At 72.3% G+C, this 103,088-nt stretch carries 87 protein-coding genes, 3 tRNA genes and 3 pseudogenes (1 of these 93 only partly in view); 40 read left to right on the forward strand and 53 right to left on the reverse strand.

Annotated features, from left to right (window positions below; genetic code table 11):
- On the forward strand, positions 1–265 hold the 3' end of the coding sequence (locus ACZ49B_RS05180; protein WP_468300562.1) for a hypothetical protein. It extends 380 nt beyond the left edge of the window; only the last 265 of its 645 coding nucleotides appear in the window; its start codon lies off the left edge, out of view; its stop codon occupies positions 263–265.
- A 92-nt stretch (positions 266–357) separates the two neighbouring features.
- On the opposite strand, the gene ACZ49B_RS05185 is transcribed toward ACZ49B_RS05180, so the two are convergent.
- Positions 358–1,632 (reverse strand): MFS transporter, encoded by a 1,275-nt coding sequence (locus ACZ49B_RS05185; RefSeq protein ID WP_468300564.1) that lies wholly within the window; start codon positions 1,630–1,632, stop codon positions 358–360.
- Positions 1,633–1,880: 248 nt separating this feature from the next.
- Here ACZ49B_RS05185 and ACZ49B_RS05190 point away from each other — a divergent pair, with 248 nt between their 5' ends.
- Positions 1,881–3,047, forward strand: coding sequence for a carboxylate-amine ligase (locus tag ACZ49B_RS05190; RefSeq protein ID WP_468300566.1), 1,167 nt, complete (start codon positions 1,881–1,883; stop codon positions 3,045–3,047).
- Positions 3,048–3,131: 84 nt separating this feature from the next.
- Here the strand turns inward: ACZ49B_RS05190 and ACZ49B_RS05195 are convergent, their stop codons facing one another.
- The 4 genes from ACZ49B_RS05195 to ACZ49B_RS05210 form a co-directional block, all read right to left on the reverse strand.
- Complete coding sequence (locus ACZ49B_RS05195) at positions 3,132–6,359, reverse strand: tetratricopeptide repeat protein (protein WP_468300568.1); 3,228 nt, start codon at positions 6,357–6,359, stop codon at positions 3,132–3,134.
- 112 nt (positions 6,360–6,471) lie between these two features.
- Positions 6,472–6,545: transfer RNA gene (locus tag ACZ49B_RS05200), tRNA-Ile, on the reverse strand.
- A gap of 185 nt (positions 6,546–6,730) precedes the next feature.
- Positions 6,731–6,803: transfer RNA gene (locus tag ACZ49B_RS05205), tRNA-Asn, on the reverse strand.
- Positions 6,804–6,808: 5 nt separating this feature from the next.
- Positions 6,809–6,881: transfer RNA gene (locus ACZ49B_RS05210), tRNA-Asn, on the reverse strand.
- 145 nt (positions 6,882–7,026) lie between these two features.
- On the opposite strand from ACZ49B_RS05210, the gene ACZ49B_RS05215 reads away from it, so the two are divergent.
- The 4 genes from ACZ49B_RS05215 to ACZ49B_RS05230 all read left to right on the forward strand — a co-directional run bounded on the left by ACZ49B_RS05215 (position 7,027) and on the right by ACZ49B_RS05230 (position 12,675).
- Positions 7,027–7,329: a YtxH domain-containing protein gene (locus ACZ49B_RS05215; protein ID WP_468300570.1), complete on the forward strand. Its 303-nt coding sequence runs from the start codon at positions 7,027–7,029 to the stop codon at positions 7,327–7,329.
- A gap of 73 nt (positions 7,330–7,402) precedes the next feature.
- Positions 7,403–8,857, forward strand: a complete 1,455-nt coding sequence (locus tag ACZ49B_RS05220) for an FGGY family carbohydrate kinase (RefSeq protein ID WP_468300572.1) — start codon at positions 7,403–7,405, stop codon at positions 8,855–8,857.
- 165 nt (positions 8,858–9,022) lie between these two features.
- On the forward strand, positions 9,023–10,756 hold the full coding sequence (locus ACZ49B_RS05225) for an ABC transporter ATP-binding protein (protein WP_468300574.1): 1,734 nt from the start codon (positions 9,023–9,025) through the stop codon (positions 10,754–10,756).
- Positions 10,753–12,675: an ABC transporter ATP-binding protein gene (locus ACZ49B_RS05230; RefSeq protein ID WP_468300576.1), complete on the forward strand. Its 1,923-nt coding sequence runs from the start codon at positions 10,753–10,755 to the stop codon at positions 12,673–12,675. The genes ACZ49B_RS05225 and ACZ49B_RS05230 overlap by 4 nt, the downstream gene beginning before the upstream one ends.
- Positions 12,676–12,736: 61 nt before the next feature.
- Here ACZ49B_RS05230 and ACZ49B_RS05235 read toward each other — a convergent pair whose 3' ends face one another.
- Positions 12,737–13,882, reverse strand: coding sequence for an RNA polymerase sigma factor (locus tag ACZ49B_RS05235; RefSeq protein ID WP_468300578.1), 1,146 nt, complete (start codon positions 13,880–13,882; stop codon positions 12,737–12,739).
- Positions 13,883–13,996: 114 nt separating this feature from the next.
- Between ACZ49B_RS05235 and ACZ49B_RS05240 the strand changes: the two genes are divergently transcribed.
- Together ACZ49B_RS05240 and ACZ49B_RS05245 are read left to right on the forward strand one after the other, a co-directional pair.
- Positions 13,997–14,578 carry a hypothetical protein gene (locus ACZ49B_RS05240; RefSeq protein WP_468300580.1) on the forward strand — a complete coding sequence of 194 codons (582 nt, stop codon included), beginning with the start codon at positions 13,997–13,999 and terminating at the stop codon, positions 14,576–14,578.
- Positions 14,575–15,540 carry a nucleotidyl transferase AbiEii/AbiGii toxin family protein gene (locus ACZ49B_RS05245; protein ID WP_468300582.1) on the forward strand — a complete coding sequence of 322 codons (966 nt, stop codon included), beginning with the start codon at positions 14,575–14,577 and terminating at the stop codon, positions 15,538–15,540. The genes ACZ49B_RS05240 and ACZ49B_RS05245 overlap by 4 nt, the downstream gene beginning before the upstream one ends.
- Before the next feature lie 3 nt (positions 15,541–15,543).
- Here the strand turns inward: ACZ49B_RS05245 and ACZ49B_RS05250 are convergent, their stop codons facing one another.
- From ACZ49B_RS05250 to ACZ49B_RS05260, 3 genes are all read right to left on the reverse strand, one after another.
- Positions 15,544–17,622, reverse strand: a complete 2,079-nt coding sequence (locus ACZ49B_RS05250; RefSeq protein ID WP_468300583.1) for a molybdopterin oxidoreductase family protein — start codon at positions 17,620–17,622, stop codon at positions 15,544–15,546.
- 155 nt (positions 17,623–17,777) lie between these two features.
- Positions 17,778–18,548 (reverse strand): SDR family oxidoreductase, encoded by a 771-nt coding sequence (locus tag ACZ49B_RS05255; RefSeq protein ID WP_468300585.1) that lies wholly within the window; start codon positions 18,546–18,548, stop codon positions 17,778–17,780.
- 71 nt (positions 18,549–18,619) lie between these two features.
- Positions 18,620–19,303, reverse strand: coding sequence for a SanA/YdcF family protein (locus ACZ49B_RS05260; protein WP_468300587.1), 684 nt, complete (start codon positions 19,301–19,303; stop codon positions 18,620–18,622).
- A gap of 330 nt (positions 19,304–19,633) precedes the next feature.
- Here ACZ49B_RS05260 and ACZ49B_RS05265 point away from each other — a divergent pair, with 330 nt between their 5' ends.
- The 4 genes from ACZ49B_RS05265 to dnaG all read left to right on the forward strand — a co-directional run bounded on the left by ACZ49B_RS05265 (position 19,634) and on the right by dnaG (position 25,109).
- Positions 19,634–20,380, forward strand: a complete 747-nt coding sequence (locus ACZ49B_RS05265) for a sirohydrochlorin chelatase (protein ID WP_468300589.1) — start codon at positions 19,634–19,636, stop codon at positions 20,378–20,380.
- 65 nt (positions 20,381–20,445) lie between these two features.
- Positions 20,446–21,786 carry a deoxyguanosinetriphosphate triphosphohydrolase gene (locus tag ACZ49B_RS05270; protein WP_468300591.1) on the forward strand — a complete coding sequence of 447 codons (1,341 nt, stop codon included), beginning with the start codon at positions 20,446–20,448 and terminating at the stop codon, positions 21,784–21,786.
- A gap of 93 nt (positions 21,787–21,879) precedes the next feature.
- On the forward strand, positions 21,880–23,154 hold the full coding sequence (locus ACZ49B_RS05275; RefSeq protein ID WP_468300593.1) for an NAD(P)/FAD-dependent oxidoreductase: 1,275 nt from the start codon (positions 21,880–21,882) through the stop codon (positions 23,152–23,154).
- A 44-nt stretch (positions 23,155–23,198) separates the two neighbouring features.
- Complete coding sequence (gene dnaG / locus ACZ49B_RS05280) at positions 23,199–25,109, forward strand: DNA primase (protein WP_468300595.1); 1,911 nt, start codon at positions 23,199–23,201, stop codon at positions 25,107–25,109.
- An 8-nt stretch (positions 25,110–25,117) separates the two neighbouring features.
- On the opposite strand, the gene ACZ49B_RS05285 is transcribed toward dnaG, so the two are convergent.
- Positions 25,118–25,540, reverse strand: coding sequence for a gamma-glutamylcyclotransferase family protein (locus ACZ49B_RS05285; RefSeq protein WP_468300597.1), 423 nt, complete (start codon positions 25,538–25,540; stop codon positions 25,118–25,120).
- Positions 25,537–25,842 (reverse strand): divalent-cation tolerance protein CutA, encoded by a 306-nt coding sequence (gene cutA, locus ACZ49B_RS05290; protein WP_468300778.1) that lies wholly within the window; start codon positions 25,840–25,842, stop codon positions 25,537–25,539. Before cutA ends, ACZ49B_RS05285 begins: the two co-directional genes overlap by 4 nt.
- Positions 25,843–26,082: 240 nt before the next feature.
- Here cutA and ACZ49B_RS05295 point away from each other — a divergent pair, with 240 nt between their 5' ends.
- The 4 genes from ACZ49B_RS05295 (at position 26,083) to ACZ49B_RS05310 (ending at position 29,555) form a co-directional block, all read left to right on the forward strand.
- Positions 26,083–26,793 carry a hypothetical protein gene (locus ACZ49B_RS05295; RefSeq protein WP_468300599.1) on the forward strand — a complete coding sequence of 237 codons (711 nt, stop codon included), beginning with the start codon at positions 26,083–26,085 and terminating at the stop codon, positions 26,791–26,793.
- Positions 26,790–28,064: an ATP-binding protein gene (locus tag ACZ49B_RS05300; RefSeq protein ID WP_468300601.1), complete on the forward strand. Its 1,275-nt coding sequence runs from the start codon at positions 26,790–26,792 to the stop codon at positions 28,062–28,064. Before ACZ49B_RS05295 ends, ACZ49B_RS05300 begins: the two co-directional genes overlap by 4 nt.
- 188 nt (positions 28,065–28,252) lie before the next feature.
- Entirely contained in the window at positions 28,253–28,795 is a 543-nt protein-coding gene (locus ACZ49B_RS05305) for a hypothetical protein (protein ID WP_468300603.1), read from the forward strand.
- A gap of 139 nt (positions 28,796–28,934) precedes the next feature.
- A complete protein-coding gene (locus tag ACZ49B_RS05310; protein ID WP_468300604.1) occupies positions 28,935–29,555 on the forward strand; it encodes a class F sortase in 621 nt (206 codons plus the stop codon).
- Between the two features lie 17 nt (positions 29,556–29,572).
- On the opposite strand, the gene ACZ49B_RS05315 is transcribed toward ACZ49B_RS05310, so the two are convergent.
- The 3 genes from ACZ49B_RS05315 to ACZ49B_RS05325 are packed head-to-tail and all read right to left on the reverse strand — an operon-like array spanning position 29,573 to position 31,996.
- Positions 29,573–30,349 (reverse strand): sulfite exporter TauE/SafE family protein, encoded by a 777-nt coding sequence (locus ACZ49B_RS05315; protein WP_468300606.1) that lies wholly within the window; start codon positions 30,347–30,349, stop codon positions 29,573–29,575.
- Between the two features lie 37 nt (positions 30,350–30,386).
- Complete coding sequence (locus ACZ49B_RS05320) at positions 30,387–30,716, reverse strand: hypothetical protein (RefSeq protein WP_468300608.1); 330 nt, start codon at positions 30,714–30,716, stop codon at positions 30,387–30,389.
- Entirely contained in the window at positions 30,701–31,996 is a 1,296-nt protein-coding gene (locus ACZ49B_RS05325; protein WP_468300610.1) for a ferredoxin reductase family protein, read from the reverse strand. Before ACZ49B_RS05325 ends, ACZ49B_RS05320 begins: the two co-directional genes overlap by 16 nt.
- Positions 31,997–32,164: 168 nt before the next feature.
- Between ACZ49B_RS05325 and ACZ49B_RS05330 the strand changes: the two genes are divergently transcribed.
- Genes ACZ49B_RS05330 through nirD form a run of 3 tightly spaced genes read left to right on the forward strand, consistent with a single transcriptional unit; the run spans position 32,165 to position 36,356 of the window.
- The gene (locus tag ACZ49B_RS05330; protein ID WP_468300612.1) at positions 32,165–33,460 is read left to right on the forward strand and encodes an NAD(P)/FAD-dependent oxidoreductase; all 1,296 of its coding nucleotides are present in this window, start codon (positions 32,165–32,167) and stop codon (positions 33,458–33,460) included.
- 2 nt (positions 33,461–33,462) lie between these two features.
- Positions 33,463–36,015, forward strand: coding sequence for a nitrite reductase large subunit NirB (gene nirB / locus ACZ49B_RS05335; protein WP_468300614.1), 2,553 nt, complete (start codon positions 33,463–33,465; stop codon positions 36,013–36,015).
- On the forward strand, positions 36,012–36,356 hold the full coding sequence (gene nirD, locus ACZ49B_RS05340; protein ID WP_468300616.1) for a nitrite reductase small subunit NirD: 345 nt from the start codon (positions 36,012–36,014) through the stop codon (positions 36,354–36,356). Before nirB ends, nirD begins: the two co-directional genes overlap by 4 nt.
- Before the next feature lie 43 nt (positions 36,357–36,399).
- Here the strand turns inward: nirD and ACZ49B_RS05345 are convergent, their stop codons facing one another.
- On the reverse strand, positions 36,400–36,804 hold the full coding sequence (locus tag ACZ49B_RS05345) for a VOC family protein (RefSeq protein ID WP_468300619.1): 405 nt from the start codon (positions 36,802–36,804) through the stop codon (positions 36,400–36,402).
- Between the two features lie 130 nt (positions 36,805–36,934).
- Positions 36,935–37,399: a group III truncated hemoglobin gene (locus ACZ49B_RS05350; RefSeq protein WP_468300621.1), complete on the reverse strand. Its 465-nt coding sequence runs from the start codon at positions 37,397–37,399 to the stop codon at positions 36,935–36,937.
- Between the two features lie 105 nt (positions 37,400–37,504).
- On the opposite strand from ACZ49B_RS05350, the pseudogene ACZ49B_RS05355 reads away from it, so the two are divergent.
- A pseudogene (locus ACZ49B_RS05355) lies at positions 37,505–38,593 on the forward strand (alkaline phosphatase PhoX); the annotation flags it as partial.
- A gap of 54 nt (positions 38,594–38,647) precedes the next feature.
- Here the strand turns inward: ACZ49B_RS05355 and ACZ49B_RS05360 are convergent.
- From ACZ49B_RS05360 to dusB, 3 genes are all read right to left on the reverse strand, one after another.
- Positions 38,648–39,700, reverse strand: a complete 1,053-nt coding sequence (locus ACZ49B_RS05360) for an ArsR/SmtB family transcription factor (protein ID WP_468300623.1) — start codon at positions 39,698–39,700, stop codon at positions 38,648–38,650.
- Between the two features lie 390 nt (positions 39,701–40,090).
- Entirely contained in the window at positions 40,091–42,802 is a 2,712-nt protein-coding gene (ppdK, locus tag ACZ49B_RS05365) for a pyruvate, phosphate dikinase (RefSeq protein ID WP_468300625.1), read from the reverse strand.
- A 376-nt stretch (positions 42,803–43,178) separates the two neighbouring features.
- Positions 43,179–44,321 (reverse strand): tRNA dihydrouridine synthase DusB, encoded by a 1,143-nt coding sequence (gene dusB, locus ACZ49B_RS05370; RefSeq protein ID WP_468300627.1) that lies wholly within the window; start codon positions 44,319–44,321, stop codon positions 43,179–43,181.
- 64 nt (positions 44,322–44,385) lie between these two features.
- On the opposite strand from dusB, the gene ACZ49B_RS05375 reads away from it, so the two are divergent.
- On the forward strand, positions 44,386–45,840 hold the full coding sequence (locus tag ACZ49B_RS05375; protein WP_468300629.1) for an MFS transporter: 1,455 nt from the start codon (positions 44,386–44,388) through the stop codon (positions 45,838–45,840).
- Between the two features lie 36 nt (positions 45,841–45,876).
- Here the strand turns inward: ACZ49B_RS05375 and ACZ49B_RS05380 are convergent, their stop codons facing one another.
- Entirely contained in the window at positions 45,877–46,332 is a 456-nt protein-coding gene (locus tag ACZ49B_RS05380) for a MarR family winged helix-turn-helix transcriptional regulator (protein WP_468300631.1), read from the reverse strand.
- 91 nt (positions 46,333–46,423) lie between these two features.
- On the opposite strand from ACZ49B_RS05380, the gene ACZ49B_RS05385 reads away from it, so the two are divergent.
- The 4 genes from ACZ49B_RS05385 (at position 46,424) to ACZ49B_RS05400 (ending at position 49,357) form a co-directional block, all read left to right on the forward strand.
- The gene (locus tag ACZ49B_RS05385; RefSeq protein WP_468300633.1) at positions 46,424–46,768 is read left to right on the forward strand and encodes a DoxX family protein; all 345 of its coding nucleotides are present in this window, start codon (positions 46,424–46,426) and stop codon (positions 46,766–46,768) included.
- A 57-nt stretch (positions 46,769–46,825) separates the two neighbouring features.
- The gene (locus tag ACZ49B_RS05390; RefSeq protein WP_468300635.1) at positions 46,826–47,854 is read left to right on the forward strand and encodes an aldo/keto reductase; all 1,029 of its coding nucleotides are present in this window, start codon (positions 46,826–46,828) and stop codon (positions 47,852–47,854) included.
- Between the two features lie 21 nt (positions 47,855–47,875).
- The gene (locus ACZ49B_RS05395) at positions 47,876–48,469 is read left to right on the forward strand and encodes a TetR/AcrR family transcriptional regulator (protein ID WP_468300637.1); all 594 of its coding nucleotides are present in this window, start codon (positions 47,876–47,878) and stop codon (positions 48,467–48,469) included.
- Between the two features lie 150 nt (positions 48,470–48,619).
- Positions 48,620–49,357, forward strand: a complete 738-nt coding sequence (locus ACZ49B_RS05400; protein WP_468300638.1) for a VC0807 family protein — start codon at positions 48,620–48,622, stop codon at positions 49,355–49,357.
- A 111-nt stretch (positions 49,358–49,468) separates the two neighbouring features.
- Here ACZ49B_RS05400 and ACZ49B_RS05405 read toward each other — a convergent pair whose 3' ends face one another.
- Positions 49,469–50,851 carry a glycine--tRNA ligase gene (locus ACZ49B_RS05405; protein WP_468300640.1) on the reverse strand — a complete coding sequence of 461 codons (1,383 nt, stop codon included), beginning with the start codon at positions 50,849–50,851 and terminating at the stop codon, positions 49,469–49,471.
- A gap of 155 nt (positions 50,852–51,006) precedes the next feature.
- Between ACZ49B_RS05405 and ACZ49B_RS05410 the strand changes: the two genes are divergently transcribed.
- The 4 genes from ACZ49B_RS05410 to ACZ49B_RS05425 all read left to right on the forward strand — a co-directional run bounded on the left by ACZ49B_RS05410 (position 51,007) and on the right by ACZ49B_RS05425 (position 54,369).
- Positions 51,007–51,972, forward strand: a complete 966-nt coding sequence (locus ACZ49B_RS05410) for a metal ABC transporter substrate-binding protein (protein ID WP_468300642.1) — start codon at positions 51,007–51,009, stop codon at positions 51,970–51,972.
- A gap of 23 nt (positions 51,973–51,995) precedes the next feature.
- Complete coding sequence (locus ACZ49B_RS05415; protein WP_468300644.1) at positions 51,996–52,787, forward strand: metal ABC transporter ATP-binding protein; 792 nt, start codon at positions 51,996–51,998, stop codon at positions 52,785–52,787.
- Entirely contained in the window at positions 52,787–53,653 is an 867-nt protein-coding gene (locus ACZ49B_RS05420; RefSeq protein WP_468300646.1) for a metal ABC transporter permease, read from the forward strand. Before ACZ49B_RS05415 ends, ACZ49B_RS05420 begins: the two co-directional genes overlap by 1 nt.
- A gap of 287 nt (positions 53,654–53,940) precedes the next feature.
- Positions 53,941–54,369, forward strand: coding sequence for a Fur family transcriptional regulator (locus ACZ49B_RS05425; RefSeq protein WP_468300648.1), 429 nt, complete (start codon positions 53,941–53,943; stop codon positions 54,367–54,369).
- Here the strand turns inward: ACZ49B_RS05425 and ACZ49B_RS05430 are convergent.
- The 5 genes from ACZ49B_RS05430 to ACZ49B_RS05450 form a co-directional block, all read right to left on the reverse strand.
- Positions 54,366–54,935, reverse strand: coding sequence for a hypothetical protein (locus ACZ49B_RS05430; protein ID WP_468300650.1), 570 nt, complete (start codon positions 54,933–54,935; stop codon positions 54,366–54,368). The genes ACZ49B_RS05425 and ACZ49B_RS05430 overlap by 4 nt on opposite strands.
- A gap of 63 nt (positions 54,936–54,998) precedes the next feature.
- A complete protein-coding gene (locus ACZ49B_RS05435) occupies positions 54,999–55,823 on the reverse strand; it encodes an isoprenyl transferase (protein ID WP_468300652.1) in 825 nt (274 codons plus the stop codon).
- Between the two features lie 11 nt (positions 55,824–55,834).
- Positions 55,835–56,581, reverse strand: coding sequence for a DNA repair protein RecO (recO, locus tag ACZ49B_RS05440; protein ID WP_468300654.1), 747 nt, complete (start codon positions 56,579–56,581; stop codon positions 55,835–55,837).
- 85 nt (positions 56,582–56,666) lie between these two features.
- A complete protein-coding gene (locus tag ACZ49B_RS05445; RefSeq protein WP_468300656.1) occupies positions 56,667–58,283 on the reverse strand; it encodes a nucleobase:cation symporter-2 family protein in 1,617 nt (538 codons plus the stop codon).
- A 496-nt stretch (positions 58,284–58,779) separates the two neighbouring features.
- The gene (locus ACZ49B_RS05450; RefSeq protein ID WP_266667189.1) at positions 58,780–59,475 is read right to left on the reverse strand and encodes a TerB family tellurite resistance protein; all 696 of its coding nucleotides are present in this window, start codon (positions 59,473–59,475) and stop codon (positions 58,780–58,782) included.
- Between the two features lie 203 nt (positions 59,476–59,678).
- Here ACZ49B_RS05450 and ACZ49B_RS05455 point away from each other — a divergent pair, with 203 nt between their 5' ends.
- Entirely contained in the window at positions 59,679–60,437 is a 759-nt protein-coding gene (locus ACZ49B_RS05455; protein ID WP_468300658.1) for an SDR family NAD(P)-dependent oxidoreductase, read from the forward strand.
- 61 nt (positions 60,438–60,498) lie between these two features.
- Here the strand turns inward: ACZ49B_RS05455 and leuA are convergent, their stop codons facing one another.
- Positions 60,499–62,262, reverse strand: a complete 1,764-nt coding sequence (gene leuA / locus ACZ49B_RS05460) for a 2-isopropylmalate synthase (protein WP_468300660.1) — start codon at positions 62,260–62,262, stop codon at positions 60,499–60,501.
- A 365-nt stretch (positions 62,263–62,627) separates the two neighbouring features.
- Between leuA and ACZ49B_RS05465 the strand changes: the two genes are divergently transcribed.
- The 3 genes from ACZ49B_RS05465 (at position 62,628) to ACZ49B_RS05475 (ending at position 64,817) form a co-directional block, all read left to right on the forward strand.
- Positions 62,628–63,692, forward strand: coding sequence for a M4 family metallopeptidase (locus ACZ49B_RS05465; protein WP_468300662.1), 1,065 nt, complete (start codon positions 62,628–62,630; stop codon positions 63,690–63,692).
- A 28-nt stretch (positions 63,693–63,720) separates the two neighbouring features.
- Positions 63,721–63,990 carry a protealysin inhibitor emfourin gene (locus tag ACZ49B_RS05470; RefSeq protein WP_365952069.1) on the forward strand — a complete coding sequence of 90 codons (270 nt, stop codon included), beginning with the start codon at positions 63,721–63,723 and terminating at the stop codon, positions 63,988–63,990.
- 155 nt (positions 63,991–64,145) lie between these two features.
- Positions 64,146–64,817, forward strand: a complete 672-nt coding sequence (locus ACZ49B_RS05475) for a class I SAM-dependent methyltransferase (protein WP_468300665.1) — start codon at positions 64,146–64,148, stop codon at positions 64,815–64,817.
- A 76-nt stretch (positions 64,818–64,893) separates the two neighbouring features.
- Here the strand turns inward: ACZ49B_RS05475 and era are convergent, their stop codons facing one another.
- From era to ACZ49B_RS05490, 3 genes are all read right to left on the reverse strand, one after another.
- Positions 64,894–65,844, reverse strand: coding sequence for a GTPase Era (era, locus tag ACZ49B_RS05480; protein ID WP_327285641.1), 951 nt, complete (start codon positions 65,842–65,844; stop codon positions 64,894–64,896).
- A gap of 941 nt (positions 65,845–66,785) precedes the next feature.
- Positions 66,786–68,075 carry a beta-xylosidase gene (locus ACZ49B_RS05485; protein ID WP_468300667.1) on the reverse strand — a complete coding sequence of 430 codons (1,290 nt, stop codon included), beginning with the start codon at positions 68,073–68,075 and terminating at the stop codon, positions 66,786–66,788.
- Between the two features lie 133 nt (positions 68,076–68,208).
- Positions 68,209–69,213: a GlxA family transcriptional regulator gene (locus ACZ49B_RS05490; protein ID WP_468300669.1), complete on the reverse strand. Its 1,005-nt coding sequence runs from the start codon at positions 69,211–69,213 to the stop codon at positions 68,209–68,211.
- 71 nt (positions 69,214–69,284) lie between these two features.
- Here ACZ49B_RS05490 and ACZ49B_RS05495 point away from each other — a divergent pair, with 71 nt between their 5' ends.
- Both ACZ49B_RS05495 and ACZ49B_RS05500 read left to right on the forward strand, forming a co-directional pair.
- Complete coding sequence (locus ACZ49B_RS05495) at positions 69,285–70,592, forward strand: MFS transporter (protein ID WP_468300671.1); 1,308 nt, start codon at positions 69,285–69,287, stop codon at positions 70,590–70,592.
- Entirely contained in the window at positions 70,589–71,257 is a 669-nt protein-coding gene (locus tag ACZ49B_RS05500) for a class I SAM-dependent methyltransferase (RefSeq protein ID WP_468300673.1), read from the forward strand. The genes ACZ49B_RS05495 and ACZ49B_RS05500 overlap by 4 nt, the downstream gene beginning before the upstream one ends.
- A 19-nt stretch (positions 71,258–71,276) precedes the next feature.
- Here ACZ49B_RS05500 and ACZ49B_RS05505 read toward each other — a convergent pair whose 3' ends face one another.
- The 6 genes from ACZ49B_RS05505 to ACZ49B_RS05530 form a co-directional block, all read right to left on the reverse strand.
- Positions 71,277–71,633, reverse strand: a complete 357-nt coding sequence (locus ACZ49B_RS05505) for a cytidine deaminase (RefSeq protein ID WP_468300674.1) — start codon at positions 71,631–71,633, stop codon at positions 71,277–71,279.
- Positions 71,634–71,830: 197 nt separating this feature from the next.
- Positions 71,831–72,184, reverse strand: coding sequence for an MmcQ/YjbR family DNA-binding protein (locus tag ACZ49B_RS05510; RefSeq protein WP_266667173.1), 354 nt, complete (start codon positions 72,182–72,184; stop codon positions 71,831–71,833).
- Entirely contained in the window at positions 72,181–73,485 is a 1,305-nt protein-coding gene (locus ACZ49B_RS05515; RefSeq protein WP_468300676.1) for a hemolysin family protein, read from the reverse strand. The genes ACZ49B_RS05510 and ACZ49B_RS05515 overlap by 4 nt, the downstream gene beginning before the upstream one ends.
- Positions 73,482–73,979 carry an rRNA maturation RNase YbeY gene (ybeY, locus tag ACZ49B_RS05520; protein WP_030297153.1) on the reverse strand — a complete coding sequence of 166 codons (498 nt, stop codon included), beginning with the start codon at positions 73,977–73,979 and terminating at the stop codon, positions 73,482–73,484. The genes ACZ49B_RS05515 and ybeY overlap by 4 nt, the downstream gene beginning before the upstream one ends.
- A gap of 13 nt (positions 73,980–73,992) precedes the next feature.
- Positions 73,993–75,039: a PhoH family protein gene (locus ACZ49B_RS05525; RefSeq protein ID WP_468300678.1), complete on the reverse strand. Its 1,047-nt coding sequence runs from the start codon at positions 75,037–75,039 to the stop codon at positions 73,993–73,995.
- Between the two features lie 139 nt (positions 75,040–75,178).
- Positions 75,179–76,276, reverse strand: a complete 1,098-nt coding sequence (locus tag ACZ49B_RS05530) for a carbohydrate kinase family protein (RefSeq protein ID WP_468300680.1) — start codon at positions 76,274–76,276, stop codon at positions 75,179–75,181.
- A gap of 210 nt (positions 76,277–76,486) precedes the next feature.
- Here ACZ49B_RS05530 and ACZ49B_RS05535 point away from each other — a divergent pair, with 210 nt between their 5' ends.
- Positions 76,487–77,803 carry an MFS transporter gene (locus ACZ49B_RS05535; protein WP_468300681.1) on the forward strand — a complete coding sequence of 439 codons (1,317 nt, stop codon included), beginning with the start codon at positions 76,487–76,489 and terminating at the stop codon, positions 77,801–77,803.
- Here the strand turns inward: ACZ49B_RS05535 and ACZ49B_RS05540 are convergent.
- From ACZ49B_RS05540 to hrcA, 6 genes are all read right to left on the reverse strand, one after another.
- Positions 77,800–78,705, reverse strand: a complete 906-nt coding sequence (locus ACZ49B_RS05540; RefSeq protein WP_468300683.1) for a ribonuclease Z — start codon at positions 78,703–78,705, stop codon at positions 77,800–77,802. The two genes, ACZ49B_RS05535 and ACZ49B_RS05540, sit on opposite strands and share 4 nt — an antisense overlap.
- A 3-nt stretch (positions 78,706–78,708) precedes the next feature.
- Positions 78,709–79,068 (reverse strand): histidine triad nucleotide-binding protein, encoded by a 360-nt coding sequence (locus tag ACZ49B_RS05545; protein WP_136224846.1) that lies wholly within the window; start codon positions 79,066–79,068, stop codon positions 78,709–78,711.
- Between the two features lie 100 nt (positions 79,069–79,168).
- Positions 79,169–79,915 (reverse strand): 16S rRNA (uracil(1498)-N(3))-methyltransferase, encoded by a 747-nt coding sequence (locus ACZ49B_RS05550; protein ID WP_468300685.1) that lies wholly within the window; start codon positions 79,913–79,915, stop codon positions 79,169–79,171.
- Complete coding sequence (locus tag ACZ49B_RS05555) at positions 79,912–81,003, reverse strand: nitronate monooxygenase (RefSeq protein WP_468300687.1); 1,092 nt, start codon at positions 81,001–81,003, stop codon at positions 79,912–79,914. The genes ACZ49B_RS05550 and ACZ49B_RS05555 overlap by 4 nt, the downstream gene beginning before the upstream one ends.
- A 147-nt stretch (positions 81,004–81,150) precedes the next feature.
- Positions 81,151–82,287 carry a molecular chaperone DnaJ gene (gene dnaJ / locus ACZ49B_RS05560; protein ID WP_468300688.1) on the reverse strand — a complete coding sequence of 379 codons (1,137 nt, stop codon included), beginning with the start codon at positions 82,285–82,287 and terminating at the stop codon, positions 81,151–81,153.
- Positions 82,288–83,304: a heat-inducible transcriptional repressor HrcA gene (gene hrcA / locus ACZ49B_RS05565; RefSeq protein ID WP_383515680.1), complete on the reverse strand. Its 1,017-nt coding sequence runs from the start codon at positions 83,302–83,304 to the stop codon at positions 82,288–82,290. It lies immediately after the preceding gene.
- A 147-nt stretch (positions 83,305–83,451) separates the two neighbouring features.
- Here hrcA and ACZ49B_RS05570 point away from each other — a divergent pair, with 147 nt between their 5' ends.
- Positions 83,452–84,177 (forward strand): MBL fold metallo-hydrolase, encoded by a 726-nt coding sequence (locus tag ACZ49B_RS05570; RefSeq protein WP_468300690.1) that lies wholly within the window; start codon positions 83,452–83,454, stop codon positions 84,175–84,177.
- A gap of 28 nt (positions 84,178–84,205) precedes the next feature.
- Entirely contained in the window at positions 84,206–85,015 is an 810-nt protein-coding gene (locus tag ACZ49B_RS05575) for a DUF3097 domain-containing protein (RefSeq protein ID WP_468300692.1), read from the forward strand.
- A 202-nt stretch (positions 85,016–85,217) separates the two neighbouring features.
- Here ACZ49B_RS05575 and hemW read toward each other — a convergent pair whose 3' ends face one another.
- From hemW to lepA, 3 genes are all read right to left on the reverse strand, one after another.
- Positions 85,218–86,450 carry a radical SAM family heme chaperone HemW gene (gene hemW / locus ACZ49B_RS05580; protein ID WP_468300694.1) on the reverse strand — a complete coding sequence of 411 codons (1,233 nt, stop codon included), beginning with the start codon at positions 86,448–86,450 and terminating at the stop codon, positions 85,218–85,220.
- A gap of 91 nt (positions 86,451–86,541) precedes the next feature.
- Positions 86,542–88,431: an AMP-dependent synthetase/ligase gene (locus ACZ49B_RS05585; protein WP_468300695.1), complete on the reverse strand. Its 1,890-nt coding sequence runs from the start codon at positions 88,429–88,431 to the stop codon at positions 86,542–86,544.
- A gap of 249 nt (positions 88,432–88,680) precedes the next feature.
- Positions 88,681–90,546, reverse strand: coding sequence for a translation elongation factor 4 (gene lepA, locus ACZ49B_RS05590; protein ID WP_468300697.1), 1,866 nt, complete (start codon positions 90,544–90,546; stop codon positions 88,681–88,683).
- Between the two features lie 211 nt (positions 90,547–90,757).
- Between lepA and rpsT the strand changes: the two genes are divergently transcribed.
- Positions 90,758–91,024 carry a 30S ribosomal protein S20 gene (gene rpsT, locus ACZ49B_RS05595; protein ID WP_030384651.1) on the forward strand — a complete coding sequence of 89 codons (267 nt, stop codon included), beginning with the start codon at positions 90,758–90,760 and terminating at the stop codon, positions 91,022–91,024.
- Positions 91,025–91,748: 724 nt separating this feature from the next.
- Here the strand turns inward: rpsT and holA are convergent.
- A complete protein-coding gene (gene holA / locus ACZ49B_RS05600) occupies positions 91,749–92,741 on the reverse strand; it encodes a DNA polymerase III subunit delta (protein WP_468300699.1) in 993 nt (330 codons plus the stop codon).
- A 76-nt stretch (positions 92,742–92,817) separates the two neighbouring features.
- On the opposite strand from holA, the gene ACZ49B_RS05605 reads away from it, so the two are divergent.
- Positions 92,818–93,060: a hypothetical protein gene (locus tag ACZ49B_RS05605; protein ID WP_468300701.1), complete on the forward strand. Its 243-nt coding sequence runs from the start codon at positions 92,818–92,820 to the stop codon at positions 93,058–93,060.
- A 37-nt stretch (positions 93,061–93,097) separates the two neighbouring features.
- On the opposite strand, the pseudogene ACZ49B_RS05610 reads toward ACZ49B_RS05605, so the two are convergent.
- The 7 genes and pseudogenes from ACZ49B_RS05610 to leuS form a co-directional block, all read right to left on the reverse strand.
- Positions 93,098–93,340, reverse strand: a pseudogene (locus ACZ49B_RS05610) (leucine zipper domain-containing protein); the annotation flags it as partial.
- Positions 93,341–93,449: 109 nt separating this feature from the next.
- The gene (locus tag ACZ49B_RS05615) at positions 93,450–94,331 is read right to left on the reverse strand and encodes a YceI family protein (protein ID WP_468300703.1); all 882 of its coding nucleotides are present in this window, start codon (positions 94,329–94,331) and stop codon (positions 93,450–93,452) included.
- Between the two features lie 136 nt (positions 94,332–94,467).
- Positions 94,468–96,840 (reverse strand): annotated as a pseudogene (locus tag ACZ49B_RS05620) (ComEC/Rec2 family competence protein); the annotation flags it as partial.
- A complete protein-coding gene (locus ACZ49B_RS05625) occupies positions 96,837–97,862 on the reverse strand; it encodes a ComEA family DNA-binding protein (RefSeq protein WP_468300705.1) in 1,026 nt (341 codons plus the stop codon). The gene ACZ49B_RS05625 and the pseudogene ACZ49B_RS05620, both read right to left, overlap by 4 nt.
- Positions 97,863–97,960: 98 nt before the next feature.
- On the reverse strand, positions 97,961–98,806 hold the full coding sequence (locus ACZ49B_RS05630; RefSeq protein WP_468300707.1) for a DegV family protein: 846 nt from the start codon (positions 98,804–98,806) through the stop codon (positions 97,961–97,963).
- A 218-nt stretch (positions 98,807–99,024) separates the two neighbouring features.
- The gene (locus ACZ49B_RS05635) at positions 99,025–99,777 is read right to left on the reverse strand and encodes a hypothetical protein (RefSeq protein ID WP_468300708.1); all 753 of its coding nucleotides are present in this window, start codon (positions 99,775–99,777) and stop codon (positions 99,025–99,027) included.
- A gap of 121 nt (positions 99,778–99,898) precedes the next feature.
- Positions 99,899–102,769, reverse strand: coding sequence for a leucine--tRNA ligase (leuS, locus tag ACZ49B_RS05640; RefSeq protein WP_468300710.1), 2,871 nt, complete (start codon positions 102,767–102,769; stop codon positions 99,899–99,901).
- Between the last annotated feature and the right edge of the window lie 319 nt (positions 102,770–103,088).

Raw genomic sequence — 103,088 nt, forward strand, 5'->3', positions numbered from 1 at the left:
GGTCGTGCTCAGCGCCTTCAACCTGCACCTGGACGGCTCCTGGGGCTACGACGGGGTCGACGGCGACCCCGAGACGGCCTCCCGTTTGCAGGCCGAACTGACCGCCGCGGGCCTCCCGGCGGACGAGGGCACGGGCGACGACGCGGACGACCGGGAGGTCCACCGCACCGCCCTCGGCGTGCTGGAGCGCCACTTCGGCCTCTCGCTGCCCCGGGAGGAAATCGTGAGCGGCACGCTCCCGGCCGTACTCCTGGAACCGGCGTAGGCCCCGGACGGACAGGCTCCACATAGCGGCGGCCGTCCCGCGCGGGGTCGCGCACTGCCCGGCGGCACGCGGCACGCCTCACGCCTCACACCTCAAGCCTGCGGCGACCTCGCGTCGTACCGGGCGAACCCGCGCCAGCGCAGGGCCAGCAGGAGCAGCACCAGTACGCACCCGAGCCCGCCGCCCGTGATCGCCACGGCCGGGGAGGTCAGGTCGGCGGTGGTCCCGGCGAGGAAGTCCCCGAGCCGGGGCCCGCCCGCGACGACCACGATGAACACGCCCTGCAGGCGGCCGCGCATCTCGTCCGGGGTCGCGGCCTGCATCATCGTGGAGCGGAACACCATGGAGATGGTGTCGGACCAGCCCGCCAGGGCCAGGAAGAACAGCCCGAGCCACAGGTCCCGGGTGAGCCCGAAGACGGCGATGGCCAGCCCCCAGGCGGCCACGGAGAGCAGGATCGCCAGCCCGTGCCGGCGGATCCGGCCCTGCCAGCCGGAGAACAGCCCGCCCAGCAGCGCCCCGACGGCGGGCGCGGCCACCAGCAGGCCGACGGTCTTGGCGTCGCCGCCGTACCAGAGCACGGCGATCGCCGGGAACAGCGCCTTCGGCTGGGCCAGCACCATGGCGGCCATGTCGGAGAAGAAGGTCATCCGGATGTTCGGCCGCGTCCCGAGGAAGCGCAGCCCGTCCAGTACCGAGGCCCGCCCCCGCTTGCCGCCCTCCCGCTCCGGCAGCATCGCCGGCAGCCGCCACACCGCGTAGAGGGCGGCGCAGAAGGTGACGGCGTCGATCAGGTACGCGGCCTGGTAGCCCCACCAGCCGACGATGAGCCCGCCCAGCACCGGGCCGATCATCGTCCCGGAGGTCATCGTCACCGAGTTCAGCGCGTTGGCGGCGGGCAGCTGCTCGGCCGGCAGCAGCCGCGGGATCATCGCGGACCGGGCGGGTCCGTTGAGGGCGCCGCAGACCGCCTGGAGCGCGACCACCGTGTACAGCAGCCAGACCCGGTGGTGGTCGAGCAGCGCGGCGCCGGCCAGCGCGATCGACAGGGCCGCCAGGCCGAGGGAGCTGTACAGGCCGAGCTTGCGCCGGTCGACGGTGTCGGCGATGGCCCCGCCGTAGAGCCCGAACACGACGAGCGGGACGAGCGAGAAGAGTCCGACGAGCCCGACCGAGAAGCTGGACCGGGTGATGTCGTAGACCTGGAGCGAGATCGCGAGGGCGGTCATCGCCTGGCCCATCCAGGAGATGGTGCTGCCGACCCACAGCCGCCGGTAGTCCGGAGACGTGCGCAGCGGGGTCAGGTCGGCGAATATCCGCGTCGCGCGTCGGGTGGGGGTGGGCGTGGGGGTGCTCGTACCGGTCACAGCGGATGATAACCGGCGGCCGTTCGGCGACCCCGGGCATGAACGGGCCGGGAGCCCGTACGCATCCGGCCCGCGCCCCGGCCGCTCACGCACGCGCACCAGTCGCCCCACCCGGATCCGCGGTCTCAGACCGGGCCGGTCCTTGCCGGTAACTCGCCACCGTCACAGGACATTTGACTGAATCGGCGTGCGCTCCTCGCCTCGGGTTCGGCTCATGATGAAAAGACTCGTATGTCCAGGGAGGCGTAGTGATCGAACCTGGCAACAGCACCACGAGCACCGGCAGCGCGGACAACGGCGTCCGCGCGACCCCTCTCATGGCCCCGCTCACCGTCGGTGTCGAGGAGGAGTTCCTCCTCGTCGACACCCGCACCTTCCGGGTGGTCCCGGCCGCCCCGCTCGTCCTGGCCACCGCCGCGGGCCTGCCCCACGAAGTGCACCCCGAGGGCACCCGCTACCAGGTGGAGATCTCCACCCCGGTCGCCGACTCGGCGCCCATGCTGCGCGAGGAGCTCGCCGTCCTGCGGCGCACCCTCGCCCGGGCGGCCCGCGCCCACGGCTGCCGGCTGCTGGCCGCGCCCTCGCCGGTCGTGGCCGTGGAAGGGCCGCTGCACCTGACCGACGACGAGCCGCGCCAGCGCGAGCAGCACCGCCGCTTCGGCGCGCTCACCGACACCCTCGTCAGCTGCGGCCGCCACATCCACGTCGGCACCCTCGACGTGGACACGGCCGTGGCGGTCTCGAACCGCGTCAGACCATGGCTGCCCACGCTGATCGCGCTGGCCGCCAACTCGCCGTTCTGGGGCGGCCGTGACACCGGCCACGCCAGCTGGCGGGCGATGGCCTGGTCGGGCTGGCCCTCGGCGGGCCTGCCCCCGCACTTCACGTCCACGGCCCATTTCCGGCGCTCGGTGCAGACCCTGCTCGGCTCCGGGGCGGCCCTGGACACGAAGATGGTCTATTGGGACCTCCGCCCGTCCGGGCACTGGCCGACGCTCGAGATCCGGGCGCCCGACATGTCCCCGGACATCGACACGGCGATCCTCCAGGCCGAGCTCGTCCGCGCCCTGGTGGCGACCATCCTGCGGGACATCGCGGAGCAGCGCCCCGAACCGGCGCTGCGGGACGACGTACTGCGCCTCGCACGCTGGCGGGCGGCCCACGACGGGCTGGAGGGCTTCGGCCTCGACCCGTACACGGGGGCCGAACTCCCGGCGGCGGACCTGGCGGAGGCGCTGCTGGACCTGGTCGCCCCGGAACTGGCGGCGTCGGGCGAGCTCGACCACGCGGCCAAGACCCTGGGAGGCCTCTTGCGCGACGGCTCGGGCGCCCACCGCCAACGCGCGGCCTTCGCCCGCCGCCAGGACCTGAACGACGTACTGCGCCACTTGGCGGACGAAACGGAGAACTTCTAGCCGCGGACCTCCAGCCGCACCGAAGACGCACCGAAGACGCACCGAAGCCGCAGGCGGGCCCATCCCCTGCCTGCGGCCGGGGGCTCACATCGGGGCGGGCGGCTCCTTCATCCAGGCGGGCACCTCGTAGCCGGTGAGCGACCGGAACCGCTCGGCCACTGCGGCGGGATCGCCGGCGTGTGCGCGACGCAGGTGGTCGACGAGCACGGGCATCACCTCGCGGCTCTCCTCGGGCAGCCGCAGCGCGTCGCGGTAGGCGTGGGCCAAAGGGACGACCGCGTCGCCGAACCTGCTCAGCCCGACCAGCACGCGCCCGTACGCCGCCAGGTTCTCGACGTACGCGGGCAGCCGGGCGGGGTCCGCATCGGCCAGTCGCTGGTGGAAGGCCGCCGAGTACGAGGCGTGGAGCTCCGCCTCGGCCCACCGCTCCAGCTGCGTCAGCAGGTTCACGAAGTTCTGCAACGACACCGCCAGGAGCGGCAGGAGCCGCTCCTCGTCGGCCGCCGCCGCTTCCCGGTACAGGGAGACCGCCTCCCGTGCGACCGGCACGGCCTCCTCCGGCCGCCCCGCGTCCCGCAGCCACACGCCGTGGTTGTTGGTGGCCGCGGCCAGTTGCAGCACGCGGAGGCTCCGGTCGGCCGCGGCCAGCTCCTGCCACAGGGCCACCGTCCGCCCGGAGACGGCCACCGCTTCGCCCACCCTCCCGAGACCGGCCAACAGGACGGAGTGGTTCGTGGACGCCTGGGCCAGCGGAGGCAGGAAGGCTCCCCGGTTGGCCTCGGCCAGCTCCCGGTACAGCTCCACCCCCTCGCCCGAGAGCGGTAGGGCGTCCTCGCCGCGGTCCAGCTCCCTCAGAAGCACCGCGTGGTTGTTGACGGAGGCGGCCAGCCTCTGCAGGTGGGCCTCCCGGTGGCCCGCCACCAGTTCCCGGTGCAGCTCGACCGACTCCGCCGAGACGGGGACGGCCTCCTCACGCCTTCCCGCCTTGGCCAGGATGCTCGCGTGATTGGACAGCGACCCGGCCAGCTGCTCCAGATGGCCCGCCCGGTTGGCCGCCGTCATCCCGCGCTCCAGGCCGAGGGCCTCCTCGGAGATCGGCAGCCCCTCCTCCCAGCGGTCGAGCCGGCCCAGGAGCGCGGCGTGGTTGTGCAGGCTGGCGACCAGGTCGGGCAGGTGGGCACCCCGGTCCCGCGCCGCCAGCCGGCGCCGAACGGAGACCGCGCGTTCGGAGACGGCCTCGGCCTCCTCGCGCCTGCCGACCTCCGACAGCCACAGCGCACGGTTGTGCAAGGAGTGGCCCAGGCTCTCCGCATGGGCGTCCCCGTCGACCGCGGCCAGCTCCTCGTGCAGGGCGAGCGTCTTCTCGGAGAGCGCCAGCGCGGCCCTCGTCTCCCCGAGTTCGGCCAGCCGGTTCGCGTGGTTGCCCATCGCCCTGGCCAGATCGGGCGTGTAGGCCCCGGCCTCGGAGAGCCCCAGCCACAGTTCGACCGCCTGCTGGGACACCCATGCCGCTTCTCCCCACCGTCCCACCTCGGCCAGGAGGTTGGCACGGTTGCCCAGCGATGTCGCCAGACCCGGCAGATGGGCGTGGGGGTCTTCATCGGCGAGGTCCTGCCAGATCTCCAGTGCCCGGCGATTGGCGTCCAGGGCCTCCCTGCGCAGGCCCGCGTCCTGCAGGCGGGCCGACAGTACGCCGAGGATCCGGGCACGCTGCTCGGGCGAGGTGGCACGGGCCAGGTTGTGCTCGACGAGCTCGGAGGCCAGGGCCGCGAGGCCCACGTCCAGGTCGACGTTCCGCCGCGCCGGCACCAGGGCTTCGATGCCTTTCAACAGCTCCACGTCCATGCCCTCCAGGCGGACCAGTGCGGCCAGCGTGGCGCCGGTGCCCTGCAGCGCCAGCTCGGGGTGGGCCGTGAGCAGCGGGTACAGCTGCCGCCGGGCGAGGTGCGGCCACCGGCCGGCCGCCTCCACAAGCGTGGTCAGCGCGTACCCGGCCCACACGGGCGCCGCCGGTCCGGTCGCGTCACCGGGGCACGGAGCCAGCAGGCGGGCGGGGGCGCCGTCCGCCCACAGGTCTACGGGGAAGTCGTGGTCGTGGCCGGGGGTGAGCAGCGCGAGGAAGTCCTCGCCCAGCCGATCCGGGTACAGCGGCTCCAGTACGGTCTGCACCCGCCCGCCCGGTCGGCCCTCGGCATCTGCGGCGGGCGGGTAACAGAGCGCATGGTCCTTCAGGAGCTGTCCGGAGGCCTCCCGGGATTCCACGTCGGCCCGGTCCAGGGCGCTCTTGGCGTCGGCGTAGCCGAGCGGGCCGGTGACCGTGGCGAGGTACACCAGCTGACCCATCGCGTCCGGGGCCGTGGCCAGGGGCTTCTCCCTGGTGGGGGCGTGCATCGCCTCCCAGTGGTCGCGCTCGCGGCCCAGCAGCAGCGCCGACACCGCCTTGGGGTCCACCGGCGGGCCCTTCTCACCGCCGTGGGACAGCACCGCGGCCAGGGCGGCCATGTGCACCGTCAGGACCAGCCGGTACGCCGCGTGGTCCGCCAGCGCGGCGGGCGGGTCGAGGTCCTTGGCCTCCGACGCCCCCAGCAGGTCGGCGAACCGGTCGCGTGCCGCGGCGAAGAGGCCAGCACGGGTGATCGACGAACCGTCCTCCAACGGCGCGAGTTTCCAGCGACTGGGCACCACGCCCACGTCGCGTTGGATCCGACCTTCCAGACTCTGCCACCACGTTCCGGCGGGGCGCGCGAGCAGGAGCACCCGCACCGGAGATCGGCTGGCGGCCGCACCGGCCTGCACGTCCTTCAGCAACGTCAGCAGGTCGGTCGTGTCCCAGCGTTCGGCATAGTCCACCGTCACCAGGACTCCTGCGGCGCCCTGCAGATCAGGGCTGACGAGGACGTCGGGCGCGGAACGGTCACGCCGGTGGTGGGCGGCCAGCACCACCCACCCCTCCTGCTGCCACAGTTCCGTGACGTGGGCGGCCAGCCGGGTCTTGCCCTGCCCGCCCGGCCCGTGCACCAGACGGACGCCCATCGGACCCGACGCGGTCGCGTCGCGCCACGCCCGCAGGTCGCGCAGCTCGCTCTCGCGGCCCGTGAACGCGATCAGTCCACTCGCCGCACGCAGCAGCACACTGGGCTGTTCGCCGGCCTCCTGCGGGGGCGGTTGCGGACCCCGTGCGGGCGGGTGGACGAGCCGGTACGGCTCCTCACCGCCGTACACCACCATGTCCCCGGCGGCCTGGTGGATCCGCGCGAACCCCGACGCCACCGCGTGCTGACGGAACGCCTCACCCTCGGATGCGGTGCTCATCGGCCGAAAATATCCGCACCGGCCCGCCCAGGTCAGCCGTTCCCTCGGATTAGCCAACCCCCGCAAACGTCAAAGCCGCAGGTGCAATCGTTTCTGCACCTGCGGCTCGCAGTGGGGCGGGTGGGACTCGAACCCACGGCCGACGGATTATGAGTCCGCTGCTCTAACCGGCTGAGCTACCGCCCCTTCACGGCGTGGCGCGTACATGTGTGCGCGCCGTCTGCCGCAGCATAGCCGCTCATACGATCTCCTGCCTCGGATGCCTCGCATGATCGGCTTCGCCTGCTGAGGGAGACCGTTCTGAGGGCTGCCCGGTTCCAGAACCAGGGCAAAAAAGAAAGAGGACCCGCGTGAGGTCCTCTTCTTTCACGCTCCCCCGACTGGACTCGAACCAGTAACCTGCCGGTTAACAGCCGGCTGCTCTGCCAATTGAGCTACAGGGGACTGCGCTCCCCCGACTGGACTCGAACCAGTAACCTGCCGGTTAACAGCCGGCTGCTCTGCCAATTGAGCTACAGGGGATTGCTGCGGTGCGCCGAACAGCCCACCTCCGGCCTTGCCGGGGGGCGAGCGCCCGTTGCGAGTCATAGATTAGCGCAAGCAGGGGGGTGCTCCGCCAATCGGTATCGCCAGCAGGCCGGGCACCACACGACGAAGGGTGACAGGCATGCGGTACAAGGTCACGTTCGTGGTCGGACTGGCCCTCGGGTACGTGCTCGGAACGCGAGCGGGACGCGAGCGCTACGAGCAGATGAAGAAGTCGGCGCGCGAGATCGCGCAGAACCCGGCGGTGCGCAATGCCGCCGAGTCCGCCGGTCACATGGGCCGCGAGTACGCCGGGAAGGCCTTCGCCGCCGTCGGCGACAAGGTCGGCAACGCGGTCCCGGCCTCCCTGGCCGGGCGGGTACGGGGACTGCGCGACCGGGCCGGCGGCGGCTCCGAGGACGAATGGGGCACCAGCAACACCTGAACCGTGGGAACCGGCCGGGATCCGGCGCCTCCGGGCGGCGGATCCCGGTCCGGCGTGCGGCAGAATTCTCCGCATGGGGATAGTCGCCGGGCTGGACAGTTCTTCCGCCTTCACTCGCATCGTCGTCTGTGACACCGACACGGGTGCCGTGCTGCGCCAGGGGTACGCGCCCCATCCGCAGCCCGCGGGCGATCCCGAGAGCGTCCACCCCCACGAGACCGACCCCCAGGCCTGGCTGCTCTCCCTCGGCGAGGCCGCCGGCGGCGGGCTCCTCGAAGGGGTCCAGGCCATAGGCGTCTCCGCGCAGCAGCACGGGCTGCTGCCCCTGGACCAGCAGGGCGCCCTCGTACGTCCGGCCCTGGTCGGCAACGACAAGCGCGGCCAGGTCGCCGCCGCCGACCTCGTCGAGGCGCTCGGCGGCCGGCACGCCTGGGCCGAGGCCGTCGGGTCCGTGCCGCAGTCCGCGCAGCCGGTGGCGAAGCTCGCCTGGCTGGCCCGCGCAGAACCGGAGGCGGCCCGGAGGGTCGCCGTGCTGATGTCCGCGCACGACTGGCTGGTCTGGCAGCTGCTCGGCCGCCCCGCCCGGCGGACCACCGACCGGGGCGGCGCCTCGGGCACCGGGTACTGGTCGGCGGCCACCGGTTCGTACCGCCCCGACCTGGTCGAGCTGGCCCTCGGGCACATGGCGCTGCTGCCCGAGGTGCTCGGACCGGCCGACGCCGCCGGCATGACTCCGGAGGGGCTGCTGATCTCCGCGGGCACCGGGGAGACCATGGCCGCAGCCCTCGGGCTGGGCCTCGGACCCGGCGACGCGGTGGTCTCGCTGGGCGCCTCCGGCTCGGTGATGGCCGTGCACCACGAGGCGCTGTCGGAGCCGGGCGGGCTGATCACCTCGCTGGCCGACGCCAGCGGCATGCACCTGCCGGTGGTGAACACCTCCAACGCCGTACGGGCCCTGCGCGGCACCGCCGAGCTGCTGGGTACCGATCTCGAAGGGCTGTCGGCGCTCGCGCTGAAGTCGACGCCGGGCGCGCACGGCCTCGTGCTCCTGCCGTACCTGGAGGGTGAGCGCACGCCCAACCTGCCGCACACCGCCGGGACCCTGTCCGGGCTGCGGCGGGACTCGATGAAGCCGGAACACCTGGCCCGGGCCGCGTTCGAGGGCATGCTGTGCGGGCTCGTCGACGCGCTCGACGTGCTGCGTCTGCGCGGGGTCGAGATCCGCCGGGTGTTCCTGCTGGGCGCGGCGGCCGAGCTGCCCGCCGTACAGGCCGCGGCTCCCGGGCTGTTCGGCACGCAGATCGTCGTGCCGGCGCCGGCCGACTACGCGGCGCTCGGCGCGGCCCGTCAGGCGGCCTGGGCGCTCGGGGTGCAGCAGGGCACGCTGGCCCCGCACACCCCGCCGGTGTGGCCGGGCCCGGCGGCGCAGGTCTTCGAGCCGGGCGAGGAGTACCCGGCCTGGCAGGCGGTGCGCCAGCAGTACATCGCGACTCGGGAGCAGATGCACCCCGGGGCGTTCCAGGGGTAGGGCCGCGCCCCGCTCCTCCCCTCGGGCGCGGGACCTACTGCCGTCGCAGTAGGGCCCGTGGCCGGTCTACTCCTTTTGACCGGCCTTTGCGAAAAGCGGTGGGGATCGGCGCCGGGGTGGCCGAAGATGGGGTGAACCCCACGAACTGCCGACCGGAGCCTGCGCGTGCTCATACGACTTCTGCGGACCCATCTGAGTCCGTACCGGAAACCGATCGCCCTCCTGGTCCTGCTGCAACTGCTGCAGACCAGTGCGAGCCTCTACCTCCCCACGCTGAACGCGGACATCATCGACAACGGTGTCGTCAGCGGTGACACCGGCTACATCCTGCGCTTCGGCGCCCTGATGCTCGGCGTCTCCCTCGTCCAGCTCGGGTGCAACATCGGCGCCGTCTACTTCGGCGCCCGTACCGCGGCCGCCGTCGGCCGCGACATCCGCGCGTCCGTCTTCGACCGGGTACAGAGCTTCTCCGCGCGGGAGCTCGGCCAGTTCGGCGCGCCCTCGCTGATCACCCGTACGACGAACGACGTGCAGCAGATCCAGATGCTGGTGCTGATGACCTTCACGCTGATGGTCTCCGCGCCGATCATGTGCATCGGCGGCATCGCCATGGCGCTCTCGCTCGACGTGAAGCTGTCGGGCGTCCTGCTGGCCGTGGTCCCCGTCCTCGGGCTGTCGGTCGGCGCGATCGTCTTCAAGACGCGGCCGCTGTTCCGGAAGATGCAGGTCCGCCTGGACACGGTGAACCGGGTGCTGCGCGAGCAGATCACCGGCAACCGCGTCATCCGCGCGTTCGTCCGCGACGAGTACGAGAAGGACCGGTTCCGGGAGGCCAACGCGGACCTGACCGGGGTCTCCCTCGCGGCCGGCAAGCTGCTCGCGCTCATGTTCCCGACCGTGATCGTCGTCGTGAACATCTCCAGCGTCGCCGTCATCTGGTTCGGCGCGATGCGCATCGACAGCGGCGGCATGGAGATCGGCCAGCTGACGGCCTTCCTCGCCTACCTGATGCAGATCGTCATGTCCGTGATGATGGCCACCTTCATGTTCATGATGGTGCCGCGCGCCGAGGTCTGCGCCGAGCGCGTCCAGGAGGTCCTGGACACCGAGTCCAGCGTGGTCCCGCCCACCGACCCGATCCGCAAGCTCCTGCGGCGCGGCATGCTGGAGCTGCGCGGCGCCGACTTCCGCTACCCGGGCGCCGAAGCCCCGGTGCTGCGCGGGGTGGACCTGGTGGCCCGCCCCGGTGAGACCACGGCCGTGATCGGCTCCACCGGCAGCGGCAAGTCCACGCTGCTGGGCCTGGTGCCCCGGCTGTTCGACGCGACCGGCGGCCACGTGCTGGTCGACGGGGAGGACGTACGCCGCATCGAGCCGGAACTGCTGGCCAAGACGGTGGGCATGGTCCCCCAGAAGCCGTACCTCTTCTCCGGAACCGTCGCCTCCAACCTGCGGTACGGGCGTCCCGACGCCACCGACGAGGAGTTGTGGCGCGCGCTCGAGGTGGCGCAGGCCAAGGACTTCGTGTCCGAGCTCGAGGGCGGTCTGGACGCGCCCGTCACCCAGGGCGGAACGAACGTCTCCGGAGGCCAGCGCCAGCGCCTGGCCATCGCCCGCACGCTGGTGCAGAGCCCTGAGATCTACCTCTTCGACGACTCCTTCTCGGCCCTGGACTACGCGACGGACGCGGCGCTGCGCGCGGCGCTCGCCCGCGAGACCGAGGACGCGACGGTGGTCATCGTCGCCCAGCGGGTCTCCACGATCCGCGACGCCGACCGGATCATCGTGCTGGACGAGGGCCAGGTCGTGGGCGAGGGACGCCACCACGAGCTGATGGCCGACAACGAGACCTACCGGGAGATCGTGCTCTCCCAGCTGACGGAGGCGGAGGCCGCATGAGCGGGCCCGGAGGACGGATGATGATGGGGCCGGCCGAGCGGTCCCTGGATTTCAAGGGCTCGGGCAAACGGCTGCTGCGCCAGATCGCGCACGACCGGGCCAAGCTGTGGGGCATGGTCGTCGCCGTCGTCGGCAGCGTCGGCTGCTCGGTCATCGGCCCGAAGATCCTCGGCGAGGCCACCGACCTGGTGTTCGCGGGGATCGTCGGCCGGCAGATGCCGGCCGGGATCACCAAGCAGCAGGCGCTGGACGGGCTGCGCGCCAAGGGTGAGGGCGGGATGGCGGACATGCTGTCCGGCACCGACTTCACCCCCGGCGAGGGCATCGACTTCGGTGCCGTCGGGGTCGTGGCGATCTGGGCGCTGGTGGTCTTCACCCTCGCCGGCCTGCTGATGCTGGTCGCGACGCGGCTGTCGAACCACATCATGAACGGCACCGTGTACCGGATGCGCGAGGAGCTGCAGGGGAAGCTGTCGCGGCTGCCGCTGTCGTACTTCGACCGGCAGAAGCGCGGTGAGGTGCTCAGCCGGGCCACCAACGACATCGACAACATCGGGCAGACGCTGCAGCAGACGATGGGTCAGCTGCTCAACTCGCTGCTGACGATCGTCGGCGTGCTGGCGATGATGCTCTGGATCTCTCCGCTGCTGGCGCTGGTCGCCCTGCTGACCATTCCGGTCTCGATCTTCGTCGCGGCGAAGATCGGCAAGAAGTCGCAGCCGCAGTTCGTGGCGCAGTGGAAGTCGACGGGCGCGCTCAACGCGCACGTCGAGGAGATGTACTCGGGCCACGCGCTGGTCAAGGTCTTCGGCCGGCAGAAGGAGTCCGCGGCCGTCTTCGCCGAGCAGAACGAGGCGCTGTACCGGGCCTCGTTCAAGGCGCAGCTGGTCAGCGGGATCATGCAGCCGGTGATGTTCTTCATCTCGAACATCAACTACGTGCTGGTGGCGGTCGTCGGCGGTCTGCGGGTGGCCTCGGGCAGCCTGTCGATCGGTGACGTGCAGGCCTTCATCCAGTACTCGCGCCAGTTCTCGATGCCGCTGACGCAGGTCGCGTCGATGGCGAACCTGGTGCAGTCCGGTGTCGCCTCGGCGGAGCGGGTGTACGAGCTGCTGGACGCGGAGGAGCAGGAGCCGGACGCCGAGGTGCCGGAGCGGCCGGAGCAGCTGCGCGGCCAGGTCACCCTCGACAAGGTGGCCTTCCGGTACGAGCCGGACAAGCGGCTGATCGAGAACCTGTCGCTGACCGTCGAGCCCGGCCACACGGTCGCGATCGTCGGCCCGACCGGCGCCGGCAAGACCACGCTGGTCAACCTGCTGATGCGGTTCTACGAGGTCACGGGCGGCGAGATCGCCCTCGACGGGGTGGACATCGCGAAGATGACCCGCGAGGAACTGCGCAACGGGATCGGCATGGTGCTCCAGGACACGTGGCTGTTCGGCGGCACCATCGCGGAGAACATCGCCTACGGTGCGGCGCGCGAGGTCACGCGCGCCGAGATCGAGGAGGCGGCGCGGGCGGCCCACGCCGACCGGTTCATCCGCACCCTGCCGGACGGCTACGACACCGTGCTGGACGACGAGGGCGCGGGCGTCAGCGCGGGCGAGAAGCAGCTGATCACCATCGCCCGGGCGTTCCTGTCGGACCCGGTGATCCTGGTGCTCGACGAGGCCACGAGCTCGGTGGACACCCGTACCGAGGTGCTGATCCAGAAGGCGATGGCCCGCCTCGCGCACGGCCGTACGTCCTTCGTGATCGCGCACCGGCTGTCCACGATCCGCGATGCGGACGTGATCTTGGTGATGGAGAACGGCTCGATCGTGGAGCAGGGCACGCACGAGGAGCTGCTGGCGGCGGACGGCGCGTACGCGCGGCTGTACGCGGCGCAGTTCGCGCAGGCGGTGGCCGAGGTCGACTAGCGTCGGCGTGTCGGCTTGGTGTGGGGGTGCCCTCTCGGCAGAGGGCACCCCTTCTCCGTACTCAGTCCAGGTAGCCGCGGAGCTGGTCGGCGAAGGCGTGGTCGCGCAGCTTGTTGAGCGTCTTGGACTCGATCTGCCGGATCCGCTCGCGCGTCACGCCGAAGATCCGCCCGATCTCCTCCAGGGTGCGCGGGCGGCCGTCGGCCAGTCCGTAGCGCAGCTGGACGACCTTGCGTTCGCGCTCGCCGAGGGTCGACAGCACGGCTTCGAGGTGCTCGCGGAGCAGGAAGAACGCGGCGGACTCCATGGGCGAGGCCGCGTCCCCGTCCTCGATCAGATCGCCGAGGGCGACGTCGTCCTCCTCGCCGACCGGCGCGTGGAGCGAGACCGGCTCCTGGGCGAGGCGCAGCACCTCCAGGACCCGCTCGGGGGTCAGCTCGAGGTGGACGGCGACCTCTTCGGCGGTGGGCTCGTAACCGCGCTCCTGGAGCATGCGGCGCTGTACGCGCACGACGCGGTTGATCAGCTCCACGACGTGCACGGGCACGCGGATGGTGCGGGCCTGGTCGGCGAGGGCCCGCGACATGGCCTGCCGGATCCACCACGTGGCGTAGGTGGAGAACTTGTACCCGCGGGCGTAGTCGAACTTCTCAACGGCCCGGATGAGCCCGAGGTTCCCCTCCTGCACGAGGTCGAGCATGGTGAGCCCGCGGCCCACGTAGCGCTTCGCGACGGAGACGACGAGCCGCAGGTTCGACTCGATGAGGCGCCTCTTGGCCATCCGCCCCATGACGACGAGCTTGTCGAGGTCGAGGGCGAGCCTCAGGTCGAGGTCGGGGGTGTTCCCGAGCTTCTCCTCCGCGAAGAGTCCGGCTTCGACGCGGCGCGCGAGCTCGACCTCCTCGGCGGCGGAGAGCAGCGGGATCCTGCCTATCTCGCGCAGGTACTGCCGGAACAGGTCGGCGGAAGGGCCCGCTCCGCCGCTGTCCGCGCGTCGGCGCGGCTCGGGCACCTGCTCGATCAGCTCCAGCACCTCGGGCTCTTCGGGCTCCTCGTCCACGGCGTCGACCTCGGGCTCTTCACCCGCAGCGGCCTCGGTGTCATGGGCGGGCGGGCTCACGTTGACGGTCAGGATCTGGGTCTGCACGGGGGCGACCTCCAGGGCTCCGAGGACGGGGGCACCGCACCTCAGTGTGGGGTACGACACATCACTGCCACGAGGGGCGTGCGAGCACTTTCTGAGTCCGGTGCGTGACCGGATGGTTACCCCCCGCCGGGAATCCCGATGCGGATCGGACGCATGTCCGAGAAGATCGATGCCATGTCTGAGTACGAAACCCACGTCACGGTGCGCTGCCCGGACCCGGGGGAGCTGGCGCGGCTCGAAGCGTGGGCCGGGGGGCGGGGGTTGAAGGTGACGCACATCCTGCTGGCCCGGGGCCGGATGGTGTCGCAGCCGATGCTGACCCTGCGGGACCGCGACGGCCACGAGCGTCTGGTGCCGCGGCTGCGGGCGGCGGGCTTCGACCCGGTCCGGGTCAAGGTGGAGACGGTCCCGTGGACCACGGACTCCCCCGGCCCGGGCGGCGGTTACTTCGAGCACCACCTGAAGCTGCTCCTGCCGGCGGACTTCGACCGCGGGGCGCTGGAGTTGCTGGTCGTCCCGCACGGGGCCCACCTGTCCTGGAACGCCCGCCGGGTCGTGGCCGGTGGTGCGCACGAACGGTTCGTCACCCAGCGGTGGCGCGGCACGGCGGCGGAGGCGGGGACGGCCTGCGACGCGCTGATCGCTGCGCTCGGCTCGGCCGGGTACGAAATCCGCTCGGAGGAGCGGGAGTTCGTGCTGTACGACAGTGACCTGTCGGTGGACGACGGGTGGATCGACGAAGGGGCGACGGCATGACCGGGACGAGCGCGCAGGACGCGGCCAGGGACGACTGGAGGCGGCGCCAGGTCAGCCTGCCGCGCACCTCCACGGCCGGACTGGACGCCGCGGGCCCCGGCGCCCGGGTCTTCGACCCGGCGCTCAAGCACTTCGCGGAGGGCTACCGGATCACGGACGCGACCGTGGATGACGCGGTGCGCCCCGCCTGGCGGGCGGCTCGCCGCACCGCGCTGGACGTGGTGGCGCGGGGCGTCGCCCGGTCCGGCTGGGCGGACTCGCTGGTGCTGCGCGGCAGCATGCTCATGTCGGGGTGGTTCGCAGCTGCGGCGCGGGAGCCGCACGACCTGGACTTCGTGGTGGTCCCCCAGGACTGGGCGATCGACGAGCCGCGTACGGGCACGTTGCTGGCCGCCGTCGCGGAGGCGGCCGAGCGTGCCGCAGCCGAGCACGGCGAGCTGGTCATGGCGGCCCGGGCAGCGGTCTCCGAGGACATCTGGACGTACGAGCGCGTCCCCGGGCGCCGTCTGGTCCTGCCCTGGTCGGCGCCCGGGCTGCCCGGGGGCCAGGTCCAGCTGGACTTCGTCTTCAACGAGCGGCTCCCGGCGGCGCCGGAGCCGGCCGATGTCGCGGGCGTGCGCCTGCGGGCGGCCACGCCGGAGCTGTCGCTGGCCTGGAAGCTGGTCTGGCTGGCGACCGACATGTACCCGCAGGGCAAGGACCTCTACGACGCGGTCCTGCTCGCCGAGCGCTGCACTGCTCCGTACGAGCTGGTCCACACGGTCTTCCTGGAGTCCGGGGAGTACTTCCCGCCGCAGGCGCCCTCGGACACCCCGCTGACCCTGGAGGCCTTCTCCGAGGTCAAGTGGGCCGACTGGGACGCCTTCCGGGCCGAGTACCCGGGGATCTCCGGCTCCGCCGAGTCCTACGCCGAGCGGCTGCTGGCCGCGCTGGCCCCGACCTTCGACCGCCCGGTCGGCTGAGGCTCAGGCCGGCTCCACACGGACCGCGCAGACCTTGAACTCCGGCATGCGGGAGATCGGGTCCAGGGCCGGGTTGGTCAGGGAGTTGGCTCGACCCTCGCCCGGCCAGTGGAACGGCATGAAGACCGTGTCCGCGCGGATCGTGTCCGTGATGCGGGCCGGGGCCACGGCGCGGCCGCGGCGGGAGACGACCGCGAGCGGGGCCCCCTCGACCGCGCCGATGCGGGACGCGAGGCGCGGGTGGAGTTCCACGAAGGCCCCGGGGGCGGCCGCGTTGAGCTCGTCCACGCGGCGGGTCTGGGCGCCCGACTGGTACTGGGCGACCACGCGGCCGGTGGTGAGCAGGACGGGGTACTCGGCGTCCGGGACCTCGGCCGCGTCGCGGTGGGAGACGGGGACGAAGCGGGCCCGGCCGTCGTCGGTGGCGAAGCGGTCGAGGAAGAGGCGCGGGGTGCCGGCGTGGGCGTCGTCCGGGCAGGGCCAGAAGACGCCCTGTTCGGCCTCGATGCGGGCGTAGGAGATGCCCGAGTAGTCCGCCGGGCCGCCGGCCGAGGCGCGGCGGAGCTCCTCGAAGACCTCCTCGGGGGCGGTGGGGAACCCCTTCTCGATGCCGAGGCGGGCGGCCAGCCCGTGCAGGACCTCCAGGTCGGTGCGCACCCCCGGCGGCGGGGTCAGGGCGCGCCGGCGCAGCAGGACGCGGCCCTCCAGGTTGGTGGTGGTGCCGGTCTCCTCCGCCCACTGGGTGACGGGGAGGACCACGTCGGCGAGGGCCGCCGTCTCGGAGAGGACCACGTCCGCCACCGCCAGGAAGTCCAGGGAGCGGATGCGGTCCTCGATGTGGGCGGCGCGGGGGGCCGAGACCACCGGGTTGGAGCCCATGAGGAGGAGGGCCTTCACCTCCGTGCCGAGGGCGTCGAGGAGTTCGTACGCACTGCGGCCCGGGGCGGGCAGGCTGTCGGGGTCGACGCCCCAGACCTCGGCCACGTGCGCCCGCGCCGCGGGGTCGGCGAGCTTGCGGTAGCCGGGGAGCTGGTCGGCCTTCTGGCCGTGCTCGCGGCCGCCCTGGCCGTTGCCCTGGCCGGTGAGGCAGCCGTACCCGGAGAGCGGCCGGCCGGCGCGGCCGGTGGCCAGGCACAGGTTGATCCACGCGCCGACGGTGTCGGTGCCCTTGGACTGCTGCTCCGGCCCACGGGCGGTCAGCACCATGGCGGAGGACGGCGCGCAGAACAGGGAGACCGCCTCGCGGAGTTTCGGGACGGGCACGCCGGTGATCCGCTCCACCAGCTCCGGCCAGTGCGCCATGGCCGCGGCCCGGGCCTCCTCCCAGCCGGTGGTCCGCCCGGCGATGAACTCCTCGTCGGTGCGCCCTTCGGCGACGATCAGGTGCAGCAGGCCCAGCGCGAGGGCGAGGTCCGTGCCGGGGCGGGGGGCGAGGTGCAGGTCGGCCTGCTCGGCGGTCCGGGTCCGGCGCGGGTCGATGACGATCAGCGTGCCGCCGTTCGCCTTGAGCTCGGTGAGGTAGCGCAGGGCGGGCGGCATGGTTTCGGCCAGGTTCGAGCCGACGAGGATGACGCAACCGGTCCGCGGGATGTCCTCCAGGGGGAAGGGCAGTCCGCGGTCCAGTCCGAAGGCCCGCTGGTGGGCGGCTGCGGCCGAAGACATGCAGAAGCGGCCGTTGTAGTCGATCTGCGAGGTCCGCAGGGCGACCCGGGCGAACTTGCCGAGCGCGTACGCCTTCTCGTTGGTCAGCCCGCCGCCGCCGAACACCCCGACGGCGTCGCGCCCGTGCGTACGGCCCGTGCGGGCGAGGCCCTCGGCGACGGTGTCGAGGGCCTCCTCCCAGGTGGCCGGCTCGAGCCGTCCGGCGTGGGTGCGGACGAGCGGCCCGGTCAGGCGTACCCGGGAGGAGAGCACGGCGGGGGCGGTGCGCCCCTTGCCGCACAGCGCACCCCGGTTCACGGGGAAATCCGCCCGCTCCTCCACCACGACGCTCGCGCCGCCCGGCTCAGGGCGGAGGTTCATCCCGCACTGCAGCGCGCAGTACGGGCAGTGCGTGGCGGTGGCGGTGTCCGGGGTGTGCATACGGTCCAGCCTGCGGCGGTGGTGTTACGCGGGCCGCCGCCTCCGGTTACACCTCCCGTACGAGCACCTCAGCGAGCCCACGGACGCCCGGTGAGGCCCGGCGGGGCCCGGCGGGGCCCGGCGGGAGCAGCTGCCGGCGCCGGTCAGGGCCGGTGCTACTGGCCGGTGAGGGTGCGGACGGTCGGTCCGGCGGTCCAGCCGCCGTCCACCGCGAGTTCGGCGCCCGTCATGTACGCGGCAGCGTCGGAGAGGAGGAAGGCGACCACCGCGGCTGTCTCCTCCGGGGCGCCGACGCGGCCCATCGGGGCGCCGGGGAAGTTTCCCTCGCCCGGCCGGATGCCGACCGGGGCGGTCATCGGGGTCAGCGTCATGCCCGGGTGCACCGAGTTGACCCGGATCCTCGCCTCGGCGAGCTCGACCGCGCCGATCTTCGACAGGCCGCGCACGCCCCACTTGGACGCCCCGTACCCGGCGGTGAGCGCCAGCCCGGTGAGCCCGGCCGCGGACGAGATGTTGACGACGGAGCCGCCGCCGTTCGCCCGCAGCAGCGGTATCGCGGTCTTGATGCCGATGAAGGTGCCGACCAGGTTGATCTCGACGACCTGGCGGAAGTGCTCGACGCTCTCGTGCTCCAGGAGCTGCCCGGTGGGTATGCCGGCGTTGTTCACGAGTCCGTCGATCCGGCCGAACTCGGCCACCGCGTGGTCGAGGGCGGCCTGCCAGTCTGCCTCGCTCGTGACGTCGTGCCGCAGGAACCGCGCCGCGCCGCCGAGCTCCTCGGCCGTCTCCGCGCCCTGTGCCTCCAGCACGTCGGTGATCAGCACGCTGCCGCCGCCGTCCACCACGGCCTGCGCCGCCGCCGCGCCCAGTCCCCGGGCTCCCCCGGTGATGACGACGGCCTTGCCGCTCAGATCCACAACAGCCACGGTTCCACACCCCTGACAGCGAGACGGACACACGGGTATATGACTAATCGGCATGGACAGCCGACGGCGCGTCAGTTTGCCAGAGCGCCCAGGACCCGCGACACCCCCGGTTCCTTCGGCCCCATGAACCGCGGTTCCGGCTTGAAGGCCGCGTCCAGCGCCGCCTTGCCCGCCGCGAAGACCTCGCGCGTGCCGCCGTAGTACCAGGTCGAGTCGTGCTCGTCGTCCACCCCGATCCCGTACGCCTCCACGCCCGCCGCATCGCACAGCGCGACGGCCCGGCGTATGTGGAAGCCCTGGCTGATCAGCACGGCCCGCTTCACCCCGAAGATCTCCTTGGCCCGGACACAGGAGTCCCACGTGTCGAAGCCGGCGTAGTCGCTGACGATGCGGTCGCCCGGCACCCCGTGGGCGGTCAGGTACGTGCGCATCGCATCGGGCTCGTCGTACTCGGTGCGGCTGTTGTCCCCCGTGACGAGCACGACCTTGGCCTTGCCCGTCCGGTACAGCTCGGCCGCCGCATCGAGCCGTCTGGCCAGATACGGGGTCGGCCGCCCGTTCCACAGCCCCGCCCCGAACACCACCGCCACCTCGGTGGCCGGCGCATCGGCCGTGGTCCGCAGCCGGTCCGCGGCCGCCGCATGCGTCCACGCCGACGGCAGCAGGAACAGCACGCACCCCGCCACCACCGCCTGGACGGCCCGCCGCCGCCCCGCCACCGTCCCCGTCCAACCCGGCATCAGCTTCAGCTTCATGGTCGATCCCCCCGTTGCGCCACACGTCGTTCGCACACATTGACGATCTACGCCCGGCCCCCAGTTCCCCCTCCCCCGCCTTTCACTCGGACGAATGAGCGGGTGAGCACCCGGAAAACACCCGTCACCCCCGCGCAACGCCCACGCAACCTCCGGCCCGCAGGATCGGTTCATGACGGAGCTGGTGCACCCTCCCGAGTCCCTGTCCCTCCCCTTTCCCCCCGCCACGGCCACAGAGCTGCTGACCCGGATCACCACCCAACTCGGCATGCAGCTCAGCGGACTGCGCCCATGGCTCAGCGCGGGGGACCGGTCCGACGGAGTCCGCCCATGCAGCCCACCCTCGTCGCCGTCGCCCACGGCAGCCGCGACCCCCGCGCCCTCCCCACCGTCCTGGCCCTCCTCGACCGGATCCGCGAGCTCCGCCCCCGCCTCGACGTCCGGCTCGGACACGTCGAGCTGAACCGGCCGCTCCTCGGCGAGACCCTCGCGGACACCACCGGCGCGGCCGTGCTCGTCCCGCTGCTCCTCGGCCGCGGCCACCACGTCAAGCGGGACCTCCCCGCGGCCGCCGCCCGCGCCGCCCACCTCGACACCTGCGTCGCCGCCCCGCTCGGCCCGCATCCGCTGCTGGTCGAGGCCCTGTACGAGCGCCTCCTCGAGGCCGGCTGGGCCCCCGGCGCGAGTACGGCCGTCGTGCTCGCCGCCGCCGGCTCCCGCGACCCCGACGCTGCGGACGACACCCGCCGCACCGCCGCCCTGCTCTCCGAACGCCTCGGCGGCGCGCCCGTCGTACCGGCCTACGCCTCCGCCGCGGCGCCCACCGTCCCCGACGCCGCCCGCTCCCTCACCGCCCGCGGCCACCACCGGATCGCGGTGGCCTCGTACTTCACCGCCCCCGGCCGCTTCGCCGCGCAGAGCGCCGCCGCCGCGCCCGGCCCGGCGGCCGCCCCGCTCGGCGACCACCCGGCCCTGGCCCGCCTCGTGCTCCAGCGCTACGACGAGGCCCTGGCCCGGCAGCGGACCCACCTGGCCTCCCCGGCTGCCCTGGCCGCCCTGAAACTGGCCAGCGCATAAACACCGCGTTGGCGCGGATTGCTCAGATTGGTCGCATTGTCGGTGCTTCCGGTTACCGTCTGAGCATGGAAGGCATGGAAGGCACCACCAGCGCACCCGACCGCCACCTCGACCCGAACGGCCCTTACGACGCGTCCGACACCGAGCGCTGGGCCGCCGAGCCCGACAAACGTCCCGGCCGCACCGCCTTCCAGCGCGACCGGGCCCGCGTCCTGCACTCCGCCTCCCTGCGCCGCCTCGCCGGGAAGACCCAGGTGGTCACCCCCGGCAGCCGCTCGTACGACTGGGACGCCAGCCCCCGCACCCGGCTGACGCACTCCCTGGAGTGCGCCCAGGTCGGCCGCGAGCTCGGCGCGGCCCTCGGATGCGATCCCGACCTCGTCGAGGCCGCCTGCCTCTCGCACGACATGGGCCACCCGCCGTTCGGGCACAACGGCGAGGAGGCGCTGAACGAGTTCGCCAAGGACTGCGGCGGCTTCGAGGGCAACGCCCAGTCGCTGCGCCTGCTCACCCGCCTGGAGCCGAAGCGGTTCGTGCCAGACCCGGCCGGCGGCGAGCCCGTCAGCGTCGGGCTCAACCTCACCCGGGCCTGCCTGGACGCCGCCACCAAGTACCCGTGGGCCCGCGGCGGCCACCCCACCGACCCCGACTCGGTCAAGTTCGGCGCGTACGACGACGACCTGCCGGTCTTCGAGTGGCTGCGGCGCGGCGCGCCCGCGGACCGCAAGTGCTTCGAGGCCCAGGTGATGGACTGGTCGGACGACGTCGCGTACTCCGTCCACGACTTCGAGGACGGCCTGCACGCCGGGCACCTCGACCCCAACCTCCTCTTCGCCGAACCCGAGCGCACCGCCATCTGGCGGGTCGCGATCGGCCGGTACGTGCCCGACGACACCGAGCCGGAGGAACTGCGCGAGGCCCTCGACCGGCTGATGGAGGAGGAGTGGTGGCCGCACGGGTACGACGGATCGGCCGTCGCCCAGGCCCGCCTCAAGGACGCCACCAGCCAGCTGATCGGCCGGTTCTGCCTGGCCGCCGAGGGCGCCACGCGCGAGGCGTACGGCTCCGGCCGGCTGACCCGGTACGCGGCCGAGCTGGTCGTCCCGCGCGAGGCGCGCAACGAGTGCGCGGTCCTCAAGGCCGTCGCCGACCTGTACGTGATGCAGCGCGACGAGCAGGAGCGGCTGCGCGCCGACCAGCGCATCGTCCTGGCCGAACTGGCCGAGGCGCTCAGCGCCCGCGCACCCGAGGGACTGGACCCGCAGTTCCGGGCGATCTTCGACGCCGCGCCCGACGACAAGGCCCGCAAACGCGCGGTCATCGACCAGATCGCGGCGCTCACGGACGCCTCTGCGCGCTCCCTGCACGCCCGGCTCACACAGCGCACGCGCCGGTCCGAAGGGTGAGCCGATCGGGCCACTCCCCCTTCACGCGGCAGGCTCAGTGCGGGACGCTCGCATGTGGTCGCATGTGGCGGAGAGGTTATGAGGAGGCATCAGGTGGTCGACGCACACCGGACATTCGTCATCGTCGGCGCAGGGCTTGCCGGAGCTAAGGCGGCCGAGACGCTGAGGTCCGAGGGGTTCACGGGGCGGGTGATCCTGATCGGCGACGAGCGCGACCATCCCTACGAACGGCCCCCGCTGTCCAAGGGGTACCTCCAGGGCAAGGAGGAGCGCGACAGCGTCTTCGTCCACGAGCCGTCCTGGTACGCCCGGGCCGACGTCGAGCTGCACCTCGGCCAGCCCGCGGTCCACCTGGACCGGGAGGCCAGGAAGGTCGTCCTCGGCGACGGCACGGCGCTGCACTACGACAAGCTGCTGCTGGCCACCGGGGCCGAACCGCGCCGCCTCGACATCCCGGGCACGGGGCTGGCCGGGGTGCACCACCTGCGCCGGCTCGCCCACGCCGAGCGGCTGAAGGGCGTACTGGCCACCCTCGGCCGGGACAACGGCCATCTGTTGATCGCAGGGGCCGGCTGGATCGGCCTGGAGGTCGCCGCCGCGGCCCGCGGGTACGGGGCCGAGGTCACCGTGGTCGAGTCGCTGGCCACCCCGCTGCACGCGGTGCTCGGCCCGGAGATCGGCCGGCTCTTCGGGGACCTGCACGCCGAGCACGGGGTCCGCTTCCACTTCGGTTCGCGGCTCACCGAGATCGTCGGGCACGACGGCATGGTGCTCGCGGCCCGGACCGACGACGGTGAGGAGCACCCGGCGCACGCCGTGCTCGCGGCGATCGGGGCCGCCCCGCGGACCGCGCTCGCCGAGACCTCCGGGCTGGCCCTGGTCGACCGGCAGCACGGCGGCGGCATCGCCGTGGACGCCTCGCTGCGGACCAGCGACCCGCACGTGTTCGCCGTCGGGGACGTGGCCGCCGCGCACCACCCGCTGCTCGGGACCCGGCTGCGGGTCGAGCACTGGGCGAACGCGCTCAACGGCGGCCCCGCCGCGGCGCGGGCGATGCTGGGGCAGGAGGTGTCGTACGACCGGGTGCCGTACTTCTTCTCCGACCAGTACGACGTGGGCCTGGAGTACTCGGGGTACGCCCCGGTGGGCGGCTACGACCAGGTGCTGGTCCGCGGCGACGTGGCCAAGCGGGAGTTCATCGCGTTCTGGCTGTCGGAAGGGCGGGTGCTGGCCGGAATGAACGTGAACGTGTGGGATGTCACCGAGCACATCCAGGCCCTGATCCGGTCGAAGGCACAGGTCAACCGCGAGGCACTGGCGGACCCGTCGGTTCCGCTCGACTCCCTGCTCCCGGCCGAAGGGGCTTAGGGGGGCCTGACGGTTTTGTCGGCGCCCGGCCGTAGACTTCACGGGTGGCAGGACGGATCAACGACGACGACGTGAAGGCGGTACGGGACGCGGTCCCGATCGACGCCGTGGTCTCCGACTACCTCCAACTGCGCAACGCGGGCGGCGGCAACCTCAAGGGCCTCTGCCCCTTCCACGACGAGAAGTCCCCGTCCTTCCAGGTCAGCCCCAGCAAGGGTCTCTACCACTGCTTCGGCTGCCAGGCGGGCGGGGACACCCTCGACTTCATCATGAAGATCGACCACCTGTCGTTCTCGGAAGCGGTCGAGCGCCTCGCAGGGCAGGCCGGCATCACCCTGCGGTACGAGGAGGGCGGCTACACCGCCGGCACCAGCGGCCGCGGCGAGCGCATCCGGCTCGTCGAGGCGCACAAGGCGGCCGCCCAGTTCTACGTCGAGCAGCTGGGCAGCGCCGAGGCGGAGATCGGCCGCAGGTTCCTGGCGGAGCGGGGCTTCGACCAGGCCGCCGCCGAGCACTTCAGCGTCGGGTACAGCCCGGCCGGCTGGGACCACCTGACCCGATTCCTGCGCGGCAAGGGCTTCAGCGACAAGGAGCTGATCACCTCCGGCCTGGCCCAGGACAGCCGCAGCGGCAAGCCCATCGACCGCTTCCGCGGCCGGCTGATGTGGCCGATCCGCGACATCAGCGGCGAGGTGGTCGGCTTCGGCGCGCGCAAGCTGCGCGACGACGACAACGGGCCGAAGTACCTGAACACGCCGGAAACGGCGATCTACAAGAAGTCACAGGTGCTGTACGGCATCGACCTGGCGAAGAAGGAGATCGCGAAGACCTCCCGGGCCGTGGTGGTCGAGGGGTACACGGACGTGATGGCCTGCCACATGGCCGGGGTCACGACCGCGATCGCGACCTGTGGCACCGCCTTCGGCGGGGACCACATCAAGATCCTGCGCCGTCTGCTGATGGACAACGCGACGGCCGAGGTGATCTTCACCTTCGACGGCGACGCGGCCGGCCAGAAGGCCGCGCTGCGCGCCTTCGAGGACGACCAGAAGTTCGCCGCCGAAACCTCCATCACCATCGCCCCCGGCGGCATGGACCCGTGCGACCTGCGCCTGGCGCAGGGGGACGCGGCGGTGTCCGGGCTGGTGGAGGCGCGGACCCCGCTGTTCGAGTTCGCGCTGCGGCACATCGTGGCCCGGCACAACCTGGAGAACCCGGCGGGCCGGGCGGCCGCGCTGGACGAGGCGGCTCCGGTCGTCGCCAACATCAAGAACGTCGCGATCCAGCACGAGTCGGCGGTCCAGCTGGCGGGGATGCTGGGCATCCGGGACGAGCAGTTCGTGGTCAAGCGGGTCGCCCAGCTGGCCCGCTGGGCGCGGGAGCGGGGCAACCAGCCCGGCGGGCAGCAGCAGGGCCGCGGCCGGTCCTCGCACGCGTCGTACGAGGCGCCGGCGTCGGCCGCCCCCGCGGGCGGACCGGCGCTGAACCTGCGCAGCCCGGCGCACCGCACCGAGCGCGAGCTGCTCAAACTGGCGCTGCAGCGGCCGGCCCTGGTCTCGCCGGCCTTCGACGCGTACGGGGTGGACGAGTTCACCGCCCCGCCGTACGCGGCGGTCCGCGAGGCCATCCAGGCCGCGGGCGGCGCCTCCCTGGGCACCGACGACTATCTGGCCCGGGTCCGCGACGCCGCGCCGAACGACACGGTCCGCGCGCTCGTCACCGAGCTGGCGGTGGAGGCCATCCACGCCAAGACGGTGGACGAGGTGTACGCGGGCGTCCAGCTGGTCCAGGTCCGGCTGCGGGCGGTCGACCGCCGGGTCCACGAGATCCAGGGCACGATGTCGCGCCTGGGCTCCCAGGCCCCGCCGGAGCAACTGGCGGCGGTCCAGGAGGAGCTCTGGGTCCTCCAGCAGTACGGCCAGCGCCTGCGCAACCGCGGCGCCGAGGGCCTGTAGGACACCCCCTACGGCCGCCGTCCGAACCAGTCGCCGCCCGGTATCTCGGTGCCGGACTCGCGCAGCCGGCGGGCCAGCAGCGGTGCCGCCAGGTAGACCCAGGCAGGGGTCCGGGTGCCGTCAGGGCGGACCGCGTCCCGGCGGACCCGGTCGTAGACGTTCAACGGCCGGTCGGGGCCGTGGTACTCCTCCAGCCGGTCCAGTTCGGCCAGCAGCCTCCCGTACGCGCCGGGCGCCGGCGTGACCAGCTCGCCGACGATCTCCGATCCCGCGTGCTGGACGGCGTACGGGTAGCCGGGACCGTCGTAGAGGAGTGCGTCCGGGAGCCGCGCGGGCTCCTCGGCGGCTGTCCGACCGCGCAGGAACAGGCCGTGGTTGACCTCCCCCGGGCGCAGGGTCCCGTACACGAAGAAGGGGAGCTCGGCGGTCATCCGGCCGTCACCTCGCTCGCGACCCACGCCAGGTAGTCCGCGCTGCCCCGCACCACCGGGGTGGCGATGATCTCCGGAGTGTCGTACGGGTGATCGGCGCTCAGCCGGGCCTCCAGGGCCGGGTAGCCGGCCGGGGTGGTCTTGAACAGCACCTGCCACTCCTGGGACGTCTCCAGCGCGTCCTTCCAACGGTAGACGGAGGTCACCGGTCCGGAGACCTGCGCACACGCGGCCAGCCGCGCCTCCACCGCGCCGCGGGCGAGCGCCGCGGCCGCCTCCGCCGAGTCGACCGTGGTCAGCACGGTGAGCGCGGCGAGCGCCCCGAGCGGCGGATCCGGTGGCGTCTGTGGCGGCGACGGCCGATCGGCTGGTGTCACGGGAGCCCTCCCTCGGTTACGGCGGACAGCGCGCGGTCCGGGACTTTGGTCCCGAGTCTGCCTGCGCCCTTCCACCGTACGCACCGCTGTTACACAACCTCCCGGTGGCCGTGACCGCGGCCGTCTACCGTCGGTCTGTCCTCCCCCAGACCCCTTTGGCCCCTCATGAAACGACCCACCCGACAGCTCGCCGCCGTCCTCCTGTGCGCCTGTACCGGCGCACTCGCCGTCGGCTGCTGCGCCGCGCCCGGAGGGCTCGCCGCCGGTGAGCCCGCGCCGCCCGTGTCGGCCCAGCCCCGGCCCGAGTCGCTCTGGCCGCTGTGGACCGACCACACCGCCCCCGTGGCGCCCGGCAAGCCGGTCGGCACCCGGGAGCCCCCGCCGCAGCCGCTGAAGAACGCCCCGGAGGTGGGGCCGGGCGGGCTGCCCTCGGTGGACGTGAAGGACGTCGTACGAGCCGACAAGCAGATGAAGCCGTTCGCGGCGAAGGGGTGGATCGACGCACCCGGCAAGGCCGGGATCCGCCCGCCCCTGTACCGCGACCTCACGGGCGACGGGAAGCCGGATCTGATCGTCGCCGCCGACGCGCAGACCGGGCGCACCGCCCTCACCGTGTACACCGCGGAGGGCACCCGGATCGTCCCCGTCCTCTTCACCGTCGGCCGGCGGATGGCCGCCGAGTCCATCGGCGGCGACCTGCTGCTGCGCACCGCCGCCGACGACGGCTCCGAGCAGGCCGTCCGCTACCACTGGGACGGCGAGCGGATGCGGGTCGTCAGCGACGAGCGGCGCTACAGCAAGTCCCGGGCGGACTGCGACAGCGGGCAGCGCCCCCAGCCGAAGCGCACCGACCGGTTCGGGGAGGTGTGTGAGTGAAGCCCGGCCTGATCCGCTGCCGCCACCTCCTGCAGGCCCTCGGCCTGCGCTGGAAGATCTCCGCCCTGCTCGCGGCCGGCTGCTCGCTGGTCGCGGTGACCATCGGCGTACTGATCCACGAGGCGCGGGCCCGGCAGGTGGGCGAGGCGGCGCGGGAGAGCGCCCTCGCTCAGCTGATCCGGGTACGCCAGGTGTACGAGCTCACCGGGCGGCTGGACGACGACAAGGTAGGCGAGGCCGGTGCGCGGATCGACTGCCCCGGCCTGCCGGAGCCGCTGCGCCGGGCGGCCCTCGCGGGGCAGCGCACCACCTACCTCGACCTGTCCGGGTCCGATCCGGCGGTGTGGGCCGCGCGCCCGGTCGGCGGCGACCAGGTGCTGTCCGTACGCCGGTCGCTGGCCGGCGAGCAGGCCGAACTGGCCGATCTGGACGAGCAGCTGGTGGCTTCCGGGGCCGGGGTCGTCACACTCGCGGCGATCGGCGGGGCCCTGCTGGCGAGCCGGCTGAGCAAGGACCTGCGGACGGCGGCCGAGACGGCCCGGCGGATCAGCGAGGGCGAGCTGGACGCGCGGATCGGGGCGTCGGGCGGGCCGGGAACCCGCAACGAGGTCGCCGAACTGTCCTCGGCGGTCGACACGATGGCGGCCAGTCTGCAGCAGCGGCTGGAGGCGGAGCAGCGGTTCACGGCCGATGTGGCGCACGAGCTGCGGACACCGCTGACGGGGCTGCACACCGCGGCCGAGCTGCTGCCGGCGGGGCGGCCGACGGAACTGGTCCGGGACCGGGTCGCGGCGCTGCGGGCGCTGACGGAGGACCTGTTGGAGGTCGCGCGGCTGGACGCGCGCCGGGAGGAGGCGCAGCTGGGGGTGCACGCGCTGGGTCCGCTGGTCGCGGCGATCACGCGGCGGGCGGGGGTGACGGCGCAGGTGGTCGGCGCGGACTGCCCGGCCCCGGTCCGTACGGACGTCCGCCGCCTGGAGCGGATCCTGACGAACCTGCTGGTCAACGCCCGTCGCCACGGCGGCGACCCGGTCACGGTGGAGGTCTGCGGGAACACCGTGACCGTACGGGACTGCGGTCCGGGCTTCCCTACGACGCTGCTGCGGGAGGGGCCGCAGCGGTTCCTGACGGGTGCGGCCGAACGGGGCCAGGGGACGGGGCTGGGCCTGACCATCGCCTTCGGCCAGGCGCAGGTGATCGGCGCGCGGGTGACCCTGTCCAACCCGGCCCCGGCGGGCGCTGCGGCGACGGTGACGCTCCCTGCGGGCTGAGCCCTGCCCACCTCCCGACGGCCGGCCCGGCTCACCCGGACGGGGTGGGTCATCTGAACGGCCGAAGTCAGGCGCCGTGACCTGCGGCAACGGCGGCCCACCGGCCAGATCTGACGGAACATCAGCAGGCGGGCCGCGGGCCGGCCGGGTTTCCTCGGGAACACGACCCCGCGTCTCCAGGAGCCCCCATGCGCCGACGCACCGCCCACGTGCTCACCGCCACCGCGCTGACCGCCGCCGCGTTCACCGGCCCGGTCGCCGGCGCGGTGGCCGCCGCGGAGCTCGGCACGGCGGGCTTCGCGCCCGGCGACTTCGCGAAGCTGGAGGTGTGGCCGAAATCCGCCGCCCCCGGGGCGAGCGTCACCGTGAACACCACCGCGTGCGGCCCGGGCAGCCATGCCGACGGCGACGCCACCACGGTCGGCGGCGGCCGCTTCAAGCTGGTGCCCGGCACCCACAAAGAGGTGGTCGTCGGGCAGTTCCAGATCGCCCGCGGCACCCGCCCGGGCACGTACAACCTCGGCGCGACCTGCGCCGACGGCAAGTTCGCCACCGGCGACCTGATCGTCACCGAACGCGGTCCGCAGGGCCACGTGCGCACCGGGGTGGGTGGCGGGACGACCACCACCGTCGACCCCACCAAGATCACGGCGGGAGCGGCCGTGCTGGCCGCGGCCGCCGTCGGCGGTACCTGGCTCCTGCGTCGCCGGGCGAGCGGCACGCGGAGCTGACGGGCGCCCACCGCGGCTGCGGCCGCGGTCCGACCGGTACCGTCCCCCGTCGCCCGCCCCGCGAGGTCCCCCCGTTCGCGGGGCCGGGCGACGGCCTGCCACACGGAACACGGACCCGGAACACAGCCAGGGGGCACCCATGGGCAGAGGCCAGGCCGGCCGCGGCGGGCTCGTCGCGCTCACCGCCTGTGTCGGCATCTGGCTCGTCGGCAGCGGATCCGGCCAGTCCGTCGGGCCCCCGCTGCCCTCCCCCGCAGAAGCGCTGAGCGGGCGGGCGAGCTACCCCGGCAGCATCGCCCCGCTCCCCGGATCCCCGCCGACCCGGATCCGGATCCCCTCCATCCGGGTCGATGCCCCGCTGATCGGGCTGGGCCTGGACCGTGACGGCAGCATCGAGGTGCCCCCGCCCGCGCGCCGCGACCTGGCGGGCTGGTACCGGGACGGCACCACCCCCGGAGCCGTCGGCACCGCCGTCGTCGTCGGGCACGTCGACCACGCCGCCGGCCCGGCGGTCTTCTACCACCTGGGCGCACTGCACCGCGGAGCCGCGATCGAGGTGCCGCGCGCGGACGGACGTACGGCCGTGTTCACCGTCCACGCGGTCGAGGTCTACGAGGCCGAGCGCTTTCCGGACAGCCGCGTGTACGGGCCCTCGCCGCGCGCCGAGCTCCGGGTGATCACCTGCGGCGGGGGCTTCTCACCCCGTACCGGCTACCAGGGCAACGTGGTCGTCTTCGCCCACCTCACCGGCACGTACTGACAGGGTGCGGGGACCGGTCAGCCCCACTGCTCCAGACCGAGCTTGATCACCAGCGCGCCCACCACGGTCAACAGCACGCCGCGGACGAACCCGCTCCCCTTCTTCAGCGCCATCCGGGCCCCGATCATGCCGCCGGCCAGGTTGAACACCGCCATCAGCGCGGCCAGCTGCCACAGCACCATGCCCTGGTACGCGAACATCGCGAGCGCCCCGGCGTTCGTGCAGCAGTTGACGATCTTGGCGGTGGCGGAAGCGGTGACCAGGTCGAGGTGGAGCAGCGCGGTGAGGGCGAGCACCAGGAACGTGCCGGTACCGGGCCCGATGAGACCGTCGTAGAAGCCGATGCCGAGGCCGGCGAGCCCGATGGCGAGCAGCACCCGCTGCCGGCTGACGGGCGCGGTCGAGGGGGCGGTGCCGAAGCCCGGCTTGAAGATCACGACGCCCGCGACGATCACGAGCACCCCCATGATGAGCGGGCGGAGGGCGTCCTTGCTGATCCCGCCGGCCAGCGCGGCGCCGCCCATGGATCCGGCGAGCGCGGCCAGGCCGATCCGGACGGCGAGCTTCACGTCCACCGGGGCCTTGCGTACGTACGTCACCGCCGCGCCCGTGGTGCCGACGATGGCCACGGCCTTGTTGGTGCCGAGCACGGCGGCGGGGTGGGCGTTCGGCAGGCCGAGGAGCAGGGCGGGCAGGAGCAGCAGCCCGCCGCCGCCCACCACCGCGTCGATCCAGCCGGCCGCGGCGGCGGCCACGCACAGCACGATGATCATGGTCGTCGATATGTCAGGCACGCCCACGACCCTATGGAGCCGATCGGTGCAGGACCCATCAACCCCCGGAAACTTGCGCAAAGGTTGAGCTTTCCCGGGCCGGCACCCGGTCCGGAGCCACCGGAGCCGCCGGGTCCACCGTCGCCGTCAGCACGGTCGCGGCCAGCACGCTGGCCAGCCCCAGCCCGGCCGCGACCCGCCGCGCGGGCGGTACGGAGCCCAGCGCGGCCGCGGCCGCCCGCAGCGCGGAGGGCCGGCGGGGCCTGCGGTGCCGGGCCGCGGCTGCGGGGGTGGCGGCCCCGACCGGTACGGACAGCGGGACGTGCAGCGGATGGCGCATGGCGCGGCGGCCTCTCGGAAGCGGGTCGGGGATCAGAAGCTGAAGCACTCGGAATGGATGCGTCCGGCCGGCACCCCGGCCCGCAGCAGCGCGCTCCGCGTCGCCCCGGCCATCCCCGGGGGACCGCAGAGGTACACGTCGTGCTCGGTCAGGTCCGCCACCAGCGCGAGCAGCGCCTGCGGGGCCAGCGGATCGTATGCGGCATCCGAGGAACCGAGCAGGTAGTGCAGCCCGGCCTGCCGCTCGGCGGCGATGGCCTCCAGCTCGGAGCGCAGGACCAGGTGTTCCTCGGCCCCGGCCCGGTAGAGCAGGGTGATCTCCCCCGGCCCGCCGGGCAGCGTCTCGAACAGGGCCCGCATCGGGGTGATGCCGACCCCGCCCGCGATCAGCAGCACCTTGGGCCGGGTCCGCCGGGCGGCGGTGAGCGCACCGAACGGCCCGGTGGCGATGACCCTGGTCCCGGGGCGCAGTCGGCGGATCCGGCGGGAGTGCCCGCCGAGTGCCTTCACGGTGATCCGCAGGGCGTGGCCGCGGACCGGCGCGGACAGCGAGAACGGCAGGGCGGTGTGCCACAGCCGCCGCTGCAGGAACCGCCAGCGCAGGAACTGGCCCGGCTCCGCGCGCAGTTCCGCCAGGTGCTCCCCGTACACGACGACGGAGACCACCCCGGGCCCCTCGATCCGCACCTCGGCCACCCGCAGCGCGTGCCGCAGGGCCTGCCGTACGGGGACCACGGCCCGGTACCAGAGCAGCAGGACGGCGACGGTGGCATGGGCGAGGGCCCAGAACCAGCCGGCCAGGGCGAGGTCGGGCCCGGCGAGCTGGTGGCCGAAGGCCAGGGAGGCGGCGAGGTAGACGAGGAGGTGGACCCCGCGCCAGGTTTCGTGGCCGACCCGGCGGCGTACGGCCCGGGCGGAGGTCGCCCCGACGGCGCCCAGCAGGGCCGTCCCGGCGAAGGCGGCGGCCACCGCGGGGTAGCCGAACAGCTCCCGGACGGCGGAGACCACGTCGACGCCCTGGTGGGCGGCGTATCCGCACAGGGCGAAGAGCGCGTGCCCGAAGCAGAGCAGCAGCACGTGCCGACCGCCCAGCGCATGCCAGCGGGCGAGCCGGTCGGCGCCGACCCCGTGCTCGACGGCGGGTACCCGGGCCATCAGGAAGAGCAGCACCAGCACCCCGTACCCGGCGAGCAGGCCGGTCAGGTGGGCGGCGGTCGCGAACAGCGCGTCGAGCCGGGCGAAGGGACGCACCTGGGCCGCCCACAGCAGCGCCACCACCCCCGCCCCGCCGAGCATCCCGCCCCTGACCCGCACCGCCGCATCTCGCATGCGGATCACGCTAAGGGCGGCCCGAGGGCCGCCGAGCTGCCCGAACCGATCCTTAAGCCGCCCTTGAGGGGCGCCTCACCGACCCTTAACCCGGGCGCTGAGGTGCGCGTTCCGTCCGGGTAACAGAGGCGATGCGGCGGGGAAACAGCGGCCGCGCACGCTCTTGCCATGACATCGGAGCAGCAGCGTGTGGTGGTGATCGGCGGCGGCCTCGCGGGCCTGCGGCTCGCTGCGCGGCTGGGCGCGGGTGCGGGCTCCGACGCGGGTGCCGCGGCGGGTCCGGACGTGACGGTCCTCGGCGAGGAGTCGCACGTCCCGTACAACCGGGTCCTGCTGGCGGACGTGCTGGCGGGCCGGTACGCACCCGAGGTGACCGCCCTCCCGGCCCCCGGTCCGGCGCTGCGGCCCGGTGTCCGGGCCGTCCGCATCGACCGCGCCGACCGGACGGTCCACTGCGACGACGGCAGCACGGAGCAGTACGACACGCTGGTCCTGGCCACGGGCTCCAACGCGGTCCTCCCGCCGCTGCGCGGACTGTTCGAGCCGGAGGGCCGGGAACTGCCCGACGGGGTCCATGCGTTCCGCACCATGGACGACTGTCTGGCCCTGTCCGCCGCCGTGGCCGTACGGGAGGGCGTGCGCGCGGTGGTCATCGGCGGCGGCCTCCTCGGCGTCTCCGCGGCCCGCGCCCTGGCCGAACGCGGCGCCCAGGTGGTCCTGGCCCAGCAGGGCGAGCGGCTGATGGAACGCCAGCTCGACGCGGACGCCTCGGCGCTGCTGCACACCCACCTCACCGCCCTCGGCATCGAGATCCACACGGAATGCCGGGTCCGCGGCCTGACGACGGCGCAGGACACCGGCCGGCGGCGGGTCACCGGGGTCGAGTTCGCCGACGGGTACCGGCTCGATGCCGATGTCGTCGTGCTCGCCTGCGGCGTGCGGCCCCGGACCGGGCTCGCGCTCGCCGCCGGGCTCGAGGTGCGCACCGGAATCGTCGTGGACGACCGGCTGCGGACCAGCGACCCCCGCATCCACGCCATCGGCGACTGCGCCGAGCACGCCGGCCGGGTGTACGGCCTCGCGGGCCCCGCGCTGGAGCAGGCCGACGCCCTCGCCGCGCAGCTCACCGGCACCACCGGAGCCGCCCCCGCCGCCCCCTCGTACACCGGAACCCGCGCCCTCACCCGCCTCACCCTCACCACCGCCGGAGGCGCCGGAACCGGCTCGGGCCCCCTCGATCTCGCCGCCTTCGGCGAGACCACCCCGCTCCCCGGCGACGACGTGGTCCGCCTCGCCGACGCCACCCGCCGGACCTACCGGAAGGTCGTCGTCCGCGGCGACCGCCTCGTCGGCGGAGTCCTCCTCGGCGAACTCTCCAGCGTGGGCGCCCTCGCCCGCAGCTGGGAGGACGAGGAGGACCTGACCGACCTGTTCCACCTGCTCACCGACGACGGAGGCTCCTGATCATGGCCGCAGCCACGCCCACGCCCACTCCCGCCATCGTGCTCATCGGCCACGGCATGGTCGGCCAGCGCTACCTCGAGGCACTCGCCGAGCGCGGGGCCACCGCCACGCACCGGATCACCGTGCTCTGCGAGGAGCCCCGGCCGGCCTACGACCGCGTGCACCTCACCTCGTACTTCTCCGGAAGCACCGCCGAGGACCTCTCCCTCACCCCCGCCGGCTTCATGGAGGAGCACGGGATCGAGCTGCACCTCGGCGACCCCGCCGAGTCCGTCGACCGCGACGCCCGTACCGTCACCTCCCGCTCCGGGCAGGTGTTCCCGTACGACGTGCTCGTCCTGGCGACCGGCAGCTACCCCTTCGTGCCGCCCGTCCCCGGCAAGGACGCGCCCGGCTGCTTCGTCTACCGCACCATCGAGGACCTGCTCGCGATCGAGGAGTACGCGAAGACCCGCACCAGCGGCGCCGTCGTCGGCGGCGGCCTCCTCGGGCTCGAGGCCGCCGGCGCCCTCCAGGGCCTCGGACTCACCACCCGCATCGTGGAGTTCGCCCCGCGCCTGATGCCCGTCCAGATCGACGACGGCGGCGGCGCGGCCCTGCTGCGCACCATCGAGTCGATGGGGCTGACGGTCCACACCGGCGTGGGCACCCAGGAGGTCGTCACCGGAGAGGACGGCCACGTCAGCGGAATGCGGCTCTCCGACGGCTCCACCGTCGACACCGACCTCGTCGTCTTCTCCGCCGGGGTCCGCCCCCGCGACCAGCTCGCCCGTGACGCGGGCCTGACCGTCGGCGAGCGCGGCGGCATCGGCGTCGACGCCCGCTGCCGCACCTCCGACCCGCGCGTCTACGCGATCGGCGAGTGCGCGCTGGCCACCGACGGCCGCGTCTACGGCCTGGTCGCCCCCGGCTACGAGATGGCCGAGACCGCCGCCGAGGACCTGCTGGGCCGCGACAAGGAGTTCACCGGAGCCGACCTCTCCACCAAGCTCAAGCTGCTCGGCGTGGACGTGGCCTCCTTCGGCGACGCCCACGGCGCCACCCAGGGCAGCCTCGACGTCGTCTACTCCGACTCCCGCTCCGGCGTCTACAAGAAGCTGGTCGTCTCCCCCGACGGGGTGCTGCTCGGCGGGGTCCTGGTCGGCGACGCCGACTCGTACGGCCTGCTGCGCCCGCTCACCGGCAGCGTCCCGCCCGTCAGCCCCGACCAGCTGGTCCTGCCCGCCGGCCTCGGCGCGCCCGTCGCGCTCGGCCCGTCGGCGCTCCCCGACTCCGCGGTGATCTGCTCCTGCCACAACGTCACCAAGAAGGCGATCACCGCCTGCGCGACGCTCCCCGAGGTCAAGCAGTGCACCAAGGCGGGCACCGGCTGCGGCAGCTGCCTCAAGGTGATCGGCCAGCTGCTGCCCGCGCCCGCCGACAAAGGGCTGTGCGACTGCTTCCCCTTCACCCGCGCCGAGCTCTACGAGATCGTCCGTACCCGTCGGCTGACCTCGTACGAGCAGCTCCTCGACGGCCACGGCCGGGAGGCGGCCCGCGGCGGCGACGGCTGCGAGGTCTGCAAGCCGACCGTCGGCTCGATCATCGCCTCGCTCGCCCCCACCCTCGGCGCGAGCGGTTACGTCCTCGACGGGGAGCAGGCCGCCCTCCAGGACACCAACGACCACTTCCTCGCGAACCTCCAGCGCAACGGCTCGTACTCGGTCGTCCCGCGCATCCCCGGCGGTGAGATCACGCCCGACAAGCTCATCGTGATCGGCGAGGTCGCCCGCGACTTCGGGCTCTACACGAAGATCACCGGCGGCCAGCGCATCGACCTCTTCGGCGCCAGCGTCGACCAGCTCCCGCGGATCTGGGCCCGGCTCGTCGAGGCCGGGTTCGAGTCCGGCCACGCGTACGGGAAGGCGCTGCGCACGGTGAAGTCCTGCGTGGGCCAGACCTGGTGCCGGTACGGGGTCCAGGACAGCGTGCGGATGGCCATCGACCTGGAGCTGCGCTACCGGGGCCTGCGCGCCCCGCACAAGCTCAAGTCGGCGGTGTCCGGCTGCGCGCGCGAGTGCGCGGAGGCGCAGAGCAAGGACTTCGGGGTGATCGCGACGGCGAACGGCTGGAACCTGTACGTCGGCGGGAACGGCGGGGCCACCCCGCGCCACGCGGACCTGCTGGCCCAGGACCTGTCCGACGCCGAACTGGTCCGGCTCATCGACCGGTTCCTGATGTTCTACATCCGCACGGCGGACCGGCTGGAGCGCACCTCGACCTGGCTGGACCGGCTGGAGGGCGGCCTGGACCACCTGCGGGACGTGGTCGTGCACGACTCGCTCGGGCTGTGCGCGGAGCTGGAGTCGCTGATGGCCGACCACGTGGCGCACTACCGCGACGAATGGGCCGAGACGCTCCAGGACCCGGAGCGGCTGCGCCGGTTCGTGTCCTTCGTCAACGCGCCGGGCGCCCCGGACCCGACCGTGAAGTTCATCCCCGAACGCGACCAGGTCAAGCCCGACCTGACCATTCTCAACATCCGGCCGCTGGAGGCCGTGGGAGGCACCCGATGACCGTGGAACTGCACGTGGCCGAAGGCTGGCTGACGGTGTGCGAGCTGTCCGACCTGACCCCCGGCCGGGGGGTGGCGGTCCTGCTGCCCGACGGGAGCCAGGCCGCGGTGTTCATCGGCCGCTCGGGCGGCATGTACGCCATCGACAACCAGGACCCGTTCACCGGGGCGGCCGTGCTCTCGCGCGGGCTGGTCGGCTGCATCGACGGCAAGCCGTTCGTGGCCTCGCCGCTGCTCAAGCAGCGCTTCGACCTCGCCACGGGGCGCTGTCTGGACGACGAGGAGGCGGCGGTCCGTACCTATCCGGTGCGGACCGCCGTGACCTCCGGCGCGGCGGCGTAGCGACGACGCAGCGAGGGCGTGGCGCGGGCGTTGCGGGGGCGTGTCAGCCCTGGACGGCTGCCGGGTCCATCCAGACGTACTCCCAGACGTGGCCCTCCAGGTCCTCGAAGGCGCGGCCGTACATGAAGCCGAGGTCCTGGGCCGGGCGGGGTTCGGTGCCGCCCGCCGCGAGGGCGGCGTCGACCACCTCGTCGACCTTCTCCCGGCTGTCCGCGCTCAGGGCGAGCATGACCTCGGTGGTCTTGCCGGCGTCCGCCACCTCCTTGGTGGCGAAGTCCTTGAACCGGGCCTCGGTCATCAGCATGGCGAAGATCGTGTCGCTGATGACGAGGCAGCCGGTCGACTCGTCGCTGAACTGGGGGTTGAAGGAGTAGCCGAGCTTGCCCCAGAACGCCTTGGTGGCATCGATGTCCTTGACCGGCAGGTTGACGAAGATCATGGTGGGCATCTCGGTTCCTCTTCTCTCGCGTGGTGTGCTTTCGAGAGATAGACCGGGGGTGGCGGGAAAACTCATCGCTCCCGCGAAAACTTTTCCGAAGATCGCCGCGGGGCGGCCGGCCGGGGCCCGTCACCGCAGGTCAGGCCCTGGAGCGGAGCTCCAGGGCGGCCAGCGGGACGAACCCGCAGGCGTCCTCCCTCCGGAGCAGCGCGGGATCCGGCCCGGCCAGCCGCCGGTGCAGGGCCAGCGCGATCCGCTCGCCCGTCGCCTTCGCCCGCTCCGCGTTCGGCCCCCGGTACAGGCCGTCGACGGTGGCGTGCCACAGCTGCACCCAGCGCCCGAAGTCCTCTGCGGTCAGTGCCCGCGCCGCGTGCAGGTCGGCGTGCGGGGCGAAGGCGTCGCGCCGGTAGTCGGCCGTACGGAACAGGGCCCGCTCCCAGAAGTCCGTGATCCGGGACAGGTGGACCTCGAGGTCCGTCCCGGCGATCTCGGTGAAGAACGGCCCGATGCGCCGGTCGGCGAAGGCGGCGGTGTAGAAGCGGCGCAGCACGACGGCGAGGTCGGCGCGGCCGGAGATGTCGTTGTCCGCGGCGAACTGGTTCATTGCTCCACCATCCTCGCCGAAGCGGCGCCGCTCCAGGGCGGAAAGTCCCGCGGTTCGTCACATCGTGAGGATCGGAAATCGTGCGCATCGAAACATCGTGCGGATCGCGGGGCCGCCTATGCGGCGCCCGCCCAGCCCGGCACCGGCCCCTACGGGGTCCTCGGTGCGGCGGACGCGAACGGGATCCGGCTGCCGGCCGGCTTCAGCAGCCGGGTGATCGCCCGGTCCGGCCAGAACGTCGGCCCCACGAGCTACAAGTGGCACAGCGCCCCCGACGGCGGTGCCTGTTTCGCGGACGGCACCGGCTGGATCTACGTCTCCAACTCCGAGATCAACCCGTCCGGCGGCGCGAGCGCGGTGAAGCTCAACGCCTCCGGAACGGTCACCGGCGCCTACCGGATCCTCTCCGGCACCCGGCAGAACTGCGCGGGCGGCCGGACCCCGTGGAACACGTGGCTGTCCTGCGAGGAGGTGAGCCTCGGCTACGTCTACGAGACCGACCCGTACGGGGTGAACGCGGCCGTGCAGCGGCCGGCGCTGGGCCGGTTCAAGCACGAGGCCGCGGCCGCCGACCCGGTGCGCCAGGCGATCTACCTGACCGAGGACGAGACCAACGGCTGCTTCTACCGGTTCCTGCCCACGACCTGGGGCAACCTGTCCTCCGGCACCCTCCAGGTGCTGGTGGCCGGCTCTGCCACCTCCGGCTCCTTCACCTGGGCGAACGTGCCCGACCCGGACGGCTCGCCGACCACGACCCGCACCCAGGTCTCCGGCGCCAAGCACTTCAACGGAGGCGAGGGCTGCCACTACGCCGGCGACACGGTCTGGTTCACCACCAAGGGGGACAACCGCGTCTGGCAGGTCAACCTGGCGAGCGGCACGTACGAGCTGGCCTACGACGACTCGCTCGTGCCCGGCGGCGCGGCCCCGCTCACGGGCGTGGACAACGTCACCGGGTCCTCTTGCGGGGACCTGTACGTGGCCGAGGACGGCGGCGAGATGGAGATCTGCGTGATCACCCCGGACGACGTGGTCGCCCCGTTCCTGCAGATCACGGGCCAGTCCTCCTCCGAGATCACCGGCCCGGCCTTCTCCCCCGACGGCACCCGGCTCTACTTCTCGAGCCGGCGCGGCACGACGGGCAGCTCCTCCGGCGGCATCACGTACGAGGTGACCGGGCCCTTCCGGGTCTGACTGCGGCGTCCACGGGCCCCGGACCGCGATGCCCGGTCCGGGGCCCGTGCGCGGCTACGAGGCCACCGCGCCGCCCTTGAGGAGCGCGGCCCCCAGCGGGGTCACCGTGTGCAGGACGGCGTTGCCCCGGCGCAGGGTGGTGACCAGGCCCGCCTCGCGCATCACGCAGGCGTGCTGGCTCGCGGAGGCCAGCGAGACCCCGGCCCGGCGGGCCAGTTCGCTGGTGGTGGCGCCGTCGCCGATGGCCCGCAGCACCACTGAGCGGGTGTGCCCGACGAGCTTGCCCAGCGTGCGCTGGCGCTGCTCCTCCAGGGGCCGAATCGATTCGCCGCCGGTCGGCGCCGAGGCCAGCTGCGCGGCGGCCGGGTAGACCAGCACCGGGGGCAGCTCCGGGTCGTGCAGGGTCACGGCGGTCTTCCGGCAGAAGAACGACGGCTGGAGCAACAGCCCGCGCCCCCGCAGCCGTACGTCCCGGTCCACCGGGTAGTCGCACTCCAGCACCGGAGCCCGCCAGCGCAGCATCGGCGGCAGCGAGGCCAGCAGCTCGTCGGCACCGCCGTCGAGCAGGGCGCGGCCGCGCGCGGCCCGCTCGGCCTCGATCTGGGCCTGGATGTGCGTCCAGTACGGCTCCACGGCCGCCCGGTGGTAGCCGCGCAGCTCGCCCAGCAGCCTCGGCAGGTGCTTGGTGCCGCCGTCCATGAAGTCCCGCAGCCGCCGCGGGACCGGCGCGTCGGCGCCTCCGCTCACGGCCGAGGGCATGCCGAACGCGGCCCCCACGCCCGTGCCCGCGCCCAGCAGCACCAGCTCGCGCCGCATCCGCTCGGGGCGGATCCCGCGCAGGGCGTCGAGTCCCACGTCCCACCCGTACTGCCCCTCCACAGGGGTCAGGAAATCGGGAAAATACCCGCGACTCGGTATGAGCGCACCAAGCAAACGTGTTTCACTATTCAACCTGCTCCGGGTTTCCGTACGCCATTCACCGAAGAGACGGGCATCGCGCCGGTCTCTTAAGCGGTGAAAACTCAGAATCGTTTCCCACAACGCATCGGGACGCCCTGCCATCCGTACGCGTGCCAGGTCCACTCCAGTGAAATGGATACGCAGCACCGAACCCCCACCTGTGCAACCGCAATCCCCCCGCCTCATGAGTATGCATGCCGTCACACGTTGTCACCACGCCCTTTCAGCCACAGTTGAAACCCCTTTCGGCGGGGGCGTGACAACCGAAATCCTGTACTCCGCCAGGCACACTCCGGTGCGACCGAAACGCTCCGTGAAGGCCGTGGGGGGCTTTGCGGGGCCTGGCGGTCGGTCGCACCGGGAAGCGCCGACGTGCCTGGCAGATTGACAGCAGGCGGTGGACGGGTGGGGATCCGTCCACCGCCTGCTGGCGTAAAGATTTGTTGAACAACAAAAAATGGGCGCGTCCGCCCTCGGGGGTCAGGGAACCCGGGGGCGGACGCGCAGTCAGCAGGCCCTGTCAGGGCCGTGGAGGGGTCAGCGGCTGTCGCTGCCCTTCGCCTCGGCTGCGGCACGGCCGGCCTCCAGGCGCGCCACCGGAATCCGGAAGGGCGAGCAGGAGACGTAGTCGAGACCCACCTCGTGGAAGAAGTGGACGGACTCCGGGTCGCCGCCGTGCTCGCCGCAGACGCCGAGCTTGAGGTCGGGGCGGGTGGCCCGGCCGGCCTGGACCGCGCTGCGGACCAGCGCGCCGACGCCGTCCTTGTCGATGGTCTCGAACGGCGAGACCCCGAAGATGCCCTTCTCCAGGTACGCGGTGAAGAAGCTGGCCTCGACGTCGTCGCGGGAGAAGCCCCACACCGTCTGGGTCAGGTCGTTCGTACCGAAGGAGAAGAACTGCGCGGCCTCGGCGATCTGCCCGGCCGTGAGGGCGGCGCGGGGCAGCTCGATCATCGTGCCGATGGTCAGCTTGAGGCTGGTGCCGGTCGCGGCCTCGACCTCGGCGATGACCGCGTCGGCCTCCTCGCGGACGATCTCCAGCTCCTGGACGGTGCCGACGAGCGGGACCATGATCTCGGCGCGCGGGTCGCCCTTGGCGTTCTTGCGCTCGGCCGCGGCCTCGGCGATCGCCCGGACCTGCATGGCGAACAGACCGGGGATGACCAGGCCGAGGCGGACACCGCGCAGACCCAGCATCGGGTTCTGCTCGTGCAGCTTGTGCACGGCCTGGAGCAGGCGCAGGTCGTTCTCGTTGGCGTCCTTGCGGGCCTCGGCGAGGGCGACGCGCACCGACAGCTCGGTGATGTCGGGCAGGAACTCGTGCAGCGGCGGGTCGAGGAGGCGGACGGTGACGGGCAGGCCGTCCATCGCCTCGAACAGCTCGACGAAGTCCTTCTTCTGCAGCGGCAGGAGGGCACTCAGTGCCTCCTCGCGCTCCTTGTCGGTGTCCGCGAGGATCAGGTGCTCGACCAGCTCGCGGCGCTCACCGAGGAACATGTGCTCGGTGCGGCACAGGCCGATGCCCTGGGCGCCGAAGCGGCGGGCGCGCAGCGCGTCCTCGGCGTTGTCGGCGTTGGCGCGCACCCGCAGCCGGCGGACGCGGTCGGCGTACGCCATGATCCGGTGGACGGCGGCGACCAGCTCGTCGGCGTCGTCGGCGCCGGCGTGCATGCGGCCCTCGAAGTACTCGACGACCGGGGACGGTACGACGGGTACCTCTCCGAGGTAGACCTTGCCGGTGGAGCCGTCGATGGAGACGACGTCGCCCTCCTCGATCACCGTTCCGCCGACCGTCATCCGGCGGCGCTTGGTGTCGACCTCGAGGTCCTCGGCGCCGCAGACGCAGGTCTTGCCCATGCCGCGGGCCACGACGGCGGCGTGCGAGGTCTTGCCGCCGCGGGAGGTCAGGATGCCCTCGGCGGCGATCATGCCGTCCAGGTCGTCCGGGTTGGTCTCGCGGCGGATCAGGATGACCTTCTCGCCGGAGCGGGACCACTTGACGGCCGTGTACGAGTCGAAGACGGCCTTGCCGACCGCCGCACCCGGGGAGGCGGCGATGCCGCGGCCGAGCAGGGTCGTCTTGGCGTCCTCGTCGAAGCGCGGGAACATCAGCTGCGCCAGCTGGGCGCCGTTGACGCGCTGGAGGGCCTCGGCCTCGTCGATCAGGCCCTGGTCGACGAGCTGGGTGGCGATGCGGAAGGCGGCGCCGGCGGTGCGCTTGCCGACGCGGGTCTGGAGCATCCACAGCTGGCCGCGCTCGATGGTGAACTCGATGTCGCAGAGATCCTTGTAGTGGGTCTCCAGCGTCGTCATGATCGTCATGAGCTGGTCGTACGAGACCTTGTCGATCGACTCCAGGTCCGCCAGCGGGACGGTGTTGCGGATGCCCGCGACGACGTCCTCGCCCTGGGCGTTCTGCAGGTAGTCGCCGTACACGCCCGCGTGGCCGCTGGCCGGGTCGCGGGTGAAGGCGACGCCGGTGCCCGAGTCGGGGCCGAGGTTGCCGAAGACCATGGAGCAGATGTTGACCGCGGTGCCCAGGTCGCTCGGGATGCGCTCCTGGCGGCGGTAGAGCTTGGCGCGCTCGGTGTTCCAGGAGTTGAAGACCGCCTCGACGGCGAGGTCCAGCTGCTCGCGGGCGTCCTGCGGGAACTCCCGGCCGGCCTGCTTGGCGACGATCTTCTTGAAGCGGGCGACCAGCTTCTTCAGGTCGGCGGCGTCGAGGTCGGTGTCGACGGTGACCTTCTTGGCGGCCTTGGCCTCGTCGAGGGCGTCCTCGAAGAGCTCGCCCTCGACACCGAGGACGGTCTTGCCGAACATCTGGATCAGGCGGCGGTACGAGTCCCACGCGAAGCGCTCGTTGCCGTCGGCCTGGGCGGCGAGGCCGGCGACCGACTCGTCGGAGAGGCCGATGTTGAGGACCGTGTCCATCATGCCGGGCATGGAGAACTTGGCACCGGAGCGCACGGAGACCAGCAGCGGGTCGTCCGACTGGCCGAGCTTCTTGCCCATCTTCGCCTCGAGGGCGGCCAGGTGGGCGCTGACCTCGTCGCGCAGCGCGGCCGGGGCCTCACCGCTGGCGAGGTAGACCTTGCAGGCCTCGGTGGTGATGGTGAAGCCGGGAGGGACCGGCAGACCCAGGTTGGTCATCTCGGCGAGGTTGGCCCCCTTGCCGCCGAGAAGGTCCTTGAGGTCGCGGTTTCCCTCGGTGAAGTCGTAGACGAACTTCTGATCTTTGTTTTCCGACACGGGTCTCGACTCCTCGAGGACTCGGTGGCTGCCCTGACGGCCAGGAACATACCCAGATCGAAGGCTTCTGGGTACGTCCACTTGGTCGTCATACGGCTGTAACCACTCGTGCGCCAGCAGATCGAAAGTAACCGATCAGTAGCCAGAACCTACGAAGAGCGTTCACCTCCCGAAGGATCAAGGCCATTCTGAGGCTTGATTCCGCTCGGATGAGCGATCATCGATACATTTGCGTTCAACTCTTGAACAAACAAAGGGTGGCACCCAGTGCCACCCTTTGGAAGTCTTACCCGTGATTTTTGCGCTCATGTGAGCGCAACCCCACCCATGCGTGGCGTATGTCACGCCGCCGACGGCATAATTTGTCAGCTGTTTCTCAGCCTCCGGACGTGTCCAGTTCGGCGTCCTCGCTCACCCCGGCACAGTCGTACGGATCCTTCAGCCAGCCGTCCGGCAGGACAACCCGGTTGTTTCCGGACGTCCTGCCGCGCGGGCCGTCCGCGCTGTCGGGCCACGGCTGGTCCAGGTCGAGCTCGCTCAGATGAGCATCGAGCTCGGCCAGCGACGAGGTGATCGCCAGCTTCTTCCGCATCTCGGAACCCACCGAGAAGCCCTTCAAGTACCAGGCCACGTGCTTACGGAAGTCGATCACCCCGCGCGCCTCGTCTCCGATCCACTGCCCCAGCAGTTCGGCGTGCCGGTGCATGGTGGCCGCGACCTCGCGCAGCGTGGGCTTGTGGAAGTCCTCGGGGCGCCCCTCGAAGGCCGCGACCAGGTCGTTGAACAGCCACGGGCGGCCCAGGCAGCCCCGCCCGACGACCACGCCGTCGCAGCCGGTCTCGCGGACCATGCGCAGCGCGTCCTCGGCGCACCAGATGTCGCCGTTGCCGAGCACGGGGATCTCCGGCACGTGCTCCTTGAGCCGCGCAATGGCGTCCCAGTCGGCGGTGCCGCCGTAGTGCTGGGCGGTGGTGCGCCCGTGCAGGGCGATGGCGGTGACGCCCTCCTCGACGGCGATCCGGCCGGCGTCCAGGTAGGTGAGGTGGTCGTCGTTGATGCCCTTGCGCATCTTCATGGTGACCGGCAGGTCGCCGGCGCCCGCGACGGCCTCGCGCAGGATCGCGCGCAGCAGGTTCCGCTTGTACGGGAGCGCGGAGCCGCCGCCCTTGCGGGTCACCTTGGGGACCGGGCAGCCGAAGTTCAGGTCGATGTGGTCGGCCCGGTCCTCTTCGACGATCATGCGGACCGCCTTGCCGACCGTCGTCGGGTCGACTCCGTACAGCTGGATCGAGCGAGGCTTCTCGGTCTCGTCGAAGTGGATCAGCTGCATGGTCTTCTCGTTGCGCTCGACCAGGGCGCGGGTCGTGATCATCTCGCTCACGAACAGCCCCTTGCCGCCGCTGAACTCGCGGCAGAGGGTACGGAACGGGGCATTGGTGATGCCGGCCATGGGGGCGAGCACCACAGGGGGCTGCACGGTGTGCGGGCCGATCGCGAGCGGCGGAGGGAGCGTGGTCATCCCCCCATTGTCGCCCAGGCGAACCGCAGCACACATTTCTTTAGTTAGGCGTACTATCGTAAGCATGCCGGAGTCGAGCCGCCGCCGCAGGATGCTGATCCTGGCGATCTGCTGCATGAGCCTGCTCATCGTCAGCCTCGACGTCACCGTCCTCAACGTCGCCCTGCCCTCGATGCGCCGTGAGCTGGACGCCTCCGTCGCCGGCATGCAGTGGACGATCGACGCGTACACGCTGGTCCTGGCCTCGCTGCTGATGCTGGCGGGCTCCACTGCCGACCGGATCGGGCGCCGCAAGGTCTTCGCCGCGGGCCTCGTCCTTTTCACGACGGGTTCGCTGCTCTGCTCGATGGCACCGACCCTGGAGTGGCTGATCGCCTTCCGGATGGTCCAGGCGGTGGGCGGCTCGATGCTCAACCCGGTCGCCATGTCGATCATCACCAACACCTTCACGGAGCCCCGCGAGCGGGCCCGCGCCATCGGCGTCTGGGGCGCGGTGGTCGGCATCTCCATGGCCGTGGGCCCGCTGATCGGCGGGCTGCTCGTGGAATCGGTCGGCTGGCGCTCCATCTTCTGGATCAACCTCCCCGTCGGGCTGCTGGCCTTCGCGCTGACCCTGCGGTTCGTCCCGGAGTCGCGGGCCGCACACCCGCGCCGCCCGGACCCGGTGGGCCAGCTGCTGGTCATGGCCCTCCTGGGGTCCATGACGTACGGGATCATCGAGGCGCCGACCGCCGGCTGGAGCTCGCCGGTCATCCTCGGCTGCACGGCCCTCGCCGTGGCCTCGCTGGCGGGGCTGCTCTTCTACGAGCCCCGGCGGGCGGAGCCGCTGATCGACCCGCGGTTCTTCCGGAGCGCTCCGTTCAGCGGTGCGACGGTGATAGCGATCAGCGCCTTTGCCGCGCTGTCCGGGTTCCTGTTCCTGAACACCCTGTACCTGCAGGACGTACGGGGGCTCAGCGCGCTCGACGCCGGGCTCTACATGCTGCCGATGGCCCTGCTGACGTTCCTCTGCGCCCCGCTGTCGGGCCGTCTGGTCGGCAATCGGGGGCCGCGGCCGTCGCTGCTGATCGCGGGGACGGCGATGGCGGCGAGCGGGGTGCTGTTCGCCGCCTTCTCGGCGGAGACCTCGACGCCGCTGCTGTTCACCGCGTACGTGCTGTTCGGGCTGGGCTTCGGCATGGTGAACGCGCCCATCACCAACACGGCGGTCTCCGGGATGCCCCGGGCCCAGGCGGGGGTCGCGGCCGCGGTCGCCTCCACCAGCAGGCAGACCGGCGGCACGCTGGGCGTGGCCGTGATCGGCGCGGTCCTGGCGGCCGGGACGGCGGGCGGCGCCGATTTCATCGAGGCGACCCGGCCCGCCTGGTGGATCATCACGGGCTGCGGGCTGCTCGCACTCGTCGTGGGAGCCGCGACCAGTGGCCGCTGGGCCATGGGGACGGCGGCGCGGACCGCCCACAGGCTGGAGCAGACGACCGCGGCGTCCTCGCACGCGGCCGGAGCTCCGCCGCGCGGCTGACGCCCGGGCGGGCTGCCTCGGGGGTGCCCGGCGCGCCTACTCGCCGCAGTTGAAGTCGTCGGCGTTCGAGTCGATCCGGGCCAGCAGGCCGCGCAGTGCGTCCTGGTCCTGCTGCGAGAGCGCGGCGAACATGGAGAGTTCGACCTCGTCGAGGGCCGCGTTCGTCTTGGCGAGGGCGGCCGATCCGGCCTCGGTGATGGCCACGTTGTGGCGGCGGCGGTCGGCCGGGTCCCGGCGGCGCAGGGCGAGGCCGTCGCCCTCCAGGTCGTTGAGGATGCCGACCAGCACGCTCGGGTCCACCTCGAGCTGCTCGGCGAGTGCCCGCTGGCCGACGGGGCCGCCCTCCAGGCGCATCAGCGTCATCGCGTGCCGCGGGGTGAGCCCGGCCGCGCTGAGCGCCTTCTTCATGCGGGTCTCGGTGATCGAGCCGTGCCAGGCCAGCAGCAGGCCCAGCCGCTGCGGTGGGTGCGGAGACTCCTGAGCTGCCGTCATATCAGACATCGTAACAACCGAGGAATGGTTGCATGGATACGATCGTTGATGCTATTCAATGATTAGTCATCCCCGATCGTTGGAGTGCCTCATGTTCATCGCGTACGCCGTCGTCGCCGGTCTGCTCGCCCTCGTCCTGGTCGCGTCCGCCACCCTCACGCTCCGGCGCAACGACGCGATCGTGGCGAGCATGCAGAAGGTCCAGGTCCCCGACGCCTGGCTGCCCCGGCTGGCCACCCTGAAGGCGGCCGGCGCGACAGGCCTGGTCGCAGGCCTGTGGGTGACCCCACTGGGCGTGGCCGCCGCCGTCGGCGTGACCCTCTACTTCATCGGCGCGGTCATTAGCCACCTGCGCGTGAAGGACTTCGAACTGGCCCCGGCGGCCGTCCTCGCCCTGGTCGCGGCAGCGGCGCTCGCCCTGCGGGTGGCTGCGTAGCCACCCTGACGGGTGACAGATATTGAAATCTGTCACCCGTCATGCCATGGTTGTTCCATGACCGAGAACGAGAACACCCGCACCCTCGGCTCGACCGGCCCCTCCGTCTTTCCGCTGGGGCTGGGCTGCATGGGCATGTCCGCCCTGTACGGGGAGGCCGACCGCACCGAGTCGATTGCGACCATCCACGCCTACCTGGACGCCGTCCCCGACAGCGCTGGCGCGCTGCTCGACACCGGCGACTTCTACGGCATGGGGCACAACGAGATGGTCATCGGCGAGGCGCTGCGTACCGCGCCCGCCGCGGCGCGCGAGCAGGCGCTGGTGAGCGTGAAGTTCGGCGCCCTGCGCACCGTCGAAGGCGGCTTCACCGGCTACGACGGCCGGCCGGAGGCCGTCAAGAACTTCCTGGCGTACTCGCTCCAGCGCCTCGGCCGGGACCACATCGACATCTACCGGATCGCCCGTGTCGACCCGGCCGTCCCCATCGAGGAGACCGTCGGCGCCATCGCCGAGGCCGTCGAGGCCGGGCACGTGCGGCACATCGGCCTCTCCGAGGTCGGGGCGGACACGCTGCGCAGAGCCGCGGCCGTGGCCCCGATCACGGACCTCCAGATCGAGTACTCGCTCATCTCCCGCGGCATCGAGGAGGAGATCCTGCCGACCGCCCGCGAGCTGGGCATCGGCGTCACGGCGTACGGGGTGCTGAGCCGCGGCCTGATCAGCGGGCACTTCAGCCGCGACCGGGAGCTGGCGCCGGGCGACTTCCGCGGGATGAGCCCCCGTTTCCAGGGCGAGAACCTCCAGCGCAACCTCGACCTGGTCGACGCCCTGCGCAAGGTCGCGGAGGGCAAGGGGGTCAGCGTCGCCCAGACCGCCATCGCCTGGGTGCTCTCGCGTGGCGAGGACATCGTGCCGCTGGTGGGCGCCCGCCGCCGGGACCGGCTGTCCGAGGCACTGGGTGCCATGGACGTGGAGCTGACCCCTGAGGACCTGGCGGCCGTCGAGGAGGCGGTCCCGGCGGGAGCCGCGGCCGGCGAGCGGTACCCGGCAGCGCAGATGGCCCACCTCGACAGCGAGCACTGAGCGGGCGGTACGGTCGTAGTCATGCCCCCCGCTGCTGCCGAGCCCCTGACACCCGAGCGCATCCTCGAGACCACCGAGGAGGTGCTGCGCCGCTACGGCCCCACCAAGGCGACCGTGGTGGACGTGGCCCGCGCCCTGGGCGTCAGCCACGGCAGCGTGTACCGGCACTTCCCGTCGAAGGCGGCGCTGCGCGAGGCCGTCACCGACCGCTGGCTCGCCAAGAGCGTCGTCCGCCTGGACGAGATCGCCTCCACCCCCGGCGCGGCCGCGCCCTCCAAGTTGGAGGCTTGGCTGGAGGCGCTGTTCGAGGCCAAGCGGCACAAAGCCGGTGACGACCCGGAACTGTTCGCGACGTACACGGTGCTGCTCGCCGAGAACAGCGATGTGGTGGACCACCACCTGAGCCAGCTGATCGACCAGTTGGGCCGGATCATCTCCGAGGGTGTCGAGGCAGGCTCACTCAGTGCGCCCGACGTGCCGGCCGCCGCCCGGGCGGTCTTCGACGCCACCGGCCGCTTCCACGATCCGCAGTACGCGGCCGACTGGCTCTCGCCCACGATCATCACGGAGTTCGAGGCCGTCACCGCCCTCGTGATCCGGGGCCTACGCGCCTGACCGGGCCGGCAACACCCACAACACAACGCCCGGAACCAGCCGCTCCGGACAGCTTGATGATCATTTTGGGCGCGTCCAGCTTGTCTGTCCCCCGTCAAATTCCATACGGTCCCCCTACCGCACTTCATCAGGCACGATCCAGGGGGAACCTTGTCCGCTCAACCAACTCAGGCAGCCCAGCCCGCGCCTCCGGCCCGCTCCGGCGGCGCCGCCGCGATCGGCTGGATTCTGACCATCGGCCTCAACGTGGTCGCGCCGATCATCACGTACAACCAGCTGCACGACCACGGCTGGAGCGAGTTCTCCGCGCTGATGGTCAGCGGCGCCTGGTCCGTGCTCGACACCGCCATCGTCGTGGCCTGGCGCCGCAAGGTCGACGAGTTCGCCATCATCGCCCTCGTGTTCGTGGCGATCACTGCCGTCGTCTCGCTGATCGGCGCCCACTCCGCCCGGGCCCTGCTGATCAAGGACTCCGGGGTGACCGGGCTGTTCGGGGCGCTCTGCCTGGCGACCCTGCTCGCCCCGCGTCCGCTGATGTTCTACTTCAGCCGGAAGTTCGCCACCGACGGCACGCCCGAGAGCACCGCCTGGTGGAACGGCCTGTGGCAGTACGAGGGCTTCCGCCGGACGATGACCGTCATGACCACGGTGTGGGGCGTGACCTACTTCGCCGAGGCCGGGGTGCGGATCGCCCTGGCGTACGCGCTGCCCACCGACACGATGGTGGTCATCAGCCCGATCATGATCTACGCGGTGCTCGGCACGCTGGCCGCGTGGACCGCGTTCTACGCCAAGCGTTCGAAGGCCGAGGGCGAGCGGCGCGCCGCCGCGGCCGAGGCCCAGGCCGCGGCCCAGGCCGCGGCCCAGGCCCAGCCCCAGACCGCCTGAGCGGAGGCGGAGGAAACGACGGTGGCCCGGTACGCGTGATGCGTACCGGGCCACCGGCCGTTTCAGCCCGGCCGTTTCAGCCCGGCCGTTTCAGCCCGGCCAGGGCGTGACCTAGCAGCCGAGCAGACGGCTGCCCAGGTAGCTCTGGATCTGGTCCAGGGAGACGCGCTCCTGCTTCATCGTGTCGCGCTCGCGCACGGTCACCGCGTTGTCGTCGAGGGTGTCGAAGTCGACGGTCACGCAGAACGGGGTACCGATCTCGTCCTGGCGGCGGTAGCGGCGGCCGATGGCACCCGCGTCGTCGAACTCGATGTTCCAGAACTTGCGCAGGTCGGCGGCGAGGCCCTTGGCCTTCGGTGACAGCTCCGCGTTGCGGGACAGCGGCAGGACGGCGACCTTGATCGGGGCCAGGCGCGGGTCGAGGCGCATCACGGTGCGCTTCTCCATGACGCCCTTGGCGTTGGGGGCCTCGTCCTCGTTGTACGCGTCGAGCATGAAGGCGAGCATGGCGCGGTTGACACCGGCCGCCGGCTCGATGACGTACGGGGTGTACTTCTCCTTGGTCTCCTGGTCGAAGTAGACCAGGTCCTGGCCGGAGGCGGCGGAGTGGGCCTTGAGGTCGAAGTCGGTGCGGTTGGCCACGCCTTCGAGCTCGGAGAACTCACTGCCACCGAAGTTGAAGCGGTACTCGATGTCGGCGGTGCGCTTCGAGTAGTGGGACAGCTTCTCCTTCGGGTGGTCGTACCAGCGGATGTTCTCCTCGCGGATGCCGAGGTCGCGGTACCAGTTCCACCGCTCCTGCATCCAGTACTCCTGCCACTGCTCGTCCTCGCCCGGCTTGACGAAGAACTCCATCTCCATCTGCTCGAACTCGCGGGTGCGGAAGATGAAGTTGCCGGGGGTGATCTCGTTGCGGAAGGACTTGCCCATCTGGGCGATGCCGAACGGGGGCTTCTTGCGCGACGTGGTCTGGACGACGGCGAAGTTGGTGAAGATGCCCTGGGCGGTCTCGGGGCGCAGGTACGCCTTCGAGCCGGTGTCCTGGGTCGGGCCGAGGTGGGTCTCCAGCATGCCGGAGAACTGCTTCGGCTCGGTGAACTGGCCCTTCACACCGCAGTTGGGGCAGTTGATGTCGGCGAGACCATTGGCGGGCAGACGGCCGTGCTTGGCCTCGTACGCCTCTTCCAGGTGGTCGGCGCGGTGGCGCTTGTGGCAGGAGGTGCACTCGGTCAGCGGGTCCGAGAAGGTCGCGACGTGGCCGGAGGCCACCCAGACCTCGGGGGCCAGGATCACGGACGAGTCGATGCCGACGATGTCCTCACGCCCGGTGACCATCGCCTTCCACCACTGGCGCTTGATGTTCTCCTTGAGCTCGACACCGAGCGGGCCGTAGTCCCAGGCGGCCTTGGTGCCGCCGTAGATCTCACTGCACGGGAAAACGAAGCCACGGCGCTTGCTCAGGCTGACGATGGTTTCGATCTTGTCGGCGGCCACGGTGCTCTCTTCATTACGAGGACGAACGGCGAAGGCTTTAGGTTACCGGCGCCCGCACCCCCCCTTTCAAATCGGTTCCCCGTTCACGGTGCGGTCCCCGGGCTCCTCACCTGGGTTTTTGACAATCGTTTCCATCTTTGATGAAAATGGATGTCATGAACGTACGACGCCTCATACCCGCAGCCGCCCTCGCCGGAGCCGTCGCCCTCGGCGCCACGGCCCTCACCGCCTGCTCCGGAGCCTCGGCCGCCGGCGGCGGCAAGGACGGCAAGCTGCACGTCATGTCGTCGTTCTACCCGATGCAGTTCCTGGCCGAACAGATCGGCAAGGACCACGTGAAGGCCGCCGCCCTGACCAAGCCGGGCGTCGAGCCGCACGACCTGGAGATCACCCCGAAGCAGACCGGGCAGCTCGGCGAGTCCGACGTGGTCCTCTACCTCAAGGGTCTGCAGCCCGCCGTCGACAAGGCCGTCGCCCAGTCCGGCGTGAAGCACGTCGTCGACGCCGCCGCCCTCACGAAGCTCGAGGTCCACGGCTCCTCCGGCCACGACCACGCCCACGAGGGCGAGGAGGGCCACGACCACAGCCACGGCGAGGCCGGCGAGGACCCCCACATCTGGCTCGACCCGGTGAAGTACGCCGAGGTCGCCAAGGGCGTCGGCGCGGCCCTCGAGAAGGCCGACCCCGACCACGCGGCCGACTACCGGAAGAACACCGACGAGCTGGTCGGCAAGCTGACCGCGCTCGATGCGGAGTTCAAGGGCGGCCTGGAGAACACCGCGTCCAAGACCTTCATCACCACGCACTCCGCCTTCGGCTACCTCGCCGAGCGCTACGGCCTCGACCAGGAGGGCATCTCCGGCGTCGACCCCGAGTCCGAGCCGAGCCCGGCCCGGATGAAGGAACTCCAGGCCGTCGCGAAGAAGGACAATGTCTCGACCGTGTTCTTCGAGACCCTGGCCAGCGACAAGACGGCCAAGACGCTCGCCGCCGACACCGGCCTGAAGACCGACGTCCTCGACCCGCTCGAGGGAATCACCGACAAGTCCCAGGGCGCTGACTACTTCGAGGTCATGCGGTCCAACCTGAAGAACCTGCAGAAGGCGCTCGGTAGCAAGTAATGGCAGTAACGGAGGCGCGTGCCATGGAGTCCCGGCCCACCGAGGCGACCGACCAGCCCGTCATATCCCTGCGCGGGGCCACCGCCTCGCTCGGCTCGCGCCCCGTGCTGCGCGGGGTCGACCTCACCGTCCGGCGCGGCGAGGTCGTCGCCCTGCTCGGCGCCAACGGCTCCGGCAAGTCCACGGCCGTGCGCGCCGTCGTCGGCCAGGTCCCGCTGTCCGACGGCGAACTGGCGCTGTTCGGCACCGACTTCAAGCGCTTCCGCGCCTGGTCGCGCATCGGGTACGTCCCGCAGCGCACCACCGCCGCCAGCGGCGTGCCGGCCACCGTCCGCGAGGTCGTCTCCTCCGGCCGGCTCGCCCGCTCCCGCTTCGGCATCCTCCGTAAAGCCGACAAGGCGGCCGTCGAGCGGGCCCTGGCCCTGCTCGACATGAGCCAGTACGCCGACGCCTCCGTCAACGCCCTCTCCGGCGGGCAGCACCAGCGCGTGCTCATCGCGCGGGCGCTCGCCGTGGAACCCGAACTGCTGATCATGGACGAGCCGATGGCCGGCGTGGACCTCGCCAACCAGGAGGTCCTCGCGAACGCCCTGCGCGAGCAGGTCGCCGCCGGCTCCACCGTCCTGCTCGTCCTGCACGAGCTGGGCCCGCTGGAGCCGCTGATCGACCGCGCCGTCGTCCTGCGCGACGGCTGCGTCGTCCACGACGGCGCGCCCCCGGAGGCCGTGGGCCAGCACGCCCTGCCCGGCCACGACCACGTACACCCCCACGCGGCGCACGACGCCGAGCCGCTTCGGACGGGACTGCTGAGCTGATGGACCTCCTCACCTACGCCTTCATGCAGCGGGCCCTGCTCGCGGCCGTCCTGGTCGGCGTCACCGCCCCCGCGATCGGCACGTACCTCGTGCAGCGCCGCCAGGCCGTCATGGGCGACGGCATCGGGCACGTGGCCATGACCGGTGTCGCGCTCGGCTTCCTGTTCAACGCGAGTCCGGTGTGGATGGCGACCCTGGTCGCGGTCATCGGCGCGGTCGGCATGGAGCTGATCCGCTCCCGCGGCAAGACCAGCGGCGACATTGCGCTCGCCATGCTGTTCTACGGCGGCCTGGCCGGCGGCGTGATGATCATCAACCTGGCTCCGGGCGGCTCGACAGCCAATCTGACCAGCTACCTCTTCGGCTCGATCACCACGGTTTCCGCCGAGGACGTCACCGCGGTCGTGATCCTCGCGGCGTTCGTGATCGCCGTCACCCTCGGCCTGCGCCGCCAGCTGTTCGCGGTCTGCCAGGACGAGGAGTTCGCCCGGGTCACCGGCCTGCCGGTGCGCTTCCTGAACCTGCTGATCGCGGTCACCGCCGCCGTCACCGTGACCGTGGCCATGCGGATCGTCGGCCTGCTGCTGGTCAGCGCCATGATGGTGATCCCGGTCGCGGCGGCGCAGCGCGTCACCCGGGGGTTCACCGCCACCCTGTCGGTGGCGATGGTGATCGGCGTGCTGGTCTCGCTCTCGGGCACGACCTTGACGTACTACATCGACGCCCCCTCCGGCGGCACCATCGTGCTGCTCGCCATCGGCGTCTTCATGGTGATGACCGCAGTGTCCACCCCGCTGGCCCGCCGCCGGGCGAATGCCGCCCGCGCCGCCGAAGAGGTCTGCACGCGCGATGATGTGAAGGTCTAGGGGGTGTCTTGCCGATCAGGCCGGATCAGGGAGCGGCGTCCGGTGCGTGCGATCGCAAGGCCGAGGAGGGAGTCGACGCGGTGGGGGCACCTCCCAGCGGTAGCTGGGGGACGTCGGCGAGTGACGAGAACGCGGCGAGCGCGCGTGCCGGACGCCGCGAGCCCGGCCTGATCGGCAAGACGCCCCCTAGGGGGTCCCGGCGGGCCGGGCCCGGCCACGATCCGCCCGGGACCCCTGAGAGTCGGCCGCCTGGCACAATGGGCCGAGGCCGATACGAGGAGGAACCGGTGGCGACTGCGCCTGGCGAGATGAATACCGCGCCAGTACGAGGACGATCCACCCGGCAGCGGGCAGCCGTGGCGGCGGCGCTGGACGAGGTGGACGAGTTCCGCAGCGCCCAGGAGCTGCACGACATGCTCAAGCACCGCGGTGACTCCGTGGGCCTGACGACCGTGTACCGCACCCTCCAGTCGCTCGTCGACGCCGGCGAGGTCGACGTGCTGCGCACCAGCGACGGCGAGTCGGTCTACCGGCGCTGTTCCACCGGGGACCACCACCACCACCTGGTCTGCCGCAAGTGCGGCAAGGCGGTCGAGGTGGAGGGCCCGGCGGTGGAGAAGTGGGCGGAGTCGATCGCGGCGGAGCACGGCTACGTGAACGTCGCCCACACGGTGGAGATCTTCGGCACCTGCGCCGACTGCGCGGCCTCCGCCTAGAGCCGGCGCAGGTTCGCGTCCAGGATCGCGCGCAGCCGGTCGACCTCCGCCGGGCCCTGGGCTCCGCGCTTGGGCAGGACCGTCATCGCCACGGCTCCCTTGTCGTCGCTGAGCATCACGAACAGCTCGTCCGTCTCCGCGTACGTGGGCTGCGCGGCCCAGCCGATGCGGGTGTCGCAGGCGGCCGCCGTCAACCGGACCCCGGTGCCGTCGATGACGGCCCGGGTCTCTCCCGCTTTCGCCAGCAGCCCGCGGAAGGCCCGGGCCTGCAGACGCGGGACGAAGAGCCCGATGGCCCACAGGAGCACGCCGCCGACCAGGAAGCCCACGGCCCTGGAGACATCGGGTTCGTCCCCCGTCAGCAGGAGGACGCCACCGATCAGGGACAGGGTCCCGACGCAGCGGAACAGCCATTTCTTGCGGCGCGCCGCCGCGGTGCGGCCGTCTCGCACGCGCAGCGCCCCGGCAAGGTCCGCCTCGGTGGTCTGGTAGACGAGCTCGACCGCCGGGCCGTCCGCCCCGCCTTCGCCGTCCTGCCGCGCGTCCCGCTGTTCCGCAATGTCCATGACAGCGGACCCTACCGCCTGCCCGGCCGAGCCGGTCGCGCGCACCGGCTCGGCCCGACGGGGTCACGCCGAGGGGGTCGGCTCCGCCTGGTTCGGGACGGCGCCGCCGAAGCGGCGGTCGCGCTGGGCGTACTCGTAGCAGGCCTGCCAGAGGTTGCGGCGGTCGAAGTCCGGCCACAGCACGTCCTGGAAGACCATCTCGGCGTACGCGCTCTGCCAGAGCAGGTAGTTGGAGGTGCGCTGCTCGCCGCTCGGCCGCAGGAACAGGTCCACGTCCGGCATGTCCGGGTAGTACATGTACTTCGCGAAGGTCTTCTCGTTGACCTTCGACGGGTCCAGCCGGCCCGCGGCCACGTCGCGCGCGATCGCCTGCGCCGCGTCCGCGATCTCCGCACGGCCGCCGTAGTTCACGCAGAAGTACAAGGTCATCGCGTCGTTGTCGACGGTCTGCTCCTGGGCGACCTGGAGCTCTTGGACGACCGACTTCCACATCTTCGGCATGCGGCCGACCCAGCGGATCCGGATGCCCAGCTCGTTCATCTCGTCGCGGCGGCGCCGGATGACGTCGCGGTTGAAGTTCATCAGGAAGCGGACCTCGTCGGGCGAGCGCTTCCAGTTCTCCGTCGAGAAGGCGTACAGGGAGAGGTTCTTGACGCCCATCTCCAGGCAGCCCTTGAGCACGTCGAGGACGACGCCCTCGCCGACCTTGTGGCCCTCGGTGCGCGGCAGGCCGCGCTCCTTGGCCCAGCGGCCGTTGCCGTCCATGACCACGGCGACGTGGTTCGGGACGAGCTCGCCGGGGATCTTCGGCGGGCGCTCACCGGACGGGTGCGGCTCGGGAACCTTGTACTCCCGGCGAGAGCGTCCCAGAATCCCGCGTCGTGCCATGTGTCCAGCTCCTATTTCTCGACGTATCGCAGGGAGCGTAGCCCGCGCTCCAGATGCCAGTGCAAATAGGCGGAGACGAGCCCGCTGCCCTCCCGCACGTACCGCGCCTCGCAGGCGTCCGCATGCCCCCAGTCGCCCGTCAGCAGCGCGCTGAGCAGGGCGATGGCCTCAGACGAGGGTACGACGCTGCCGGCCATCCGGCAGTCGCCGCAGACGACCCCGCCCGCGGCGACGGAGAAGTGCCGGTTGGGGCCGTGGATCCCGCACTTCGCGCAGTCCGTGAAGCTGGGCGCGTAGCCGTTGACGGCGAGCGAGCGCAGCAGGAAGGCGTCGAGGATGAGGTTCGGCTCGTGCTCCCCGCGCGAGAGCGTGCGCAGGGCGCCGATCAGCAGCAGGTACTGCTGTACGGCGGGCTCGCCCTCGTTCTCGGTGAACCGCTCGGCGGTCTCCAGCATCGCGGTGCCGGCGGTGTAGCGGGCGTAGTCGGTGACGATGCCGTTGCCGTACGGGGCGATGATCTCGGTCTGGGTGCACAGCGGGAGGCTGCGGCCGATCAGTTCGCTGCCCCGGGCGAAGAACTGCACGTCGGCGTGGGAGAAAGGTTCCAGCCCGGCGCCGAACTTGGACTTCGTCCGGCGCACCCCGCGGGCGACGGCGCGCACCCGTCCGTGGCCGCGGGTGAGCAGCGTGATGATGCGGTCCGCCTCACCCAGCTTCTGGGTGCGCAGCACGATGCCGTCGTCGCGGAACAGACTCATGCGCCCATTGTCGCCTGTGCGGGCACGGCGACGGCCCTCCGCCCGGACACGGGTCCGGACGGAGGGCCGTCACCCCTTGGGAGGGTCAGGAGGCGGGCGGGGCCTTCTCGTCCGCCTCCGCCTTCGGAGCAGCAACGGCGACTGCGGTCACGGCGGCGCCGACCGTGGCCTCGGCCACCGTCTCGGCCTCGCCCGCCGCCTTCGCCTCGGCAGCCTCAGGAGCCTCGGCGGCCTGGGCGGCCTCGGGGGTCTCGGGGCTTTCGTCCGCTGCGTCCGCGGCGGCCGTCGCGGTGTCGGCCGGGCCCGCCGCCTGGGCGGGCACCGCCGCCACGGCGCCGTGCGCATCGTCCTTGCCCAGCCCGTTGAAGATCAGGTTGAGCACGATCGCGGCCGTGGCACCGAGCGTCACACCGCTGTTGAGGAGCGAGGAGAGGTCCGCGTCCATGTGGTCCTTGAAGAGCACCGGGACGGTGGCCGGGAGCAGCGCGAAGGCCAGGGAGACACCCACGACCAGCGCGTTCTTCTCCTCCTTGAGGTCGACCTTGGCCAGGGTCTGGATGCCCGCCAGGGCCACCATCGCGAACATCACCGTCGCCGCGCCGCCGAGCACTCCGTGCGGGACCGCGGCGACGACCGCGGCGGCCTTCGGGATCAGCCCGAGCACGATCATGAAGACGCCCGCGGCGACCACGACGAACCGGCTCTTGACCTTGGTCATGCGGACCAGGCCGACGTTCTCGGCGAAGGCCACGTACGGGAAGGAGTTGAGGATGCCGCCGAGCGCGGTCGCGGCGCCGTCGGCGCGCAGCGCGCGGGCCACGGTCTCGCTGTCGATCTCCTTGCCGACGATGTCGCCGACGGCGTACGTGTCACCGGTGGTCTCGACCATGGTGATCAGCATGACGATGAGCATCAGCAGGATCGGGAACCAGGCGAACTTCGGTGCTCCGTAGTGGAACGGGGTGGTGATGCCGATCCAGTCCGAGTTGCCCACGTCGCCGAACTTGGCGTCGCCCAGCAGGAAGGCGACGACGGTGCCGCCGACGAGGCCGAGCAGGATGGAGATGCTGGAGACGAAGGGCTTGCCGAGCTTCATCAGGACGAGGATGAAGAGCATCGTGCCGCCGGCGTACGCGAAGTGCTTGGGGTCGCCGAAGTCGGGGCTGCCGAGGCCGCCCGCGGCGTCGTTGAGGCCGACGGGGATCAGCACGATGCCGAGGACGGTGATCACCGTGCCGGTCACGACCGGCGGGAAGAGCCTCATGATCGTACGGAAGGCCTTGGGGGGCAGCCAGGCGAAGGCGAAGGTGGCGATGCCGGCCGTGATGACCGCGCCGTAGATGACGAGCAGACCCGCCGTTCCGCCGCCGGCTCCGAGCCCGATGGCGATCATCGGGGAGACCGCGGTGAAGGTGACGCCCTGGATCAGGGGCAGGCGCGCACCGATCCGTCCGATGCCCCACGCCTGGAGGATCGAGGCGATACCGCAGGTGAACAGGTCGGCGTTGATCAGGTAGACCAGCTGCTCGGTGGTCAGGCCGAGGGCACCGCCCACGATGATCGGGACGATCACCGCACCGGCGTAGAACGCGAGTACGTGCTGGAAGCCGTACAGCGCGAGCTTGGGGAGGGGGAGCACCTCGTCGACCGGGTGCGTGCTGGGCTCTCCACTGTCGGTGAGCCGGGCGGCGACACGTGCCATCTCTGCCTTGCCCTTCAAGAGGTAGGTAATCGAGAGGAATCTGGTTATCCCTGGGCGAAGTGGGTCGCTATCCCGTTGGTTCGCCAGGGTTGTCAGTGCGTTCACGTGAATCGAAGCCCCGCTGTGTTACTGGCGGCGTCTCGTCGTGTGACCGGAATTGAACGCCTGTGGGGGTACTCACAGATATCGTGGACTTCTACAAAGTGTTGACGCCTGGGCATGTCAGATCTGTAGGTATCTCCAGTGGCGGATGTCTCCGCAAGGGCGTAACGGCGCACGACCAGGAAGACCGAATGCGCAGGTCACAGGCCCGTCCGGGTGTCCACTGGGTGGACGGGCCGAGGCCGGAACACACGAATCCCCCTCCACGCGGCGCGTGAAGGGGGACGGATTCAGCCGCGTGAGGCCGGATCGTTACCTCGGCGAAGGCGTACCGAGCCCTTACCGAGGCCGTACCGAGGCCGTACCGAGGCCGTTTCGGTCAGGGTCGCGGCGGTTACGGCGCCCGGACCGCCGACAGCAGCCGGGTCACCTCGTCGGACGCCATCCGCAGCGCGGCTCCCACCGTGGCGAGCACCTCGCGCTCGGCCGGGGTGTACGGGCCGTCCGCGAGGGCGATCCGGGCGCCCTGCAGCAGGATCGATTCGCGCCCGGGCGCGGCCAGGTGCGGAGCCAGCGGTTCCAGCGCCTCGTGGAGCTCTATCGCCAGCGCGGCCCCACAGCATTCGGGGCCGTCGTACAGCCCGAGCCGGCCCTCGTCGGTGGCGAGCGCCTCCACCAGGGACTCCAGCTGCTCCTCCGTGCAGTCCTGGAAGCCCGCCGCCCGTACGGCCGACACGGCGGCCTCCAGCGCCCCGCGCGAGGCGGTTCCGCCCGCCGCGAGGACCGCCAGCGTCACGGTGTGCACGGCGTCGCGCAGCAGCGCCGAGAAGCGGGTGGTGGTCAGGTGGTCGAGGACCTCGGTCTCGAAGCGCTCGCGGCAGCCCTGGCACTCGATGACGGGCCCGGCCGCCCCGCGCGGCAGCAGCGGGACGCCGAGGACGGTGAACCGGCGGCGCCCGGTGCGCCTGCGGTAGTTGCGGTCGCCACCGCAGTCGGGGCAGAAGAACTCCCCGTCGCCCACGGTGCTCCAGGTGGTACGGATGCCCCAGACCGTCAGCTTCCGGCCGTCCCCACCCCGAACTGGCAGCACGTCGCACCTCCGTCACTCCCCCGTGGCCCTGCGGGCACGGGCGGGAACCCCAGGCAGCTTCGCCGGGTTGGCGTGATGTTAGCCACATCGGTGAGGATGCGTCAGTCGTGTGACAAGACAACATGCCCTGCCGCCCGCACTTGGCCGGTCTGCATCCATGCCGCCGCACCCGCTGACGCCGCGTTTTCCCTACGCTCACCCGCGTGAACAACAAATCCTGTCTGGTCACGGGCGCGGCGAGCGGGATCGGCCGGGCCACCGCCCGGCTGCTGGCCCGCTCCGGCGCCCTCGTGACCGCGGCTGACATCAATGGCCCCGGCGTCGAGGACCTGCGTACGGAACTGGCCGCCGAGGGGTACGACATCACGATCGTGGCCGGTGACGTCGCCGATCCGGAGGCCAACCGCGCGATGGTCGGGGCCGCGCTCGGGGCGTACGGGCGGCTCGACGTCGCCGTGGCGAACGCCGGAGTGCTCCCTCTTTCGGATGTACGGGAGACCGGCCCGGACGACTGGGACCGGGTCATGGCGATCGACGGCCGGGGGATGTTCCTGACCTGCAAGTACGCGATCGAGGCGATGCTGGCGCAGCCGGACCCGGGCGGGGCGCTGGTCTGCGTGTCCTCGGTGTCGGGGGTGGCGGGGCAGGCCCGGCAGGCGGCGTACGGACCGGCGAAGTTCGTCGCGTCGGGGCTGACCAAGCACCTGGCGGTCGAGTGGGCGGCGCACGGGATCCGGGTCAACGCGGTGGCCCCCGGCACCATCCGAACGGAGCGGGTGCTGGCACTGAAGGACGAGCCGGGCGGCCCTGAATACCTGGCCGAGGTCTCCGCGGCGCATCCGATGGGCCGGCTCGGCGAGCCGGAGGAGGTGGCCCGGGTCATCGCCTTCCTGGCCTCCGACGCGGCCTCGTTCGTGACGGGCGCGATCCTGCCGGTGGACGGCGGCTACCTGGCCCGCTGAATCCCGGGAACGACGGAACCCCGCCCCTCCACAGGGAGGGACGGGGTCCTCGTACGGACGGTCAGCGGCCCGCGCGGTTGACGGCGGAGATGACCGCCTTCAGGGAGGCGCGGGTGGTGTTGGCGTCGATGCCGATGCCCCACAGGACGCGGCCGTCGATCGCGCACTCGATGTACGAGGCGGCCACGGCGGAGGCGCCCTCGCTCATCGTGTGCTCGGTGTAGTCCAGCAGGCGGGCGTCGACGCCGATGCCGGCCAGCGCGTCGAAGAAGGCCGAGATCGGGCCGTTGCCGGTGCCGGTCAGGACCGCCTCCACGCCGTCCACGACCGCCTCGACGGTCAGCGTGTCCGTACCGTCCTTGTCGGTGGCCGTCGAGCCGGAGCGCAGCTGGATGCGGCCCCACGGGTTCTCGGGGTTGGGCAGGTACTCGTCGGAGAAGACGTCCCAGATCGCCTTCGGCGTGACCTCGCCGCCCTCGGCGTCGGTCTTGGCCTGGATGATCCGCGAGAACTCGATCTGCATGCGGCGCGGCAGGTCCAGCTTGTGGTCGTTCTTCAGGACGTACGCGATGCCGCCCTTACCGGACTGCGAGTTGACGCGGATGACCGCCTCGTAGGAGCGGCCGACGTCCTTCGGGTCGATCGGCAGGTACGGGACCGCCCACTCGATGTCGTCGACGGTCTTGCCCTGGGCGGCCGCGTCGGCCTCCATGGCGTCGAAGCCCTTCTTGATGGCGTCCTGGTGGGAGCCGGAGAAGGCGGTGTAGACCAGGTCGCCCGCGTAGGGGTGGCGCGGGTGGACCTCCATCTGGTTGCAGTACTCGCTGGTGCGACGGATCTCGTCGATCTGCGAGAAGTCGATCTGCGGGTCGATGCCCTGCGAGAACAGGTTCATGCCCAGCGTGATCAGGTCGACGTTGCCGGTGCGCTCGCCCTGCCCGAACAGGCAGCCCTCGATGCGGTCGGCGCCGGCCATCAGGGCCAGCTCGGCGGCGGCGACGGCGGTGCCGCGGTCGTTGTGCGGGTGCACGGAGATGCAGATGTGCTCGCGGCGGGTCAGGTTGCGGGCCATCCACTCGAAGCGGTCCGCGTGCGTGGACGGCGTCGAACGCTCCACGGTGGCGGGCAGGTTCAGGATGATCTCGCGGCTCTCGGACGGCTGCCACACGTCACAGACGGCCTCGCAGACCTCCAGGGCGAAGTCCAGCTCGGTGTCCGTGAAGATCTCCGGGCTGTACTGGTAGCCGAAGGTGGTCTCGGGGCCCAGCAGCTTCTCGGCGTACTCCATGACCAGGCGGGTGCCGTCGACGGCGATCTGCTTGATCTGCTGCTTGGAGCCGCGGAAGACGACCCGGCGGAAGGTCGGGGCGGTCGCGTTGTACAGGTGCACGGTGGCGCGCTTGGCGCCGATCAGCGACTCGACGGTCCGCTCGATCAGGTCCTCGCGGGCCTGGGTCAGGACGGAGATGGTGACGTCGTCCGGGATCGCGCCCTCTTCGATGATGGAGCGTACGAAGGCGAAGTCGGTCTCGCCGGAGGACGGGAAGCCGACCTCGATCTCCTTGTAGCCCATGCGCACCAGCAGGTCGAACATCTCGCGCTTGCGGGCGGGGGTCATCGGGTCGATCAGCGACTGGTTGCCGTCGCGCAGGTCGGTGGAGAGCCAGCGGGGGGCCTTGGTGACGCGGGCTTCCGGCCAGGTGCGGTCCTGGATGTCCACCTGCTCGTACCGACCGTACTTGTGGATCGGCATCCCGGAGTTCTTCTGGGTGTGGGTCGCGTTCGTGATGGGCGTGGGGCGACCGACAAAAGGCTGCTGGCTCATGGCGTTGGGCTCCTCGCGTGTCCGCGTGTAGTTCGCTGGGACGGCCGACGGCGGTCGTAAGAACCGCAACACCAAACTCCGCGGGGAGGGGGTCGGCCTACGACTACAGGCCCTCGCCGCGGCAGCTAAGGAGAAGCAGCCCGAAACGCATGATGGGCCGAGCCTAACCGAGCCGCCCCGTAACGCGAGGACCTGTTTCAGTATGCAAGACCCCGGTGTCCGATTTATACCGAATGTGAGGTCAGTCTCGTTCCTCCGCTACAGGTCCGGTCGAACCGTCAACGCGGCGCGACGGCTTTCAGACAACTGAATGAATCATGGTTGCAGGTAGTGACACCGCCATGACTCACTGCCACATTGCCGGGATGGATGCCTCCCACGCTCACCACCACCCCGTCTTCTGCACGGTGGTCCCGCCCCACCTGCTCGACAAGATCGCCCGGTCCGAGGACACGCGGCGCGCCGACGCCGCCCAGCGCACCCTCGAGCAGGACTCCCTCCTGCGCACCCGCCGCCGGGTCACCACCGTCCGCGGGATCGCCCCCGCGCTGGGGACGCCCGTCTCCGACGAGCCCCGCCGGACGGTCTACGACGCCCAGCACCGCACCCGGCTGCCCGGGAAGAAGGTGCGCGGCGAGGGCGGGGCGGCGTCCGAGGACGCCACCGTCAACCGCGCGTACGCGGGGCTCGGCGCCACGTACGAGCTGTTCCTGAAGGGTTTCGGCCGGCACTCGATCGACGATTCCGGGCTGGCTCTGGATGCGAGCGTCCACTACGGCGAGGACTACAACAACGCCTTCTGGGACGGGCAGCAGATGGTCTTCGGCGACGGGGACGGGGACCTCTTCCTCGACTTCACCGTGTCGGTGGACGTCATCGGCCACGAGCTCACGCACGGGGTCACCCAGTACACGGCGAACCTGGAGTACCACGGGCAGTCGGGCGCGCTGAACGAGTCGATGTCCGACGTCTTCGGCTCGCTGATCAAGCAGTACTCGCTCGACCAGACCGCCGGGGACGCGGACTGGCTGATCGGCGCCGGGCTGCTGGGCCCGAACGTCAGCGGGGTCGCGCTGCGCTCGATGAAGGCGCCGGGCACGGCGTACGACGACGACGAGCTCGGCAAGGACCCGCAGCCGGCGACGATGGACGACTACGTGGACACCGCGCGGGACAACGGCGGGGTGCACATCAACTCCGGAATCCCGAACCACGCGTTCTACCTCGTGGCCACCGAACTCGGCGGCAAGGCGTGGGAGCGGGCCGGGCGGATCTGGTACGACACGCTGACCGGCGGCGAGCTGGCCTCGGACGCGGACTTCAAGGACTTCGCCCGGCTGTCCGTGGCCGCCGCGGTGGCCCGGTACGGGGACGGCGGCGCGGAGCACCAGGCGCTGCAGAAGGCGTGGTCGACGGTCGGGCTGGGGTAGCCGGCCCTTCCGGGGTAGAAAGGCGGGCATGCGGATTCTGGTGGTGCGGACGGGCGGCTTCGCGGGCATCGAGCGCCGGGCCGAGGTGGACACCTCGGGCCGGCCCGACGAGGACGAGTGGCAGGCCCTGGCCCAGCTGGCGCTGCGGCCCGTCCCGGCCGCGCCCGGGTCGGACCGGATCCGGGACGGGTTCTCGTACCGGATCACCGTCGACGGACGGACGGTCTCCTGCCAGGAGCCGAACCTCTCGGAGGCGCAGCGGACGCTGATCTCCCGGCTGCTGAAGGAAGGCGCCTGAGCCGGGGCGCCTCCCCCTTCGGACGGGGTGGCCGAAAGCAGCCCTTTGCCGTCACGGACGCCCGCCCGTTTTGCCGGATCGGCAACAAGGTTTGCCCGGCGGGCGGGGCGGGCGCAGCATCGGTCGCATCGGCACCCGTACCGGAAGAGGAAGCCATGACCGAGCACGCGCACGCACACACCCGCTCCCACCACTCCCCCGCATCCGGGGCCTCGGCGGGCGAGGAGTTCTGGGACGGCCGCTACGGCGAGAGCGACCGCATCTGGAGCGGCGAGGCCAACGCCATGCTGGTGCACGAGGTGTCCGGCCTCGCCCCGGGGCGGGCCCTGGACCTCGGCTGCGGGGAGGGCGCCGACGCCGTCTGGCTGGCCCGCCGCGGGTGGACCGTCACCGGGACCGACATCTCCGGGGTCGCCCTCGGCCGGGCCGCCGAGCACGCGGCGGACGCCGGGGTCGCGGACCGGGCCACCTGGGCGCGGCACGATCTGACCGAGTCCTTCCCGGAGGGGGAGTTCGACCTCGTCTCGGCCTGCTTCCTGCACAACTACGGGGACTTCCCCCGCGACCGCGTCCTGCGCAGCGCCGCCGCGGCCGTGGCCCCCGGCGGCACCCTGCTGGTCGTCGGCCACGCGGGCTGGGCGCCCTGGCAGGAGGACCGCGAGGAGGCCCACTTCCCCACGCCGCAGGAGGTCGTGGCGCAGCTGGAGCCGGTCACGGCGGGCTGGGAGGTCCTGCGGGCCGAGGAGACCGAACGGATCCAGAACATGCCCGACGGCACGCCCGGGACCCGTACGGACAACGTGGTGCGGATGCGCCGGCCCGCGTAGCGGGCTCGTCCGGCCCGGCCCCCTCGCGGGGTGCCGGGCCCGGGACGCGGACGGAGTCCGTCGCCTGAAGAAGGAATCAGAAGCCGAGCTTGCGCAGCTGCTTGGGGTCGCGCTGCCAGTCCTTCGCGACCTTCACGTGCAGGTCGAGGAAGACCGGGGTCCCGAGCAGCGCCTCGATGTGCTTGCGCGACTTCATCCCGACCTCCTTCAGCCGGGAGCCCTTCGGGCCGATGATGATGCCCTTCTGGCTCGGCCGCTCGATGTAGACGTTCGCGTGGATGTCCAGCAGCGGCCGGTCCGCCGGGCGGTTCTCCCGCGGGATCATCTCCTCGACGACCACGGCGATGGAGTGCGGGAGCTCGTCCCGTACGCCCTCCAGCGCGGCCTCGCGGATCAGCTCCGCGACCATCACCATCTCGGGCTCGTCGGTGAGGTCGCCCTCCGGGTACAGCGGCGGGCTCTCGGGCAGCAGCGGCGCGATCAGGTCGGCCAGCAGCTGGACCTGGGTGTCGCCGACCGCCGAGACGGGGACGATCTCGGCCCATTCGAAACCGAGCTCGGCGCCGAGCTGGTGGACGGCGAGGAGCTGCTCGGCCAGCTGCTTGGACTCGACGAGGTCGGTCTTCGTGATGATGGCGATCTTGGGGGTCTTCTTGATCCCCGCGAGCTCCTTCGCGATGAACTTGTCGCCGGGGCCGAGCTTCTGGTCGGCCGGCAGGCAGAAGCCGATGACGTCGACCTCGGCCCAGGTGGTCCGTACGACGTCGTTCAGCCGCTCGCCGAGGAGCGTGCGCGGCTTGTGCAGACCGGGCGTGTCGACCAGCACGAGCTGGGCGTCGGGGCGGTGCACGATGCCGCGGACGGTGTGGCGGGTGGTCTGCGGCCGGTTGGAGGTGATCGCGACCTTGGTGCCCACGAGTGCGTTGGTCAGGGTCGACTTCCCCGCGTTGGGGCGGCCGACGAAGCAGGCGAAGCCCGCACGGTGCGGGCTGGTGGACTCGGGGGAACGATCGCTCATACGGGCCATTCTCCCCGATGCGGGTCCCACCGCCGACCAGGCTGCCGCGACGAGGGCCAGTGCGCCCGCGAGCAGGGCCGTCAGCGGGGGCCGGGCGGAGTAGGACGTGGCGGCCCGGGCGACGGCTCCCGCGGCCTCGGCGCGCACCGTGACCTCGGCCCATTCGACGGCGGGCGGGTGCTCCCACCTGGTGTTCAGCCGGACTTCCTGACCGGGCAGCAGCTCGGCGGGCAGCCCGGTCGGCTCGGGGCCGAGGAGGCGCCGGCCGAGGGCCCCGGAGGCGGAGAGGGTGGCGCGGGGGCGCAGGGTGACGTTGCCCAGGTTGTGGAGCGTGTACGAGACCCCGGTCCCGGAGGCCCGCAGGTCCTCGACGGCCAGCGCGGGGGCGGTGGGGCCGGCCACCCGCAGGTACAGCCGGGCGGCGACGGCCTGTTGGACGCCGATCCCCCGGGCGGGGGCGGCGGCGCTCGCCTCCTTCTCCTCGAGGGCGACGATGGCGCCGGGGTGGTCGCCCGGTTCCGCCCGGTCGGGGACGGTGAGGGTGAAGCCGACGCTCACCGCTGCGCGGGCCGGTACGGTGACCCGCTCCTGCGCGAGCCGCGCCCAGGCGGCGGTGGCGCGGCGCGGCTCGTCGGGGCCGCGGAGCGCGAAGCCGCCGTCGCGGGCGGTGTTGTACGCGTCGGCGGCGTAGAGCCGGAAGGTGCGGGGGCGGTCGGTGCGGTTGGTGACGGTGACGGCGTCGGTGACGGCCTGGCCGGGCGCGGCGGCGAGGTAGAAGCAGGGCCGCCGGGTCACTGCGTTGGCGGCGGGCATGACGGACCACTGCCCGTTGTCGGCCGCCGCGGCCGACCCGCAGGGCTGCAGCAGTACGGCTCCGCCGATCACGCCGGCGAGCACGGGCGCCCACTGCCGGGCCGAGCGCCGCGGGGCCCGCCGAGCGGCGGCGGATCTCACGAGAGGGTCAGGGTCAGGACCGCCGTGTACGCGCCCAGCGGGGTGTACGGGGGGACCCGGAGGGTGACGGTCGCGTCGATCGTGAAGGTTCCGCCGACCAGCTCCGCGTCGGGTGCGGACGCCAGCACCGCCCCCTCCGGCCCCACCACCCCCGCACTGCCCGCCACGCACCGGCTCGGGCTGCCCGCCGCGGCACTACAGGACGGGGTCCAGCTCAGCGAGGCCCCCGAGATCCGGACCCCGCCCGGGCCCGTGAAGTCCGTGACCTTGCCGATCAGCGACCACCCCGCCGGTCCTCCCCGCGCGTCCTTGACCGTGACCGTCCCGATGCGGCCGGGTGCCGCGCCGCCCTCCCCGTACGGGACCGCGCCCAGCGCGATCGACTCGCCCGCCTGGGTCATCGAGAGGGCACCCGGCTCCACCACCGCCGTCACCTGCTGCGTGCCGACGGGCGCGGCCGCGATCACCGTGTACGCCGCCGGCCCCGAGCCCTCCTGCGCCGACCACGCCGTCCCCTCGTACGCCACCACCGCCGTCGTCGCCCGGTCCGAGACCGGCAGCTCCGCCAGGACCTCGCCCCGCTCGTCCGCCGTGGCCGCCACCCGGTCCGCGGTCTCGGCGGCGCCCGCCCGGCCGGTCACCGTCACGGCCGCGCCCGGGGCGAAGCCGACGCCCGTGACCTTGACCTCGGCGCCGGGCTTCCCGTACGCCGCGCCCAGGGCGACCGACCGCAGGTTGGCCCGGGGCAGCGGGCTCGCGGTGAGCCGTTCGGACACCGGGGCCCCGGTGACGGCGCAGGCGGTGTCCAGGTCCGGCAGGTGGCTGGTGTGCAGCGTGTAGCCGCCCGGGGCCAGGGTGATCCCGCCGGGCGCGGTGACGGTGAACGTGCCGGTCATGGTGACGGCCGGCAGTCCCACACCCGCCTGAACGGGATCGTTCCGCTTCGCCCCCACCACGGTGACCTCACCGCTCTGCGCACCCCCCAGCAGGATCCGCCCGGTCGGGGTCAGCACATCGGCCGGGAGTTCGGCGCCGAGCGGGTTCACGGCAGGGGTCCGGGCGACCTGGTACGTCACGGTGACCGTGTCGCCGACCTTCGGCGCCGGGTCGTCGACGGTGATCCGGGCGGTGGTCGGCCCGTCGGCGGGCGGGAGTCCCGCCTCCTGCGGCGCAACGCAGTGCGTCGGGAACTCCACCTGCCCGGACGGCGTCTCCCCTTCCGCCGCGGCAGGCGGGCTCAGGGCACCCCCGGTCGTCGCCGCGAGCGCGACGACGCCGACGGCCACCGACCATCTCCTGCTGCTGCCCGCCCGTGTTCGCACGGCCCGCCCCCTGGGTTCCCTCGCGCCGACAGGGGGCCATTCACGAGCGGGCGGCGGGAGAAGTCAATGCACGGACCCGGCATCAACTGATGGTCCATCAGGAGATGGCAGACTCCCGGGCCGGCTCCCCGTGTCCGCCGGTCGCGCGGAACGTCCGCCGGTACGCCGTCGGGCTCACCCCCAGCGCCGCCTGCACGTGCTTGCGCAGCGACTGCGCCGTCCCGAACCCCGCCTCCCGCGCCACCTGTTCCATCGGCAGGTCCGTCCGCTCCAGCAGCCGCCGGGCCCGTTCCACCCGCTGTCCGACGATCCACTCGCCGGGGCTGACCCCGGACTCCTCCCGGAACCGGCGCGTGAACGTCCGTACCGACATGGCCTCCTGCCGGGCCAGGTCGACCAGCCGCACCGGCTCGTGCAGCCGGTCCAGCACCCATGCGCGGGCGGCCGCCGTACTGGCCAGCTGCGGCTGCGGCACCGGGCGGTCGACGAACTGGGCCTGCCCGCCGTCCCGGTGGGGCGGTACGACGGTCCGCCGGGCCACGTCGTTGGCGACGGCCGCGCCGTGGTCGCGGCGCACGATGTGCAGGCACAGGTCGATGCCGGCGGCGACCCCGGCCGAGGTCAGCACGTCCCCGTCGTCGGTGTAGAGCACGCCGGCGTCCACCCGTACGGCCGGGAAGAGCCGCTGGAAGTGCTCGGCGTGGGCCCAGTGCGTGGTGGCGGGTCGGCCGTCCAGGAATCCGGCGGCGGCCAGCACGTAACCGCCCGTGCAGATCGAGACGAGCCGCGTCCCGGGCCGGATGTGCGCGAGCGCCGCGGCGAGCCCGTCGCCCAGCCTGCCTTCCTCGTACACGGGGCCCAGCTCGTAGGAGGCGGGCACCACCACCGTGTCGGCCGTGGCCAGCAGCTCGGGGCCGTGCTCGACCTGGACCGCGAAATCGGCGTCGGTGCGCACCGGCCCGGGGGCGAGGGCGCAGGTGAGGATCTCGTACAGCGGCTCTCCGGCGGGACCCTTGGCACGGCCGAAGATCCGGTGCGGGATGCCGAGCTCGAAGGGCAGCAGCCCGGTGAGCGCGAGGACGACGACACGGTGAGGGGCCATGGCCCAATCGTATCGAAGGGTGTCGGTCAGGCCACTGTCGTACGGGGCCCTCCGGGCCGGAAGCTTTCTGCGTGACGCAGACAGCCCCCACCCCCGCCCCCGCCTCCACCTCCGCCTCCACCGCCCCGACCACCCCCGGCCGTATCCACCGCGCCTGGTTCGTCGCGGCGGTCGCCTTCGTGACGATCATCGGCGCCGCCGCCTTCGCCTCCCTGCCCGGACTGCTCATCGAGCCGCTGCACGCGGAGTTCGACTGGTCGCGCGGCACGATCGGCCTCGCCGTCTCGGTGAACCTCGCGCTGTACGGGCTCACCGCACCCTTCGCCGCCGCCCTGATGGACCGCTTCGGCATCCGCAAGGTGGTGGCCCTGGCCCTGCTGGTCATATCCGGCGGCACGGTGGCCACCGTGTGGATGACGGCGTCCTGGCAGCTGGTGCTCTTCTGGGGCGTGCTGGTGGGCCTGGGCAGCGGCTCCATGGCGCTGGCCTTCGCGGCGACGGTGACCAACCGCTGGTTCACCGCCCGGCGCGGGCTCGTCACCGGCATCCTGACCGCGGCCGGGGCCTCCGGTCAGCTGATCTTCCTGCCGCTGCTGTCCTGGCTGGTGGTGCACCACGGCTGGCGCCCGGCGGCCGTGACGGTGTCGCTCGCGGCCCTCGTGGTCGTTCCGTTCGTCTGGCTGCTGCTGCGCGACCACCCGGCCGACGTGGGGCTCGCGCCGTACGGGGGCGCCTACGCCGAGAAGCCCGCACCGGCCCTGGGAGCGGCGCGCCGGGCGGTGACGGTGCTGTTCAAGGCGGCCAGGACCGGCCCCTTCTGGCTGCTGGCCGGGACTTTCGCGATCTGCGGGGCCTCGACCAACGGGCTGGTCAAGACCCACTTCGTGCCGGCGGCGCACGACCACGGCATGCCGGTGACGGCGGCCGCGGGACTGCTCGCGGTGATCGGCGTGTTCGACGTGGTCGGCACCATCGCCTCCGGCTGGTTCACCGACCGCTTCGAGGCGCGCCGCCTGCTGGCGGTGTACTACGCGCTGCGCGGTGTCTCGCTGATGTTCCTGCCGATGCTGCTGGCGCCGTCCGTGCACCCGCCGATGCTCTTCTTCATCATCTTCTACGGGCTGGACTGGGTCGCGACCGTCCCGCCGACCATCGCGCTCTGCCGTGAGCACTACGGCGAGGACAGCGCGATCGTCTTCGGCTGGGTGCTGGCCTCGCACCAGGTGGGCGCGGCGCTGGTGGCCTTCCTGGGCGGCCTGGCCCGCGACGCGTTCGGCTCGTACGACCTGGTCTGGTACGCGTCGGGCGCGCTGTGCGCGATGGCCGCGCTGATGGCGATGGTGATCCGCCGCCGCGGAAATGATCAACTCACCGTGTGACGAGGACACTGACGCAGCGCGCCTTCGAGGCGCTCGGCCGGTTCAACGAAGCCCACCCCTGGGACCACAACGCCCACTACCACCGCTGGATCCTGCGGCAGCTGCCCGGGCGGTTCGGCCGGGCGATGGACGTCGGCTCGGGCACCGGCGACCTGGCCCGGTTGCTGGCCGGGCGGGCCGGGGCGGTGCACGGCGTCGACGCCGATGCGGCGATCGTCGGCCGGGCCCGGGAGCTGACCCCTCCGGACGCCCCGGGCGCGCCGGTGACGTTCGCCGTGGCGGACGCGATGACGGAGCTGCCGCCGGGCCCGTACGACGTCATCACCTGCGTCGCCACGATCCACCACCTGCCGTTCGGCGATGCCCTGCACCACTTCCGCCGGCACCTGGCGCCGGGCGGAACCCTGGTCGTCGTCGGTCTCGCGCAGGCGCAGACGCCGGGGGACCACCTGCTCGGTGCCGCCGCGATCCCGCTGAACGCCGCCTTGGGCTGGATCAAGAACAAGGGCCGTACGGCTCCCCGGCCGCCCTCGATGACCGCCCCGACCCGCCCGGCGGGGATGGGCTTCCGGGCCGTCGTCAGGGAGACCGAGGCCGCACTGCCGGGCGCGCGGCTGCGCCGCAGGCTGTTCTGGCGGTACACCCTGGTCTGGCGCGAGGCCTGACGGGCCGACCCCGAACGGGTCAGGCGCCGGCCGGGGTGGCGGACTTGAGGGTGCCGTCCGGGGCGGCCAGGAGGACCGGGGTGTCCGGGCCGCCGAGGTCGCGGACCGCCGCGCGGTCGGCGTCGGCCACCGCCTCCGCCGAGCTGACCACGGCCGCGGCCTCCAGGGACTCGGCCCCGCTCGCCACCGCCATCGCGACCGCCGTCTGCAGCGCGCTCAGCTTCAGGGACTCCAGCTCCACCGTCCCGGCGACGTACGTACGGCCCGTCTCGTCCCGCACCGCCGCACCCTCGGGCACTGCGTTGCGGGCCCGGGCGCTGCGCGCCAGCGTGATGATCTTGCTGTCCTCGGGGTTGATCCCGGTGGTGTCGGTCATGGGCGAAAGCATAGGGAGCGTCTCGGCAGGACCGCACAACGGCCCTGCCGAGACGCTCTCCCCTCCATCCCCGCATCCCCGCATCCCCGCATCCCCCGGGACCTTGCGCCACGCGCCAACCTAAGCGCTCACCAGGGCAATCCTGTGATCCAAAGGCCACAGAGCGCCAGGACCTTCGTCCCGTCCCCGCCGCGCCCTCACGGCCGGTCGAGCCGCAGCCGCTCCGCCCTCGGCAGGCCCGCGACCACCAGGTCGTACGAGTCCTCGATCAGCTCCCGCACCAGCGCGTCCGGCAGCCCGCCGACCGTCACCGTGTTCCAGTGCCGCTTGTTCATGTGCCAGCCCGGGGCGATCGCCTCGTGCTCCTCCCGCAGCCGCACCGCCAGCTCCGGTTCGCACTTGAGGTTGACCTTCAGCGGGTCGGCGTCTAGCGCGGTCAGCGCGAACATCTTCCCCAGCACCTTGAACACCGAGGTCTCGGGCGTGAAGGGGAACTCCTCCACCGCCGCGTTGAAACCCAGGCAGAACGCGCGCAGCTCCGCCGGCGTCATGCGCCCTCCTCGCCCTCGCCCGCCACCGGGGCCACCGGCTCCACCAGCACCGTCACGATCTTGTTCCGCCGACCCGCCGGGGACTCGGCCGTCAGCCGCAGCGGCCGCCCGTCCGGCAGCTCCACGACCGCCGAGGCGCCGGCGATCGGCACCCGGCCCAGCGCCTTCGCCAGCAGCCCGCCGACCGTCTCCACGTCCTCGTCGTCGTAGTCCTCGACCTTGAACAGCTCGCCGAGGTCGGTGATGTCGAGCCGCGCCGTCACCCGGTAGCTGTCCTCGCCCAGGTCCTCGACGGGCGCGAGCTCGCGGTCGTACTCGTCGGTGATCTCGCCGACGATCTCCTCGAGGATGTCCTCGATGGTGACGATGCCCGCAGTGCCGCCGTACTCGTCGATGACCACGGCCACGTGGTTGCGCACCTGCTGCATCTCCCGCAGCAGATCGCCCGCGTTCTTGGTGTCCGGTACGAACACCGCCGGCCGCATCGCCGTCGTGACCAGGTCGGCCTCCGCCTCCCGGCTGATGTGCGTCTTGCGGACCAGGTCCTTCAGGTACACGATGCCGACGATGTCGTCCTCGTTCTCGCCGGTCACCGGGATGCGCGAGAAGCCCGACCGCAGTGCGAGCGTCGTCGCCTGACGGACCGTCTTGTACCGCTCGATGCAGACCAGGTCGGTGCGCGGCACCATCACCTCGCGCACGAGGGTGTCGCCGAGCTCGAAGACCTGGTGCACCATCCGGCGCTCCTCGTCCTCGATCAGCGACTCCTTCTCCGCGAGGTCGACCATCGCGCGCAGCTCGGCCTCGGAGGCGAACGGCCCCTTGCGGAAGCCCTTTCCGGGCGTGAGCGCGTTGCCGATGAGGATCAGCAGCTGCGGGATGGGCCCCATGACGCGGGCGAGCGGGACCAGGACGTACGAGGCCGCCGTCGCCGTGTTGAGGGGGTGCTGGCGGCCGATGGTGCGCGGGGAGACGCCGACGGCCACGAAGGACACGAGCACCATCACCGCGATCGCGATGAGCAGCGCCTTCCAGTTGTCGCCGAACTCGTCGAGGCAGACGTACGTGACGAGCACGCCGGCCGCCATCTCGCAGGTGACCCGCACGAGCAGCGCCACATTGAGGTAGCGGGTGGGATCGGCGGCGACCTGCGCGAGCTTCGCGCTGCCGCGCCGGCCCTCCCGTACGGCCTGCTCGGCGCGGAAGCTCGAGATCCGGGCGATCCCGGACTCGGCGCACGCCGCGAACCAGGCCACCACCACCAGCAGCACCGCGCCGGTGATCAGCTGCGGGGCGGTCACGAGACGGTCGGGGCCGGGGACGGACCGGTCATGCCGCGCTCACCGCGCCAGCCGTCGACGATGGCCGCCTGGAGGCCGAACATCTCGGCCTTCTCGTCCGGCTCCTCGTGGTCGTACCCGAGCAGGTGCAGCACCCCGTGGACGGTCAGGAGCTGGAGCTCCTCGTCCATGGAGTGCTGCGTCGGGGCGTCCTCGCCCTGCTTCTTGGCCACCTCGGGGCAGAGCACGATGTCGCCGAGGAGCCCCTGCGGGGGCTCCTCGTCGTCCTTCGCCGGCGGACGGAGCTCGTCCATCGGGAAGGACATGACGTCGGTGGGTCCGGGCAGGTCCATCCACTGGATGTGGAGCTGCTCCATGGCGTCCTCGTCGATGACGATGACGGAGAGCTCGGACAGCGGGTGGATCCGCATCCGGGTGAGTGCGTAGCGGGCGATGTCGAGGATCGCCCGCTCGTCGACCTCGGTTCCGGACTCGTTGTTGACGTCGATCGACATGGTGCGCTGGGTTCTACTTCCGCTGGTAGCCGTTCCGGGACTGATGGGCGTCCTGGCTGTCGTCGTACTTCTCGTACGCATCGACGATACGGCCGACCAGCTTGTGCCGGACGACATCCTCGGACGTGAGCCGCGAGAAGTGGATGTCGGGAACCCCTTCGAGGATCGTCTGGACCTGGCGCAGGCCCGACTTGGTGCCGCCGGGAAGGTCGACCTGGGTGACGTCACCGGTGATGACGATCTTCGAATCGAAGCCGAGCCGGGTCAGGAACATCTTCATCTGCTCCGGGCTCGTGTTCTGCGCCTCGTCGAGGACGACGAAGGCCTCGTTGAGCGTCCGGCCGCGCATGTACGCCAGCGGGGCCACCTCGATGGTCCCGGCGGCCATGAGCCGCGGGATGGAATCCGGGTCGATCATGTCGTGCAGCGCGTCGTACAGGGGGCGCAGGTACGGGTCGATCTTGTCGAAGAGCGTGCCGGGCAGGAAGCCGAGCCGCTCTCCGGCCTCGACGGCGGGGCGGGTCAGGATGATCCGGCTGACCTGCTTGGACTGCAGGGCCTGGACCGCCTTGGCCATGGCGAGGTACGTCTTGCCGGTACCGGCGGGGCCGATGCCGAACACGATCGTGTTCTTGTCGATCGCGTCGACGTACCGCTTCTGGTTGAGGGTCTTGGGCCGGATGGTGCGGCCGCGGCTGGAGAGGATGTTCTGGGTGAGCACCTCTGCGGGCGTCTCGTCCGGCCCGTTGCCGTTGCCGCTCGCCTTGAGCATGGCGATCGAGCGTTCCACTGCGTCCTCCGTCATCGGCTGCCCGGTGCGGAGCACCAGCATCATCTCGTCGAACAGGCGCTGGATCAGGGCGACTTCCGTCGCATCGCCGACCGCGCTGACCTGATTGCCCCGAACATGGATGTCGGCCTTCGGGAAGGCCTTCTCGATCACGCGCAACAGGGCGTCACCAGAGCCGAGCACCGCGACCATCGGGTGCCTGGCCGGAACGGTGAAGTGGGCTCGCGCCTGCCCCGGCGCCGGTGTCTGGGCTGTGGGTGTCTGAGTCATGGGCCGGCACTGTGGCCTGCACATACCTCCCGCTGAGGGGCCGCGCCGATCGACGACCTCCGGAGTACCAAGGGTACGACTCCGCCGCGCCATCCCCGAGGGGTTTTCCGGCGTCTCCGGAGCCCCTCCCGGACACCCCCTACGCGGGGTGGCGGAAGCCGATGGTCGGGACCGCCCTGCGGCGGGAGGCCGGCTCCGTACCCGGCGGGACCAGCTCGTCCAGGAAGCCGTAGCGCGGGCGCAGGGCCTCGGGGGCCGCGCGCCACCAGTGGGCCACCTCCGGCCAGCCCGGGGCCGACAGCGAGCCGCCGAACTCCTGGACCGAGAGGGCCGCCGTCAGGCCCGCGAAGGCCAGCCGGTCCGCCAGCGGCCACCCCGCCAGCGCGCCGGTGACGAATCCCGCCACGAAGACGTCCCCCGCCCCCGTCGGGTCCATCGCGTCCACCGTGATCCCGGGGACCTCCGCCTCCTCGCCGGTCCGCCCGTCCACCGCGTACGCGCCCTCCGAGCCCATCGTCACCACCGCGAGCGGCACCTTCTGCGCCAGCGCCCGCGCCGCCGCCCTCGGGCAGTCGGTCCGCGTGTACCGCATGGCCTCGCCCGCGTTCGGCAGGAAGGCCTCGCAGTGCTCCAGGCCCCCCAGGTCCTCCAGCTCCCAGCGCCCGCTCTCGTCCCACCCCACGTCCGCGAAGATCCGCGCCCCGCGCCGCGCCGCCTCCGCGATCCACGGGTCCGTCCGTCCCGGGCCCAGCGAGGCCACGGCCGCCCGGGTGCGCGGCGGGCACTGCGGGAAGGGCGCGGGGGCCGCCGGGGGCGGGGCCTCGTGGCCGTGCGAGACCATCGTGCGCTCGCCCTCGTACGCCATCGAGACCGTGACCGGGCTGTGCCAGCCGGCGATGGTCCGCGACATCGACAGGTCGATGCCCTCGCCCTGCTCGAGCGCGTCCCAGCAGTACTCGCCGTAGTGGTCGTCGCCGAACGCCGCGGCCAGCGCAGTCCGCAGGCCGAGCCGGGCCAGCGCGGTGGCCATGTTGGCCACTCCCCCGGGGCTGGAGCCCATGCCGCGCGCCCAGGACTCCGTACCGCGCACCGGGGCCGAGTCGAGACCGGTGAAGATGATGTCGAGGAAGACCGTGCCGGTCAGGAACACGTCGCACCACGGCTCCTGCGGCTCCCGCACCGGACCGAGCGGGTCCACGGCCGGGGTGAGACTGGTGATGCTGTCCCGACTGGTCACGGTGTACTCCCCGTTTTTGCGAAGGGTCGTTTCTGCGCGCGGGCATGCGGTGGGAAGCCGACAACTTTGCCCTCCCCCGGCACGCCCAAACACAGTGTGTCGCAGATCACGATCGGGTCGCTCTTCTCCGCATCGTGAACCACTTGATAGACAAGGGCGCCGCGGCTCCGCGGATCCTCTCGCCGCACCTGCGCACCACCGGGAACAGCCGTGTCCGACAACACCTCCGCGCCGCCCGCCGCCTGGCCCCTGGTGGCCCTCTTCACGGCCGGCTACGTCGCCTCGTACCTGCTTCCCACCGTCGTCGGACGGCTCGACGCCCATCTCCCGCTGACTCCCGCGCAGGCGGGGCTCGTCGGCACGGCCCTGCTGCTCGGCTCCGCCACGGCCGGACTCACCCTGGCCTCCCGCATCCTCCGCCACGGGCAGCGCCCGCTGGCCCGGATCGGACTGCTGCTCGCCGCCCTCGGCTACGGCACGGCGGCCGCGACCACCCTGCTGCCGCTGGTGGTCGCGGGCGTGGTGGTCGGCGGCCTCGGTTCCGGTACGGCCACCGCCGTGGCCGCGTCCGGGATCGCCGGGCAGCGCGATCCGCACCGCACCTCCGCCCTCGGGCTGCTGTCGGTCTCCGCGACCGCGGGGGCCCTGTACCTGACCCTGCCGCGCCTCGGAGGCGGGCACGCACTGCCGTTCGCGGCCATCGCCCTGGTCGCCGCCCTGGCCTGGCCCGCGACGGGCCGCCTCGGCGGGCCCACCCGCCCGGGCCCCGCCGTACGGGGCTCCGGGCGGCTGCCGTACCCGCGCGCCGGGGCGGTGCTGGCGGGCTGCCTGCTCCTGTGGTCACTGACCCAGGAGGCCCTGTGGGGCGTCAGCGGCCGGATCGGCGCCGAGCAGGCTGGCCTGCCCGAAGCCACGCTCGGCGTCGTCTTCGCGGTGGCGCTCGGCGCGGGCCTGCTGGGGGTCACGGCCGCCTCCGCCTTCGGGGCCCGGCTGGGCAAGGCGGTCCCGATCGGCGCGGGCACGGCGGCCATCGCCGGCTGCGTGGTGCTGACCTCCTCCGCGAACGGGCTCGCCGGGTTCGCCGCCGGGGAGATCCTGTGGAACGCGGTCTACCCCGTCGTCCTCTCGTACGTGATCGGCCTCGCGGCGGCCCTGGACGCGCGCGGCCGCTGGGCGGTGCTCGCCGGCTCCGCCTCCTCGCTGGGCACGGCCTGCGGGCCCGTGGCCGGCAGCCTGCTCGCCGAGGGGTTCGGCTTCCGGGGCATGGGGCTGGTGCTGGGCGCGCTGCTGCTGGTGGTGGCGGGGCCGATGACCGCGGTCGCGCTGCGCGTCGGCGGGCGCGGGCCGGCTCCGGCCGGGGAGCCGGTCCGCCGCGGCGGTGCCCCGGCCACGGCGGACCGGCCCGATCCCGCGCCCGGACCGCCCGTCCGCGTACGCCGCACCCCGCGCCGGGTGCTGCTGCTCTCCCCGGCGGCCCGCCGGTCCCGGAACCAGGACCAGGAGCGGGCCGGGGTCTCCGGGGGCTAAACCCGCTTCGGCAGGGCGACCCGGGCGAGGTCCGCGGCGATCGTCAGTTCGCCCTCGAAGCCGGCCGCGCGGGCCTGGCGTTCGAACTCCTGCGGGTCCCCGTAGCGCTGCGAGAAGTGCGTCAGCACCAGGTGCCGTACGCCCGCGTCGCGCGCGACCCGGGCCGCCTGGCCGGCGGTGAGGTGCCCGTGGTCGGTGGCCAGCGCCTCGTCCTCGTCGAGGAACGTGGACTCGATCACCAGCATGTCGCAGCCCGCGGCGAGCGCGTCCACGCCGGGACACAGCCGGGTGTCCATGACGAAGGCGAAGCTCTGCCCCGGCTTGTGCTCGCTGACGTCGTCGAGCGTGACCCCGCCCAACTGCCCCTCGCGCTGGATCCGGCCCACGTCGGGCCCCTTGATCCCGTGCTGCGCGAGCAGTTCGGGCACCATCCGGCGCCCGTCCGGCTCGGTGAGCCGGTAGCCGAAGGACTCGACCGGGTGCGAGAGCCGGCGGGCCTCGAGGGCGTACGAGGGCCCCTGGGCCAGCGTCCCGTCCGCGGACACCGGTTCCTCGCGGAGCGGGACGGTCTCCCGGTAGGCGGTGGCGTACCGGAGCCGCTCGAAGAACCTCTGCCCGGAGGCCGGGTAGTGCGCGGTGACGGGGTGCGGGACCCGGTCCAGGTTGATGCGCTGGATCACCCCGGCGAGGCCGAGGCTGTGGTCACCGTGGAAGTGGGTGATGCAGATCCGGTTGATGTCGTGCGCGGCCACCCCGGCGCGGAGCATCTGGCGCTGGGTGCCCTCGCCCGGGTCGAAGAGGATGCCCTCGCCGTCCCAGCGCAGGAGGTAGCCGTTGTGGTTGCGGTGGCGGGTGGGCACCTGACTGGCGGTGCCCAGCACCACGAACTCTCGTACGGACACGGTTTATCCGGGGGGCCACTGGAGGCCGCGCCCGCCGAGGACGTGCGCGTGCGCGTGGAAGACGGTCTGGCCGGCGCCGGCGCCCGTGTTGAACACGATCCGGTAGCCGTGCTCGTCGATCTTCTCCTCGGCGGCGATCTCGCCGGCCACGCGCAGCAGGTCGGCGGTGACGGCCGGCTCGGCGGCGGCGAGCGAGGCGGCGTCCGGGTAGTGCACGCGCGGGATCACGAGGACGTGCGTGGGCGCCTGCGGGTTGATGTCCCGGAAGGCGAAGGTCGTCTCGGTCTCCCGGACCACGGTCGCCGGGATGTTCCCCGCGACGATCTTGCAGAACAGGCAGTCCGCCTGCGGTTCCCCGGCCATTGCTCCGCCTTCCGTACCAGTGGCGTTGACGGGCCGTCGACGCCGACGTTGATCAGCTCCGGCATCGTAACCGGCGCCGTCGGCGGCCTCGTACGCGTTTTCAGGACCAGCGGCCGGTACGCGCCAGCAGGACCGCCGTCGCCGCGGTGCCGGCGGTGGAGGTGCGCAGGACCGAGGAGCCCAGGCGGTAGGGGTGGGCTCCGGCTTCCGCGAAGACGGCCAGCTCCTCCGGGGAGACCCCGCCCTCCGGGCCGACGACCAGCACGATGGAGCCCCCGGCCGGGAGTTCGGCCGTGGCCAGGGCCCCCGAGGGTGCGTCCCGGTCCTCGTGGAGGACCATGGCCAGGTCGGCCCCGGCCAGCAGCGCCGCGACCTGCTTCGTGGACATGGCCTCCGCCACCTCCGGGAAGCGGACCCGGCGGGACTGCTTGCCCGCCTCCCGGGCTGTGGCGCGCCACTTGGCCAGGGACTTGGCGCCGCGGTCGCCGCGCCACTGGGTGATGCAGCGCGAGGCCTGCCAGGGGACGATCGCGTCCACGCCGGTCTCGGTCATGGTCTCGACGGCGAGCTCGCCGCGGTCCCCCTTGGGCAGGGCCTGGACGACGGTGATCCGGACGGCCGGCTCCGGCTCCTCCTCGATGGCGTGCAGGTCCGTGACGACCAGCCGGTCCTTGCCCTCGGCGGCCTTGACCACGCCCTGCGCCCAGTGGCCGCGCCCGTCGGTGAGGACCACGTCCTCGCCCGGGTTCAGCCGTTTCACGGAGACCGCGTGCCGGCCCTCCGGGCCGTCGAGCATGAACTCCGGCCCCGCGGGGACCTCTTCGACCACGAACACGGGGGCGGTCATGACGTACTCCTCTTCTGTATTGCCTTCAACGCGCTCTGGGCCTCGGCCAGTTCGGCCGCCAGAACCTCCACCAGCTCCCCCGCGGGCAGCGCCCGCGCCAGCCGGTGTCCCTGGCCCGCCCACAGCGCCATGCCCTGCGGGTCCCCGGCCGTGGCCGCCGCCTTGCGTAGCCCGGCGGTCATGTGGTGGATCTGCGGGTACGCGGCCGGGGCGTACGGGCCGTGCTCCCGCATGAAACGGTTCACCAGGCCCCGGGCCGGCCGCCCCGAGAACGCCCTGGTCAGCTCCGTGTGGGGGAACAGGGGATCCGTCAGCGCCTTCTTGTGCAGCGGGTGCGCGCCCGATTCGGGGCAGGCCAGGAACGCGGTGCCGAGCTGGGCCGCCTCCGCGCCCGCCGCCAGCAGCGCCGCGATCTGCGAGCCGCGCATCAGACCGCCCGCCGCGATGATCGGGAGGCCCACGGCCTCCCGTACCTGCGCCACCAGCGCGAGCAGGCCCACGCCCGCCGTGCCGTCGGCCTGCGGGTCGTCGCGGTGGGTGCCCTGGTGGCCGCCGGCCTCCACGCCCTGGACGCAGACGGAGTCGGCGCCCGCGGCCTGCGCCGCTCGGGCCTCGTCGACCGAGGTGACGGTGACGACCGAGTACGTGCCCGCCTTGCGCAGGGAGGCGAGGACCACGGGCGTGGGACAGCCGCAGGTGAACGAGACGACGGGAACGGGGTCTTCGAGGAGGATCGCGAGCTTGGCGTCGTAGCCGTCGTCGCTGGTGCCGATGATGTCCTCGTCGGCCAGGGAGATCTCGTACCAGCTGGCCTCGCCGGCCAGCTGCCCGCGGTATGCCTCCACGGCGGCCTGGTCCACGTACCCGGTCTGCGGCATGAAGAGGTTCACGCCGAACGGGCGCCGGGTGAGCGCGCGCAGCTGTTTGATCTCCTGGTACATGCCGTCGGCGGTCTTGTAGCCGCCGGCCAGGAAGCCCAGCCCGCCCGCCTCGCACACGGCGGCGGCGAGCGGCGGACAGGAGGCGCCGCCCGCCATGGGAGCCTGCACGATCGGGTACGGGGAGAGACCGTTCGGTGCGGAGGACATGCACTGCATCGTGCCATGTCCCGCTCACCGGGCCGAATCACGGCATTCGCCTGGCATAGTCCGCTTCAACGGCGGCGTCCGGATCGATGCGGCGAGCCCGGTCCGGGGCATCCCCGGACCGGGCTCGTACGTGTGCCGACAGGCCGGTCAGCGGCCGTTGAAGGCGTCCTTCAGGCGGCTGAACAGGCCCTGCTGACCCGGCGCGAACTGGCCCATGGGCCGCTCCTCGCCGCGCAGCTTGGCGAGCTGGCGCAGCAGCTCCTCCTGCTGGGCGTCCAGCTTGCCCGGGGTGGTGACCTCGACGTGGACGATCAGGTCGCCGCGGCCGCCGCCGCGCAGGTGCGTGACGCCGCGCCCGTGCAGCGGGATCGACTGGCCCGAGCCGGTGCCGGGGCGGATGTCGATCTCCTCCATGCCGTCCAGCGTCTCCAGCGGGCACTTGGTGCCGAGGGCCGCTGCCGTCATGGGGATGGTCACCGTGCAGTGCAGGTCGTCCCCGCGCCGCTGGAAGGTCGGGTGCGACAGCTCGTGGATCTCCACGTACAGGTCGCCGGCGGGGCCACCGCCGGGGCCGACCTCACCCTCGCCCGCGAGCTGGATCCGGGTGCCGTTCTCGACACCGGCCGGGATCTTGACCGTGAGGCTGCGCCGGGAGCGGACCCGGCCGTCGCCCGCGCACTCGGGGCACGGGGTCGGGACCACGGTGCCGAAGCCCTGGCACTGGGGGCAGGGGCGCGAGGTCATGACCTGGCCCAGGAAGGACCGGGTGACCTGCGACACCTCACCGCGGCCACGGCACATGTCACACGTCTGCGCCGAGGTGCCGGGGGCGGCACCCTCGCCGGAGCAGGTGGTGCAGACGACGGCCGTGTCGACCTGGATGTCCTTGGTCGTGCCGAAGGCGGCCTCGTCCAGCTCCAGGTCGAGGCGGATCATGGCGTCCTGGCCGCGGCGGGTCCGCGAGCGCGGTCCGCGCTGCGAGGCCTGGCCGAAGAAGGCGTCCATGATGTCGGAGAAGTTGCCGAAGCCACCCGCTCCGAAGCCGCCCGCGCCACCGCCGCCCGAGGAGGACAGCGGGTCGCCGCCGAGGTCGTAGACCTGCTTCTTCTGCGGGTCCGAGAGCACCTCGTAGGCCGCGTTGATCTCCTTGAAGCGCTCCTGCGTCTTCGGGTCCGGATTCACGTCCGGGTGGAGTTCGCGCGCGAGGCGGCGGAAGGCCTTCTTGATCTCGTCCTGCGATGCGTCGCGGCGCACGCCGAGAACGGCGTAGTAGTCCGTGGCCACTTACGACTCCGCCAGGATCTGTCCGACGTAACGTGCCACTGCGCGTACCGCTCCCATCGTTCCGGGGTAGTCCATGCGGGTCGGTCCGACCACGCCGAGTTTGGCGACTGTTTCGCCGCCCGAACCGTAGCCGACCGAGACGACGGACGTGGAGTTCAGTCCCTCGTAGGCATTCTCGTGCCCGATCCGTACGGCCATTCCCGACTCGTTGGCCTCGCCGAGCAGCTTGAGGAGCACGACCTGCTCCTCCAGCGCCTCGAGCACCGGCCTGATCGTCAGGGGAAAATCGTGTCCGAAGCGCGTGAGATTGGCGGTTCCGCCGATCATCAGCCGCTCCTCGGCCTCCTCGACCAGCGTCTCCAGCAGGGTCGCGAGCACGGTCGACACCGTGCTGCGGTCATCCGGCTCGAACGACTCCGGCAGGTCCTGCACGAGCTGCGGCACGTCCGTGAAGCGGCGGCCGACGACCCTGCTGTTGAGCCGTGCCCGCAGATCGGCGAGCGAGGTCTCGCCGAACGGGGTCTGGCAGTCCACGAGCCGTTGCTCGACCCGTCCTGTATCGGTGATCAGCACGAGCATGAGCCGGGCCGGAGCGAGCGACAGCAGCTCGACGTGCCGGACCGTGGACCGGGTCAGGCTCGGGTACTGGACGACGGCGACCTGCCGGGTGAGCTGCGCGAGCAGGCGCACCGTACGGCCGACCACGTCGTCGAGGTCGACGGCCCCGTCGAGGAAGTTCTGGATGGCCCGGCGCTCGGGCGTCGACAGCGGCTTGACCCCCGCCAGCCTGTCGACGAAGAGCCGGTAGCCCTTGTCCGTGGGGATCCGGCCGGCGCTGGTGTGGGGCTGCGCGATATAGCCCTCCTCCTCCAGCACGGCCATGTCGTTGCGCACGGTGGCGGGCGAGACGCCGAGCCGGTGCCGCTCGGTGAGCGCCTTGGAGCCGACCGGCTCCTCCGTCCCGACGTAGTCCTGGACGATGGCGCGCAGCACTTCGAGTCTGCGTTCGCTGAGCATCGCGCGCACACCTCCAGCTCTGGTCCGTTGTCTTGGTCGTTGGCCTCGTTGGCACTCTGATCGTTCGAGTGCCAGAGATCCCCCGCTCAGTGTACGGCCGGGTAGTAAGACCCTGGCAAGGGAGGCCCGCCAAGGTAGCGTCGCGGCATGGACGTGCGTTGGGAAGAGGCGGGCTGGGAACGGCTGACCGCGCGGAGCGGCCGGAGGCGGCTCCCGGTGTGGGATTGCACGGCGGGGCTGGTGGTGGGGGACGAATCGGTGCTCCTGATCGATCCGGGCTCGTGCGTACGCGAAGGCGCACAGCTGCGGGCCGAGGCGGAGCGGCTGACCGGCCGGCGCGTGACGCATATCGCATTCACGCACGGCCATTTCGATCATGTCCTGGGCGTGGCCGCGTTCGCCGGGGCCGAGGTGTACGGGGCGGTCGGGCTGGCCGCGGAGCTGTCGGCCGGGCGCGAGGAGCTGCGCGACGACGCGGTCCGGCAGGGGCTGGCGGAGGCCGAGGCCGCCGAGGCGGCGGACCTGCTGGTGGTGCCGAGGCATTCCGTGTCGGGCGAATGGACGCTGGAGCTGGGCGGGGTGCAGGTGCTGCTGGCCAACGTCGGGCCCGGGCACACCGGGTACGACCTGGCCGTCTTCGTGCCGGGCGAGCGCGAGACGGTGTTCTGCGGGGACCTCGTCGAGGAGTCGGGCGAACCGCAGGCGGGCAGCGACGCGGTGCCGGCGCAGTGGCCGGCGGCGCTGGACCGGCTGCTGTCGCTGGGCGGGGAGGACGCGCTGTACGTGCCGGGTCACGGAGCGGTGGTCGACGCGGGTTTCGTACGTGCGCAACGCGCCACACTGGCCGCCCGTTTCGGCGTGTCGGAGGCGTGATCGGCGCGCCTCTCCTAGTGTCGGCCGGATGCGTGAGTACTCCCCCGACCTGACCCCGCAGTGGAAGCGCCCCAAGGCCGTACCGGAGGTGGCGGCCGAGCCGGACCTGGTGGTCGAGGTGGCCGGTACGGACTTCTGCGGCGCGGTGGTGGCCTGCGAGGCGGGCACGGTGACCCTGGAGGACCGGTTCGGCAAGCGGCGGGTGTTCCCGATGGAGCCGAGCGGGTTCCTGCTGGAGGGCGCGGTGGTGACCCTGATCCGCCCCTCACGGGCCCCGTCGGGCCCGTCGCGTACCGCCTCGGGCTCCCTCGCCGTCCCGGGTGCCCGGGCCCGGGTGGCCCGCGCGGGCCGGATCTACGTGGAGGGCCGGCACGACGCCGAGCTGGTGGAGCGGGTCTGGGGCGACGACCTGCGGATCGAGGGCGTGGTGGTGGAGTACCTGGAGGGCGTCGACGACCTCCCGGCCGTCGTGGCGGACTTCGCCCCGGCCCCGGACGCGCGCCTGGGGGTCCTGGTGGACCACCTGGTCCCGGGTTCGAAGGAGTCCCGTATCGCGGCGTCGGTGACGTCCCCGGACGTCCTGGTCGTCGGCCACCCGTACGTGGACGTCTGGCAGGCCGTGAAGCCGTCCGCGCTCGGCATCCCGGCGTGGCCGGCGGTCCCGCGCGGCCAGGACTGGAAGACGGGTGTCTGCAGGGCGCTGGGCTGGCCGGAGAACACCGGAGCCGCCTGGCAGCACATCCTGTCCCGCGTGAGGTCCTACAAGGACCTGGAGCCGGTCCTGCTGGGCCGTGTGGAGGAGCTGATCGACTTCGTCACGGTCGGCGGTGCGGCCTGACTCCGGGGCAAGTGCCGCATGCGCTCGTGTCCAGCTCGATGCCCGGCAGTTCCAGCGGCAGCGGCTCACCGAATTTCGTGATCTGCCGGGACCGGTAGTCGGCCTCGTCGCCCTTCCCGACAGGAGGGTGAGCAGAACACAGTGCGCCACGATCGGGTCGACGATCACAGGCCGGTTCTGTGGGTCTTCACTCGGCGGGTGGTCAGTCCACCAGGTCGCGGACCACCGCGTCGGCCAGGAGCCGCCCGCGCAGGGTCAGCACGGCCCGCCCGGCCTCGTACGGGGCCGGGTCCAGCAGCCCGTCGGCCAGGGCGCGGCGGGAGGCCGCGAGGCCGGCCGGGGCCAGGAGGGACAGCGGGACGCCGTCCACCAGGCGCAGCTCCAGCAGGATCCGCTCCACCCGGCGGTCCTCCTCGGAGAGGAGTTCGCGGCCCGCGCCCGGGGAGCGGCCCTCGGCCAGCGCCGCCGCGTAGGCGCCGGGGTGCTTCACGTTCCACCACCGGACCCCGCCCACGTGCGAGTGCGCTCCGGGCCCGGCGCCCCACCAGTCGGCGCCGCGCCAGTACAGCTCGTTGTGCAGACAGCGCCCGGCCTCGGAGGTGGCCCAGTTCGAGACCTCGTACCAGGAGTAGCCGGCCTGCGCCATGACCTCGTCGGCGATCAGGTAGCGGTCGGCGTGCACGTCGTCGTCGGTCATCGGGACCTCGCCGCGGCGGATCCGGCGGGCCAGCTGCGTGCCCTCCTCGACGATCAGCGCGTAGGCGCTGATGTGGTCCGGGCCCGCGCCGAGGGCGGCGGCCAGCGAAGCCCGCCAGTCCTCGTCCGACTCCCCCGGGGTGCCGTAGATCAGGTCCAGGTTCACGTGGTCGAAGCCCGCCGCGCGCGCCTCCGCGACGCACGCCTCCGGCCGGCCCGGCGTGTGCGTGCGGTCGAGCACCTTCAGGACGTGCTGCTTCGCGCTCTGCATGCCGAAGGAGATCCGGTTGAAGCCGCCGGCGCGCAACTCCGCCAGGTACTCCGGGTTCACCGACTCCGGATTGGCCTCCGTGGTGATCTCGGCATCCTCGGCCAGGCCGAACTCGTCGCGGATCGCCGCGAGCATCCGTACGAGGTCCGCGGCCGGAAGCAGCGTCGGCGTTCCGCCGCCCACGAACACCGTCCGGACGGCCCGCGGGTCGTCCCCGAGCACCTTCCGGGCGAGGCGGACCTCGTCGATCAGGGTGTCGGCGTAGTTCTCCCGGGAGGCGAGCACGCCGCCGGTGCCGCGCAGCTCGGTCGCGGTGTAGGTGTTGAAGTCGCAGTACCCGCACCGCGTGGCGCAGTACGGGACGTGCAGGTAGAACCCGAGCGGCCGGTCCCCGGCACCCGCCAGGGCATGCGACGGCAGCGAGCCGTCTTCGGGCATGGGTTCACCGTCGGGCAGTGCGGAAGGCATGCACCCATTGTCCCGCACGCGCCGCGGCGCCCGCCCCGGCTCGCATCACGCGAGACCGCGGCGGGCGCCGTGGCAGGGGTTGCGCCCCGCGCTACGCCTCGCGCGAGCCCTCGTACATCTCGTCGATGAGGTGCTTGAACTCACGCTCGACGGCCGGCCGCTTCAGCTTCAGGCTGGGCGTGAGGTCGCCGTGCTCCACGTCGAGGTCGCGGGGCAGGATCCGGAACTTCTTGACCGTCTGCCAGCGCTGCAGGCCCTCGTTCAGGGTCTGGATGTACGTCTCGACCAGCCGGTTCGTCTCCGCCGCGGCCAGGACCTCGGCGTACGTCTTGCCCTCCAGCCCGTTCTCGGCGGCCCAGACCATGATCGAGGGCTCGTCGAGCGCGACCAGGGCGGCGCAGAAGTTCCGGTCGGCGCCGTGCACCACGATGCTCGACACGTACGGGCAGATCGCCTTGAACCGGCCCTCGATCTCGGCCGGCGCGACGTACTTGCCGTTCGAGGTCTTGATCAGGTCCTTCTTGCGGTCCGTGATGCGCAGGTAGCCGTCGGGCGAGAGCTCGCCGATGTCGCCCGTGTGCAGCCAGCCGTCCTCCTCCAGCACCTCGGCGGTCTTCTCCGGCTGCAGGTGGTAGCCCTGCATGATGCCGGGGCCGCGCAGCAGGATCTCGCCGTCGTCGGCGATGCGGACCTCGGTGCCGGGGAGCGGCTTGCCGACGGTGCCGGTGCGGTAGGCCTCGCCCGGGTTGACGAAGGACGCGGCGCTGGACTCGGTGAGGCCGTAGCCCTCGAGGATGTTGATGCCTGCGCCGGCGAAGAAGTAGCCGATGTCGGGGGCCAGGGCGGAGGCGCCGGAGACGGCGGCGCGCAGCCGGCCGCCGAAGGCCTCGCGGAGCTTGGAGTAGACGAGCGCGTCGGCGATCTTGTGCTTGGTGGTCAGGCCGAAGGGGGCCGTGGCGCTGCCGGTGCGCCGGTAGTTGTCCTGGGTGACCTTGGCGTACTCGCGGGCCACGCCGACCGACCACTGGAAGATCTTGTACTTGGCGCCGCCGCCGGCCCGGGCCTTGGCCGCGACCCCGTTGTAGACCTTCTCGAAGATGCGCGGGACGGCCGCCATGTAGGTGGGCTGGACGACCGGCAGGTTCTCGATGATCTTGTCGATCCGGCCGTCGACGGCGGTGACGTGGCCGACCTCGATCTGGCCGGAGGTCAGGACCTTGCCGAAGACGTGCGCGAGCGGGAGCCACAGGTACTGGACGTCGTCGCCGGAGATCATGCCGGTGGCGACGGTGGCCTTGGCCATGTACGACCAGTTGTCGTGCGGGAGCCGTACGCCCTTGGGGCGGCCGGTGGTGCCGGAGGTGTAGATCAGCGTGGCGAGCTGGTCGGCGGTGATGGCCGCGATCCGCTCCTTGATCGCCTCGGGGTGCTTGGCGAGGTACTCCTTGCCGCGCGCCTCCAGGTCGGCGAGGGAGAGCACCCAGCCCTCCGGGTCGCCGTCGGCGGGTACCGCGCCGGCTGACTCCAGGACCACCACGTGGGCGAGCTCGGGCAGGTCGGCGCGGCGCTCGCGGGCCTTGGCCAGCTGGGCCGCGTCCTCGGCGATCAGCACGCGGCTGGCCGAGTCGGCGAGGATGAACGCCGACTCCTCGGCGTTGGTGCTCGGGTAGATCGTGGTCACGGCGCCGCCGGCGCACATGACGCCCAGGTCGGAGAGGATCCACTCGACGCGGGTGTTGGAGGCGAGCGCGACCCGGTCCTCGGGCTGCACGCCGAGGTCCAGCAGGCCCGCGGCGATACCGAAGACCCGCTCGGCCGCCTGGCCCCAGCTCAGCGACTTCCAGTCGTCGGGGCCTCTGCCGTCGGCCGCTGGCACCGGGAACCGGTAGGCCTCGGCGTTCGGCGTGGCGGCGACACGCTCAAGGAAGAGTGCCGCCACGGTGGGCGGGCGGTTCTCGATCAAGGTCTGTGTGTCGCTCACGGACGTCCTCCGGACCACGCGGCAGGGCCTGTCATCCAAGGCGGTGAATGACGGCTTCCAACAGGGCTTGCAACCAGCTCTTGTAACTGGCGAGTAACCAACGGGCAGTGATCAGAGTAGGGGCCCTCCGCCTGGCGCGTAAGAGCCCTTGAGACGCCGATTCATAACGAAACAGGCCCCCGCGCGGCTGCACGGGGGCCTGTTCCGCATACGGATCAAGGCGGTTCAAGGCCGTTCACGGCCCGGGGGCTACTTCTTCTTGCCGGAGGACTCGTCGCTGGAGAGGACGGCGATGAAGGCCTCCTGGGGCACCTCCACCGAGCCGACCATCTTCATGCGCTTCTTGCCTTCCTTCTGCTTCTCCAGCAGCTTCCGCTTACGGGAGATGTCACCGCCGTAGCACTTGGCGAGGACGTCCTTGCGGATGGCGCGGATCGTCTCGCGGGCGATGACGCGCGAGCCGACGGCCGCCTGGATCGGCACCTCGAAGGCCTGCCGCGGGATGAGCTCGCGCAGCTTGGCGACGAGCCGCACGCCGTACGCGTACGCGGCGTCCTTGTGGGTGACGGCCGAGAAGGCGTCGACCTTGTCGCCGTGCAGCAGGATGTCGACCTTGACCAGGCTGCCGGACTGCTCGCCGGTGGGCTCGTAGTCGAGGGAGGCGTAACCGCGCGTCTTGGACTTCAGCTGGTCGAAGAAGTCGAAGACGATCTCCGCGAGGGGGAGGGTGTAGCGGATCTCGACGCGGTCCTCGGAGAGGTAGTCCATGCCGAGCAGCGTGCCGCGGCGGGTCTGGCAGAGCTCCATGATCGCGCCGATGAACTCGGTGGGCGCGAGCACGGTGGCCCGGACGACCGGCTCGAACACGTCCGAGATCTTGCCCTCGGGGAACTCGCTCGGGTTGGTGACCTGGACTTCCTTGCCGTCCTCCAGGACGACGCGGTAGACCACGTTCGGCGCGGTGGCGATCAGGTCGAGGCCGAACTCGCGCTCGAGGCGCTCACGGACCACGTCCAGGTGCAGCAGGCCGAGGAAGCCGACGCGGAAGCCGAAGCCCAGCGCCGCCGAGGTCTCCGGCTCGTAGACGAGCGCGGCGTCGTTGAGCTGCAGCTTGTCCAGGGCCTCGCGCAGGTCCGGGTACTCGGAGCCGTCGAGCGGGTAGAGGCCCGAGAAGACCATCGGCTTCGGGTCCTTGTAGCCGCCGAGGGCCTCGGTCGCGCCGTTGTGCAGGCTGGTGATGGTGTCACCGACCTTGGACTGACGGACGTCCTTCACGCCGGTGATGATGTAGCCCACCTCACCGACGCCGATGCCGTCGGCCGGGGTCATCTCCGGGGAGGAGACGCCGATCTCCAGCAGCTCGTGGGTGGCACCGGTGGACATCATCCGGATGCGCTCGCGCTTGTTGAGCTGGCCGTCGACCACACGGACGTACGTCACGACGCCGCGGTACGAGTCGTAGACCGAGTCGAAGATCATCGCGCGGGCGGGGGCGTCCTTGACGCCGACCGGGGCCGGGACGGTGGCGACGACCTTGTCGAGCAGGGCGTCGACGCCGAGGCCGGTCTTCGCGGAGACCCGCAGGACGTCCTCGGGCTGGCAGCCGACCAGGTTCGCGAGCTCCTCGGCGAACTTCTCCGGCTGGGCGGCCGGCAGGTCGATCTTGTTCAGGACGGGGACGATCGCGAGGTCGTTCTCCATCGCCAGGTACAGGTTGGCGAGGGTCTGGGCCTCGATGCCCTGGGCGGCGTCCACCAGGAGGACCGTGCCCTCGCAGGCGGCGAGGGAGCGCGAGACCTCGTAGGTGAAGTCGACGTGCCCGGGGGTGTCGATCATGTTGAGGATGTGGGTCTTGCCCTGGCCCTCGCCCTCGGTCGGCGCCCACGGCAGCCGGACGGCCTGGGACTTGATCGTGATACCGCGCTCACGCTCGATGTCCATGCGGTCGAGGTACTGGGCGCGCATCTGCCGCTGGTCGACGACGCCGGTGAGCTGGAGCATCCGGTCGGCAAGCGTCGACTTGCCGTGGTCGATGTGCGCGATGATGCAGAAATTGCGGATCAGCGCCGGGTCGGTACGGCTCGGCTCGGGCACGTGGCTGGGGATCGCGGGCACGCAGTGTCCTGATTCTCGGGTCGCAGTCGGAAGCGTTTCCGGCTCTCGTCGGATCTGTACGCAGGTTCCCATGGTCCCATGGACGGGGCGATGCGCTCGGTTTGGGCCGGTCGGAGCGTGCCTGGTAGCCTGGGCAGCTGTGTCTCGTATGCCCTCTCAGCTGTCGGGACACAATCCGAAGATCAAACTCTGAACCTGAAAAGGCTCTTTCGTGGCGAACATCAAGTCCCAGATCAAGCGGAACAAGACGAACGAGAAGGCGCGCCTGCGCAACAAGGCCGTCAAGTCTTCGCTCAAGACCGCGATCCGCAAGGCCCGCGAGGCCGTCGTCGCCGGTGACGTCGAGAAGGCCACCGTGGCTTCTCGCGCCGCCGCGCGTGCGCTCGACAAGGCTGTCTCGAAGGGTGTCATCCACAAGAACGCCGCCGCCAACAAGAAGTCGGCGCTGGCCACCAAGGTTGCCTCCCTCCAGGGCTGAGCTCTGATGTGATCGCCGGAACGGACCCAGCGGGCCCTCTCTCCCGCTCCTGACCGGCCCCCCGCGCCGCACACGAAGCGTTCGCCACGCGGGTGCGGTGCACAAGCAACACCGAAGGCCCCGGCGCCACCCTTCCCCAGGGCGGCCCCGGGGCCTTCGTCTTCCCCGACCGGCCCCCATCCGACCCCGTCCCACCCGGAGCCCGGGCGCTCGAGGCACCCCGCAGCCCCGCCGGCCCTGCGGGCGCTCGAGGCACCCCGCGGGCGCTCGAGGCACCCCGCAGCCCCGCGGGCGCTTGAGGCACCGCTCAGCCCCGCCGGCCCGGCGGGCGCTTGAAGCACCCCTCAGCCCCGCCGACCCCATCCGGCCCCGCGGGCGCTTGAGGCCCCCCGGCCCCATCCGGACCCACCCCGGCCCCCTCCAGCCCCGCCGGCGTTTGAGGCGCGGGGGCTCGGGGGCAGCGCCCCCGACAGCGGCGGGACGCACGGGGTTCGGGGCGGAGCCCCGGGGAACGGGCGAAGGGCGGGGAGGGGCAATCCCGCGCAGCGGCACCCCACCCGGCTACGGCCACGGCCACGCCTACGGCTACGGCTACGGCTACGGCTACGGCTACGGCTACGGCTACGGCTACGGACCGCAACGGCCCAGCGGGGCCACGGGCGGCACACGTGCCGAGGCAACCCCGGCCGGCGAGGCCGAAGCCGGAGAACCGGCCCGCCGGAGGCTAGCGGCGCTGCGGCCGAGCCGCCCTGGCCACCGCCACGACGGCCTTCTCGAGCGCGTACTCGGGATCATCGCCCCCGCCCTTGACCCCGGCATCGGCCGCAGCCACGGCCCGCAGTGCCTCCGAGACCCCGTCCGCAGACCAGCCCCGCATCTGCTGACGCACCCGGTCGATCTTCCACGGCGGCATGCCCAGATCCCGCGCCAGATCCCCCGGCCGCGCCCCCCGCGGCGCGGAGGCGAGCTTGCCGATCGCCCGCACCGCCTGCGCCAGCGCACTCGTGATCAGCACCGGTGCCACCCCCGTGGACAGCGACCACCGCAGCGCCTCGAGGGCCTCCGCCGCCCGCCCCTCGACCGCCCGGTCGGCGACCGTGAAGCTGGAGGCCTCGGCCCGGCCGGTGTAGTACCGGCCGACCACGGCCTCGTCGATCGTGCCCTCGACGTCCGCGCACAGCTGCGCGGCCGCACTCGCGAGCTCTCGCAGATCGCTCCCGATCGCGTCGACCAGCGTCTGGCACGCCTCCGGGGTCGCCGACCGGCCCAGCGTGCGGAACTCGCCCCGCACGAACGCCAGCCGGTCCGCCGCCTTCGTCATCTTCGGGCAGGCGATCTCCCGGGCCCCCGCCTTGCGGGCCGCGTCCAGCAGCCCCTTGCCCTTGACGCCGCCCGCGTGGAGGAGCACGAGGATGATCTCCTCGAAGGGCGACGCGAGGTACGCCTTCACCTCTTTGACCGTGTCCGCGGACAGGTCCTGCGCATTGCGTACGACCAGTACCTTGCGCTCGGAGAAGAGCGACGGGCTGGTCAGCTCGGCAAGCGTGCCGGGCTGGAGCTGCTCGGGCGCGAGGTCCCGTACGTCCGTGTCGGCGTCGGCGGCCCGGGCGGCCGCCACCACCTCCCGTACGGCGCGGTCGAGCAGCAGGTCCTCCTGCCCCACCGCGAGGGTGAGCGGGGCGAGCGGATCGTCGGTGGAGTTCTTCCTGGTGGCCATCGCGTCCAGCATCCCACGCCGCACTGACAGCCCCCCGCACGGCGGGCCCCCTCGCCCCGTACCCGAGAATGGCCGCGTGAACGTGCGACATGTACTGGTGCTGCCCGACCGCGACGCCGCCGAGGAGGTGGCCCAGGAGGCCGTCGACCGCTTCGGCCTCCCCGAGGAGCCGCAGCTGTTCCGCGACGCGCTGGCCGGCGAGGACGACGCCGAGGACGCCCAGTGGCTGGTGGTGGTCGAGGACCCGCAGGAACGGCTCGACACCAAGGTGCTGGACGGCCTCGCCGCCGAGTACGAGGGCTGGCTGGAAGCCCCGTAACACCCCGCCGGCCCCCACTCGGTGGGGCCCGCCCAGGGAGGCGGAGCACTTCCCTCTCGACCTCGGCTGCCGTCCTTCGGGGCTGGTGGTGGGGGCGGCTGGAGCGGTCACTCATTCCGGCGACGCCGAGGTGTCGGTAGCGGGTGGCCCAGCGGGCGGCGGTGGTGTGGCTGACCTGGGAACACTCGGCCGCCCGACGCACGGGCCATCCGTCATCCACGACGCACCGGGCCAGGCGCAGTCGTCCGGTCTCGGTCAGCGGGGCATTACGGTGGACCACGAGGGCCTCCTGAAGTCGGTTGAGATGTCGCAATCCCCACCGAGCCAGAAGGCCCTCACCCATTTCAAGCACCCAGCACGCGCGTCACCAACGTCCCGGGACAACACGCCTAGGCCTTGTGCACGATCTGGATGTCCAGCGCCACTTCCACGCTCGAGCCGATCGCCGCTATCCCGTGGGCCAGCACGGACTGCCAGTTGAGGGTGAAGTCCTCGCGGTGCAGTTCGGTGGTGGCCCGGCAGGCCGCGCGCGGTTCGCCCTCCAACCCGGTGCCGAGGCCCAGGTACTCGGTGTCCAGGGTCACCGAGCGGCCGACCCCGTGCAGGGTCAGCGCGCCCGCGACGGTCCAGCGGCTGCCGCTGCGGTGGATGAAGCGCTCGCTGTAGAACTCGACCGTCGGATGCCGTGCCGCGTCCAGGAAGTCGCCGGACCGCAAGTGGTCATCCCGCAACCGCACCCCGGTGTCGATGCTCGCCGCGTCGATGATCACGTGCATGGAGGAGTCCTCCATCCGGTCGGCTATCCGTACCGCCCCGGCGAACGTGTTGAACCGGCCGCGGATCCGGGCGAATCCGATGTGCTGGGCCGTGAACGCGATGGACGAATGCGTCGGGTCGAGTTCCCAGTGGCCGGGCGCCGGCAGCAGCGGCGGCTCCACGGCGTCGAGGACGATCTCCCCGGTTCCGGGCTGCGCCGGGTCCCCCACCAGCGTCGCCCCGTGGAAGGGCGCGAAGCCCTCGGCGGTGACGGAGAGCCGGTACTCGCCCTCCGGAACGGCCGCGGTGAACCCGCCGTACGGGTCGGTCTCGCCGCTGACGATGCGCCGGCCGATCGGGTCCGTCACCTCGAACCTGGCCTGCCTGACCGGCTGGTGGACGGTGTCGAGGACACGACAGCTGAGCAGTCGCGCCGTATGAGGCAGCGTCAGTGTCGCGGACGTCTGCGGTCCGGCACTTCCTGCCGTCTCCGTCCCTCTTCGGCGACCGAACATGGTTGGTGCACCCCCGTGCTGTGTGGACTTGTACCGCTCTGGCGAAGACGCATTCGATCATGCTGTCGGGTTGTGGGCAAACAGAAGGACGGTGTCCGGTATGCCCGTGTCGGCGCCGCCTCCTACGGGAGGGGAAAGCCCGTATCCGCGGGCCGCTCCCGGCGACGGCGATCGAGCCGTCGGTGTCGGTGCGCAGTACGGTCGCGCCCAGGGTCCGCAGGTGCGCGAGCGTACCCGGTGCGGGGTGCCCGTAGCGGTTGCCCGCACCGACCGGGACGATCGCGAGCCGGGGCCGGACCTTCGACTGCAGGCCGGGGTCCTGGTGTGCGGAGCCGTGGTGGGCGACCTTGAGGACGTCGACCGGCCCCAGTTCCGGATGGGCCGTCAGAAGTGCCTGCTGCGAGGGCGGTTCTAGATCACCGAGCAGGAGGAGGGTCAGGCCCGCGCCGCGGACCAGCAGGGCGACGCTGGCGTCGTTGGGCCCCTCCGGCCGCGGCCCGTCGGGCGAGGGCCAGAGCACCTGCCACTCCAGGGGTCCGGCCCGGCGCCGCTCCCCTGCCGCGGCCGGCACGACGGGGACGCGGGCGGCCGCCGCGGTCCGCCGGACGAACTCGGCCTGAGGGGCCGGCTCTTCCAGCGTGGTGGTCTGAATCACACCCACGGTCCGCCCCCGCAGCACCCCGGACAGGCCGCCGACGTGATCGGCGTGAAAGTGCGTCAGCAGGAGCAGCGGCACCCGGCTCACCCCGAGGGCGCGCAGGCAAGCGTCCACCGGGCCCGGTTCGGGACCGGTGTCCACCACCACGGCCGTGCCCGGCCCGGCGGCGAGTACGGCGGCATCGCCCTGGCCCACCGCGCACTGGACGTAGCTCCAGTCGGGCGGCGGCCAGCGGGTGAGCGTACGGGTGAGCTGCGGCGGCCGCAGGACGGCCAGGAGCAGCAGCACGGCCAGGCCGGAGCACACCCACGGCCGGTGCCGGATCCGTGCGCCGAGCCCTACGACGGCCAAGGTGGCGGCGGCCAGCAGCAGTCCCCCGGTGAGCCCGCCCGGCCAGGCCAGCTCCGCGCCCGGCAGCCGCGCCCCGGCCCGTGCCACGCCGGCGATCCACCCGGCCGGCACCCCCGCGCACCGGGCGAGCAGCTCCGCGACGGGCGGGGACAGCGGCGCCGCCGCGAGCGCCGCGAAGCCGAGGACGGTCGCCGGGCCCGCCGCGAGCTCGGCCAGCAGATTGCAGGGCACCGCCACCAGGCTCACCCGGGCCGAGAGCACGGCGACCACCGGAGCGCAGACCGCCTGCGCGGCCGCGGCGGCGCCCAGCGCATCGGCGAACCGGGGCCGCATCCCGCGCCGCTGCAGGGCTCCGCTCCAGCGCGGGCCGAGCGTGAGCAGGGACCCGGTGGCCAGGACGGAGAGCAGGAAGCCGGGGCTGCGGGCCAGCCACGGGTCGTAGAGCACCAGGAGCAGGGCAGCGGCCGCCAGGGCGGGGATCAAGGATCTGCGCCGCCCGGTGGCGAGGGCCAGCAGGGTGATCGTCCCGCAGGCCGCGGCCCGCAGCACGCTCGGCTCCGGGCGGCACACCACCACGAACGCCAGCGTCAGCGCCGTCCCGCACAGGGCCGTCGCCCGCAGGGACAGCCCGAGGCGGGGTGCGAGCCCGCCCCGCTCGGCGCGCTGCGCGGAGGCGGGCGGGCCGATGAGCAGGAACAGCACCACGGTCAGGTTGGACCCGGACACGGCCAGCAGGTGCAGCAGGTCGGTGGACCGGAACGCCGCCTCCAGGTCGGGCGGCACCCGGGAGGTGTCCCCGACCACCAGCCCCGGCAGCAGGGCCCGGGCGTCCGGTGCGAGCCCGTCGGTGGCCTCGCGCAGCCCGGCCCGCAGCCTCCCGGCGAGCCGCTGGACGGTGTCGGGGCCGCCGGTCACCCGGGGCGGTGTGTCCCCGGCGGGCCGCAGCAGCGCGACGGCGCGCTCCCCGCCCCGGCCCGGGGCCAGCCGGGCCACGACCGAGACCCGGGTGGAGGGCTGCAGCCGGGCCCACTGCGGATGCCCGGCCAGCACCCGTACGGGGGTCTCGACCCGGGTCTGCGTCCCGTCGGGTCCGGTCACCCGGGTCACCACCGCATCCAGGACGACCACGGGCGGGCCGCTCCCGCTGCGCGCGGTCCGCGGGTCGGAGCCGACGGTGAGCTCGGCGAGGACCCGGGCGTGCTCCCGGGCCAGCCCCACGACCGGCCCGGCCCGCGCCTCGGCCCGCTGGAGGCCCGCCACCCCGGCACCGGCGGCGGCGCAGAGCAGGACGGCGGCCGCGGCCGTGCCGACCCGCCACAGCGACTCCGGACGCCGGCACCCGGCCAGGAGCAGCAGCCCCGCGCCGAGGACCGCGAGCCCGGTCCCGACGGCGGTCCAGCCGGGCGGCGCGTCGAGGGCGAGGGCGGCCGCCGCCCAGGCGGCCAGCGCCGGCACCGCGAGCCGCAGATCCAGCGGGCCCGCGCCCTCGGGGCGGTTCACGGCCTGACCAGCTTGCGCAGGTCGGCGAACCGCCGCTCGCCGATGCCGTCGACCTGCCGGAGCTCCTCCACCGAGCGGAAACCGCCGCGGGCGGTCCGGAACTCCACGATGTGCTGCGCCAGGACCGGGCCGACGCCGGGCAGGCCGTCCAGCTGCTCCACCGTGGCCGTGCCGAGGCTCAGCGGACCGGCAGCGGAACCGACGCCCGGGACGGCGCCGGAACCCGGCCCGCCCGGGGCGGACTGCGCCGGAGCGCCCACGACCACCTGCTCCCCGTCGAGCAGGACCCGGGCCCGGTTGAGCCCGGTGGTGTCCGTCCCGGGCCGCACTCCCCCGGCGGCGGCCAGCGCGTCCTCGACCCGCGAGCCGGCGGGCAGCCGCCGCACCCCGGGGTCACGGACCTTGCCGCTGACGTCCACCACGATCCGCGTACCGCCACCTCCGGCCGCGACCGCAGGCCCGGGGCTCGGCGCCGGTGCGGGTGCCCGTGCCGGGGTGACCACCGCGGGCGCGGTCACCGGCTCCGGTCGGGCCGTCCAGTACTGCTGCGCGCCGAAGGCGACCGCGGCGACGAGCACCACCGCAACGGCGGCCACCGTGCGCGGCTCCAGCCCGCACCGGGCCTGCAACCACATCGGCAGCCGCTCCCTCACGGCGAGCCGGAACGCCACCGTGCCGGAGAGGGGGATCTCCTCGGGCGGCGGATCGGCCACGGACCGGATCCCGGACCCCGGACCCACCTCCGGAGGCGCCACCTCCCGCGGCGGCACCTCCGATGCCGAGGCCTCCCGTGGCGGGCCTTCTCCCGGCGGCGCCTCCTGCGGCGGGGCCTCCGGCGGCGGGGCCTGCGGCGGGCCGCTGCCGCCGAGCAGGGCTTCGGCCCGGCGGCGCACCGCTGCGCTCTCGGGGTGGCGCGGGCGTGCGCGGCCCCGGCGGTGGCCCAGCCGCCCGTCGGAGAAACGGGGACGGCCGGGTCCGCTGGTGGCTCCGGAAGGATGCGAGGTACGCGTGCGAAGAGTCATGTCACGACGGTAAGGACGAATCCCGGCAGCGGTCCGGATTTATCAATTCCGGTGGATATCCCGGTCGTTGTGGATAACCGGGCCACTCGTTCCGGTGATCAGCGGGGCGAGACGACCGCCGCCAGCAGCCCCGGCCCCGTGTGCGCCCCGATCACTGCGCCGACCTCGCTGACGTGCAGCTCGACCAGGCCGGGGATGCGCTCGCGGAGCCGCTGCGCGAGCTTCTCGGCCCGCTCTGGCGCCGCGAGGTGGTGCACGGCCACGTCGACGCTGCCCGCCCCGGCCCGCTCGACGGCCAGCTCCTCGAGGCGGGCGATGGCCTTGGAGGCCGTACGCACCTTCTCCAGCATCTCGATCCGCCCGCCCGCCAGCGTGAGCAGCGGCTTGACGGCGAGGGCCGAGCCCAGCAGGGCCTGGGCGGCCCCGATCCGGCCGCCGCGGCGCAGGTAGTCGAGGGTGTCCACGTAGAAGTACGCCGACATGTCCGCGGCCCGCTTCTCGGCGGCGGCCACGGCCTCGTCCACGGAACCGCCCGCTTCGGCCGCCTCGGCTGCGGCGAGGGCGCAGAACCCGAGGGCCATCGCGACCATGCCGGTGTCGACGACGCGGACGGGAACCGGGGCGGTCTTGGCGGCGACCACGGCGGCGTCGTAGGTGCCGGAGAACTCGGCGGACAGGTGCAGGCTGACGATGCCGGTCGCGCCGGCCTCCGCGGCCGCCCGGTAGGCCCGTACGAACTCCTCCGGGCTGGGGCGGGAGGTGGTGACCGACCGACGCTTCTGCAGGGCCAGGGCGAGGCTGCGGGCCGAGATCTCGGTGCCCTCCTCGAGGGCCTCGTCGCCGAGCACCACGGTCAGCGGGACGGAGGTGATTCCGTGCCGCGACATGGCCGGTTGGGGCAGGTAGGCCGTGGAATCGGTGACGATCGCGACATGGCGGGACATGAGCCGGAGGTTACCGCCAGTGGGGGTGGGACGGCAGCCCAGCCCCTCCCCTGGCCGGGGGACGGGCTCGCCGCTGCGCCCCGCGCTACGCGCGGGCCGCCATCCCACCCGCCCACCCGTTCGAGGGGGGCAGGTGGCGGCTCCGGCGCCGTCGGCCATGGCACCGCTGACCGCTCCGCACCCGGCACACCGGCCGCGGAGCAGTCAGCGGTCGCGGCTCAGGTGGTCGTTTCCGGTCGCGGCGTCTTCTGCCACGGGTGGCGGGTCGGCGGGGCCGGCGGGTTCAGGGCCGCCGGCTGGGCGTCCTGGGTGCGGCCGGGACCACCCGCCGGGGGCTCCGGGGCTCGCCCGGTGGACCCCGTCGGCGCCTGCTGGGCGTCCCACGCCGCTGCCGCCGCCGCGAGGTCGTCCACCGATTCGCGGGACCAGTCCCGCAGCGCCCCCGACTCGACCTCGATCTGCGCCGACAGCGTCGACAGGTCGTCCTCCGCGAAGCGCCGGGCCCGGTCGCGGGCCGCCCACCGCAGGGAGTCCGCGGCCTGCGTGACCTTGGCCGTCCGCTCCCTCAGCTCCGGCAGCATCCCGCTGATCCGCTCCCGGTCCGGCTCCTGCTCCAGCCGCTTCAGCGCGTCGTCCAGGTCGTGCCCGTGCGCGCTCAGCCGCTCGAACAGCCCGATCGACTCCTTCAGCGAGGCATCCGCCTGGACCCCCTGGTACAGCGCCTGCTGCGTGGCCCGCATCGACGTCCGCAGGTCCAGCCGCAGCTGCGCCAGCGCCCCCGCCACGCCCACCTGCCCGAAGCTCTTCGCCTTCAGCGTGGTGTCCTCCACGGTCCGGCGGGCCTGCGTGAGGGTGCGGTCCACGCCGCGCTTCGCCGCGCCGACCACCTTCACCGTGGCCCAGGCACCCAGCCCCAAGAAGGCGAACAGCACCAACAGGGCAAAGATGATGATCAACGCGCCCGCCTCCATGAGAGGCTCCCTTCCCCTGCCGATACCGTCCCCTCCACCGTAAACGCCACGGGCAGGCCGGGGGTTCCAAACGAACCCCCAACCTGCCCGTACGGGACTACCCCTAGACCGGGGTCATACGTCACACGACGATGTTCACCAGCTTCGGGGCGCGGACGATCACCTTGCGGATCTCGGCCCCGCCCAGGGCCGCCACGACCGCCTCGTCGGCCAGCGCCAGCTGCTCCAGGTCCCCCTCCGAGATCGTCGGCGGCACCTCCAGGCGGGCCTTGACCTTGCCCTTGATCTGGACGACGCACGTCACGCTCTCGTCCACCACGTACGCCGGGTCCGCGACCGGGAAGTCCCGGTGGACCACCGAGTCGCTGTGCCCCAGGCGGTGCCACAGCTCCTCCGCGATGTGGGGGGCCAGCGGGGCGATCAGCAGGACCAGCCGCTCCGCGACCGAGCGCTCCAGCGGGCGCCCCGCCTTGGTCAGCGCGTTGTTCAGCTCGGTGATCTTCGCGATGGCGGTGTTGAAGCGCAGCCCCGCCATGTCCGCGCCGGCCCCGTCGATCGCCTTGTGCAGCGCGCGCAGGGTGTCCTCGCCCGGCTCGCCGTCCACGACGGTGACCGCGCCGGACTCCTCGTCCACGATGTTGCGCCACAGGCGCTGCAGCAGCCGGTACTGGCCCACCACGGCCCGGGTGTCCCACGGACGCGAGACGTCCAGCGGGCCCATCGCCATCTCGTACAGGCGCAGGGTGTCCGCGCCGTACTCCTCGCAGATCTCGTCCGGCGTGACGGCGTTCTTCAGGGACTTGCCCATCTTGCCGTGCTCGCGCTTGACCGGCTCGCCGTTGTAAAACCAGCCGCCGTCGCGCTCCTCGACCTCGGCCGCCGGCACGTACACACCGCGCGCGTCGGTGTATGCGTACGCCTGGATCATGCCCTGGTTGAACAGCCTGTGGAACGGCTCGGCCGAGGAGACGTGGCCCAGGTCGAACAGCACCTTCGACCAGAAGCGCGCGTACAGCAGGTGCAGCACCGCGTGCTCGGCGCCGCCGACGTACAGGTCGACACCGCCGTGCGGCGAACCCTCGCGCGGCCCCATCCAGTACTGCTCGATCGCCGGGTCGACCAGCGCGGACCCGTTGTGCGGGTCCAGGTAGCGCAGCTCGTACCAGCAGGAACCGGCCCAGTTGGGCATGGTGTTGGTCTCGCGGCGGTACGAACGCACGCCGCGGCCGTCGCCCAGGTCCAGCTCGACGTTGACCCACTCTTCGTTCCGCGACAGCGGGGTCTCCGGCTTGGAGGTGGCGTCGTCCGGCTCGAACGTGCGCGGCGAGTAGTCCTCGACCTCCGGCAGTTCCAGCGGCAGCATCGACTCGGGCAGCGGGTGCGCGACGCCGTCCTCGTCGTAGACGATCGGGAAGGGCTCGCCCCAGTAGCGCTGGCGGCTGAACAGCCAGTCGCGCAGGCGGAAGTTGACGGTGCCCTCGCCGATGCCCTGCTCGGCCAGCCACGCGGTGATGGCGGCCTTCGCCTCGACGACGCCCAGGCCGTCCAGGGAGACGCCCTCGCCCGTCGAGTTCACGATGGTGCCGTCGTACGAGGAGAAGGCGTCGTCCCACTCGGCCGGGTCGGCGTCGCGGTCGTCCGAGGGCTCCACGACGCAGCGCATCGGCAGCTCGAAGGCGCGCGCGAACTCGAAGTCGCGGCTGTCGTGCGCCGGGACGGCCATGATCGCGCCGGTGCCGTAGCCCATCAGCACGTAGTCCGCGATGAAGACGGGGACCTGGTCGCCGCTGACCGGGTTGACCGCGTACGCGCCGGTGAAGACACCGGTCTTGTCCTTGGCCTCGGCCTGGCGCTCGACGTCCGACTTCCCGGCGGCCTGCTTGCGGTACGCGTCGACGGCCTCGCCGGGGGTCGCGGCGCCGCCGGTCCACACCTGGTGCGTGCCCTCGGGCCACTCGGCCGGGACGATCTTCTCGACCAGCTCGTGCTCGGGCGCCAGCACCATGTAGGTGGCGCCGAACAGGGTGTCGGGACGCGTGGTGAACACCGTGACGGCGTCGTCGCCGACCGCGAAGTCGACGCGCGCGCCCTCGCTGCGGCCGATCCAGTTCCGCTGCTGCAGCTTGATGGCCTCGGGCCAGTCCAGCGCGTCCAGGTCGTCCAGCAGCCGGTCGGCGTACGCGGTGATCCGCATGTTCCACTGGCTCAGCTTGGCCTTGAAGACCGGGAAGTTGCCGCGCTCGGAGCGGCCGTCCGCGGTGACCTCCTCGTTGGCCAGTACGGTGCCCAGCCCGGGGCACCAGTTCACGGGCGCGTCCGAGGCGTACGCCAGCCGGTACTCGTTCAGCACGCCGGCGCGCTCGCCCGCGGTCAGCTCGGCCCAGGCGCGGCCCCCGGGGACCTCACGGGAGCCGTCCTCGAAGGCGGCGACCAGCTCGGCGATCGGGCGGGCCTTGGCCGCGTCCGCGTCGTACCAGGAGTTGTAGACCTGCAGGAAGATCCACTGGGTCCACTTGTAGTAGTCCGGGTCGATCGTCGCGAACGAGCGGCGCTTGTCGTGGCCCAGGCCCAGCCGGCGCAGCTGGAGCTTCATGTTCTCGATGTTCGCCTCGGTGGACACGCGCGGGTGCGTGCCGGTCTGCACGGCGTACTGCTCGGCCGGCAGGCCGAAGGCGTCGAATCCCAGGGTGTGCAGGACGTTGTGGCCGGTCATCCGCTGGTGGCGGGCGAAGACGTCGGTGGCGATGTACCCCAGCGGGTGACCGACGTGCAGGCCCGCACCGGACGGGTACGGGAACATGTCCATGATGAACTTCTTGGGCCGCGCGACGACCGCGGCGTCCCCGGCCAGGTCACCGGTCGGGTTCGGGGCCTCGTAGGTGCCCTGCGCGTCCCATACGTCCTGCCAGCGTGCCTCGATGTCGGCGGCCATGGCAGCCGTGTAACGGTGCGCCTCGGCCGCCTCGGGGGCCGGGGTGTTCGTCTCGCTCATGATTTCTGAAGCTCCATCGATCGTCTCTGCCGTCTCTGCCTGCCCAAACGAAAAAACCCCTCGCACAGGAGGGGGCGCCGCGCCGATGCCGACCGTCTCGAAGGGTCGGCACTCATCAGCGCGGCTCGGTAAGCAGAAGGCGTACGGCACGCATGGCGCCAGGGTACCGCAGCGGGTCCGGCAGCCGCTCGACCGTTCCGCACAACGAGAAGCGGGGCAACCAAGCCGGGGGGTCTGTGTCTTTTCTTTGGAGGTAAGGAGAAGGGGACTCCTGACCTTCCTCATGCCCTGTGGGTAACCTCCACACTAAGGCCTAGCC

The organism is Streptomyces sp. NPDC031132, assembly GCF_055570595.1.

Coding starts and splice junctions, on each gene's coding strand:
- ACZ49B_RS05410 (WP_468300642.1), top strand. CDS start 51,007: ATGAACGTACGACGCCTCATACCCGCAGCCGCCCTCGCCGGAGCCGTC.
- ACZ49B_RS05380 (WP_468300631.1), bottom strand. CDS start 46,332: ATGACGGCAGCTCAGGAGTCTCCGCACCCACCGCAGCGGCTGGGCCTG.
- ACZ49B_RS05630 (WP_468300707.1), bottom strand. CDS start 98,806: ATGTCCCGCCATGTCGCGATCGTCACCGATTCCACGGCCTACCTGCCC.
- holA (WP_468300699.1), bottom strand. CDS start 92,741: ATGGCCACCAGGAAGAACTCCACCGACGATCCGCTCGCCCCGCTCACC.
- ACZ49B_RS05635 (WP_468300708.1), bottom strand. CDS start 99,777: ATGGAGGCGGGCGCGTTGATCATCATCTTTGCCCTGTTGGTGCTGTTC.
- ACZ49B_RS05270 (WP_468300591.1), top strand. CDS start 20,446: ATGGAAGGCATGGAAGGCACCACCAGCGCACCCGACCGCCACCTCGAC.
- leuS (WP_468300710.1), bottom strand. CDS start 102,769: ATGAGCGAGACGAACACCCCGGCCCCCGAGGCGGCCGAGGCGCACCGT.
- ACZ49B_RS05325 (WP_468300610.1), bottom strand. CDS start 31,996: ATGCGAGATGCGGCGGTGCGGGTCAGGGGCGGGATGCTCGGCGGGGCG.
- ACZ49B_RS05420 (WP_468300646.1), top strand. CDS start 52,787: ATGGACCTCCTCACCTACGCCTTCATGCAGCGGGCCCTGCTCGCGGCC.
- ACZ49B_RS05250 (WP_468300583.1), bottom strand. CDS start 17,622: ATGCACACCCCGGACACCGCCACCGCCACGCACTGCCCGTACTGCGCG.
- ACZ49B_RS05385 (WP_468300633.1), top strand. CDS start 46,424: ATGTTCATCGCGTACGCCGTCGTCGCCGGTCTGCTCGCCCTCGTCCTG.
- ACZ49B_RS05245 (WP_468300582.1), top strand. CDS start 14,575: ATGACCGGGACGAGCGCGCAGGACGCGGCCAGGGACGACTGGAGGCGG.
- ACZ49B_RS05330 (WP_468300612.1), top strand. CDS start 32,165: ATGACATCGGAGCAGCAGCGTGTGGTGGTGATCGGCGGCGGCCTCGCG.
- ACZ49B_RS05350 (WP_468300621.1), bottom strand. CDS start 37,399: ATGAACCAGTTCGCCGCGGACAACGACATCTCCGGCCGCGCCGACCTC.
- era (WP_327285641.1), bottom strand. CDS start 65,844: ATGGCCCGTATGAGCGATCGTTCCCCCGAGTCCACCAGCCCGCACCGT.
- ACZ49B_RS05195 (WP_468300568.1), bottom strand. CDS start 6,359: ATGAGCACCGCATCCGAGGGTGAGGCGTTCCGTCAGCACGCGGTGGCG.
- ACZ49B_RS05525 (WP_468300678.1), bottom strand. CDS start 75,039: ATGACTCAGACACCCACAGCCCAGACACCGGCGCCGGGGCAGGCGCGA.
- ACZ49B_RS05615 (WP_468300703.1), bottom strand. CDS start 94,331: ATGTTCGGTCGCCGAAGAGGGACGGAGACGGCAGGAAGTGCCGGACCG.
- ACZ49B_RS05310 (WP_468300604.1), top strand. CDS start 28,935: ATGGGCAGAGGCCAGGCCGGCCGCGGCGGGCTCGTCGCGCTCACCGCC.
- ACZ49B_RS05295 (WP_468300599.1), top strand. CDS start 26,083: ATGAAACGACCCACCCGACAGCTCGCCGCCGTCCTCCTGTGCGCCTGT.
- ACZ49B_RS05415 (WP_468300644.1), top strand. CDS start 51,996: ATGGAGTCCCGGCCCACCGAGGCGACCGACCAGCCCGTCATATCCCTG.
- ACZ49B_RS05555 (WP_468300687.1), bottom strand. CDS start 81,003: ATGTCCTCCGCACCGAACGGTCTCTCCCCGTACCCGATCGTGCAGGCT.
- ACZ49B_RS05285 (WP_468300597.1), bottom strand. CDS start 25,540: ATGACCGCCGAGCTCCCCTTCTTCGTGTACGGGACCCTGCGCCCGGGG.
- ACZ49B_RS05475 (WP_468300665.1), top strand. CDS start 64,146: ATGACCGAGCACGCGCACGCACACACCCGCTCCCACCACTCCCCCGCA.
- ACZ49B_RS05265 (WP_468300589.1), top strand. CDS start 19,634: ATGCAGCCCACCCTCGTCGCCGTCGCCCACGGCAGCCGCGACCCCCGC.
- ACZ49B_RS05470 (WP_365952069.1), top strand. CDS start 63,721: ATGCGGATTCTGGTGGTGCGGACGGGCGGCTTCGCGGGCATCGAGCGC.
- ybeY (WP_030297153.1), bottom strand. CDS start 73,979: ATGTCGATCGACGTCAACAACGAGTCCGGAACCGAGGTCGACGAGCGG.
- ACZ49B_RS05430 (WP_468300650.1), bottom strand. CDS start 54,935: ATGGACATTGCGGAACAGCGGGACGCGCGGCAGGACGGCGAAGGCGGG.
- hrcA (WP_383515680.1), bottom strand. CDS start 83,304: ATGCTCAGCGAACGCAGACTCGAAGTGCTGCGCGCCATCGTCCAGGAC.
- dusB (WP_468300627.1), bottom strand. CDS start 44,321: ATGACCACGCTCCCTCCGCCGCTCGCGATCGGCCCGCACACCGTGCAG.
- leuA (WP_468300660.1), bottom strand. CDS start 62,262: ATGAGCCAGCAGCCTTTTGTCGGTCGCCCCACGCCCATCACGAACGCG.
- nirB (WP_468300614.1), top strand. CDS start 33,463: ATGGCCGCAGCCACGCCCACGCCCACTCCCGCCATCGTGCTCATCGGC.
- ACZ49B_RS05505 (WP_468300674.1), bottom strand. CDS start 71,633: ATGACCGACACCACCGGGATCAACCCCGAGGACAGCAAGATCATCACG.
- ACZ49B_RS05545 (WP_136224846.1), bottom strand. CDS start 79,068: ATGGCCGGGGAACCGCAGGCGGACTGCCTGTTCTGCAAGATCGTCGCG.
- ACZ49B_RS05550 (WP_468300685.1), bottom strand. CDS start 79,915: ATGACCGCCCCCGTGTTCGTGGTCGAAGAGGTCCCCGCGGGGCCGGAG.
- ACZ49B_RS05305 (WP_468300603.1), top strand. CDS start 28,253: ATGCGCCGACGCACCGCCCACGTGCTCACCGCCACCGCGCTGACCGCC.
- ACZ49B_RS05445 (WP_468300656.1), bottom strand. CDS start 58,283: ATGGCACGTGTCGCCGCCCGGCTCACCGACAGTGGAGAGCCCAGCACG.
- ACZ49B_RS05575 (WP_468300692.1), top strand. CDS start 84,206: ATGCGTGAGTACTCCCCCGACCTGACCCCGCAGTGGAAGCGCCCCAAG.
- ACZ49B_RS05435 (WP_468300652.1), bottom strand. CDS start 55,823: ATGGCACGACGCGGGATTCTGGGACGCTCTCGCCGGGAGTACAAGGTT.
- ACZ49B_RS05390 (WP_468300635.1), top strand. CDS start 46,826: ATGACCGAGAACGAGAACACCCGCACCCTCGGCTCGACCGGCCCCTCC.
- ACZ49B_RS05625 (WP_468300705.1), bottom strand. CDS start 97,862: ATGACTCTTCGCACGCGTACCTCGCATCCTTCCGGAGCCACCAGCGGA.
- ACZ49B_RS05490 (WP_468300669.1), bottom strand. CDS start 69,213: ATGGCCCCTCACCGTGTCGTCGTCCTCGCGCTCACCGGGCTGCTGCCC.
- ACZ49B_RS05230 (WP_468300576.1), top strand. CDS start 10,753: ATGAGCGGGCCCGGAGGACGGATGATGATGGGGCCGGCCGAGCGGTCC.
- ACZ49B_RS05240 (WP_468300580.1), top strand. CDS start 13,997: ATGTCTGAGTACGAAACCCACGTCACGGTGCGCTGCCCGGACCCGGGG.
- hemW (WP_468300694.1), bottom strand. CDS start 86,450: ATGCCTTCCGCACTGCCCGACGGTGAACCCATGCCCGAAGACGGCTCG.
- ACZ49B_RS05510 (WP_266667173.1), bottom strand. CDS start 72,184: ATGACGCCGGCGGAGCTGCGCGCGTTCTGCCTGGGTTTCAACGCGGCG.
- ACZ49B_RS05570 (WP_468300690.1), top strand. CDS start 83,452: ATGGACGTGCGTTGGGAAGAGGCGGGCTGGGAACGGCTGACCGCGCGG.
- ACZ49B_RS05215 (WP_468300570.1), top strand. CDS start 7,027: ATGCGGTACAAGGTCACGTTCGTGGTCGGACTGGCCCTCGGGTACGTG.
- ACZ49B_RS05395 (WP_468300637.1), top strand. CDS start 47,876: ATGCCCCCCGCTGCTGCCGAGCCCCTGACACCCGAGCGCATCCTCGAG.
- ACZ49B_RS05465 (WP_468300662.1), top strand. CDS start 62,628: ATGGATGCCTCCCACGCTCACCACCACCCCGTCTTCTGCACGGTGGTC.
- recO (WP_468300654.1), bottom strand. CDS start 56,581: ATGAGTCTGTTCCGCGACGACGGCATCGTGCTGCGCACCCAGAAGCTG.
- ACZ49B_RS05375 (WP_468300629.1), top strand. CDS start 44,386: ATGCCGGAGTCGAGCCGCCGCCGCAGGATGCTGATCCTGGCGATCTGC.
- ACZ49B_RS05220 (WP_468300572.1), top strand. CDS start 7,403: ATGGGGATAGTCGCCGGGCTGGACAGTTCTTCCGCCTTCACTCGCATC.
- ACZ49B_RS05260 (WP_468300587.1), bottom strand. CDS start 19,303: ATGAAGCTGAAGCTGATGCCGGGTTGGACGGGGACGGTGGCGGGGCGG.
- ACZ49B_RS05345 (WP_468300619.1), bottom strand. CDS start 36,804: ATGCCCACCATGATCTTCGTCAACCTGCCGGTCAAGGACATCGATGCC.
- nirD (WP_468300616.1), top strand. CDS start 36,012: ATGACCGTGGAACTGCACGTGGCCGAAGGCTGGCTGACGGTGTGCGAG.